The following is a 115343-nucleotide window of genomic DNA, read 5'->3' as shown; positions in this document are numbered from 1 at the left end:
CAGAGCAAGGTAAGGATGAGCCTGGAGGTGATGGATGGTATACAGATACGGCTGCTGCGCGAGCCGAAAATCGACTACGTCCAGGAATGGGGTAGATTCAAGGACCTGATCTTCCCCTCCCCGCTCTGGGATGGGTGCTGCTGATCAGAATATACAGATAGGGCCTGAGACCCACACCTACCGTGGCAGAGCCGGCCGCCAGAGACCGAATATCAAGCGGCCGGCACATGAGAGGTCAGCTCTCCGGATCCATCTTGAACGGCCGGGCGTCAAAGGGTGCCCGATATCGACGGTCTCGCCAGAAGTACTCGTAATCGTGGTCATTGATTGGACGGACGACCTTGCAGGGATGGCCGTAGGCGACCACGTCGGACGGGATGTCCTTGGTAACCAGTGACCCCGCCCCGATGACCGTGTTGTCGCCGATGGTGACCCCCGGCATGATAATGGCACCAGCGCCAATCCACACATTCCTGCCGATACTGACCGGGACAGTGAACTGGGGCGTTCCGCACTCCCTCACATCCGGCCGAATGGCATGACCGGTGGTGACGATGGTGACATTGGGACCGAACATGGTATGGTCGCCGATATCGATGCGGCCATCATCGACCAGGACCAGGTTGAAATTGGCATAACACCTGCTCCCCCAATGGGTATTACAGGCCCAGTTGGCCCGAACGGGCCCTTCGATCCAGCTCCCCTCGCCGAAGGAGCCGAACATTTTCCTGCACAGGGCCTGCTTCTCCTCCACCTGGGAGGGACGGCAGGAGTTGAAGGCAAAGACCATATCCTGTTGGACGTCCTGGACCTCCTTCATCTCAGGCGTATCGGCGATATACATCCGATCGGTATCCAGTGCTGCCATGATCTCCTCGCGGCTGGTCATGGGCATCCCCTCTCCTTGATTGGGGCAGACCCACCCTGTGGCGGATCCGTCCTTTTCTCCCCACCCGGATGGGTGGGGCAATACATCCCAGGAGCCCGCGGCCCGAACGGCGGCCACCAGCCCCGCTCCGGCTACGGCCTATCCGGAACCTTCTCCTGGTCACCCTGTTTCTTGGCTGCGGCGATCATCAGCTTGATCCGGTTGAGCTGGTTGGCCTCCGATGCCCCAGGGTCATAGTCGATGGAGACGATGTTTGCCTCTGGATAGGACCTGCGGATCTTGCCGAACATACCACGCCCGGTCACATGATTGGGCAGGCAGGCGAAGGGCTGGGCACAGACGATGTTGGGTGCACCGGACTGAATCAGCTCGATGATCTCACCGGTCAGGAGCCAACCCTCACCGGCCTGGACCCCCAGCGAGGTGACCGAGGCCGCCTTCTCCCGCAACTCGCTGATGTGGGCCGGAATATCGAACTTCCCCCTGGAGGCCCTGAATCCGGCAATCATGGGGGCCCGGTAGGCGTCCGCAGCCTTGAGCACGACCTTCTTGATGCCTACCTGGCCGCCGGTTCCCAGCATCTCCTCGTTCCATTCGGCATTGGAGATGCCGTTGACCATGAAGTCGCAGACTCCGGGCAACACGGCCTCGCACCCCTGACTCTCAATCAGGTCGACCACGTGGTTGTTGGCGTCCGGATGGTACTTGACCAGGATTTCACCGACCACGCCCACCCGGGGCTTGCGGGGAATCCCGCGAAGGGGCAGCTGGTCGAAGGCCTGAATCATCCGCTTCATCAGCGTGCCATAGGGCAGACAGCCACGGCCGTATACCTTCTTGGCGGTCCTGGAGTAACCATGATGCTCGATGGTCTCCCTGCAGATCGTGTCCCAGAGCTTGTACAGCCTGTTGGCCGAGCCGGGCTCCTGCTCATAAGGACGGACCCTGAGCAGGCACTCTATCATGGCGTCGCCCAGGTAGAAGGCCTTGACGGCACGGTGCAGCAGGGCCGGGGTCACTTGAAGACCGGGATTGGCCCGGAACCCCTGAACGCTCAGCGTGATGATCGGCACATAGCCGTATCCGGCATCAGCCAGGGCCTTGCGGAGCAGACCGTAGTAGTTGGTGGCCCTGCACATGCCGCCGGTCTGGGTAACGATGACCGCACATTTATGGGGGTCGAACTTACCGGAGAGGAAGGCGTTGACCAGCTGACCCACCACGATGATCGCAGGGAAGCAGGCATCGTTGTTGACGAACTTGACCCCGGTGTTGATGTCCTCGGCCGAGGCGTGCTTCAGAAGCTCGAAATGATAGTCCGCACTGGAGAAGACCGATTCCAGGAGGGAGAAGTGCACAGGTGACATCTGCGGTGCCACCACCGTGTATTTATGCCCCATCGCCTTGGTGAAGCGATGCTCGGTGGCATACTTGGACAGGGTCGGTTTTGCTGCGGCTCCGCCATTCTGAACGCCCGGGCCCTGTTCGCCATCACCCTCCGCCTGTTTCTTCTCAGCCCCCTTGTGCTGCGAGGCCCTGGTCTCTCGGATGGGCCGGATGCCCATGGGATGAAGGCCTACCAGACCCTGATCGCTCTTGTCATGCAGGGCGACGAACCGGGCCAGGCCCACGATGTCGGCCTTCTGCTCCGACAGACTAATTCTCTGGGCGTTGGTCGATCTGAACCTGTCGGATTTCGACCGCTCGCCTGTACCCGCCCCACCTGTTTCAGTACGGCCGTCAATGGCCTGGGAATTTGGCGAATCAGCTGAATTTCCCACATGGAACGAATCAGGCAAAAGGCCGGAATCCCGGTCTGCCGTATTCGCAGGCACTTCCCGAGCAGAAAGAGTCTCCCCCTCCTCATCCAGATCACGTTGATGACGTTCATCCATGGCTGCCTTCAGCGAGCGCAGACGAATCTTGGCCGCACCCAGATTGGAGACCTCGTCAATCTTCAGCTGCGTGTAGACATCGCCCTTGTCGGCCAGAATCTCCTGGACCTGGTCCGTGGTGATGGCATCCACGCCACAACCGAAGCTGACCAGCTGGACCAGTTCCAGGTCGGGATACTCGGAGACGAACCCGGCAGCGGAGTACAGCCTGGAATGGTAGGCCCACTGGTCGGTCACCCTCAAGGGCATCTTCTGACGGTCGTCGCCAAAGCCCGGGACGGTCTTGCGGAACTTGGCGGCCGTGGGGTTGTTCGAGGCAAGGGCCCGCTCCCCCGCCTCGGGAATGATGTAGTCGCTCAGCTTGGGCAGGTCATGGACATCCAACTCACAGATCGAATCCTCGGAAAGCACAGCCATGCCCAGAGAGCAGATGGTCTCGGGAATGCCATGGTTGACCTCAGGATCCACGTGGTAGGGCCGTCCGGACAGGACCACACCCTTGACCCCATACTCCTGCATGTAGGCCAAGGCCCGCAACCCCTCCTGCCGGACATCCTCCTTGAATCGGGCATCCTCACGGTAGGCCTCCTGGACGGCGATTCGGGCCTCCTCCTCGCCCACCCCGGCCCAATCGAAGACCTTGACGATCCGCTCGACCATCTTCTCCTTGTTGGACAGGTTGAAGTAGGGCCGCATGAACCGAACGCCATCCTCCTTGAGCTCGGCCACATTGGCCTCAATCACCACCGGGTAGTTGGCCACGATGGGGCAGTTGTAATGGTTGTCCGTTTCAGGCACCAGCTCCTGTTCATAGGTGACGCAGGGGTAGAAGATGGTATCGACCCCCTTGTCGAGGAGGGAGCGGATATGCCCGTGCACCAGCTTCGCCGGATAGCAGATGTTCTCCGAGGCGATTGACTCCATGCCGCTCTCGAAGAGTTCATGGTTGGACCGCCCCGAAATCATGACTCGGAAACCCAAGGAGGTCAGGAGGGTGAACCAGAAGGGGTAGTCCTCATACATGTTCAATACCCGGGGTATGCCGATATCGCCCCTGGTGGCCTTGTCTGGGGTCAGACGGCGGTAAGCGAAGGCCCGCTTGTACTTGAAGTCATAGAGATTGGGACGGTCGGAACGTTTACGGTTCTTGTCACCGCCCCGTTCGCAACGGTTCCCCGTTACGTAGCGGCCACCGTCCTCGAACTCGGTGATGGTCAGCTTGCAGTGGTTCTGGCAGAGCTTGCAGACATCATGGGTGGTGGTCATGGAGAGGTTGTCCAGCTGATCCCCGGCCAGGATGGAACTGACCACATGGCCCTCATCGACCTGGATGCCGGGCAAAGTCGATTTGAACCCTTGCTCGTTCTTGGACCCGGCGCTCGGCGGTACCTGGGAGCGCCCGCTATCGGAACCCCGGGATTCGATCCTGTTGACCGAAGCCTGCGACAGCTGTGCCCGGACAGGAACCGGGGCCTTGTTGACGGTGGTGGGCGTGACCCCCTTGGCCCCATCCCCGTCAGCCACCCCTAAGGATGGGTGGGCCATGCGGGGACCCGCCGCGACGATATCTTCGATCTCCTCATTCTGAGGGCAGTGCATGCGCGCCGTCAGTGCGGCTCCGTAGGCCCCCATGAGCCCGGCGATATTGGGTCTGGTGACCTTGCGACCAGTCAGCAGCTCGAAGGCTCGCAGAACGGCATCGTTGAGGAAGGTCCCGCCCTGGACCACCACAACCGGCCCCAGGGCGTTGGCATCACGCAACTTGATGACCTTATATAAGGCGTTTCTGACCACCGAATAGCAGAGACCTGCGGCTATGTCCTCCGGGGAGGCGCCCTCCTTTTGGGCCTGCTTTACCGAGGAGTTCATGAAGACCGTGCAACGTGACCCCAGATCGGTCGGAGCCTCGGAGGCCAGGGCCTGCCTGGTGAATTCCTGAATGCTGATTCCCATGGACTGGGCGAAGGTCTGCAGGAAGGACCCGCAACCGGCCGAACAAGCCTCATTGACGCAGATTGAATCGATGACCCCGTCGTTGACGGCTATGTACTTCATGTCCTGACCACCGATGTCGATGACCGAGGTGACCCCCGGGCTTATCTCTTCAGCCGCCCGGTAATGCGCCATGGTCTCAACCACACCCTCGTCCACGTGCAGGCCGGCGGTGATCAGGCCTTCGCCGTAACCGGTGGCGCAGGCCCGGGCGATATAGGCGCCATCCGGCAGGGACTTCCGAACCTCCCTGACAATATCCACGGCGGCAATCAGAGGACTGTCCTTATGGACCCCATAGGTGGACCAAACAATGGTCTTGTCGTCATTGATCAGAACGGCCTTGATGGTGGTGCTTCCCGCGTCAATCCCCAGAAAGTGCGGCCCCTTGGCCCCCGTCAGATCCCCGGTTGGGATGACCTGGGCACCATGCCGGTCGTCAAACTCCTCGTGCTCTTGCGTATTCAGAAAGAGGGGACGGATAGTCCTGGCCGTCGAGGGCATGTTCTCCAGACCGGCCAGAGCAGCAAGCACACCATCCAGCGACGACAGATCGAAATGCCCGGTCCGGCAGCCATCCTGTGTGACTTCCTCAGGGTGGGACCGCCCAGCCGGAACCGCCGCCCCGCTCCCCTCTTCGTTGCCGACCAGACTGGTTGTACGGCCATCCTGCATCGCATCCTTGAGAGCCAGCCTATCCAGGTCGGTGGCCTTCTCGGATCTGGCCCTGTCGACCTCCTCCTGGTCCAGTCCCCATGCCGGGCCGAAGGGGTCATTCACGTCGGTATCAGGTGAGTAGTCTGTTTTCACCTGCGCAGCACCATCAGAATCATCCTGATCGCCGCGCCCGGCCATGATGGCCGCCCCGTAAGCGACATAAAGGTGGGCGTTCTCGGGGATGATGTAGCGGCTGACCCGGTCCTGGAGAATGCGCTTGAAGGATTCCCTGAGCTCACTCATGAAGAACAGGGGTCCACCCAGGAAAATCACGTTGCCCCGGATGGGTCGGCCGCAGGCCAAACCTGATATGGTTTGGGTGGCTACAGCATTGAAGATTGACGCGGCCAGGTCCTCCTTGGCCGCCCCGTCGTTTATCAGGGGTTGGAGATCGGATTTGGCGAAAACCCCGCAACGTGACGCAATGGGGTAGATGGTCCTGTATCTGGAGGCCATTTCGTTCAGGCCGGAAGCATCGGTGTTGAGAAGGGTGGCCATCTGGTCTATGAACGCACCTGTTCCGCCCGCGCAGGAACCATTCATCCTTTGCTCAGGGGTTGGCTTCAGGTAGGTGATCTTGGCGTCCTCGCCGCCAAGTTCGATGATTACATCGCCTTCGGGATAGGTGGCGTTGATGGCTTCGGTTTCGGCGATGACCTCCTGGGCGAACTCAGCCTGGAGCTGACTGGCCAGTTCCAGACCTCCGGAACCGGTGATGACGAGACTGATCGGGTTCTTCGCCAGCCCGACCCTGGAGAGGGCGATCCTGATGTCGGTGACCAGCTCGGCCACGCACTGTCGAACATTGGCGTGATGTCGGCGATAGTCGCTGAAGAGGGCCTGATCCAGCCCGTCCTCGACTCCAAGAACCACGGCCTTGACCGTGGTGGAGCCGATATCAAGCCCCACGCGCAGAAGTTCCCCTGTTCCCGTTCCCCTATACCGACCTGGGGCGTCGACGCCTTCAGACATGAAACAACCTCAATTCGTGAGACCGCCATGACGGGGAAAAGTAAACCCCTCACAATACCTGGCTTGCTCTCACAATGCTACCGCCAGAAGTCAATGGCCCCGGCCTCGACGGCGTTTCCCCGTCACGTGCTTTCAATCACTCCTTAGGGACCCCACCAGCTGCCGCAGAACAATAGGATTTTGCACCAGGCAGGCGCATTTCTCCGCCCGCTGTTCCTCAGGATTATCGTATTTTGCCCTTGGTGAAACAGCTGGGTTGCCGACCTCTTTGCGAACCGGGGGCGGACAGCATCCCATCTCATATTCGTTGGGGTATTTGTCCCCGTATTGAGAGACCCTGAAAGGACTTTTCATGGCACCGGCCAGGCCGGATGGGGCATAGCCCGGTCAGCTGGTCTGTCCGGCGGAGCCAGCGGTCAGGAGGCAACAGGTGCGAGCATACATGGGTTCGGATGTGGACGGAACGATGAGCGCCCCCGCCGTTTCAGCCGGGCCGGGCGGCCCGGCCCCCAAACCTCTGGACCAGTTGCCCCGGTTGGCACGGGACACCACCGAGGAGGACCCGTGGCCGGTCAGCGTACTCAGCCAGAAGTACCACGATGCAGTGGCACGCTGGCCCGGGGCCTGGATTGAAGGGCAGATCGTCGAGATCAATACACGACGCACCGGTTCGGCCTATCTGACCCTCCGCGACAACTTCGAAGACATATCCCTCAACGTCATGGGGTTCAGGGCCTTCGCCACCCAGGCCAGGGACTTCCGCCAGGGGGACCGAGTGGTGGTGCATGGCCGGCCCGACCTCTGGACCAAGCAGACCAGGCTCAGCTTCATGGCCGACCGGATCAAGCGCGTCGGTACCGGCGACCTGAAAGAGCAGATCGATGAGCTGAGGCGGAAACTCAAGGGCGAAGGTCTCTTCGATGCGGAGAACAAGATCCCCCTACCCGAGTTTCCGGCGAGGATCGGATTGATTTGCGCTCCCAAGGCAAGGGCCGAGGGTGATGTCATCACCAATGCCCGTCTGCGCTGGCCCACGATTGAGTTCACAGTGGTTCACGCCCACGTGCAGGGACCGCAGTGCCCGCCCGAGGTGGTCCAGGCCATAAACAAACTCGATCAGGACCCCGATGTCGATGTCATTATCGTGGCCAGGGGCGGCGGCAGCTTCGAGGACCTGCTCGGGTTCTCCGACGAGACCGTGGTTCGGGCGACCGCAGCCTGCCGGACACCCATCGTTTCAGCCATCGGGCACGAAGATGATTGGACCCTGATCGATCTGGCAGCCGACCTGAGAGCCTCCACACCCACCGACGCGGCCAAGCGTGTGGTGCCCGACCTGGTTGAGCAGGAGGCAATCGTCCTGGAAGCCCGAACACGAATCGAATCCCGTATCCAGACCATGGTCGAGGGCGAGACACGGTTGATTGAGGGGTATGCCAATCGCCCCAGCCTCACCAAGCCGCAGACCATGCTGGACAAGCCCCAACGGCTGGTCGACGATTCCAGGGTCCGCCTGGACATCGCCCTCCGGCGGATTGTGGATGATGCCTCCCTTACGGTGGAGAAACTCCAATCCTCCCTGACTGCCCTCTCCCCCCAGTCCACTCTGGACAGGGGCTACGCGGTGGTGCAGACCGCCAATGGCAAGGTGGTCAGCAGTCCCGACCAGGTATCCGAGGACCAGGACCTGACCCTTACGGTCAAGGAGGGGAAGATTGAAACCAGGGTCGTTGCAGCCGGTTGATACCGACCCATGCCGCCATGGCCCACATGCCTTCCACATACGAACCAAGCAACTGACAAATCCCACAAGGAGCATCAATGAGTGAATCATCCACCAAGCAGACGAAGGGCAAGCAGGAAGCACCCGAGCTGGCTTCGGCCCTGACCGACAAGGAACGCGAAACCATCGCCAAGCTCCCCTATGAGCAGGCCCGCGACCAGCTCATCCAGGCGGTTCAGGCCCTGGAAGCCGGCGGACTGGACCTGGATGCCTCCATGCGACAGTGGGAGATTGGCGAAGCCCTGGCCAAACGTGCCCAGGAACTTCTGGGTCAGGTCCGGGCAAAGCTCGATGCCGCCCAGGAGGAGCAGGCCAGCGCCGGCGCCCAGGCAGGCACCCAGTCCAACCTGGACGCCTGAATTCGGTTCGAACCGGTCCTTTCGGCCCCGCTCAGTCAACCTCCAACGTCGCGAGCAAGGCCGCGTGATCCGACCCGGGAATGGTCAAGGTCTGCATCTGGCTTGCCCTGATGCCCTGGTCGACCACCACATGATCGATGGCAACCGCCCTTGGAACCCACGAACGGTCGGTGGGCCAGCTCATGGTCATCCCATGCCCAGCCATACGGGCGGCGTCCTGGAATCTGTCTCCCAGGAAATCACGGAACACGGCATGATCGTACGTGGAGTTGAAGTCCCCCATCAGTACATACCTGGTGTGGATGTGCTGTTTAAGACTGTTCATGTCATCGATGCTGTCGCGCCAGTCCGACCAATACCCGGGCGTGGGCGACGTCGTATGAACCGAAATAAAGCGAATGCTGGTGGAGCCCTGATTGAAATCGATGCTCCCGGCCGGCATCATGGAGGCTCGGGAGTTCACATCGTCCCGGGAAGGTGACCCCATCGGGGCCGCTGTCCACAGGCCGTTGCCATACTTCCCGTCAGCCGAGGACACCTTCTTATAGGGCAGATATTCATTGATACCGGCATCTTGAAGCCGTTGGACGAAGTCGTCCGTCGTCTCCTGAAGCGCCAGAACCTCCACCCGGTTCTCCTTGACAGCGTTGACGATCGCGTGCTCGTCTGCCTGCCCCTTGTATACGTTCGCGGTCATGACCCGGGCGACGCCATCGTTCCGGTCTGGATGCCCCAAGGCCATCCTTGTCATGGACACATCCGAGATATCCCGACCCCCGCTGTAAAAGGGGTACTGCCAGGAGACATTCAGAGCCAAGGCAGCAATCAGGATCAGGGCGGTCATCCATTTGGAAGCCGTCAGGGCAAGGACCAGCGCAAGGAGATCGACCAGTATCAGCCAAGGTGTAAGAGACACAAGGTCAGGAAGGTACGGGACGACAGGAAACCAGGCAGGCAGTGCCCTGGCGCCCAGCACCAGCAAGGAGACCATGGCCAGAATCCGCGCCAGCCAGCCGAACACCAGTCGAACCAGAAAAGACTGCCGGAACTTCGCCATATACGCCTTTCGAACACGATTCAGAACTGGTCTCATTTTACCCAGACCGCGCTACGCCACTCCCCATCAGATACAGCACCTACACCCTTGTGTAGGAGCCATCACCCTCATATATCGGCGACATGCTCGGTCCGGACAAGACCAGATTCACCCGTCGAGGCCGAACATGTAAAAAGCAGGCAGTCGTAGAATCAAACTGAGCGCTAACCGTTTACCAGCATCTTAGATACAAACTGAAGGAGAAACCTATGAGTGAACTGAGAATAGACCCGAATCCCATTGAACTGAGCGCAGAAGAGCAGGAACGGTTCGACAGGCTGTCAGACATGGCCGAGCGTGGCGAAATCCTACCTCTAGGCAAACCTAGGCGACGAGCCGCATCCGCGGGACCTATCAGCGCAGAGGAGTTCGAAGAGATCATGGCCCAGGGCCGCAGTACAACCGACAAAACCTCTGAGACCGGGAAGCGTCAATGAGAATGGCCCTACCCTCTTACAGGGAATCCACTTGATCAGCTGATGCTCGGCTTGCATGACCCTCAACTAAACCGCATTCGAACCAGCATAGTTCTATTGTCATCAATGCTTGAAACTCAAATGTCGAGACTTTTTAAGCATACAGACATTCGAAATCCCACTTGCTTCATATACCGTATTTCGTATTGCGGTTAGCATCCCTGATGTCCCATCGCTCATGCCTCATAGCACTCCGACCGGAATCATGAGACCGCAAACAGTGAGTTTCTATGTGGAGCAGGATGCAAGGGTTTTACCCTCGATTCCAAGCCCCGCCTATGTTCCGCACCTCTGTTATGTTCCACATTTCTGTAGAGATTGACACCTCTTTGCCTGAGGCCGGGCAAGAAATATTATCAGGGGAAATTACCAACGAACCGCCCACCAGAGTCCACATTCGGAACGCGGGGCCTAATAAAACCGAACGGAAACAGTCCGAGCAAGGCACGCACGGTTTGAAAGAAACTAATCTGAGCAGAAGCGGAAGGAAGACACACGTATGAGTGAGCCCGAACCGCTGAGTACCAGGCAACTTGCAAAACTGCTGTACGCGATGGGACGCACGTTCGACGGGCTCCAGTCCACTTTCACAGCCACCGAGGAGTTCCTCCACACGGGTAACCCCAACGTCCTCGTCTCCAAGGCCGACTACAACCTTCTGCTCGATTTGCGGCAGTCCGCTGATTACACCAGCCACTATGACTATGCCCACCGCCCGATTGACCTGGACTTCATAAAGGGCATTAATGCACAACTGACCAGGACCGCCGCCATGGACCCCGGCAAACTGCGCGACGAGCACTACCCCGTATCGGTGAGCACCCCATTGGGCAGATACGAGCCGCCAGTCCCGGATCCTGACGCAATCTCCGCCCTGGTCGAAAACAGCATCCGGAGAAAAGAAGATGATGACCTTACCAAAGCAACGAACCTGTTCGCAGGCCTCGCTCGGATGCAACCGTTCGGCGACGGCAATAAAAGGACAGCACTCCTCACCGCCAATGGCTTGTTAATTGCTGCACACAATCGGCAACCACTCACCGTGCCCACCAGCGAGAAGGACAGGACCTGGTTCAACCGGGAGCTGGCTGCCTACTACCTATGTGAAGACCCGACTATCATCAGTCACTTGGCCACGTGGAACAGGAGACAGGCCAACCACAGTAATCAACGGCGTTCTTAAGCGAGGTCGCACACAACCCTCGAATGCAGTACCGGCACTTCGCTCCAGACAGGCAGTCATCCACGACGAAAGCCAGTGAGATATTAAGGCCTGCAAAGAACCGGCTTGTTGACATGGTTTAATCAATCAGCCAATGCCACATGAGCCATCAGGATTACAGCCATTACCGAGCGGTTGCTGACTGTTCAGTCTTTCTCTCCAATTGGACCCGCTGCCGCGTGGCGTCGATGGAGCTGACTGCTGTGCCGGTGCGAGGGATGTCCAGCCGCCACCTCCGTTCTGCCCATAGGAGGGCCGATAGGATGAGGCCGTCTGTTGGGCGGCCTGTGCCTGCTGCCGTGCAGCTTCCCGGGCGGCCCGTTCTGCGGCCTGCTGGTCCGCCTGAGCCTTGGCCTGCATGGAGGCGTTCACTTGGTCGATGGCCGCCTGGAGAGGACCAACAGCATCCCGCCAGGCCTGTGCCTTGTCACCCTTGGTCTGCTCGGCCTGTCCGATGGTATGTTGCAAAGCCTCGCGGGTGGCGTTGTCCGTCACCTTCCCGTCGCTGTCGCCCAGCAGTCTGGAGGCCTCTTCCTTCTTCGTATCTAAGGCGGTGCGTGCGTCGTCCAGGTCCTTCGCGTCGCAGGAGGCCAGGACCGCCTTCGCGGCCCGGTCCAGTTCGCGGTACCGGCCGTTTAGACCCTCGGCCTTGTCGGCAACAGCCTTCAGGTCCTGCGTCGTCATGGACGCGTCGCAGCCAAAGGTCTGCGGCCTGATACCGCCGGCGTTCTTCACGGCCCTGGCCATGACGATCACCGTCTTCACGTCCCTGACCTGGTCGGAGCTAACCTCAGCCGCCTCCCGCCAGCGCGCCACCCTGGCGGCTGACCCGCCGGCCGGCCTCTCCAGAAGGGCCACGGCCCGGGAGCACCGCTCCGCCTCACTGTCATGGTCCCCGCCGGAAACCACCATCCAGGAGGCCACGCCAGTCACGACAAACACAACCACAACAACGGCCGAAACAACCGGAACCAACCACCGGGGGCGACCCGACCCCTCGGCAGGGTCTGCATCATCCTTGCCCGGCGTCTGATTCGTACCGGCTTCCTTCACGTCGGACAGAGTCTTCGAGCCCCTCACATCCTCTTCCCCACTCATATCATCCCTTCTTCCTGAAACGTGTACGATGTCCTCGCCAGGGTGGTTCATCCGTATCGGTCCTAGTGAGTATCAGGCCGGGAGAAGGGGTCGAAATTCGAATCCCTGTTGCGGACGTATTCCATTTCAGTGGTTGCCCGGTCCGCGGCATCAGGGCCGACCATGTCCTCAATGAAGGAGAGGGCCATATCGATACCGGCGGAGATGCCTGATGAGGTGCGGAAGTTCCCATCTACCGTCCAGCGGGCATCTCGAATCCAGGTGACTCGATCACTCACACTGGTCACCCAGTCGAAGGCCAGGTCGTTCGAAGTGGCTCGGTGGCCGTCCAGCAGTCCTGTGGCTGCCAGTAGGGCCGACCCCGTACAGACGGTCAGCACCTGTGAAGCTTCGGATGCAAGTTCTCCGAGCCTATCCAACCACCGACGGTCCTTGCTGAGGGGACGTGTGCCATCGCCACCGGGGATGAGGAGAACCCCACGATGGTCAATCTCGTTCGGTCCTACGGCGAAGACCGGAACATGACCAGCCCCAGACACCATCTGCGGTCCATCCAGGCAGAAAAGCCGGGTTCGGACACCAGGGGTGTTGAAGAAAACCTCGAAAGGCCCAAAAACGTCGAGAGGTTCGAATTCCTCGAACAACAGTATGTTGATGTTCATATCCATTGGTTAGGCTCCTCGCGTCCGGTGTCCGCAATCGAGAAATCTGGACTTATGACTTCCTTGCCGTGGAAAAGGCCTGCACCGAAACCGGCAGGTGCAACTTATGATTACCCTATCAAGCCTATGAGGGATAGTCTCTGGGCTGATATCCAATCTACCGAGCGGGGGGATGCTGGTCATGGCAAGGAAACGGTTGACGGAAATGAGCAAGGAAGAACTATGGCGCTTGTTTCCCATTGAGCTTGTGGAGCACCAAGATGTGTGGGAGGACTATTACAAGGAGGAAGAAGAGAATCTGCTCAGCACATTGGGGGATGCAATCAGCAGGGTCGACCACATTGGCAGTACCTCCGTTCCAGGGTTGTTGGCCAAGCCAATTGTGGATATCCTCCTCCAGGTAAGACCGAATACGGATATGAGGCGAATCGTTGAAGAGCTGGAAAGCGCCGGCTGGTTCGTCATGTACCAAGACATCAGTGGAGGCGAAGTCGACCTCAGCAAGGGCTATACGGAAGACGGATTCGCCGACAAGGTCTACCATCTGCACCTTAAGCGGCTTGGAGATTGGGACGAGCTGGTTTTCCGGGACTATCTCGAAGGTCATCCGAAAGTAGCAGCTGACTATGCGGCGCTCAAACTCGACCTGCTCTCAAAGTTCAAATACAACCGCCCCGCCTACACCGAAGCCAAAACAGACTTCATTCGTACTGTTGTAAAGCGGGCCAGAAACGGCGAATAAGGGTCCGTGGTGGTATAGAGAACCGACGGTGCATGCGGTCCCGGTGCTTTGTGGGCGTAGCTTCACCTCAAGTACTGCCGATCCGGCTCGCATCCTGTTTCCGGTATTATGGTATGCGGACTGCGCAAGTGCTGTAATTGACTCGCTGCAGGTCGAAGGGGATCAACAGAGGGGAAAGGCTCTGTCCATCATGGATGATGTAACAAAAAGAATGTCGAAAATCCTGACCAGTGTGGTAAAGCGAAAGTCTACGCCACCACCCCCCTCACCGGAGGAGCCCCAGGATTCAAAACGTCTGCCAGAATCCGTGAAGAAATTCTCATGGGCCGCTGCCTCGCTTGTGGCTTTTCTTGTTGGTATAGGTGCAGCCTCATGCGGCGAGACAAAACCTACTGAATCTCATGAATACAAAAACCTGAGTGCCAAGTACTCCGATACCCAGAATGAACTTCAAAGAATGCGCATGGAGCTTGATAGCACCAAGAGCGATTTGAAGACGGCCTCGCAGAAGGCGGATATGTGGGATAAGGAGCAGGAAGAGAAGAAGGCGGCAGAGGAGAAAGCAGCCAAGGAAAAGGCTGAGCAGGAAAAAGCCGAGCAAGAACGGGTCGAGCGGGAAAAGGCCGAGCAGGAAAAGGCGGCTCAACAAGCGGCTCAGCAGGCCCAACAGCAGGCTCAGCAGCAAATTCAGCAGAGATCCCAGATGTCGGCTCCTGCGCCAGATACGTATGCGTACTATCAAAACTGCGATGCGGTACGAGCGGCTGGCAGAGCCCCTCTTTATGCAGGGCAGCCTGGGTATCGTTCTGCACTCGATCGCGACCACGATGGTATAGCCTGCGAATAACAGGTAAGGAAACCTGCATATTTCAGTCCGGTCACAGTGCTGCCGAGATTCCTAATGGCAAGTGCTCTGACCGGATTTTCCAGACATTCAGGTTGCAGGGTTCTCGGAGTGCCCCGTTTCCCAGAACACGGAGCCTCCCGACATGGGCGCCAGGCGTGGTACAGTAGTACGCGTTGCCCCGGTAGCTCAGGGGATAGAGCACTTCTCTCCTAAAGAAGGTGTCGTGCGTTCGAATCGCATCCGGGGCACTCTGACGACTCAGGCATAAGGAAATACCTGGGCTAGGTTTGATGATTCCAGAAATGCACCTGTCTTGTTTATCGTTTTCATCATGCAACCATCTTTAAAAGCGCCTTTGAGGTGACACCCAGGGAGTTGACCTCGTTTCGCAGCAGGCCGGTATCCGGTTCCCCGTTCGTCCACTCCCCTAGCGAGTGGTCTGGCGAACAATCAACTCAAGGGGAAGGGTGGTGCCTACCGGAAGACCGCCCTCAAGAAGAACGAGCAGCTGATCGACCATACGCTTGCCGATTTCGGCGAAAGGCTGGCGCATAGTGGTCAGGGGCGGTTCGGATATCTGGGCCAGGGGCTGATCATCGAATCCAATCACCTGCACATCGCCCGGCACGCTCTTGCCTCGCTCCCTCAAGGCCTGCATGGCACCGACAGCCATCAGATCCGACGAGGCGAAAATCCCATCCAGGTCCGGAGCGCGGTCAAGAAGACGCAGGGCGGCGTCATGCCCGCTGTCCTTGGAGTAATCGCCGTGCTCTATCCAGGCCGGCTCCCCCGTCATGTCCTTGACCACATCGCGGTATCCGCGTACACGGGCCAGGGTGCCTGATGGACCCTCGGGGCCGGCAATCATGCCTATGGACCCTGCACCACGTTCAGCCAGGTACCGGGTGGCGTGGATGGCGCCACGGTAGTCGTCCACGTGCACATAACTGGTGGAGTCACTGTCGACACTGGGGTATTCGGCAACGACCACCGGCATCTCCATGGCGTGCAGGGAGTGGATCAGCCCCTTGCGCACGCCGAGATGCCAGGCAACGAGAAGCACCCCGTCGACGTGCCCGCCACGCAGGTATTTCAGGTTGCGCCTGTTCTCGTTTTCATTGTCGGTCGTCATCATGATCAGCGACATGCCCTTGCGGCCCAGCTCATCGGCAATGGACCTGAGCAGGGTGGAGAAGTTCGGATCCGCGAAGAGAAGCTCCTGGGGCTCCCCAAGCAGGAAGGCCACTGAATTGGAACGTCCCGTGGCCAGGGATCGGGCCCGCTCGTTGGCCACGTAGTCGGTACGGTCGATGACTTCCTGGATACGATTGGCCGACTCTTCGCTGACCCAGTGCCCCCCATTGAGGAAGCGCGATACCGTCGCCCTGGAGACCCCGGCCTCCTTCGCGATATCCCTGATGGTCATCGGCTTGTCCCGCATACCCCGCCTTTCCTGCACCGACCGGATGTCCCGGCAAACATGCGAAGGCCCCTCGCTCCACCCGAGCAAGGGGCCATCTTATGATACATCCCGCAAAAAAGGTCAGTCGGCGACGGCCTTAACCGATTCCGCGGCATGCATGACCTTGGTGTCAGAGCGCATCAGCGAGGAACCGAGCAGGATGAGCACGGCAATGACGACGGCCAGCACCAGGTAGGCGTGCTTGAAGCCCATGGAGGTGATCATCACACCCATGCCGATCGAGAAGATGGAGACACCGATCTGTTTGGCTGTGCCGAACCCGTACATATAGACCGTGGCGGACATCTTCTTATCGAAGATTCTGGTGATGTACTTCATGACCGAGACCAGCATGAAGGGCATCTCCAGGGAGGCGAGCAGACGCCAGAAGATCAGCATGGGAACACTGGCGATGAAGGCGCAGCCCAGGACCCTGATGAAGAGAATCGAGCCGTAGATGATCAGGCCGGTCTTTGCGCCGATCTTGTTGATCAGAGCGGGCATGAAGAGCATGAAGAAGGCCTCAAGCAGGATCTGCACCGACACGACCTTGGCGAAGAGGGCTTCGCCCTGGGCCAGGTTGCCCATGTTGGATTCGACGAACATCTTCGAGAAGTAGTTGGCGAACTGCTGATCGAACACGTCGTACATGGTGGCGGAACCGATAACCAGCAGGACGAGACCCCAGAAGCTGCGGTTGCGCCAGGTGTTGCGGGCGAAGTCCTCCTTGGTGATCTCCAGCTCTTCCTTGTCGCCCACTTCGGTATCGTCGATACCCTCGGCGCGCTCCATGGCGTCCTTGGGCACCTTGACCAGACTGAGGAGGACGATCAGGACGGCGCCGCAGAAGGTCATGCCCCAGAAGATGGATGAGGGGTTGGCCGAGTACATGTACCCGCCCACGAATGAGGCGCAGGCACCGGCGAGCGAACCGAAGAGTCGGGCGTGGCCGTACTCGAAGTCATAGGCGCGGGACGAACGTTCGTTGTAGGCCTCGACGATACCCACTCCGCCGTTCAGACAGAGGCTCAGATAAGCACCGGCCACGATTGCGCCGAGAATTTCGTTGAAGTGAATCAACGGAAGGAAGACCCAGTTGAAGAGGGGCCCCACGAACAGTATGCAGATGACCACGAAGTAGAAGAGGTTCTTGCGAAGGGCCAGTTTATCCTGCAAGGGACCGAAGATGGGCTGCAGGATCAGGGCCCCGACGGCTGCAATCGTGTTCAGCATGCCGATGTGGGTGGCATTCATGCCGGCGGTATCCTGCAGCCACATGGGCAGGAATGTGGCCGACAGCTGCCAGGTGGCGAAATAGAAGAAGAACAGAAGACCGAAGTTCCAGAACACTGGTCTGCGTAGTGATTTCATGATAATCTCATCTGCCTTTTGACATTGAAGTGTTGGTTGTTATCAGTGGGGACGGCCCGGCGGGCCGCCCGCCTGTACATCGGGGAACTACTCGTGCGAACCGTCCGGGGGAAGAACCTCGGTGGTGGTGGGGGTCCAACGGGTCATGGCCTCGGGCTTGCCGAAAATCGGACCTTCCGTACCCCAGGAAATGGTCTTTGCGCAGGCCTGCCGATTGGGCTCATAGAGCGGATCGCCCACGATTTCGGTGTAGTTGCGTACGTGGTAGACCATGACGTCGGTCACGCCGTCTTCCGCCTTGGTGAAGGAGTTATGACCCGGCCCATACATATGGGCCTCGGCATTGGTGGTGAAGACCGGATTGGGAGACTTGCTCCAGGAGGCCGCGTCGAGCAGGTCGGCATCCAGGTCGGCGGTGAGCATGCCCATGGCATATTCGGGGCCGGTGCCGGAGGCCGAATAGGTGATGTAGATGCGGTCACCATGGGTGATGACCGCGGGTCCCTCGCAGACCTTGAAGCGGATGCACTCCCAGTCGTATTCGGGCTTGGCCAGCATGACCGGGGTCGTGGCCAGGGTCCAGGGGTTCTCCATACGGGCGATGTAAAGGTTGGAATGACCGGGAATATCGAGGTCCTGCTGACCCCAGACCAGGTACTGGCTCCCGTTGAGTTCGAAACTGGTGGCGTCCAGGCTGAAGGTATCCATACCGGTCTCCACCTTGCCGCGCTCGACCCAGGTTCCCGTGGTCGGGTCCTCGGCCTCGTTTTCCAGGCAGAATATCCGATGGTTGAAGGTGTCATCGGACTGCCCGTCGTTGGGAGCGGCGCCGAAGTAGATGTACCACTTGTTCTGAATCCTGTGCAGCTCCGGAGCCCAGATCAGGTGGCTCATGGGACCGGTCTCATGCTTCTCCCAGATCACGACCTCCTCGGCCCGTTGCAGGTCCTCCAGTCTCGAGGCCTTGCGCAGGGCTATCCGATCGAACGCCGGGTATGAACCGGTGAAGTAGTAAGTCCCCTTATACCGTATGACATAGGGATCCGCCCTCTGTAGGACGATGGGATTGGGTATCTCCGCCATTGGTTTCCTTTCTGCGCCTTCGCATGAATCTCTCGACCGTCCACTTTAGGACTCTGCGGTCCAACTTCACTGTGACCGGTCTCAGTCTGGAATTATATACACTCCGAACCCGGCAGGCAAATCGGATTGATCAGGTCGCCCCCTCACACCAACCCAGGCGCAACACTCCCCTGCCAATCCACGGAATCTTATATGATGACTGCATTGTTATCGCTAACACACAAAACCATATACAATGGTCCCATATCGAACAAAGGAGTGAGTTATGGCTGGTTTGGCTGATTTTTCGTCTGAGGTGCGTGCCGAGGTCAAGCAGGTGCGCGAGCAGGTCGCCACCCTGCACGAACAGCTGCTCAAATGGAACCTGGTCGTCTGGACCGCGGGCAACGTCTCCCAACGTCTCAGGACCGCCGACCTCATGGTCATCAAACCCTCGGGGGTGCGCTACGAATACCTCACCCCCGCCTCCATGGTCGTCACCGACCTGGAAGGCAACGTCGTCGACGGCACCGAGGCACCGTCCTCCGACACCCTCTCCCACGCCTACATCTACCGGCACATGCCCGACGTCCACGGCGTCGTCCACACCCACTCCACCTACGCCACCGCCTGGGCCGCCACCGGCCGCAGCATCCCCTGCACCCTGACCATGATGGGCGACGAATTCGGCGGGGACGTCCCCGTCGGACCCTTCGAACTCATCGGATCCGAAGCCATCGGCAAAGGCGTCGTCGACACCCTCGCCGACCACCCCGGATGCCCCGCCGTCCTCATGCGCAACCACGGCCCCTTCACCATCGGCAAGGACGCCGAGGACGCCGTCAAGGCCGCAGCCATGACCGAAGAGGTCGCCCACACCGTATGGGCCGCCGAACAGATAGGCACCCCCATCCCCATCCCCGCCGACGACATCACCAAACTCAACAACCGATACCAGAACATCTACGGACAACACTAACCACCACGGGCCGGCCCACCACCGACCGACCGGCCCAAACCAACACTCACACGGGCGAGCCGCAAAAACACGGCACTCAATCCCCATAGACCAGCTCGAATCACACAGGCCAACAACGATCAGCCTCATGTGGAACCACCTACGAGGACAAGCGGACGGACCGGTCATGCCACGTCACATACAAGGCGGCCGTATCAAATGCAGCTGGTGCACAGGCGGATAAAAAGGAACGGTTAAGGGTGTCCCACACAGTCGTGGAATACCTCTCCTAGCGAATTCTGGGTATTTGACCTTCTGAGCATAGAGACCTATACTGCTTTCCGGCTTAACAAAGAATGACAGTGGTCACGACCTGATGGGCGGACCGAATTCCTGCAGACGCAGAGATTGTGATGACGATTTCCGCGTCTTTCCCCGCATACCTGCGTACCGGCTTCCGGCTGGTTTATCCATTTCATGCATCAGACGCCCCAGGAGGGGGCTCCTTCAATGATCGACCATAATCGCATCCGCAATTTTTCCATCATCGCCCATATAGACCACGGCAAGTCGACCCTGGCCGACCGGATCATGGAGCAGACCGAGACCGTGAATGAACGGGAACGGGAAGACCAGCTTCTGGACTCCATGAGCGTGGAGAAGGCCCACGGGGTCACGGTCAAGTCAAGGACCGTCCGCAACCGCTATCTGGCCGACGATGGACTCAGCTACGAGTTCAACTTCATCGACACCCCAGGTCACGTGGACTTCTCCTATGAGGTGTCCAAAAGTCTGGCGGCGAGCGAGGGCGCCATCCTCCTGGTCGATGCCACCCAGGGAGTCCAGGCCCAGACCGTGGCCAACTTCCGCCTGGCCAAGGCCAATGGCCTTTCCATCATCCCGGTCATCAATAAGGTCGACAGTCCCAACGCCGACGCAGAACAGGTTGAGCGTCAGATCCATGCCCTGGACCCTATGCTGGCTGAGGAGGATGTCCTGAGGATTTCAGCCAAGACGGGTCAGGGTGTGCACGATGTCCTGGAGGCCATCGTCTCCAGGGTTCCGGCTCCGACCGGGTCAACCAAGGAACCGCTCAAGGCCCTGGTCTTCGACTCCCTCTACGACTCCTACAAGGGGGTCATTGCCTACGTGCGTCTGGTAGAGGGCGAGATGGAACCGGGGCAATCCCTCAGACTCATGGCCAGCGGCGCCACCTTCAAGGGCGACGAGCTGGGCATCTTCACCCCGTCCATGCAGCCCATTGACTCCCTGCATGCCGGTGACGTGGGCTACGTGGTCACGGGACTCAAGGACCCGAGCCAGGTCCGCATCGGAGACACCCTCACCTCTCAGTCGCGCCCCACCGGGGAGGCCCTGCCCGGATACGCCCCGGCCGAACCCATGGTGTTTGCGGGGATCTTCCCCAAAAACGGCGACAGCAAGGAACTCAAGGCGGCCATGGACAAGCTGGTCCTCAACGACTCCTCCCTGAGCTGCCAGCCGGAGGCCTCGGATGTGTTGGGATTCGGTTTCAGGTGCGGCTTCCTGGGTATGTTCCACCTCCAGATCATCAAGGAACGCCTTCGCGACGAATTTGGCATCGAGGTGCTGACCACAGCCCCCAATGTCACCTACAAGGTCCATCTGAGGGGACGGAAGGGAGGCAAGGTCATCACCATCGACAAGGCCACGGACTTCCCTGACTATGGCGACATCGATTTTGTCGAGGAACCCTTCGCCAAGGTCGATATCTCCATGCCTGGCGATGTCCTGGGCGATGTGATGCAGCTCGCCGAACAGTCGAAGGGAGAGCTGATCGACCTGGGCGACGACGACCAGCTGGTGGTCGCCACCTATAAGATGCCCCTCTCCCAAATCGTCTATGACTTCTTCAACAAGCTCAAGTCGGTCTCACACGGTTACGCCACCATGAATTCGGAGATTCTGGACTATGAGCCTGCCGATGTGGTCAAGATAGAGGTGGACATCAACTACGCCCGGGTGGATGCACTCAGCTTCGTCGTCCATCGTGAGGATGCCCCGCGCATGGCACAGGACCTGGTCCACAAACTCAAGTACACGGTCCCGCGTCGCCTCTACCCCATGCCTGCCCAGGCCATGGTGGAGGGTCGCGCCCTGGGCCGGGTCGACATCCCGCCCCTGCGCAAGAACGCCGCCGTCAATGGAACCTCGTACAGCGTCTCCAAGAAGCAGGCCCTCCTGCGTCGCCAGTCCGCCAACAAACGTGCCGCCGCACACAGCGACATCGAGCTTCCCCAGTCGGTCTTCAACGCCATCCTGGAGCTGAACGAGTAGGGCGCAAGCAGGACCCCGATTACCAGGGGAACCGGTAGCATCCGGGGCGACCACTCCGCGGAACCCGCGATTGAATCGCAGTGGTCGCCCTCCCCTCCCCGATACCCGAGGCATGCATGTGCTCTTGGTTTACCACCGAGTCAAGCGAGGCCGCCTACCCGACCCCGGGTCAGGCGACCCGTCCACCGACATCGCCTATGTACGTTTGTTCAATTTTCTTCTCAATCCCCCGAGCTGACCTTCTTCCCAGCATCAGTTATCAAGCACCTCAACCCGCCTAGCAATAGGAACGGCAGGCAACCCCGGAAAACGGACTCCCCCAACAGACGCGGCGGGCGCTGAGCAGATGTTCAGGCACTCTGACCCGAATCCCTCCGATTCACCCTATCTTGAAACCGTAATGACAACCTGCACGGGCCGTCGGAACAACCGGTGCGAACAGAGCGGTTCACCACGCAGCGGCCACCCCACAGAAGGGCTTCGACCGTGCCGATTACGTGACCCATCGATACCGATGGATGCCCGGATAGGATGCACCGGGCGCGATAGGAGGGCGAACGAGTATGACCATCAACGCGCTGGGGATTTACGAAAAGGCCCTTCCGGGGGATATGTCCTGGCAGGAGACCTTCGAACTGGTCCATGAGCTGGGATTCAACTTTCTGGAATTCTCCATCGACGAGAGCGATGACCGGCTGGCGAGACTGGATTGGACCGATCATGATAGGAGTCTCTTCCGGCAGGCCATGTGGAGGACCGGGAGCAGGATCAACACCCTCATGCTATCCGGGCACCGACGCTTCCCCCTGGGGGCATCCGACCCGACCACCCGCTCCAAGGCACTGGAGATGATGGACAAGGCCATCGATCTGGCTGTCGACCTGGGCATCCGCAACATTCAGATGGCCGGATACGACGTCTATTACGAACCCAAAACGCAGTCGAGCCGTGAGCTGTTCATCGAGAATCTGGAAACCTGTGTGCAGATGGCTGCAAAGAAGATGGTCATGCTCTCCATCGAGACCATGGACGACCCCTTTATGAACTCCCTGGAGAAGGTGGTCTATGTGAAGTCGCAGATTCACAGCCCCTGGCTCCAGGCCTACCCGGACCTGGGCAACCTGACGGCATGGTCGCAAAATGAGGTGGGCCGCGAGATCGAGACCTACATCGACAACATCGTGGCGGTGCACCTCAAGGACACCAAGCCCGTGACCGACTCCTTCCCCGGCCAGTTCCGGGATCTGGCATTCGGCGAGGGGACCGTCGACTTCGAGGCCTGCCTTCGAACCTTTGCCAGACTGCAATACGCCGGCAGCTACACAATCGAGATGTGGACCCAAAAGGCGAACGACCCGGTGGCCGAGGTCCGCAAGGCCAAGGCACAGTTCGACGCCCTCTTCGAGCGGGTGGGCATCCGGCAGGAGCCCGTGGCACTCATCAAACGATGAGTGCCATCCAGACCACACGTTGTACATGACTTGCAGATACATCAACAAGAAGGAGGAACCCATGGCTGGTTTGGCTGATTTTTCGTCTGAGGTGCGTGCCGAGGTCAAGCAGGTGCGCGAGCAGGTCGCCACCCTGCACGAACAGCTGCTCAAATGGAACCTGGTCGTCTGGACCGCGGGCAACGTCTCCCAACGTCTCAGGACCGCCGACCTCATGGTCATCAAACCCTCGGGGGTGCGCTACGAATACCTCACCCCCGCCTCCATGGTCGTCACCGACCTGGAAGGCAACGTCGTCGACGGCACCGAGGCACCGTCCTCCGACACCCTCTCCCACGCCTACATCTACCGGCACATGCCCGACGTTTACGGCGTCGTCCACACCCACTCCACCTACGCCACCGCCTGGGCCGCCACCGGCCGCAGCATCCCCTGCGCCCTGACCATGATGGGCGACGAATTCGGCGGGGACGTCCCCGTCGGACCCTTCGAACTCATCGGATCCGAAGCCATCGGCAAAGGCGTCGTCGACACCCTCGCCGACCACCCCGGATGCCCCGCCGTCCTCATGCGCAACCACGGCCCCTTCACCATCGGCAAGGACGCCGAGGACGCCGTCAAGGCCGCAGCCATGACCGAAGAGGTCGCCCACACCGTATGGGCCGCCGAACAGATAGGCACCCCCATCCCCATCCCCGCCGACGACATCACCAAACTCAACAACCGATACAAGAACATCTACGGACAACACTAACCACCACGGGCCGGCCCACCACCGACCGACCGGCCCAAACCAACACTCACACGGAAAACGAGTGCACCGAATCGGCGAACTCACATCACCGGCCAGAAGCCTCACTGGTCTGAGTGGTGAGGAAATCCCAATCACCCGACTGCCCAGCCTCCTTACCGGCTGTGACGATCAGCCCGTGGTACTCCTTCATCTCAGTAAGCGTGAAATCGTCCAGGTCGATGAACTCCCCCTGGTGGCGCAGGGCCTGGTCGTAGTTCCTCCAAGACGCCAAGCCCAGAGCGCGCAGCATCCGGAGAGCGTAGGCATCCCAGATGAAGCACTTTTGCCCAAAGGCATACAGTCGGATTACATCCGCGGTTTCATTTCCGATGCCAGGCAGGGCCAGGAGTTCCTCCCTGAGATCCGGATCACGGCTGGGCATCATGTCAGGTTCGGTATAACCCCGGTTCACGAGCCAAGAGGCAAGGCCCTTGAGTGCGCGGCTCTTGGACTTCATGAACCCACTGGGTCGGACGATGCAGGCCAGCTCTTCCTCGGAAACCTGCGCCAGGGCCCCCTGGCTGAGCAGACCCGCAGCCTTGAGCCCACGCAGGGATGTATCGACATTGCGCCAGGCAGTGTGCTGGACCAGGATGGCACCTGCCATCATCTCGAAATGGGATTCCGCCGGCCACCAGTCCTGACTTCCGAATCTCTTGAGCAGGAGCTTATACAGCTGTCTGGCGGCTGTGCGGTCCTGATTCATCGAGGAAACCATGGGCATGCCCCTTCCGAGGACTCTCACAATCCTCACTACAGCCGGTTCGGGCATAGAAGATGCCGTCGTCACCCATGTATCTTATCGATAGTCGATGGGTCGCCGAACGCCTCGGAATCGTCACGACCCCACTTCAGATGTCGAAGGCCTCCTTGGCCAGTTTGGCCACGGTGTCACCGCTGAGTTCGGCGGCATCGTTCTGGCACTGGTTGATCCTGCCGAAGAGCTTGTCGGCATCGTTGTATGAGAGAGGCTTACCGATCTCCTTGGAAAGGTCGACCAGTTCGTCGATGGTTTGCAGCTTGCTCATCCTGTCCACCAAGGTCATTTCGTCCATATCCCACTCCTTTGTATGCGGCAACACGATGCCGAAGGCTACTTCCATTTCTAGTTCTAATCACTTCAACCGCTCTTGTAAAACACCGAAACGCCTTCCCTTCGACAGGGCGAATACCTTCACCTTCTAAGTGCACCCGGCACCGGTGCCCAGAAGCAGCCATACAGTTGTGCGGATACACCCTCCCCGACCAGGGCCGGTTTGGCTCCTTGAGCGTGGAAAAACGAAGGCCGGAGACCTCACGTTCAGCCTGGTTAGCAGAAGGGCCTGAAACCGGACAGTTTCCGCCCGGACAGAAGACCTGTGGATACAATGGCATTCAGCCAAGCGGGCGCCAGTCCCGAACAACCAGAGAAAGGCCAATGATGACTATTGCGAACCACGAAGGTGTTTCCGCCGCCAGTCTCGGCCTGCCGGCCACATCGGCCATCCCCGAAGCCAAGAGCCACCTGCCCGCCCAGGCCTTCATTACCAAGCCCCCGGCATCATCCAGGCTCAGGCAGCATTTCACCACAAAGGTTGATTCGATTACCATGCTCTCCCTCCTGCGCCCCGCCACAACAGGCCTGGCGGACGGAATCAGATGTCACGAGGTCCTGGTCATGGCCATCGGTCTGAAAAGTGAGGATGTACCGGTCGATGTCCTGGACCGCATCGCCTCTCTACGCTCCTCAGGCATCATCTTCGTCTGCATCCATCCCTCGGAGGGGAGGACCGCCTGCACCATGGCCCTTCGCCGCGCACTCCCAACCCGACCCGGCCATCAGCAGGAATATGCAACGCACCTGGGCCGGACCCAGACCATCGATGAGGCCAGACTCAAGGTCAGTGGATCCACCATGGACGACCTTTGGGACAGTCTCTGCGCCCAGGTAATCCTGGGAACCACGGACGGCGGGGATCTGGACCAGCGCATCGCCAAACGCGAGCGCATCACCGCCCTGCTCAACGAGGAGAGCAAACTTGCAGGAGACCATGGGCGGGCAAAATCCACCCAGGACCGCAATGCGATCTATGCCAAGCTCCACAAGGTTCGTGCCGAGCTCGAAGAACTTCAGAGCGAGTAAGCCCTGGGGCAGGGGAACGACAGCCGTCACCGGGTATGGCAAGGGGGTGTCGGATGCAGCTGCGCATCCGACACCCCCTTCCGATTCAGGTAGGCATGAGGGACGGGACCCGACCCACGACGCCGAGCCGCTCAGTCGAAATCGGTGATGACGGAACGGATGACCTCGCCCTTGACCAGCTGCTTGTAGGCCTCATCAATCTGGCTGAGCTTGATGTGCTGGCTGACGATATCGTGCATGTTCAGCCGCCCGTCGACGGCCAGGTCGGCATACATGGGAATGTCGTGCTTGATATTGGTCGATCCCATCCAAACACCCTTGAATCCACGCTGATGCACCAGGAGATCAGCAGGGTTGATTTCCAGGGAAATCGTGGCATCAGGCTTGGCCAGACCAATCGGGAAGGCAGTGCCTCCGACGCCGAGCATGTCCCAGGCCTGCTTCATGGTCGATTGCAGACCGATGGCCTCGAAGGCCTCATCCACGCCGCCGTCGGTGAGTTCACGAACCTTGGCGACCGGGTCTTCGTTCTTGGAGTTGATGACATCGGTGGCGCCGAACTTCCTGGCGAATTCCAACTTGTTGTCGAACACGTCGATGGCGATGATTCTCTTTGCACCGCAGATGCTGGCACCGGAGATGATGTTCAGACCGATGCCGCCGGTTCCGATCACAGCCACGGTATCGCCCGGGCGGACGTGGGCCGTATTGATGGCCGCCCCGGCACCGGTGATGGTGGCACACCCGATGCAGGCGGCCTCGTCCCACTTGACCTGGTTGTTGACCACAGCCAACTGGTTCTCGTGAATCAGGGCTTTTTCAGCAAACCCGCCAGTACCGAAGGCCTGGGTGATGGGCCGACCGTCGGGGAAGGACAGGCGGGGCTTCTCCCCCTCGCCACGCACGCACTCCTGCTGCTGGGTGCAGGACTGGGGCTGACCCTTGAGGCAGTTGGCGCAGTGTCCACAGACCTGCTCAAGGGAGGCCACCACATGGTCGCCCACCTTGATTCCGGACACTTCGGGCCCCACGGCCTCCACAACTCCAGCCACCTCGTGGCCGATGACTGCCGGGAAGGGGAAGAACTTGTCATCATCCTCCACCAGGTGGAGGTCGGAATGACACAGGCCGGAAGCCTTTACATCCACCAGCACCTCCGCACCGATGGGGTCGTCGATGATGATCTCCTCGGGCTGAGCGAATCCCTTACCGATACCATAGGCCACCGAGGCCTTGATCTTCTGAGGCATATCGTCTCCTTAGTCAACTACGTATGCGCCGGCTTCCCGTCGGCGCGAAACATGGTACATCGTGTTAGCAACGCTGCTTGTGTGCTTATTCCCGCAAGCGAACTTAACCCGCCAGCACACTCTAATTCTATCTCGCCGGCTCCGGCGGACCGTCATTACCGACCCCGGCGTTTATGGGAAGACACACTCCCCCGAACCCCGGGAATCGATGCATCGCCCGGTAGCGCCAACCCCATTCCGAGGGTTGCGGGAACTCAACCATCATCGGTATTTTCCGATGCATCCGTGCCATCCGATTGACCCGCGGGGCCCATCACCTACTATGGAATCATGTGCGGAAGATTCTCGGCGGCTTTTGACTATTCCAGCCTGGCAGAGCAGTACCAGGCCCAGCGGGCACCGAATCTTCCCAAGTCGTCTTGGAACATCGCACCCGGGGCGACGATTGCGATTATCGCCCAGGACAGGAACGGCATCCGCCACCTCAATCCTGCCAGGTGGGGCCTCATACCATCATGGTCCGTCAGCGACCATCTGGATTACCCGACCCACAATGCCCGGGTCGAGACGGCCCTGACCAAGCGGACCTATGCTGATGCGGCACGGTGCCAACGAGCCATCATTCCTGCAAGCGGCTATTACGAGTGGACCAAGGACCACCGGCCCTTCTATTTCCAGTCCCCGGATGAATCGCCTTTGGCCATTGCGGGGCTCTATTCCTGGTGGCGTGAGGATGAGCACTCCCCCTGGCTGCTGACAGCCACCATCCTGACAACCCAGGCCGAGGGTGAGGCGGCACTCGTTCACGAGCGCATGCCCCTGCTGATTACCGAGGCAAACGCGGATGAATGGCTTGACCCCGATCTGGATGGTTCGGACGTATTCCCCCGGGCCATGGATCTGGGGCGGAAATCGTCGGCCGAACTTGTCCAGCACCAGGTCGCTCCCCTCAAGGGCGACGGGCCTCAGCTGACTGACGATATCTCACTCAGACTGTAAGGCGAATCCCAGCTCCTCGGCGGCTTCGGTCGGTATGGGATCAAAAGCCCAGTACTCACTCAGGTTGTCGTCCGAGGAGAGACTGCGGATCTCGGCCTGGTCTATGTAGACCTCCCCGGATAGATGGTCGGTCTCGTGTTGGAAGATACGGGCCGGCCATCCGTGCATGGTTTCCTGATGGTTCTTGCCTGTCTCATCCTGCCAGCTGGCGGTGATGTCGAGCCAGCGGCTGCGCACGGCCTGGTACCCCTCCAGGGAAAGGCAACCTTCGTAGAAGGACGTCCTGGCGTTCCCCACAGGCTCATAGGAGGGGTTGATGATGGTCCTGAAAGGCAGTTCGGCAATCTCCCGGGGGTCGTCTTCGTCATCGCGTAGGTGGTCTTCGACCACCGCAATGGCCAGACCCAGGCCAATCTGCGGAGCTGCCAAACCCACTCCCGGGGCATCCAGCATCGTCCTACGCATGACCTCGACCAGTCGGCTCAGGGTCTTCTTGGAGAGCTGCCCGGTATAGGGTTCGGTCTTCTGACGCAACACAGGCTCCCCCATCTGGACGATAGGCAGGATTCCCCTCCTCCCGGCATCCGAGAGCAGGGTATCGACCTGATGATTGAGGGCGGTGTCGATTTTGGCGTTTCTTCCGAACATGGCGGCCTTTCCAGGATTTCAGACAGACGGGTGATTACCCGGTCCGGACTTCAGAGGGACAGCTCGTCGGCAACCACTTTGGCCAGCCGGTCGCAGACCTGATCGGCCTGCTCCTGGGTGGCGGCCTCGGCCATGACCCGGACCAGGGGCTCGGTGCCGGACGGGCGTAGAAGTACCCTGCCGGTCGCGCCCAGCAGCTCCTCTTCTCGCTCCACCGCCGCCTGGACCTTGGCATTGGTCCTGGCCGCGTTCTTGTCCACACCGGGCACGTTGATCAGCTGCTGAGGCAGTTGGGGGAAGTCCGCGGCCAGCTCCTTGAGGCTCCGGCCCGAACGCACAACCTCCTTGGCCAGAGTCAAAGCGGTCAGGGTACCGTCACCGGTGGTGGCGAACTCCCTGTTGATGACGTGGCCGGACTGCTCCCCGCCCAGGGTGTAGCCTCCACGGAGCATCTCTTCCAGCACGTACCGGTCACCCACGCCGGTCTGTACCGTGACGATACCCATCTCCTTCAGGGCCAGTTTGAGCCCGAGGTTGCTCATGACCGTGACCACCAGGGTATCGTTGGCCAACTTGCCTTCACGCTGCTTGGCCCTGGCCAGGATGCCCATGATCTGATCCCCGTTGACCAGGGTACCGTCTTCATCGACCGCCAGGCAGCGGTCTGCATCCCCGTCGAAGGCCACCCCCATGGCCGCATCCGAAGCCCGTACCATGGCCTGGAGCTGCTCGGGGTGTGTGGAGCCTGCATGCTTGTTGATGTTGTAACCGTCCGGGGAGGCATTGATGACCACCACATCGGCACCCGCCCTGCGCAGGGCTTCGGGGGCCACAACCGAGGTGGCACCGTTGGCGCAATCGGCGACAATGCGCAGACCGTCCAGGGGTTTGGTCTGGGTCTTGTCGGGGTTGATGGGCGCCACCGCTTCGACCAGGTGGTCGATGTACATGTTGGTGGCCGTCACCGTGTCGTGGGAAACCCGGCCCACCCCCTCGCCCGTCGGACGTTCCCAGTCCTGCCCGAGGACGGACTCGATCTCATCCTCCTTGGAATCCTGAAGTTTGAATCCACCCCGTGCGAAGAACTTGATTCCGTTGTCGGGCATTGCATTGTGGGAGGCCGATATGACTGCGCCCATCTCTACGTTGAGGACACTGGTCAGGTAGGCGATGCCCGGGGTCGGGATGATACCGACGTCAATCACGTCGAAGCCGCCTGCCGACATACCCGCCGCCAGGGCAGAGGCCAGAAAGTCACCCGAAACCCTGGTGTCACGCCCGATCAGGGCACGCCTTCGCCCTTCCGTCTTGTCGGCACCCTTGCCAAGGACCCGTACGGCGGCATCGCCCAGATCCAAGGCCAGCTGCGAGGTCAACGCCCTGTTGGCCAATCCGCGAACACCATCGGTTCCGAATAATCTTGACATCTCATCCCTCCGACTCCGTGTGCAGGTTTCCGGAGCCTGCACATCTCCACGCGCTAGGTTAATTATGGCCCCTGCCCTGACAGCCCGGTTCCGGGCGGGCGGGTTTGCACACCACTTCCACCGGAAAGGAAAGGGCCGGCCCCCGATACACAGGGAGCCGGCCCGAATCCTGGATTCAGCTGTTCCGCCTCAGTTGCTCGTTGTAGGAGCGAACCTTGAGGAAGCGCCGAGACGATGCCGTGTTCTGGGCGATCATGCCGCGCAGGGCCTTGGGTGCATCCTGATGGGAATCCAGCCAGGCATCACCGGCCTCGACCAGGGCACGGGGGTCGGCCGATGACGGGTAGAGGCCTCCGGCCGAGAGCGGATTGAGCAGGGTCTCCGCAATATGGAAGGTCTTGTGTTCCCAAATCCAATCCACAGCCTCGAAGAAGCGGTCCACGTAGGGATCGAAGAGGCTCTCCTGACCGGAACCGGAGAACCCGTCAGCCACCGCCCCGATCTGGGAGTTGGTCAGGTCCTGGTTATTCAGGGCCTGGTCCCATGCCCAGTCCTTGGCCTTGGCGGTAGGCAGGGCGGCACGGGCCCCCATGGCGAACTCCCGGTTCTCGGTGGTGTCGTGGCGGGAGAGTTCCTGATCGATCTCCCCATCGGCCAGGAGGTCGCGGGCGGCCAGGGCATGGATGATGACCCACCGGGTGTTGTTGTCGATTTCCAACCCTTCCAGCTTCAGATCACCACTCAGGAGGCCACGGGCCGTCTCCTCGAAATCAGGATCGTCTCCATAGCCCAGGTAGGCGCGAACCAGCTGGAACTGCTCATCCGATCCGGGCTCCGCCTTCCGAGCCAGATCCCAGAGCGACTGGGCAACAAGCTGGAGCATGGGCTGCCTGCGCCGCCCGGCCACAAAGTGATGGGCTGCGGTCGAAATCTGCGAAAGGGCATAGCGGAAGGTGGTGGACTGGTGCTCGGTTGCCAGGGCCTTGAGGCTGAGTCCAATGAAGCGCTCGGCGGGGAACTCTGCATCCCGGGTCATGTCCCAGAGGCTCAGCCAGATGACTGCCCTGGTCAGACGGTCCTGGACCCGGTAGAGGTTCTCGGACACGAAGTCCAACGATGCCTGATCCAAGCGAAGCTTGGCATAGGTCAGGTCGTCATCGTTGATCAGGATCAGGGCTGGACGCTTCCTGCCTTGGGCGGCGGTCACCTCGGTATGGCCGCCATCCACGTCCAGTTCGAACCGGTCCGTGCGGACGACCCGGCCCTGATCGTCCAGGTCATAGAACCCGACGGCCAGGTGGTGCGGACGCAGAACAGGATAGTCCTCGGGGGCCGTCTGGTCGATGGCCATGGAGGTGATGACCCCGTCAGCATCGGTCTGGACCTTGCTGATCAGGGTGGTGATGCCGGCCTCTTCCAGCCAGAGCTTGGACCAACGCCCCAGATCACGACCACTGGTCTTCTCCAGCTCTGCCAGGAGGTCATTGAGTGTGGCGTTGCCATAGGAATTGGAAACCAGGTACTGGTGAATGCCCTGGAAGAACTGGTCACGCCCCACCCAGGCCACCAGTTGCTTCAATACGGAGCCACCCTTGGCGTAGGTGATCCCATCGAAGTTGACTTCCGTATCGTGCAGGTCGTTGATGGGAGCCACCACCGGATGGGTGGTGGGCATCTGATCCTCGGTCAGGGCCCAGCTCTTCTCGCCGGAGCAGAAGGTGGCCCAATCGTCGCTCCACTCACTGGCCTCGGCGGTGGCCAGGGTCGACATGAACTCCGCGAAGGACTCGTTCAGCCAGAGGTCATTCCACCACTTCATGGTCACCAGGTCACCGAACCACATGTGGGCCAGCTCATGCAGGACGGTCTCGACACGGCGGTTGATCTGGGCTCCCGTGGCCTTGGATTCAAAGATATAGGAGTCGCGGAAGGTCACCAGGCCGATGTTCTCCATGGCTCCGGCGTTGTACTCCGGAACGAAGACCTGGTCGTACTTGGCCCAGGGGAAGGGCAGGTCCCAGGTCTTGGCGTAGAAGGCGAATCCCTTCTTGGTCACGTCGAAGAGGTAGTCGACGTCCTTGGCCAGGGAGTCCTTGAGGGCCTGGCGGCAGTAGAGGCCCATGGGGATGGTCCGACCGTCCTCGTTGGAGTACTCGCTGGTCCAGGAGGCATAGGGTCCGGCGGTGAAGGCGGTCAGGTAGGAGCTCATGACCGGGGTCGTTTCGAACACCCACCGACGGCAGGATTCACTCTTGCCGCCCTCCAGGGTGCCGGGGGCGGTCTCCTGGTCGAGGGCCTCCTCGCTCACGGCGGGCATGTTCGAAAGAACCTGCCAGGAGGCGGGGGCCGTCACGGTGAAGTCGAATGTGGCCTTGATGTCGGGCTGGTCGAACACCCCGTATACGCGGCGGGCATCCGGCACCTCGAACTGGCTGTACAGGTAGACGTTGCCGTCCGATGGGTCGACGCTGCGGTGGAGGCCTTCACCGGTGCGCGAGTAGACGCATAGGGCCGTGACCTTGATCTGGTTGTGCTCCTTGAGCCCGGCCAGTTCGATACGGCTGTCGCGATAGACCTGGGCGGGGTCGAGACCTTCCCCGTTGAGTTCGATCGCGCTCACTTCATCGGCAATCAGGTCAAGGAAGGTCGATTCCCCCGGCTTGGCATCGAAACCGATGGTGGCCTGGGAAAGGAAGGTCCTGGGGCCCTTGGTCAGATCCAGGGCGACCTGGTAGGTGACATTCGATACGACGGTTGCGCGTTCTTCTGCTTCCACACGCGTCAGATTGGCTCCGGGCATGGTTTCCTTTCACACATACGGTTGATGCCGACGGCCTCTCGGGACTGGCAACGGGTGCACAGACGCCAGGGCCGGGTCTTGGGTACTCAGAACAAGTCTAATCAATGCCCCTGAGCAGGAAGACACCCGCCGGTTTTTCTCCGAGCACGGAACTTCGCGGCCTGCGGTACTTTAGGAACTCAACCGGGGGAATACCCCGGCAGACAAAGGACTTGTCATGATAGATCGGGGAGCCGCACCCGGTCGGACGGTTTTGCAGGCGGATGGAGAGAAGGACCATGAGGGGTATCAGGGCAGCCGGCGCCTCGATCCGGACACCATGCCGCCATCACCGCCGGCTGGCGGACGAGAGCTCAGCGGGCACAGTCTCGGCCGTTGCACCCCACACCGGCGGATTCAACCTCCACCAGCTCAACCTGCTCTGTCAGTACTCCTATGGGGTTGCACGAGGAGACGGACTGACCCACGTCGGCAGGCATCGGTTCCTGGACCAATCTCTGGGTTTCTACTGGGTGATTCGCTCCCACTACTGTGCCGCCAATGGGTTCGAGGGCATGGTGACCACACCTGACCGTCAGGGACGCCCCGACTACCGCCACCTGACTGTGGTCTTTGCCGGCACCAATCTGAGGGACGACACTTCGAGAGACATTCTCGCCGCCCTGACCACCTTTCTTGTTCCCTTTCCCCTCCCCTGGTCCCAGATCGGCGAGGCCAGGGCCATGGCCGACGATGCCTTGGGACTGGCCCGGAAACAGGTGGGAACGTCTGCCACAATCCTCTTGACCGGTCACAGCATGGGCGGCGGCCTGGCCCTGATGCAGGCAAACCGGCTCGGTATGCCGGCCCGGGCCTTCTGCGCCGTAGATCCCTGGAGGGCGATGGACCGACACCAGCGAACCCTGATCGAGACCCACCGCGCCAAGGGGCTCCTGCAGGATTACCGCCTGACCAACGACCTGGTAACAGGAACGGTCAACCATATCCTGACCGGTTGCGCCGACCGGAGCGCAAGAATCATCTGGTGCGGACGGGGTGCCGGTGGATTCAACCACTGGTTGAGCCATTTCACCTACGACGCGAACGGCAACCCTGTCGCAAACCCGGCCAGGAGGGCGTGAGGTCCTGATTGCAGACGCCCAGACCGGGAAGCAAAGAAGCTCCACCCCGGCGGCGCACAGAATTGACTTCTAGAAAACCCCTATGGTATCGTCGTTTATAGAAACGTTTCGACGATGATCGTAAGAATCGACAGCGAGGTGAAGATGCCTGGCGCAAAGGTTGCATAGCGATGAGGGCCCCGGTCACCCAGGACCGACCCGATCAATCGGATACCAAACCGAACTTACGGAAACAATACCGATTTTTGCAATCGAAACGTTTCTACTGCTGGTCGAACCAGTACGACCGGCCCGGAAAGGAAATGAGGAGAAATATGAGAATCAAGAAAGCGTTGGCGACCCTGTTGGTGGCCGCCTCGGCAGTGACTGCCCTGACCGGATGCGGAGGCGGCGGGGAGCAGAAGGACGACAAGAAGCCCGAGAGCATCTCCTTCTGGTACTACGACAAGGACACCGCCGCCCAGACCATGGCCTGGCGTGAGGCGGCAGCCGATTTCACGAAGAAGACCGGTGTCAAGGTCAAGTTCGAGGTGAAGTCCTTCGCCCAGATCGCCCAGAACAGCAGCCAGTTCCTCAATTCCGACCAGGCCCCCGACATCATGGAGTCCAACAGGGGCAACGGCAGCGCCGGCATGCTCTCCTCCATGGGGCTCCTGACCGACCTGGGACCCTATGTCGAGAAGTACGGCTGGGACAAGAAGGTCACCGAGGCGGACGCCTCCATGGCCAAGTATGACGAGAAGGGCGTCATGGGCGGAGACACCTGGTACGGCGCCCCCAACTACGCCGAGTACCAGCGGGTCTACTACAACAAGGACATGTTCGCCAAGTACAACATCAAGGAACCCACCACCCTGGCCGAGTTCGAAGACGCCTGCCAGAAGTTCAAGGATGCCGGAGTGACCCCGATCGCCGCCGATGCAGGCGAGTTCGGAGTGCTGTGGCTCTGGTGGCAGCTGGTTTCGACCAAGGCCGACAAGGGCTTCATCCAGGACTGGCAGATGTACAAGCACGAGGTGAACTGGAAGGACGAGTCCCTGACCTACGCCACCAAGACCCTGAATGACTGGCTCGACAAGGGCTACATCTCCCGTAACGCCACCGGCCTCAAGGCCGAGGACACCACAACCTCCTTCATCAAGGGCGAGTACCCGATATACCAGACCGGCACCTGGAACCAGGGGCGTTTCGTGGATCAGATCAAGGGATTCGAATGGGATGCCTCCATCCTCCCGGGATCCAAGTTCGCCCAGGGATGCACTGGCAACCTCCTGACCATCCCCGAGAAGAGCAAGAACAAGGATCTGGCGGCCCAGTTGATTGACATGGTCCTCTCCAAGAAGGAACAGAACGGCATTGCCAAGCACGGCGGAATTCCGCTGGCCGCAGACAACGACAGCATCGACAACCCCAAGAACAAGGCCATGGCCGAGGAGTACGCCAAGTTCTCCAAGGAGAATGCACTCTCCTACTACCCCGACTACCCCGCCTCCAACCTGACCGACGCCATCCCCGCAGCCCTCCAGGAACTGGTGAACGGAACCAAGACCCCTGACCAGACCCTGGAAGCCATCAAGGACGCCTATACCTCGGGCATCAAGGACATGGACGTCAAGGACTAGTTCAAGCAATCCAATCACCTTCAAATCCGGACGGTGCCTTCCAGACCGGAAGCACCGTCCGTCTTTCCAGTATCAACTAGCTTCAAAGAGGAGTTCGGAGGCTGCCATGTCTCAAAGCGGTAGCAGTAAACGGTCCACAGCGTCAAGGCTGCCGGGCAACAAATCAACCAGGTTCATCCCCTATCTGATTCCGGGGATCCTCTCCCTGGCTGTCATCATCATCGTTCCCTTCGTCTGGAACATCTATCTCAGCTTCACCCGTTGGCGCGGGGTCGGACCGGTCCGTTTCGTAGGCCTGAAGAACTGGCAGAGGCTCGTCGCCGATGCAACCTTCTGGAAGTCCTTCATCAACTCCTTCTGGATCATCGTGGCGATCGTCATCATCCCCACCATCCTGGGACTTCTGATCTCGTCCGTCCTGACGGATGTGATTCAGAAGAAGTTCAACTCCGGAACAGCCTCCTTCATCCGGGCCCTGTACTACCTGCCCCAGCTCCTGCCCGTGGCTGTGGCCTCCATCATCATGGGATGGATCTTCCGTCCGGACGATGGCGCCTTCAACGCCCTCCTCGAGAGCATCGGGCTCGGTGGTCTCCAGCACAATTGGCTGGGCGATCCCGGCAGCGCCCTGCCGGTGCTCATGTTCATCCTGATCTGGATACAGCTGGGCTACCCCATCGTCATCTTCATGTCGGGTCTGCAGCGCGTCGATCCCGAGCTCTATGAGGCAGCCAGCCTGGACGGGGCCAACTGGTGGCAGAAGTTCAGGGTCGTGACCCTCCCCTCCATCATTCCGGAACTCCTGGTGGTCATCCTCACCGCCACCATCGGTGCTCTGAAGACCTTCGGCCCGGTCTATCTGCTTACCAAGGGCGGACCAGGCACGAGCACCATCGTGCCCTCCTACTACTCATACAACCAGTTCTTCCAGCTTCACCAGGTGGGCTACGGAGCCGCGATCTCCACAGCACTGACCTTGGTGATCATCGTCTTCTCCGTCGTGTTCACCCTCGTGCAGGGGCGCGTCGAAAAGAACATGGCCTAGGGAAGGGGACACACAATGACAGAGGCAAACATACAGATGTCAGAGCAGAACGGCGCCGCACGCCCGAGCAGGCAGTCCGGCAGGAAGAGCAAGCACATCCGCAGCTGGGGCAACTGGGTGGCACTGGTCCTCCTGGTCCTGGGTGCCGTGATCATGCTCTTCCCCCTCCTCATTTTGGCCATGAACGCCTTCAAGACCATCGGGGACTACAACGCCACGGGACCGCTCTCGCTTCCCGCCCACCCGACCATGAGCGGAATCACCTCCTTCTGGGTCAGCAGCAACTTCCCCATGAAGTTCGTCAACAGCCTGATAATCTCGCTGGTTGTGGCCGTGCTTGGCGTCGTGCTCTCCGTGCTGAACTCCTTCGCCCTGGGTATCGGACGAGTCAAGGGCAACAGGTGGATCATCCTCTTGATCATGCTGGCCAATATGCTCCCCCAGGAGTCTCTGCTCTACCCCCTCTACACCATCTTCAAGGAGGCGGGACTCTACAACACCCAGCTCGCCATCATCATCATTTTCACGGTGATCCAGAGCGCCTACGGCACCTATCTGCTGTCGGCGGTGTACGGCACCTTCCCCCAGGCCATCCTTGAGGCGGCCTCCATCGACGGCGCCACCCGCTGGCAGGTGTTGAGCAGGATCGTCCTGCCCATCTCCTGGCCGACCATCAGCGTACTCTTCGTCTTCTTCTTCGTATGGACCTGGAACGAGTACATGATTCCCATGGCCTTCCTCATGGACGACTCGGTGCAGACCATCCCCCTGGCCCTGGCCACCATCCAGGGGCAGCACACCATGGATGCCACCGCCCTGGCAGCGGCCTCCCTGCTCAGCATCATCCCGACCATCATCTTCTATGTGATCTTCCAGCGGAAGCTGAACCAGGGAATCGTGGCAGGCGCAGTCAAGTAGACGGAGCGTCTGTCCGCACCCTCCCGGCAACATCAAGGCCCCGGCCGCTTCAACGAGCGGCCGGGGCCTTGATCATTCGCGCAGAAGGCCGTCAGGCCAATCCGCCAGACGAAACGTCAGTCCTGCTTCTCCACATCGGTGGCCACGTCGGCCACGACCGGGACAATCATGGGCCGGCGATGCAGCTTCCTGGAGATCCACCCGCCCAGGGTGCGACGCATGAGCTGCTGCAGTTGGTAGGTGCCCGTGGTGCCATTGGCCATGGCGTCCTCAAGCTGGTCGACCACCTGCGCGTTGATGGCTTTGAACTCGCTCTCGTCCTCGGCGACCGCATTCAGGTAGACCTTGGGGCCCGAAACGACCTTGCCGGTCTCGCTGTCGACCACGGCGAAGGCCGAGACGAATCCCTCGGTGCCCAGGATGCGGCGCTGCTCCAGCTCCTCATCGGTCAGCTCGCCCACGGAATCACCATCCACGTAGACATATCCGCAGGGCACGGATCCGACTACGGCGGCCTTGCCATGGTAGAGGTCGACCACGTCGCCGTCCTCGGCCAGGACGACGTTCTGGGGGTCCACACCGGTCTTGACGGCAATCAGACCGTTGGCCACCAGGTGGCGGTTCTCACCGTGGATGGGCATGGCGCACTTGGGCTGCACGATGTTGTAGAAGTGCAGGAGCTCGCCCTCGTCGGAGTGGCCGGAAACGTGGATGGCCGCATTGTCGCGGTTGACCACCTTGGCCCCCATACGCACCAGCTTGTTGATGACCTTATAGACCCCGTGCTCGTTGCCGGGAATCAGGGAGCTGGCCAGGATGACCGTATCGAACTCGTTGATGGTGATGTCACGGTGGGTCCCATCGGCGATACGGCCCAGGGCCGCCATGGGCTCGCCCTGGGAACCCGTGCACATGTAAACGATCTTCTCGTCCGGGATGTCATGCGCATCCTTGAGGTCCACCACCGTGTCCTCGGGCAGATGGAGGTATCCGAGGTCGGAAGCGATCGACATGTTACGCACCATGGAGCGTCCGGCGAATACCACCTTGCGTCCATACTTGTGGGCGGTGTCCACCACCTGCTGCACCCGGTGCACGTGGCTGGAGAAGGAGGCCACGACGATCTTGCGCTGAGCCTCGGCAAAGGCCTTGTCGAGGGCCGGGGAGATGGAGATCTCCGGCTTGACGTATCCAGGCACCTCCGCATTGGTGGAGTCCGCCATGAGCAGGTCCACACCGGACTCACCCAGCTTGCCGAACTCACGCAGATCGGTCAGTCGGTGGTCAAGGGGCAGCGGATCGATCTTCATATCGCCGGTGTCGATGATATGACCGGCGGGGGTCCGTACGGAGACGGCCAGGGCATCGGGGATGGAGTGGGTCACGGACACGAACTCCAGGTTGAAGGGGCCGACTTTGAGCTTGTCGCGTCCCTTGACCTCCACCTCGGTGGGCTTGAGGTGGTGCTCCTCACACTTGGCGTCAACGAAGCCCAGGGTCAGCTTGGAACCAATCAGAGGGATGTCCGGACGCATCTTGAGCAGGTAGGGCACACCACCGATGTGGTCTTCATGCCCGTGGGTCAGAACCAGGGCATCGATCTGGTCCAGCTTGTCCTTGATATAGCTGAAGTCGGGCAGAATCAGGTCCACACCCGGCTGCTCCTCTTCGGGGAAGAGGACACCGCAGTCAATGAGCAGAATGTGTCCGTTGTACTCGATCACATTCATGTTGCGGCCGATTTCGCCCAGACCACCCAGTGGAACGATCCGCATGGATCCCTTGCGGTACTTGGGAGGCGCCACCAGACGCTGCTCTACCTGGGTCCCCTTTCCTCGCTGCATGGAACCGTTGCGGCGACCGCGGGATTCACCACGCGACCTGCCGTTCCCCTTCTTGCCTGCGCCTGCGGACCGGTTGCGGCCCTTGGAGGCGGATTGCCTGTTCCTGCTCTTGCTTGTTGTCTTCTCTTCTTGCGTTTTTCTAGCCATTCTCACTTGTGTTTCCATTATCTGTACCCCTGCCTATACAGGGGCGACGTTTCATTTTCCGGTCCCGGTCAGATAAGACCGGCGGCCTTCATGCCCGCCTTGGCCTTGGAGAGCTGCTCCTTACCGGGTCCCAGATTGGGCAGCCTCATCGTGGTTTCGTCGAGTGACCCGGCCACCTTCAGGGCGGCCTTGGCCATGACGGCCTGCTGTCCATCGCCGTTCAGGGCCTGGACCAGGGGCGCCAAGGTGGCAGCCAGCCGCTGCGCGCCTGTCAGGTCACCGGTATCGAATCGGGCCGCCAGATCCTGCATGGGGCCACTCGCCACATGGGCCATGACCGATATGATGCCGACTGCCCCCAGGGCCAGGAAGGGCAGATAGAGCCCATCGTCACCCGAATACCATGCCAGCCCGGTCTCCTGCCGCTTCTGCGGCACCGCGGCCAGGTCACCGGTGGCATCCTTGACGGCTTCCACATGCTTGAGCTCCGACAGGCGGCGGTAGGTATCCAGCTCGACGTGCAGGCCGGTACGGCCAGGCACATCGTAAAGGATGACCGGACGATCGGCGGACTCACATACCGACCGGTAGTGTGCCACCACGCCGTCCTGGGAGGGACGGGAATAATATGGCATGACCACCAGGAGGGCATCCGCCCCGGCCTCCTGAATCATCTCGACCATGCGGACCGTATGCGCGGTGTCGTTGGACCCGGCACCCGAAATGACCGGAACATCGACTGCCTGCCTGACCACCCGGACCAGATTGACCTTTTCGTCCATATGGGTCACCGGGGATTCCCCCGTGGTGCCGTTGACGAGAATCCCATCGGCCCCATCGGCCACCAGTCTGCGGGCCAAGGCAGCAGCAGCCTGGAAGTCCATGGATCCATCGGCCTTCATGGGGGTGACCATGGCCGGAATGACCCTGCCGAAGGGGGCAGGTGGCATCAGATGGGTTTCGGACTCAATCATAGTTTCACGCTACTTGCAGATGGGGACTCAATCGGGCCTTGGCACATTCCCGCCACATCTCGTTCCATCTGGTGACCATTCACAGATCCAGGAAGCGGTCCAGCCCCACGGTCAGACCAGGGTGGGAACCGGAGGCGATGGTTCTCACAGCCAGGAGCACACCGGGCATGAAGGAGGACCTGTCGAAACTGTCTGCACGGATGGACAGCTGCTCACCGGAGTTCCCCAGGAGGACCTCCTCGTGGGCATTCAGGCCCTGCAGGCGAACGGCGTGGACGTGCACCCCATCAATCACCTGCCCTCGGGAATCCGCCGCACCCTGGGTGCCGTCCGGCATCGGCCCCAAGCCGGCCTGACGCCGGGCCTTCCCGATGGCCTGGGCCGTGTGGATGGCCGTTCCCGATGGAGCGTCCACCTTGTCGGGATGGTGGAGTTCAATCACCTCGGCCGAGGTGAAGTACTCGGCAGCCTTGGCGGCGAAGTGGTCGGCCAGGACGGCGGAAATCGCGAAATTGGGGGCGATGAAGACCGATTGATGCTCACGGGGGGCCTGCTCCAGGGCCTGCCGTACCTGGTCGAGTCCCTCATCGGTCCAGCCTGTTGTACCCACCACCAGGTCGACCCCCCGCCCGACCAGGGTCAGCACGTTGTCCAAAGAGGCCTGGGGAACCGTGAACTCGACGGCCACATCGGTATTGTCGGAGGTAATCCCCTCCAGACCGTCCCGACCATCGACGGCAAGGGAGAGGGTCATGTCATCCGCCTCTTCCAAGGCCTGAACGACACTGGTTCCCATTCGTCCAGTGGCCCCTACGACAGCAACCCTGATCATGCCCACCTCCGTGACTCGTCCTGCTTGTGCACTCGACCCCAGTCTAGGAGCCGTCACCAACCGTGGCCCGTTCCTTCCACCTGGCGGATGTGCCGACCCTTGGAATCATCTCCGAAGGTCTCCCGGGTATCGAAACGGCTGGCGGGGGTCCCGATTCGGGTCGGACCAGAACCCTTATTCCGACGACGATGCGGACGCCGTGCGCCTGCGGCTGCTGATCCATCCCAGGACTGCCAGGGGTATGGCACAGCAGGTGACGATGGCCGGAATGGTCATGCCGCCATGAGGGCCGAACTTATCCAAGGCAATTCCTGCCAGGGTGGACCCCAGCGAGGTTCCGATGGAGCCTCCGGTGGACAGCCAGGAGAGGCCTTCGGTCAGGGCGCGGGAGTCCACGCTCTCCCGGACTATCAGATTGCCCGTGGCGAAGATGGGAGAGACGCACAGGCCTGAGAGCACCTCGGCCAGACCCAGGAGGACCAGATTGTCCATGACCAGGCGGAAAACCACATAACCGGTGGTCAGCAGGGTCAGGAAGACCACCAAGTAGCGCCACCGGGAACCCTTGAGCTTGACCGACCCGAAGATCAAGGCCCCACAGAGGGACCCCAGGGCGAAGAGCGCAAGCTGGAGCCCCACGGCCCCCTCCCTGCCCATGGCCTTGGTCAGGGCCGTAACCGAAACGTCCACGGCCGAAAAGCTCATGTTGAAAACGATGAAGACCACGAAGAGGAGGAGTATACCCGGGTAGGCCAGAGCCGAACGGGCCCCTTTCATACCGTCCGAGTCCTCGGGGTGGACACTGCCACCGTCATCGACCGGCGAGTGGTCGGCGGCCGTGGTTGCGGCGGTCTCCATCCTGACGATGGCCGGAGGTTCCGTGGACCGCATCGAGAAGAAGGTCAGTCCGCCGACAAGCAGGGCCGCAGCCGGCAGGAAGAGCTGGGATACCGGGTTCACCGAAGTGGCCAGGTAGGCGGAAAGGATGGGCCCCAGGATGAAGACGCACTCATCGAGACCGGATTCCAGAGCATAGGCCGTGTTGAGCAGATTGGTCCGGTCGTCCCGCAGGACCCAGGCCCAACGCGTGCGGACCAGGGCCCCGAAGGCGAACTGGGTCAGACCCATCAGGGCGGCCAGGATGAAGAGTATGCCCAGGGATACCCTCTTCATGGCCCCGAAGGCGAACCCCAAGATGGCCAGTGTCTGGATCATGAGTGCCACAAGTCCCACCCGGCGCTGACCGAACCTGTCGAAGAGACGGGCGTAGACGGGGGTGACCAGGGCCGCACAAAGCGTATAGACCGCGCTCATCATGCCTGCCGAAGTCCAATTATCGTAAATATGGTTCAGGGCCAGGACGATACCCAACCCCATCATCCCCAAGGGCAGTCGGGCAAGAACCGCCGCCAGGCAGAATCCTGCAGCGCCGGGGTAGGTGAAGAGCCGCAGGAAGGGGGACCTGGATTCCTTCATGACCGTCCGCACCTTTCCAGCTGTTCGCGGACTTTTCCGCCGTAAATGTAGATGTCGTCGACCCCTTCGAAGAAGGCCGGATCGACACCGCGGGAATCGGCACCCTGCTGCTCGGAGAACGCCTGGTAATCCCGGCCCTTGAGCTCGGCCAGGCAGGTCATGCCCTGATGGTCGTAGTACCCAACATCGCAGGAAGAGTCGGTATGGAGGTAGAAGTCGGTGATTCCCTTTCCGTCCATGTACGTCAGGGCATCCAGCCAGAGCAGCCGCCCGATGCCGTGACCGCGGGCCCTGCCGCTGACCAGGAACAGCTTCAGTTCGGCTTGGGGCGGGGCCGTCAGACCGGACTCCTCCTCAAGACGCACCTCCGTAGCGTGCCAGTGCCGGGCGCTGGCCAGGGTCTTGCTGCCCAGCGGCGTGGAGCCCAGGGAGGCGTCCACGGATTCCAGGCAGGCCTGTGCCTGGAGGAAACTTAGGGGTCCGTCACCCTCCCTGAGCAGGGTGACCCCCATGAACCGGCCATCCATGCTGGCAATGCGGGCTCGGGTGGTTTGGGTCAGGTAGTCAAGGACGAAGTGTTCCGCGCTTAACTGCGAAACCTTGCCCTGCTTGTCCGCCTCCACCTTCCAGGTCCTCTCGAATTCCCTTATCAGGTCGGGCATATCGCTCCAGGCCATGGGGCGTATCGAAGGCATGCGGGGGCTGGTCCGGCCTGGTTCGGGCCGGCTTGTCTCTGTCATCTCTTGTCACTCCGTCTGGCTGCACGGAAGGTATGGGCGCGTCAAACCGTCCCGGCCATTCCGGTCACCATGTACTCAGGGGCACCCATCGCCACCTGAGGGAGCGGGGTCTGCCTGGGACCGCCCCGACCATGCTCTGCATGCCGGTTTGCATCCCGTTCTTGTCATTGCGTGTACGCGGCCCGCCCTGCTGGTTCAGTCGTTGTCCGACTCCTGCGGAGCACCCCGACGCAAACCCTGAAGGATCTCCTCCTGGGATCTGGGTCTTGCCCTGATCAGCCGCCGGGATGGCTGGGCCTCACTTACATAGTAAAGGCAGGCGTCGATGGTCGACAGGTCGATTCCCTCCAAGCGTGAAAGGAGTATCCGGTACATGTCGAGCTGGGCCAGTTTTCCGCTGATGTCCTCCGCGGTCGTGGGCCGGGCCCCGGTTTTCCAGTCCACGATGGTGTAGAGCTTGGAGCCGTCATCCTGGTCGAGCCCTCCGCGGAACACGGCATCGAGTTTGCCCTTGACGATGGTGCCGTCCAGTACCGCCACGATGGGGCGTTCCACCCAGGCAGGAGTCCTTTGCCCCCACTCGGATTCAGCCAGACGCCGCTCCCATATCCTGAGGTTCCGGGCCGTTCGGTCGCTTCCCCCCTGCTTCCTTCCCGCTTCTTCCTCGTCCAAATCCGCCAGCATCCGACGGCGTTCCGCCATGGCCTCCGACCCCAAGGGAACGGCTGACCCGGATGGGGTCTGTGATTCCACCAGGGAATCATCCACGGTCTGGTCGGTCACATCAAGCAATCCCGATGAAGGTTCGAAGTCAGGCATGATGTAGCGCTGAGCCCATTCATGGAAGAGGGTACCGGCCTGGGCCAGAGGCGAGGCCACCCGGGGCACAGGCCTGACCAGGCCCTCCCAATACTCCCGTTCCCTGACGGCCTCCATCCCGCCCGATCTGGCCTGGATGGAAGTGACACTCTGAGCGCCATGCCCGATGATTCTCCGCCCTGTACGGCGCAGAGCCTCCAGGTCCGCGACAAGGCGGTCACCGGCAACACCCAGCCTTCCGGTGCCAACCTGGAGCACCCGGACCGCGTCGGCATAGAGACTGCCTTCCGCGTGCGGGGTTCCGGATGGGTCCTCGTCGAAGCCCACCCATTCGGCACTGCGTTGCAGGGCCTGTGACACCTTGGTCCCCATGGTTATCGGCCAGAGGACCCTGTCGGATTCATCCTGCCTGGCTGCCAGCTGGCCCACCTGGTCCAAGGCATCCTGAACAAGGGCCTGACGGAAGGCCTGGGCATCCTGACCAACCAGAAGACCCACAGGAGGAGTGGGGGGAAGCGGTTCCCCGTCGTCCCCATCCTGGCCCCCATCGATGGAATCCAATCTGACGGCACCATCTTCGCCTTCCAGACCCCTGACCAATTCCCGCCAGAAGTTCGAGGCAGTCGTCTCGGGGTCGGCCTGTGGGGTGTTCAAGGCGGGATTGGTGTCATTGGCCTTGGTGCTGAACGTCAGGAGGAGGTCATGCCTGGCCCTGGTCACGGCCACATAGGCCAGTCGGCGCTCATCGTTGTGGTATCGGTTTCCGTATTCCTCTTTCTGCGGCAGGTATCCCCTGGCACTCAGGAAGTCGTAGTCATCCCCGGCATCGTCCACGCCGGTGCTCCTGATCTCCCCGATTGCCTCGTCCTCCAAATCGGCCAGGCTCAGACCACCAAGGTCATCCCCCGGTTCGGATCCCGGACGGGCGTCATGGGGGAATCTGGGGAGAATCATGGCATCGGCCCTGACCGGTACAGGAACCGCCTGCGGATCCTCCAGCCAGGTATTTGCCGTGTTCCGGTAAGGCACTCCCACCGGGGAAGCCTCGGTGCTCAGCGTCTCGATTTTCAGGTGGTCGCCCTGCTTGCTCGGGAAGGAGCCGGCGGACAGCCCGACCACGGCCACGGCATCCCATTCCAGACCCTTGGCCTGGTGGACGGTCATCAGGGTCACATCGGCATGCCCACCAGCCCCCTCATCGGGCAGATCGGGACTTTGGACCATGGCATCCACCCAGGCCACGAATCCTGGAAGACTGGGGCCCAGGCCGGCAGGCAACTCGGATATGTAGGTATCAACCTGTTCCAGAAGGGCTTCGACTCCGGCATTGGCCCGGCTCGGTTGAAGAGGCTGGTCCGGATGTTCCATGGCCTGGGCCAGGACCAGATCGATGTCGAGGTCCAGGGCCTGGATGGCGGCGATGACCACCTGCCTGACCGAGGCCGAAGACTGGGACTGGACTGTTCGAATGACCTCGGCCGCCCTACTGACCAATGTACGGCCACGCGGACTGAGTCGTGAGGTCCGGAGCAGGTCGTCCAGGTCATCACGCAACAGGAGATCAATCAGGAAGAGGGAGTTCGGTACCTGGTCCCGTTGTTCTCGTACCAGCTCTCTCCTGACCTTGCCGTCGTCCGTTTTGGGCACCATTCCGGCCTGGAGAAGAGCCCGGTACTGGCTGTCGGCGTTGATGGTCTCCGCGAGGGAGGCCAAGGCTCTCAAATCGGCCGGGCTCATGTTGAACCGGGCCGAAGCCAGAAGACGCATCAGTGAATCACTGTCGGTATGGTCGCAGATCACCCTGAGCAGGGCCAGGATATCCATGACTTCGGGGCGGTCGAAGAGGGCCGAATACCCCACCACCTGGCAGGTCAGGCCTGCGGCTTCCAGTGCCGTCCGATACTGGGGCATCCTGGCCTTGGACCGGAAAAGGACGGCCGCATGGGGGGCATCGGAATCCTCGCCCAGCTCATCCTCGCCGTGCCCGCCGTAACGTGACCTGGCATGAAGGGCGAAACGGACCACGGCGTCGATCTCCTGGCCAATCGTGCTGTAGCCAAGCAGGCCGACGGTCCCCTCGTCGGCTCCTTCCCTGGCCTCCAGCCGGGCCACGTCCACCTCGTTCATCCTGGCACTGGAGAAGCGGCCCGTATCCTGCCGGAGCGGAACCGTCAAGAGATTGGCGGCCTTCAGGACCATCCTGGAGTTCCTGAAGGTGCGGGAGAGCGTCAGAGGTTCCTTGTCCTCCGACCTGCCGAAGGTGGTGATTCCGCCAAGCTGCCCGTCCTGGACACTGGGCCTGTCGGCCAGCATCCCGAACTGTGACTGGAAGGTGCGGAAGGCTCCCGGGCTGGCACCACGCCAGGCGTAGATGGATTGGAAGGGATCCCCCACGGCGGTCACGGCCGACCTGGATGCCCCCTCCTTGTCGTTCGGATGGAAGATGGCGGCAAGGAGAAGCGCCTGGGTGGTGGAGGTGTCCTGGTATTCGTCCAGGAATACGTGGGTGAACCGGCGACGATAATGGGCTCCGATTGCCGGGAATCGGTCGACAAGCTGGAAGGCGGCTACAGTGAAGTCGCCGAACTCGGCCATGTTGGCCTGGCGTTTGGCCTGCTGATAGTAATCGGCCAGGGTCAGGAGCTTCTCCCGGGTCCTGACGGTCCTGAGCAGCCGGTTGGCCTGATAAAGCCGGAAGTCCAGTCGCTTCTTCCGCATTTTCCGCAACTCGAGCTCATAGTCCTCGTCGCTGTCCTTCTTCGCTCGTCTCGGCCTTTTCAGGGAGGCTTCGGTCGGTTCAGCATCCGGTATGGGACGACCATCGATCAGGGCCACGGTCCTATCGATGAAGGCCTGGTCCCACTCCCGTACCCGGGCCAGGGCCTGGTCGAAGTCCGGGCAGTCCCGACTGATCATGGAGGAGGTCAGGGCATGGGTGATGCCGAGGACCTGGTTGACGGTGGTTTCGAAAGCGCCGGAACCCACGTCATCCTGACCCAATTCCCTGGCACGCGCCAGCCTGGCAGCCTGAACCGGGCCACCGATGGTGGCGGCAGAGAACCCGGACAGGGGGTCGTCCACATCCAGACCACCCTCGACCTGGTCCATGACCTCCCCACGGTCGGGGAAGACCAGGTCGATATGCTCGGCCACCACCCCCGCGGCCAGCTGAAAAGCTCCGGGAGCGCTCAGGGGTTGGGTGTCCTGGTCCATCCCCACCAGGAGTCCATACTGCCGGACGATGGACTGGAAGAAGGCATCATAGGTGAAGACCGAGGGTTTGAGGAAGTTCCTCTCCGGGTCCACCTGGCCCTGGTCCGACCCCGGACGACTCCTGATGACCGCGGCCGAGACCCGGGAGAGAAGTTCCGAGGCGGCCTTACGGGTGAAGGTCAGGCCCAGAATCTGCTCCGAGGGGACACCATGCCGAATCAAGGCAATGATGCGTTGTGTCATGGTCATGGTCTTGCCGGAACCGGCTCCCGCCACAACCAGGAGGTCATCTTCTACCCCGGCATCGACTATGGCCGATTGCTCTGCTGTCTGCTTCATTCCTGGTCCTCCAGAAGATTGGTTGCCAGCCGCTTCCATGCCGGGCATACCCCGTCCTTGCGATCCCTGCGGCAACGGGAGGGGTCGAAGAGGGCATCGGGGCGGTCGGCCGAAAGGCTGACTCCGGCGGCAAAGAAGACCCGGGCCACCATGGTCAGGTCCCATACAATCTGGGAGCCACCGCCGTGATTGCGTACCAGATCCCAGACCTCCTGGTCAACCCCGCGCGGGGACTCGGCAGGGAGGTCTCCAAGGTCAGCCAGTTTGGAGGGGTCGGGGACTCCGGTTCTCGGCTGGTAGGCGGGCGTGAAGGTCCCCTCGTGGAAGATGGGCGGCTGGTAGGGGACCTCCTCAGGCCTGGTTCCTGTATTGGCATCCTTGGCAGGTCTGCCTACGTCGAAGAGCAGGGACTGGCTGACGGGAAGCATTCCGTCCTGGGCGGGGTCAGGGGCACCAGGCAGGACCCAGCCGGCCTCAGCATCCGACCGCCTTCTTTCCTCGTCGGTCTGGAAGGCCAGACCAAGTTGGTAACAGACCAGCTGAAGGTCATTGAAGAGATCGCCTCGACTGTGCACCTTACCGGTTTTGTAATCCACCAGACGCAGGTAATGACGACCGTCAATGCACCGGGTTTCCAGCCTGTCTATCCTGCCGGACAACCGCACGGACGTCTCCGAGGTAAGTGCCTCGGGGAACCCTCCCACCAGACCGGACAGAAGATTGAAGAACTGCTCCCGGTCCAGCGCATTGCCGGGGAAGGTGGCCTTCCATACCTTGCAAACGTCCTCCACGGTTATGGTCACGTTGAAGGACCGCTCGCTCTGAACCCCCTCCAGGCTTCCAACGGGAACCGGGGCCTTCCCACCACAACCGTAGCCGTCTGTCGTGGAATGGACGAAGTAGGAGGCCAGATTATCGATGATTCCCTCCGCCTGATGCTCTTTGCTGCGGATACCGTAGAGCTCCCTGGGATTCAGTCCAGCCGGAGGATTCTGGGCGAACTCGTGGTAGATGTCCATCAATTCGGCCCCCACCATGGACTTGCGCTCCGCCAGGGATTGAGCATTCCGACCCAGTTTCCCGGGGTCAGGCCTGTCCAGACCGCGATTGGTCGCCTCCTGGGCCACCTGATGAATCAGGGAACCGAAGCCGGTATCCACCCTGCTCGGCTGTGGACCGGAATACCGGTCACTCAGCACCCATTCCAGTGGGCAGCGCCAGATTTGATCTACGGTGGATGGAGAGAGGGACACCACCTGGGCGGAGGTCGCAACTGCTTCTCCTTGTTGCGATTCTCCGGGCTTCAATGCCGGAGGTTCGCCCACTGCGGTCACCTTGGAAACGGAGGCCGGTGAATCCGTATCGGGGCGTTCGGATGCTCCGTTCGAGGACCGTTCAGTATCGAAATCGGCATACAGGAAGGGCCAGAACCTGGGGTCGGCCTCCTGCAAGCCCTCTCTGGAAAGGAGTCGCAGGGTATCGATGGCATCATCTACTCGACCACGGTCCAGACCATCCTCCTGGAGGGCCTGCCTGGCCAGGAGGGAACGGGCCACGGCGGTCAGCCCCCTGGGTGAGACCTCCAGACCACCGTATTCCCTGCCCGTGTCACCCCCGGACCCCACCGGGGTGAAGTTGGCTCGGGCCATATCCGCGGTCCGCTCATAGAACTCGGGCAGGTACCCATAGAGAAAATCGGATGGGACCATATCGTCATTCCAGACGGCACTGACCCGTACCTGCTCGCCGGCACGCGTCACAGCCTCCAGGAACCCCTTCTTCTCGGTATACAGCACCGACTGAATCCTGGGGTCATGCCCGGAAGAGGGTTGGTCAAGCGTCCCGATTCGGTTGTGGAGAACAAGGTCGGCCAGGTCCTCCGCCCCGAACATGGTGTCACGGGGGGTCAGATTGGGCCAGTTCCCGTCCTGGACCGCCGGAATCCATACCAAAGGCCAGACCCTGGCCAGGGCTGCCGCTCCGGCGGGCGTGGTTAATGTGACCGCATGCTCGACAGGACCGATATGCGCCAGGGAGTCCGCCTCGATCTGCATACTGCGCACCTGGTCCATGAAGGCCTCGATGGTGCGGAATCCCTGGGAGCCGGACGCATATTGGAAGAGACGCATCAAGGCATCGAGGCGGTCATTGACCTCCTCGCCCTCCTGGCTGGCCACCAGGGCACGCTTCTGCCAGTCATCGGCCAGACCCAGGCTGTCCCAGGCCTCCCAGAGCACATACTGGGGTTGGGGATCAGGCAGGGCGGCCACCCGGTCGGCAGTGGTCCGGATAATCCGCAAGGCCCGGCGGAGGGCGCGTACGTCAGGGTCCTCCCGGCGGCCACCGGCGATGGAATCCATGGCGGACAGGATTGTCGGCGCACACTCCTGAGGGTTCAGAAGGAGCATGGTCTGCAGGGCATCGACGCTCAGACCACCCTCGATATCCAAGTCGTTTCCACCACCGGATATCACCGAATCATCAATACTGACCCCGTCCTGCCGGGCGGCATCGGCCCCTTGGGTCAGAATGCCGCGGCACCAGTCCCTCCAGACCGATACCAGACCGGGCAGAGTCGACAGGGTCTCCTCTGGGCGGCCTTCCCCTTCGTCCCCGTCCGCTCCTTCGTCATCACCGGCCTCTTCGACATCCGAACCCGCTTCCTGAGGAAGGACCCCATCGGTCGCCGGGACTGATGGGTCGGGCACGTCCCCCGAGGACTGGATTCGGGACAGTACGGCCATGGAATCCATCAGAGATTCCAGGTGCTCCATCCTCACCGGACGCTCATGGCCGGTGTCCCCCACCCTGGCACAGACAAGCGGGCTGGCCATGAGGGTCCTCAGGTGCAGCCTGACCCAGGAGGCAATGCCACCGGGCCCGGTCGCTTCATCCGACAGTGCGGACAGGTCCCCCGCAACCCGGGCCAGCTCGACCAGGGCGAAGAGCCCCTGGATGACAGTCTCCTCGCTGAGGGGCCTGGTCACCGACGAATACCGGACAGGGACCCCCTGCACCCTGAGCTTGCGGCCCAGGGCACGAATCGTCGCATTGTCATGGGCGATGACGGCCATGTCATTCCAATCCCTGCCCAGGGTCAGGAATTCATGCTTGACCTGCCAGACCAGGTCATCCTCCTCCTGGGCTGGAGTGTGGAACAGTCGGGCGGACACGGAGCCGTCGGCAAGGAGCGGATTGGTGGGGGCCAGGGGGGCAACGGGCCCGGCACCGGGCCAGGCCGGCAACTTACCCGGCCGGCTGGGAAGAGCGACATTCTCCTCCTCAAGACTGGCGATGCCCAGGGATATGCGGGCAGCCACCAGGTCCGCATAGGAGCCGGGCCCGTCCTGCAAGGGTTGGCCCGCCGCGCTCGGAGCCACGATCTGCCGCTGCGGCAGGACCACCTGCCGGGCGTTGAGGCAGGCAAAATCCTCGGCCAGTATGGGGAGCGCCTCCCCCTGGTTCGGGGCAGTAAGACCAGTCAACCGGGTTGCCAGGAATTCCGGGTATGAACCTCGGAAGGACTGGACCGCCTGGTCGCAGTTGCCAACCAGAAGCAGGCTGCACCCGGCCCGATTCAAGGCCTGCAGGAATCCCATGCCGGCAAGGGTAACGTCCTGCCAGTCATCCACTACCAGGAGCCTGGGCAGGGCCAGCCCTTCGACCTTCCTGATTCCCTCCCCTGCCCGGACCATCAGCAAGGAGGGGTCAAGACGGAACTCGTCCGGGTAGGTCCGGTCGATGCACGCCAGGTATTCGTCATTCATGGCGAAGGCCAGACGCCATTGCAGACCCAGGCGTTCCTTCTGGTCGAGGTCGATGGCTTGGGTATCCAGCGCGGAAAGGAGACGGTCCCTGTCTTCGGGAGTTACCCCCAGCTCCGTCATCCGGGCGAACATGTCACGCAGCTGGGCGATGAACCTATCACTGACCCCCTCGACCTGCCCGTCCGACCGGGTGACCAGGACGGAGGACCAGCCGGATCCACTCTGGAAGTAGCGCTCCAGGAGTCGACATACCGCGCAGTCGTCACCGGATCGGACGTGAGCGATATGACCGGTCAAGACCTGACGCAGGAGGGCATCCTGTTCGGCTCCGTTGAGCAGCCTGGGCAACAGTGCACCGTCTTCCTCCGACAGGGAGGAGACCTGTGTCAGTATCTGGAAGGCCAGGGCCTGGAGAGTACCCACCGGGCGGGTCCTGCTGGCGCTCCCCCGTTCCAGGATGACCTGGCGACCGATCAGGTCCGCAGCGGTGCGGCCCGAAACCACCATGAAGGCATCGCGGTCTCCGTACGCATCCATACCGGCCAGGAGGGCCTGGGTGGCGACGGTGGTCTTGCCACTCCGGGGCGGGCCGGAGATGAGAAGGGTGGAGGTGCCCTCCCCGTTCGTTCCCTTGAGCCCACCGTCAATCAGCTCCTGGACCTCCGAAGGGACCCGAGTCGCATCAACCGGTCTGCTTGAATTCATACCTTCAGAGTAAGCCCCAGACTGGTCCACCAGGCCAACAGGAACGACCCGGCATGGTGCGCACATCCTGGAGCGACGGCCGTATTCCTTACTCGGAGACCAGGGCCTTCTTGAGGTCGGCGATATCGTCCGGATCGGCCCCATTCCCGAGCAGGTATTCACGGACCGACCCGTATTGGGTGTCAATCATGTCCAGAATTTCGCGAATCAGGGAAGCCGGGGTCATGGTGATCATCGGCTCAAGACGTTTGGGGAAGTCGACATCGGATCGGGCGATCATCGCCAACATGGCATCCTTCCAGGCCCCCGATAGATTGGCCTGGGATGAGGCGTAATCGGCGACTACCTGGTCACGGTCGGCCCCCACCAGGTCCAGCAGGAAGGCGATGGACGTACCCGTTCGGTCCTTGCCCGCCGAACAGTGAATCAAGGTTCCGCGTCCCTGCCTAGCCATGTTTGCGGTGCGGTGAAGCACCTGCACATAATCCGGGCCGTTATGTGCCACCAGGGAGAGATAGGACTGATGGAGTGCAGCCTCGGCATCCATCTCCCTGCCTGCCTCCAACGACCGCTCCCTATCGGCATCGATGGGCATGGCACCATCAAGCATGGGAATATGCACATCCTCGACGCCGTCCAACACCGGATCGGGCATGGCCTTGGCCTCGTCACCGGTGCGCAGGTCAAGCACGAGACCTATCGGGGAATCCTCCATCTGGCGCCTCCCCTCGGCCGTCAGCCCGTATAGGGCCTCGGACCGATACAGGAGACCGGACCTGACCTGTCCGCCAGCGGTCCTGATGCCGCCAAGATCGCGGAAATTGTACAGTCCGTCAATATGACCCACTCGTTCCATCCGTCCTGCACCTTCCTTGCGTTCCCGACTTATGCCCCGGCACCGTTCGGCCGAGCAGGACCGGCAGGCCCCACCCAGGCATCATTCCCTCCTTTTATAGCACCACAGGTCCGGATACCTGTCGGTCCCACACAATTCGCGATATATTGTGGTTTTTATGACGAGCCAACCTTGCGAAACCCCTCCCGCAGACCCCCCGGACCTGCCGGGATACCATTACGTCCGCCCCCTGGGCATGGGAGGCACCTCATCCGTTTATCTGTATGAACAGGAGTCACCCTCACGACCGGTGGCCGTCAAGGCGAGCGCATACAGCCAGGCCACCCACGGGCTCTTCCTGAGGGAGGCAGACTATCTGGCCAGGCTCTCCACCCACCCCTATATCCTGACCATCCACCAGGCCGTCGTCAGCAGGGACGGTCGGGACTGCCTGATCCTGGAGTTCGCATCGGGCGGCAACTGCAAGACCATCATGCGCTCGACCAGGCTGAACGAGGAGCAGACACTCGACCTGGGCGTGCGGATGGCGAGCGCCCTCTACAGCGCCCACACCAAGGGAATCATCCATCGCGACGTAAAACCGGGAAATTTCCTGATAACCGAGCAGGGCCTTCCCGTCCTGTCCGATTTCGGCATCTCGGCCTCCACCTACGGAACGGCTGAGGCCAGGGGACTCTCGATACCCTGGGCGGCACCCGAGATCCTCGCCAACAGTGCAGGCGGTTCCGAGGCCAGTGACATCTACTCCCTGGGCGCCTCACTCTTCGGTATGTTGACCGGGCAATCCCCATTTGAATACGGGTATCAGGTAGCCAATGAGGATCAGCTGGCCCAGGCCATAATGCACCAGAGGCTTCCGTCTCTGCACGGGGGCGAGGCTTCGGTCATGTTCGAACAGGTTCTGGACCGGGCCATGGCCCACGATAGGGACGACCGATACTACACCGCTCTCGACTTCGGGCGGGCCATGCAGAAGATACAGCAGAAACTCTACGGCCACATGACCTCCTTCATAGGAGATGGGGTCGCCCCCTTCCCCGACAAGGGCGATGGCGGACACACAACAGGTTTGGGCATCGATGCTGGCCGGGATGGTCTCAGCGATGCCACCGACGTTGGCAGCCAAGGACGGTTGTACGGCGATGCAGGCCAAGCAAGGAATGGCGGCCGCCTATCCGGCAAATGGGTGCGACCGGTCCTGGCGGCAGGGGCGACACTGCTGGCAGTGACCCTTGTGGTCGGCCTGTTCGTTCTGCCAGACATCGACAGCATCAGGCCCGGAGCGGCCACGACTGCACCCGGGAACGAAACTTCGACGACGATTCCCGAAACAACCAACACCGAGGGACCCATTCCGCGGAACAGTTTCGAGGACCATGCCCCTGTACCTTCGGTCGTTGGTGGAAGTGGGACCTACCAAGGCGCACAGGTCGTCTTTACCTGGGACAATCCGGATCCCCAGCCCGGCGACACCTATGTCTGGTACCCACTTGCCGATCAGGGCAGCAGGCATGGGTCCACTGCCCAGACCAATGAACCTTCGGCTGTACTGCCTCAGGCGAAGGGGACGCAGACCTGTATCGCAGTCAGTCTGGTTCGGGCGGATCAGCGGGTCTCCCAGGAGCCAACCACAATCTGCGCCACCCAGTGAACAGGAGCGGAGCCCGTCATCCTTCCCATCCGGCTCATTTATCCACATTGTTCTACCGACCGATTTTCTCGACGGCAGGAAGATACACTCGAATCATAGGCATCCCGAATGGGCGGGCGATGAAAAAAGAAGCCCCTTCCGGCAACGTTAAAGAACCGGGGATGACACTATGGAATTCTTGTTGGAGCAATCATCACAAGGCAAGGAATAATAATGGGTAGTGGGAGCGGCCCCTCGCGGCGGCACCGAATCAGGCAGCGGATCCGTTCCCTCATGTCCTCGACGCGCAGCCCCTGGTCCATCCCTGTCGTGGTTTTTATTGCCCTGGTCCTGATTGCGACAGGCGCCATCCTGCTGAATACAATCAACCGGCAACAGGTACAGGTTGATGATGGAAGCGTCTGGATCACCTCCCAGGACGAGCGCAAGGTGGCCCGTTTCAAACCGGGAATCGGCGAGGCCGACGTGGCCTTGTCGACCAATACCAGCCGCTTCGACCTGGCGCAGAGCGGCTACACCACCATCCTGGGGCAGGATGGTGCCATGTCGCCCATCAACGCCTCGACCGCCAGCATCGGTGACCTAACCAGGCTGGGGACCCAGGTTGAGCAGATTGTCAACGGCCCGACCGTCGCCCTCCATCAGCGGACCACAGGCAAGGTGTGGGTGGGGCGGGGCGATGACCTGAAAGCCCTGGACCCGAATCAGCAACAACCAATCCTGACCCTTGGCCGTGGAGGGGCCGTATCCGTCACCCCCCAGGGTTCCGTCTACGCCTTCCGTCCCTCCGATGGAGCCGTACTGGTGGTGGACGGCCCCGGCGGGAAAACCCACCGTACCCTGGAATCCATAACCGACGGAAAGCCGATCAAGGCCGATGGGATGGCCGTGGTCGGAGACCAGGCAGTGGTCCTTTCAGGCAGGACACTGTACTGGTCCAAGGGATCCACCCGAATCCACAGTTCAGGCGACCTGACGATACAGGAGACCCCGGTCGACCGCATCCAACGTAACGACTGGGTGGGGGTCAGCGATCAGGGGGGTGTCCACCTGGTCAATCTGGATGCCCCGGGCACGGATCCCACCCTGATCACCACCGGCGGGAGCGGACAACCCGCCCGTCCGGTCTCTTCAGGAGGCTGCCTCTGGGCGGCGTGGTCCTCGCCCAGCCGCAACTTCATCCGCCTATGCGGCACAGGGGGCGCAATGCCATCAGCCCAGGCTGAGGGAAGGAAGTCCGATCCGGACCCCCGCCTGACCACGCTCCAGTCCATCTCCCCGACCGACAACCTGGTCTTCCGCGCCAATCACCGGCAGGTCATCCTCAATGACGTCCTGGCAGGCAACGTATGGAATCCCCGCGAGTCCACGAAGATGATCAAGGTCCAGTGGCGAACCATGGAGGTCAAGGAGACCCAGACCAGGGACCAGAAAGAGGACTCGGCAAACAACCAACAACGGTTCGCCCCCTCCTGCGACAGCCAGTCCGGGTCCATCAAGGCCGAAGACGACCAGTTCGGCATACGAGCGGGAACCCAGGCCCTCCTGGACCCCCTACGCAACGACCACCAGACGGATTGCTCGGTTCTGCAGATCAGCGATGCACAGACCTCCAGCGGCAATGTGACCCTGGCCCCGGTCTACGATGGTCGATTCCTCCAGGTAGATGCAGGACGAGCCAACCCAGGCACCATACGGATCAACTACTCCATCACCGACGGCCACGGACAGGTGTCCTCGGCCGGCATCGTCCTGACAATCGCCCCGGAAAATATGATCGAGGAAAACAGGGCCCCCGAGCAGGTCGATACCCCACCCGAATACGAGGTGGAGCAAGGAGCCACCATCAGCATCAATGCCCTGGCCGGATTCATGGACCCCGACGGGGACACGATGACCCTGGTTGCGGCAGCCCCCACCAATTCCGACCAGGTATCGGTCACGACAAGGACCGATGGCAGGCTGACCCTATCCACCGGATCCGCCACATCCGGACGAGTCGGCATACGAGTGACCGTCTCCGATGGGAGACAGAGCGGAGACGGACTGGTCTACTTCTCCATCAGGCCCGCCAATACCCTGAGTCCCCTGGTCGACCCGGTCATCAGGCAGGTCCAACCCGGGAGGACCGTCAGGATAAATCTGAAGGAAACCACACACGGCAATTCCGCCCAGCCTCTGCGACTGGCAAAAATCAGCCAACCCGACGATACCCGGGTGGAGTCCAACACCGAGGACCTCTCCTTCACCTTCAGCGCCCAGAATCCCGGCACATACTACGTGCCCTACACCGTCGCCCAAGGTGATCACACCACACAGGGGCTGGCACGGTTGGAGGTGGCCCAGATCAAGGGGGAGGCAGCCAAACCGGTCGCGGTCAATGACGTGGCCCTCCTGGGAGCCGACCAGACCGCAATCGTCGATCCTCTTGACAATGACCTCGATCCCACGGGCGGGGTCCTTGCCCTGACTTCCGTATCAGCCGATCCGTCTTCGGGCATCAAGGCCGGAATCGTCAATCATAAGAGGATCTATCTGACAGCACGTCAGATCCCCTCCCACCCGGTCAACATCACCTACACCGTCGCCAACTCGGCCGGTGACGCACAGGGAACCATCACCCTGCAGCCACCGCCCCTGGATCGGGGATCCTCCACCCCCAAGGCCGACAACATCAGCGCCCAGGTCCGGCAGGGAGGCCTGGTCACGGTCAGGGTCATGAACCATGTGACCTACCCCGATGGAACCACAGTCAGCCTGGAACCCGATTTGGGCAGGGACCAGGGAACCTTCAAGGGACTTGTCTTCGTCTCCGGCGATGTGGTGCGTTATCAGGCAGGCCAGGAACCGGGAACCTATCCCGTGACCTACACGGTCAAGGACAACCTCGGCAACACCGCCTCGGGAGTCATCACCTTCGAGGTCCATACCGGCAACCAGAAGGACAAACCGGCTCCAACCCCCGACGATGTACAGGCCCAGGTGGCCGCAGGGTCCAAGGTCCGGATTCCCGTCGCCCTGACCGGCATCGACCCCGATGGGGACTGTGACACACTGTCCGGACTGGGAAACCAGGCACCCAAACTGGGGCGCATCACCCAGGTCGGGGCCGATTACCTGATATATGAGGCCTATGCCGACTCCAGTGGGACCGACGATTTCACCTATGCGGTCGAGGACTGGGTGGGACAACGCGCCCAGGGCCATATCCGAGTCGGAGTCTTCCGGAATTCCACAGGCGGGGGCGTATTCAGCCGGGACGACCAGGTGACCATGAGACCGGGCATGGCAGTGGATGTGCCCGTCCTGTCCAATGACATTTCGGGAGACGACACCCCACTGACCCTTGACCCCCATCTGGAGGCCACCGGTGTGAGCGAAGCCAAGGTAGTGGACAACATGATCCGCCTGACCACACCACCCCAGGCCGGCGCCGCATATGTGGTCTACCGTGCCAGGAACCAGGCGGGCATCAGCGACCAGGCGACCCTGACCATCACCACGGACCCCAAGGCTCCGATACAGCCGCCGACCCTGCAGGATTATGACGTGGCCCCTGCCGATACCATCGACAAGCGCACGGTCGAGGTCGATTTGGCCGACTCCATGTCCAATCCCTCGGGAACCGTGGAGGACCTGAAACTTGAGGTGCATCCCAGTGCCGGAGAACATGCCCGGGTCAAGGGCGGTCCGGGGTTCACAGTCCTCAGCATTGACCTCACCGATCAAGCCAGGGCGGTCCCCTACACGGTCACCAACACCAGGTACGGCATTACCTCCACGGCCTTCGTCAAGGTGCCCGCGTTCGGGGTATTTCCACCCACCATCCGCCCCAAGGCCCCTGATCTGCGTGTCCGGGCCGGGCAGAGCATCACCATCGATATCGCCGACCATGTACGGGTGGGAGCAGGCAAGACCGCCCGAATCGCGTCACCCGATTCCGTTTCGGCCACCAAGTCCGACGGGTCCGACCCCTATGTGGATCCAACCACCCTCAGGTTCACCGCAGACAGGGACTATTCCGGGCCTGCCTCCCTGACCTTCACCGCCCAGGATGGGGTACCCGACGGGAAGACCATTGTCAACTCGGCCGTCTTGACCCTTCCCATCACCGTTGAGGGAGGGCGTGAAGAACCGCCCACCCTCTCGGCTCCACCCATAGACCTGGTGGCCGGAGACCCGGCTCAAACCATCTCCCTGAAGGCCCTGACCCGGATTCCCCGGGGAAGCGCCTCCGACTCCTACACCTATTCGACAAGCGGGGCCAGCGGCCCCATCCAGGTATCGCTCACACCCCAGGGTCAGCTCTCCGTCAGTGCGGACAAGACGGCTGCGCCCGGTGCCCGGGCAACCCTCCCCGTCACCATTGCCTATAAAGACGGCACCGTCAAAGGGGGCCTGACCTTCAGGGTCGTAAAGACCACCCGGCCTCTGGCATCGATACCGTCGCGGACCGTCAGGGCCAAGGCCGGGCAAAGCCTCAATGTCGACGTGCTGGACGGGGCCATGAACCCCTTCCCCGACACTCCTCTGCGGGTGGTCGGCGTGGTGACGGACGATACATCCAAGCTGACCGCCTCACACTCCGGGGACGGACGGGTGACCATCAAGACCGATAGGGATATCGGAGCCTCGACCAACACCGTCCTGGTGACCGTGGAAGACGGCACCAGAGACAAGGACCGACGCGTAAGCGCATCCATAACAGTCAGTATCGTCGACAGGCCCCAGGCCCCCAAGATGCTGGCAGGGTCCCCCCGTGCAGGCGATGGAACAGTCTCGCTGGCCTGGCTGCCGGGGAGCGCCAACGGAAGTCCCATCGACGAGTACCGGGTCTCCTACCGGTCGAGCACCGGCTCCGGTCAGCAATCCTGCTCGCAAGCCACCACCTGCACCATCAGCGGCCTGTCCAACGGGCAGGACTACAGCTTTACGGTTCAGGCCCACAACGAGGTCGGATGGTCCCCGGCCTCCTCCCCGCTGGCGGCCAGACCTGACGTGATACCCGGCGGTGTTCGGAACCTATCCATGGACGGCAACACCAAGGAGACCCTGACGGTGAGGTGGGACCAGCCCGAGAACCGCGGTTCCGCCATTGACCGATACCTGATACAGACCACCGGATCAGGCTGCGGATCGATGAGGGGGCGCTCCCCCACGTCCACCAGTGCAGTCTTCTCCGTGGACCATCAGGACGCCGGACAGGCCTGCTCCATCACCGTTACACCATCCAATCTCGCCGGTGCCGGTGAAGCCCGGTCAGTCTCCGGTTCCACCTGGTCGCACCCCGACCCGCCCGCCTTCGGCAAGATAGAGCAGTCCGACCCCACCAACAACCCCGGTCTGATCGACCTGGCACTCATCCCGGGCGCCGACCACGGCAGGCCCTGCGGGGACATCCTGGTCACCATCGAGGGAGCCGACCCCTCGGCCGACTCCTGGACCCTTGGCTGCACTTCCGGAATGGCCACAGGGCAGATTACTCTGCCAGCCTCGATGGCAAGGCCCGGGAATACCATCCGGTTCAAGGCCATCAGCCGCATCGGCGGCATGGGAGAGGAAGGGCAGTCGCCAACCACGACCAGGGAGCTGACGCTTGCAGGAACACGTCCACCCAAGAAGAGAGCCATGGAGAGCCGTCGAGCACAGGCCACCCGGGAAGCGGAATACGCGCCATCAGAACCACGGAACCGGGGGAAACCGCAAGCAAACGCAACCAGCCGGTCTTACGAGAGAACAAGGATTGACAGACATGAATGACCGATTCCAGGACGACCACACCCAGAATGCCCACACCCCAATGGACGATGCCACCAGAGTCGGTTCCCCCCATGTTGGAGGCAGCCCTGCACACCCCGGCCAGGCAAACCCCAGGCAGCCCGCCGGTCGGGCAGGGACATCCAGACGCAAGGAGATGCGCACCGACCTTGAAGACAGCACCAGTCTGGGTGCATACCAATCCAGGTCGCTGGCGGCGAGCAAACCACTGATTCAGGACAAGACCAACCTCAGTCCACTGGTCACGGGCGGCAACGAGATTCGGCACAGTGCACCCCAGGGGCCAACAGAGGCCGGCCCGGTAAGGACCTGCAGTGATTTCGCCAGGCTCTTCCGGTCCATCTCCGAGAACGTCAGCAAGGCAGTGGTGGGCAAGGAGGCGACCGTGGAGCTGTGCATCACGGCCCTGGTTGCCGGCGGCCACGTCCTCCTTGAGGACAATCCCGGTACCGGCAAGACCCAGCTGGCACGGGCACTGGCCAGGTCCATCGACGTGGAATTCAAACGGATTCAGTTCACCCCAGACCTCCTCCCCTCGGACGTCGTTGGCGTCACCTTCTATGACCAGACCGAGAGCAGGTTCTCCTTCAGGCCGGGGCCCGTCTTCGCCTCGATGATTCTGGCCGACGAAATCAACCGGGCCTCCCCCAAGACCCAGTCCGCCCTCCTGGAGGTCATGGAGGAAGAAAAGGTCACCGTCGACGGCAGCACCTACCAGGTGCCCCATCCCTTCATGGTCCTGGCCACCCAGAACCCGATTGAACAGTTGGGCACCTACAGCCTGCCTGAGGCTCAGATGGACCGCTTCCTGATTCGAACCTCCGTGGGAGCTCCCGGGCACGATGCAAGCATACGAATCCTTCAGGAGGCCGATATCAAGGACCGTGCCGGGATGATTACCGCCGTGGTCGGTGCCGACGACATCGCAGCCATGACCCAGTACGCTTCCAACGTTTACTGCCATCCCTCCATCGTGGAGTACGCCGTTCGCATCATCGAGGCCACGCGTCACAGCAGGGCCATCAAGGTGGGCTCATCCATCCGTGGAGGCCTGGCCTTGATACGGTGTGCCCGCATCAAGGCATGCTCCCAGGAACGGGATTATGTCATCCCCGATGATGTCAAGGAGCTGGTCGACCCTGTTCTGGCCCACCGTCTGGTCTTGGAGACCGAAACCAGGCTCTCGGGAGTCGATGAGCACCAGGCCCTGGCCGAAGCCCTTGAAGGGGTTCCCGTGCCCACAACAGAGCACTGAAGGCATGACTGCAATGAGCTCCGACAAGACCTCACGACCAACCTCAGGGACCGTACGTGAACCGACCGCCCATGCCTTATGGTGCCGGGTCCTCTCCATGGTGACACCACTCGGGTGGGGACTGGCCCTGGTCGCGGTCATTGCCGGTCTCGGTCTGGCCCTGACCGGCTGGGCCGAACTCCTGGCCCTTGCCCTGTCCAGCCTGGCCCTGATTGCCGCAGGGATGGTCATGAGCATGGGGAATCTGGGATACAAGGCGGAAGTCGACCTGAACAGGACCCATCTGAGTGTGGGCCAGGAGTCGGAACTCTCCATCATCCTGACCAACCCCGGCAAGCAATCCACCCGCAGCGGCAGAGTCGGCATCCTGGTCGGGGCCGAACCCTCCCACCTGCCGGTACCGGCGCTATCGCCCGGACAGTCCGCCCACCTGCACCTGAATCTCCAGGCCCTGCACCGCGGCGCCATATCCTTGGGCCCCGTCACCGTGGAGGCAGGCGACCCCTTCGGGGTGATTCGCCGACGGAGGGTTCTGACCGCCGGAAACCAGGTTTATGTCCACCCGAGAACGATTGACCTTGATTCCATCACTGCCGGACTGCAACGGGACCTGGAAGGGCAGACGACTTCGGGAACCGTCGACGACGATATGGAGTTCCATGCTCTACGCCCCTATGAGCCCGGAGACGACATCAAACGTGTCCACTGGTTGTCCACGGCCAAGACCGGTTCCATGATGGTCCGCCAGTATGAGCCCACACTCCGCACGGATACCGTCCTCTGGATGGATACGGACCCGACCTCATATTCCACCGCCGAGGAATTCGAACTGGCCGTCAGCATCTTCGCATCCCTGGGAGCGCGCTGCCTCCTTGACGACCGCGCGCTGGCCGCCATGATTCCCGCCGGCCAGACCGGCAACCATGCCGGATCGAACAGGGACGGGCAGATGAGCAACCGGAGAGTCCGCTTATCGCAAAACCGACCGACACGTGACGCAGACCTTCTTCGCACGGATACGCCCCGTGCCTTCCTTGATGCCTGCAGCCTCATCCTCCCTGTCCAGAAGCCCACCGAGGGAAGTGTCCGTCAAACCTCGGCCTCCTGGCTCAACATGATGGAATCCCATATCCCCGACGCTTCTTTGGTCCTGCTGGTGAGCGGCTCCCGTCCGGACCAGACGGATATAGAGACCATGGCAGCAGGTCTCCCCAAGTCCATCCGATCCATGGTTCTGACCGCAGCACAAGGAGAACGACCAACCATCCAGCGGCTGGGCACACTGACCCGGGCGCGGTTGGGCACCCTGGGAGACCTACCTCAGCTGTTGAGGATCCTCTCATGAAGACCGCTTCGACCTGGCAACCCCAGACACCCCCCTCCCCCATCCGCGTACTGGGAGGCGAGCAGACCGCACCTGTAGGCGCCGTGAATCGGGTGCGGGGTCTACTTTGCGCCCTGACCCTGGTACCACTCAACCTTCTGGCGGCCATCCAACTCCTCCCCGTGTACGCGGACCTCAAAGGATGGCTGCTGGTGGGACTCGTCTCCGGCATGACCGGAGCCCTGATCGCCCTGATCCGCTCCAGCCGTGCCTTCAGGCCATACCTCCAGGTTGGTCTGCTGCTTGTGTCCCAGTTCATCCTGGGCCCCATCATCACGCTTAATGGCACCACCCTCATCCATGTGCTTCCGACCAGCCAAACCCTGGCGGACGGATTCGCTTCCACGTTCGGCTCCTTCAAAGCCTTGATTTCGATTGACCCGCCACTGGGCTGGGAGGCGGGCGGATTCATGGCCTTGTGGACCCTGCTCCTGTGGACCTCCTTCCTGGCCGTCTTCCTGGAGGAACTACACCCCCTTGGACAGGAGGTACGCTCTGACGGCGGTATCGATCCCAGCCCTCTCCTGTCCGTCCTGCCGATACTCGTCACCATGGGTGTATCGGCCCTCCTGGGAACCAGCCACGGTTGGCACCCCGGGCCTGCGGGGTACTGCCAGTGGATCCTGGTTCTTCTCTGGGCGTCCTGGCGCCTGGGCCTGCTTCAGCCCGGCAGGGTCATCGCCAAGTCACTGGTCCTGGCCCTGACCTTGGCCATTACCCTGGCCGGTGCCCTTCTGGTCCCTCTCGACCGGCTGGCGCTGCGAGACCGGTACCGGCCTCCGATTGACCCCTACCAGTTCACCAGCCCACTGAGTGATTACAGGTCCTACATCAAGGACCATAAGGACGACACCCTGGTAACCGTTCACGACCTCCCGGCCGGCACCCCGGTCCGGATGGCCGTCATGGACAGGTACGACGGTAAGGTCTGGAACCTCTCCGACAGCACCATACCCGGGCAGTCCTCCGATTACCGACGCATCGGCAGTACCATCGCCCCCGACCCTGATGACGGAAACGATACCGGCGGAACGGAGGGGACAAGCTTCGAGGCCACCTTCACCATCCATCGGGATTTCGGTCACGCCTGGGTGCCCATGGCCGGGCAGCCAAGCTCAATCAACCCCGAAGGCAGATTGAGCAGGAACGACCTCTATTACAACAAGGCCACCGAGTCCGCCATCACCACCGCCCCACTAGGTGCCGATACCACCTATACGGTTCAGGGCACCACGAAGGCCAGACCCAGCCGGGATGCCATCAAGAACAGCCAGGCAGGGATGGCCTCAGTTCCCCCCGTCTCGGACCCTCCGGATTCCCTATCGAAGGTGGCGGCCCTGGTGACCTCCGTCCAGAGCCAACCCGGTGCCAAGGCCCTGTCAATCGAGGCCAGACTCCGCCAGGAAGGCTGGTTCTCCCACGGGTTGGAAGGCGATTATCCCTCCCCCTCCGGCCACGGGGACTACCGGATCGACCAGCTCCTCCAGGCCCAGGCCATGGTCGGAGACAGCGAACAATACGCCTCCGCCATGGCCCTTCTCGCCAGGCAGATGGGACTCCCCTCCCGGGTCGTACTGGGGTTCATACCCAAGGACAAGCAGGGAGACATCAGCAAGGACCGCACCCATCAGGACGCCAGCGGCGGCACCACGGTGGACTTCAAGGGAGGGGATGCCGAAGCCTGGGTGGAAATCAACCTGGCGGGGTTGGGATGGGTACCCTTCTATCCCACACCTCAGGAGACCAGGACACCGGACAGGAACCTGAACCTCACCCCTCCCAACCCCAAGACCTTGGTCAGGCAACCGCCGCCCCCACTGGTCGATCCTCCCAGGGATGACCAGGGCGCCAAGAGCAGGGCCCATATCGGCGGTCAGGATGCCGACAAGGAAGCCAGCCCCTCCTTCTGGGCCAGATACGGAGCACTGATCGGGAAGATTCTTGCCTATTCCTCGCCCCTCTGGATACTGACCCTGCTGGTCCTGTCCATCCTGGCACTCAAGGCATGGCTTCTGAATCGGGCCAGGACCGGAGGATCGCCCAAGGAGCGAATCGAGCGGGGATGGAAGCAAATCAACAGCCTGGCCCGGCAATCGGGTCTCAGACTCAAGGGAACCAGAAGGGAACAGGCCAGAGCCATCAACCAGGACCTCCTTGGGCTCCACGAGCCCTTAATCGTTGAACCCGCTGGTGAAGACGACCTGTATCGGCTCTGCGCCATGGCCGACGGGGCAAGCTTCGACAATCACCTGGTATCGGTCGAGGAAGCCGTCGAATACTGGAACCTGGTGGACCAGGTCCGGCGGTCCATTCTGGAGGGCCTCCCCCGCTTCAGACGTTGGAAAGCGCGATTATCCCTGCGCCACATTCTCTGAGCCTGGTTGACTCGCGGTCTGTGCGCGCATGAGGCCACCCGGATATACGAAGAAGGGCCCCCGTCCGGTTTCGCACCGGACGGGGGCCCTTCTTCGTATCGAGTCCTGTACGGAACTCGAATCAACTCATCGAATCACTGATCGGAATCCTGGTCCGAGGAGGAGAAGGTGGCTTCGGTTCCCTGGTCTCCTGCCGCATCCTGGCCATCGGTCTGACCGATGCCGGACTCGTCCAAGGACTGGCCGATGATGTCACCATGCCCGGAGCCCAGGTGGCTCTGGCCACCATGGTCGTTCAGGAAGTCATCCGGGTTGAAGTCGTCACCCAGCTTCAGGTCCCCGAAGTCGATGTTGGAGAAGTCCACATCGTTCAGGTCGGCGTCGCTCAGATCCACATCGTCGCCACCCAGCCCGAAGTTCGGGTAGATGGTGTCGCGGATGGCCTTGTCGGGCTCCACGGTGGCGTTGTGGTACCGTGCCAGGCCGGTGCCTGCCGGGATCAGCTTGCCGATGATCACGTTCTCCTTCAGCCCCTTCAGGTCGTCGACCTTCTGGCTCAGGGCGGCCTCGGTGAGGACGCGCGTCGTCTCCTGGAAGGAGGCGGCGGAGAGCCAGGAATCGGTGGCCAGGGAGGCCTTGGTGATGCCCATCAGCTCGGGACGGCCGGCAGCAGGCTTGCCACCTGCCTTGACGGCCTTCATGTTGGCGGACTTGAACCTGGACTGGTCGACCAGCTCGCCGGGCAGCAGGTCGGTATCACCGGAGTCGATGACCGTCACGCGGCGGAGCATCTGGTGAACGATGACCTCGATGTGCTTGTCGTGGATATCCACGCCCTGGGAGCGGTAGACCGTGTGGACCTCGTTGACGATGTTCACCTGGGCCGCACGCGGTCCGAGGATGCGCAGAATCTTCTTGGGATCCACGGAGCCCTCGATCAGCTGGGTGCCCGCCTCGACGTGCTGCCCGTCCTTGACCAACATGGGTGCACGCCTGGTGACCGGGTAGGTCAGGGCCTCGACGGAGGAATCGTCGGGGGTCAGCGTCACCTGGCGGCCACGGTCGGTGTCCTCCACCTTGACGGTGCCGGGGAACTCCGCAATCGGGGCCTCACCCTTGGGGGTACGGGCCTCGAAGAGCTCGGTGACACGGGGCAGACCCTGGGTGATATCGGAGGCCGATGCCACACCACCGGAGTGGAAGGAACGCAGGGTCAGCTGGGTACCGGGTTCGCCGATGGACTGGGCGGCCACGATACCGACGGCCTCGCCGACGTCCACCAGCTTGTTGGTGGCCAGGGACCAGCCGTAGCACTTGGCGCACACTCCGCGTGTGGACTCGCAGGTCAGGACCGAACGGGCCTTGACCTCCTCAACACCGTGGGCGACCATGTCGCGCAGGGCATCCATGGAGAGGGCGTCGCCGCGCTTGTAGAGCACGGTCTTGCCATCCGCGGGGTCGATCACATCGTCGGCCAGGAGGCGGGAGTAAGGACCACCGTCGGCGGCCTTGACCAGCACCAGGTTGCCCTGGTCGTCGCGCTCGGCCACCTTCATGGCCAGACCACGCTTGGTGCCGCAGTCCTCCTCGCGCACAATCACGTCCTGGGAGACGTCGACCAGACGACGGGTCAGGTAGCCCGACTCAGCCGTACGAAGTGCCGTATCCGCCAGACCCTTGCGTGCACCGTGCTGGGAGATGAAGTACTCCAGCACCGAGAGGCCGTCGCGGTAGTTGGACTTGACCGGTCGGGGGATGATCTCGCCCTTGGGGTTGGCCACCAGGCCTCGCATACCGGCGATCTGACGAATCTGCATCCAGTTTCCACGTGCCCCGGACTGCACCATGATGTTCACGTTGTTGCCCGGTGTGAAGTGCTCCTGCATGGCATCCGCCACCTTGTCGGTGCACTCGGTCCAGAGGTTGATCAGCTCCTGGCGGCGCTCCTCGTCGGTCAGCAGACCCATGTCGTACTGGGAGTTGACCTTGGCGGTCTGACGCTGGTAGTCATCGACGATGTCGGTACGCTCCGGGGGCACCACGATGTCCGAGAAGGCCATGGTCACGCCGGACCACTGGGCCCTGGTGAAGCCCAGATCCTTCAGGGCATCCAGGGTTGCTGCCACCTGGGCGGTGGAGTACCTGGTTGCGATGTCATCGACGATGCCTGCCAGCTTGCCCTTGGCCACCTGCTCGTTGATGTAGGGGTAGTCCACGGGCAGGGTCTCATTGAACAGGACACGTCCGTAGTTGGTGGCGAAGAGCTTGGAACCGTCCTTGAAGACCTCTTCCTTGACCACATCGGGGCTGCCGGGCTCGGGGTCGACGACCTTGAGCTCGCCGGGCTCCCAATCCTTGGGCATGACGAAGTCCTCGGGCACGCGGAGCAGGATCTTGGCCTGCATGTCGATCTCACCCAGGTCGAGGGCCATACGGGCCTCGGCCAGGCTGGAGAAGATTCGACCCTGACCCTTGGCCCCCTCAATGGCGGACGTCAGGTAGTACAGACCCAGAATCATGTCCTGGGAGGGCATGGTGACCGTGTGTCCGTCAGCGGGCTTGAGGATGTTGTCTGAGGCCAGCATGAGCGAACGTGCCTCGGCCTGGGCCTCTGCCGACAGGGGCAGGTGGACCGCCATCTGGTCGCCGTCGAAGTCGGCGTTGAAGGCCGCGCAGGCCAGCGGGGGCAGGTGGATGGCCTTGCCCTCGACCAGGATGGGCTCGAATGCCTGGATGCCCAGACGGTGCAGCGTAGGTGCACGGTTGAGCAGAACGGGATGTTCGGCGATGACCTCTTCCAGGACGCCCCAGACCTCGGCATCGCCGCGGTCGACCAGACGCTTGGCGCTCTTCATGTTCTGCGCATAGTTCAGATCCACCAGGCGCTTGATCACGAAGGGCTTGAAGAGCTCCAGGGCCATGGGCTTGGGCAGACCGCACTGGTGCATACGCAGGGAGGGGCCGACCACAATCACGGAACGACCGGAGTAATCCACACGCTTACCCAGCAGGTTCTGACGGAAGCGTCCCTGCTTGCCCTTGAGCATATCTGCCAGGGACTTGAGAGGACGGTTGGATGCACCGGTGACCGGACGTCCTCGACGACCGTTGTCGAAGAGGGAGTCAACGGCCTCCTGGAGCATGCGCTTCTCGTTGTTGAGCATGATCTCGGGGGCGCCCAGTTCGATCAGCCTCTTCAACCTGTTGTTACGGTTGATCACACGACGATAGAGGTCGTTCAGATCGGAGGTGGCGAAACGGCCACCGTCCAACTGCACCATGGGGCGCAGGTCGGGAGGAATGACCGGGATGACATCCAGAACCATGGCTTCGGGCTTGTTGCCGGTGTTCAGGAAGGCGGAGACCACCTTGAGCCGCTTGAGGGCCCTGGCCTTGCGCTGGCCTGAACCGGTGTCGATCTCGTTGCGCAGCTCCTTGGCCGCGGCCTCCAGGTCGAAGTCCTGCAGGCGCTTCTTGATGGCCTCGGCTCCCATGCAACCGTCGAAGTAGTCACCGTAGCGGTCCTGCATCTCACGCCACAGGTCCACGTCGCCTTCCATATCGCCAGGCTTGAGGGCCTTGAAGCGGTCGAAGACGGCGGAGATCCGCTGAATCTGGTCGTCATACCGCTTGCGGATGGAGGTCATGTCGCGCTCTGCACCATTACGCAGGCGGGACTTCAGGGAACCCTTGGCCTCGTCGGACTTCTCCAGTTCGGCCAGATCCTCTTCCAGCTTCTTGGCGCGCTTGTCGATCTCGAGGTCGCGCTTCTGCTCCAGACGGCTCACCTCGGTATCGAACTCGTCCTGAAGGTCGGGCATGTCGTTGTGACGCTGCTCCTCATCCACACTGGTGACCATGTAGGCCGCGAAGTAGATGACCTTCTCCAGGTCCTTGGGCGCGATGTCCAGGAGGTATCCCAGTCGGGAGGGCACACCCTTGAAGAACCAGATGTGGGTGACGGGGGCGGCCAATTCGATGTGGCCCATGCGTTCACGGCGAACGCGCGAACGGGTTACCTCGACACCGCATCGCTCGCAGACGATTCCCTTGAACCGCACGCGCTTGTACTTGCCGCAGGCGCACTCCCAGTCGCGTGTGGGTCCGAAGATCTGCTCGCCGAACAGGCCGTCCTTCTCGGGCTTCAAGGTACGGTAATTGATGGTCTCGGGCTTCTTGACCTCGCCATAGCTCCAACCGCGGATGTCGTCGGCGGTGGCCAGTCCGATTCTCAGTTTGTCAAATGCATTGACGTCCAGCACTCTATGTCCTGTCTCTGATCTTGTAACTGCTCTGAAGTTTCCGTCTTGGTCAGGTCCCCTGGTGGCCGGTGTCGTCCAGGCACCGGCCTGAGGGGATCATGTGGACACGCAGACTCAGCGATACTCCGGTTCGGGAGTGGACTGGTCGGCCTTGGCCGCTGCGTCGGGCCGGGCTCCGATGTTGAAGCCCAGGTCGTTGGATGCGGCGTTGGGGTCGTCGTCCTCGTCCTTCATCTCGATGACGTTGCCTTCGGCGTTGAGCACCTCCACGTTCAGGGAGAGCGACTGCATCTCCTTGAGGAGCACCTTGAAGGACTCCGGGATGCCTGCCGCCGGGAGGTTCTCGCCACGCACGATGGCACCATAGGCCCGCACACGACCATCCACGTCGTCGGACTTGGTGGTCATCATCTCGTGCAGGGTGTAGGCGGCACCGTAGGCCTCCAGGGCCCAGACCTCCATCTCGCCGAAGCGCTGGCCGCCGAACTGGGCCTTACCGCCCAGGGGCTGCTGGGTGATCATGGAGTAGGGGCCGGTGGACCGGGCGTGGATCTTGTCGTCCACCAGGTGGTGGAGCTTGAGCATGTACATGTAGCCCACGGAAATCGGCTTAGTGAAGGGCTCACCGGTGCGGCCGTCGTAGAGCACGGCCTTGCCGTCGTCGCCTACCAGGCGCTCACCGTCACGGTTGGGCAGGGTGGTCTTGAGCAGGCCGTTCAGGGCGTCCTGCCGCACACCGTCGAAGACCGGGGTGGCCACGGCGGTACCGGCCTCGCCCTTTTCGGCTCCGGCCGGGATGTGCTTCTTCCACTCGGCCTCCAGGTCCGGATCCAGGCTGATGTCCCAGCCGGAATGGGCGATCCATCCCAGGTGGAGCTCCAGGACCTGTCCCAGGTTCATTCGGGAGGGCACGCCCAGGGGGTTGAGCATGATGTCAACGGGGGTGCCGTCGGCCATGAAGGGCATATCCTCTTCCGGCATGATCCGGGAGATGACGCCCTTGTTGCCGTGACGACCCGACAGCTTGTCGCCCTGGGTGATCTTACGGTGCTGGGCGATGTAGACCCTGATCATCCGGTTGACGCCGTTGGGCAGCTCGTCGCCGTCCTCTTCGGCATCCTCGCGGGTGATCTCCTTGACCTCGATGACCGTGCCGGTCTCGCCGTGGGGAACCCTGAGGCTGGTGTCACGCACCTCGCGGCTCTTCTCGCCGAAGATGGCGCGCAGGAGTCGCTCCTCGGGGGTCAGCTCGGTCTCGCCCTTGGGGGTGACCTTGCCGACCAGGATATCGCCGGCCTCAACCTCGGCACCGATACGGATGATGCCTCGCTCGTCAAGGTTGGCCACTGCATCCTCGCCGACGTTGGGCAGGTCGCGGGTGATCTCCTCGGCACCAAGCTTGGTCTCGCGGGCGTCGGTCTCATACTCCTCGATATGGATGGAGCTCAGGGTGTCGTCCTGGACCAGACGCTGGGAGATGATGACGGCGTCCTCATAGTTGTAGCCGTTCCAAGGCATGAAGGCCACCAGGAGGTTCTTGCCCAGTGCCATCTCGCCCTTCTCGGTGGCGGGACCATCGGCCAGGACGGTACCGGCTTCAACCCTCTCCCCGTCCTTGATCAGCGGGACCTGGTTGTAGCAGGTGGTCTGGTTGGACCTCTGGAACTTGGCCAGCTTGTAGGAGGACTGGGTGCCGTCGTCATTCATGACGCGGATCATGTCGGCGGAGACGTAGGTGACCACGCCCGGCTTCTCGGCCAGGATGACGTCACCGGAATCGATGGCGGACCGCCACTCGGAACCGGTACCGACCAGAGGCCGCTCGGACTTGACCAGGGGGACGGCCTGACGCTGCATGTTGGTGCCCATCAGCGCTCGGTGGCCCTCGTCGTGCTCCAGGAAGGGAATCAGGGAGGCGCCCACGGAAACCATCTGCCTGGGCGAGACATCCATCAGGTCGACCTCGGAAATCGGCACATCCTTGGCCTCGGCCTCGGCGTCACGCACCAGGGCTTCGTCCTCGACGAAGTGACCGGTGTCGTCAATCTCCTGGTTGGCCTGGGCGATGGTGTGCTCGGCCTCCTGGTCTGCGGTCATGTAGACCACCTCGTCGGTCACCTGACCGTCCACAACCTTGCGGTAGGGGGTCTCGATGAAGCCGAAGGGGTTGACCCGGGCGAAGGTCGCCAGGGATCCGATCAGACCGATGTTCGGGCCTTCGGGAGACTCGATGGGGCACATACGTCCGTAGTGGGACGGGTGCACATCGCGCACCTCCATGGAGGCACGGTCACGGGAGAGGCCGCCGGGGCCCAGGGCCGAGAGACGACGCTTGTTGGTCACGCCTGCCAGGGGATTGTTCTGATCCATGAACTGGCTCAGCTGGGAGGTTCCGAAGAACTCCTTGATGGTGGCGTTGACCGGACGGATGTTGATCAGGGACTGGGGGGTGATGGCCTCGGCGTCCTGGGTCGTCATCCTTTCCCTGACAACGCGCTCCATACGGCTCAGGCCGGTGCGGAGCTGGTTCTGAATCAGCTCGCCAACCTGACGGATGCGGCGGTTGCCGAAGTGGTCGATGTCGTCCACATCGACTCGAAGCTCGATCTCTTTGCCGTCCCTGGTTCCGGGGAAGGTCTGATCACCCGAGTGGAGGGTCACCAGGTACTTCAGGGTGGCGATGATGTCCTCGGGGTGGAGGCTGCGGTCGTTGAAGTCGGCTTCCAGACCCAGCTTCCGGTTGATCTTGTAGCGACCGACGCGGGCCAGGTCGTAGCGCTTGGTATTGAAGTAGAAGGAATCCAGCAGGTTCCGGCCGGCCTCGGCAGAGGCGGTGTCGGCGGGGCGGATCTTCCTGTACAGATCGGTCAGGGCCTCGTCCTGGGTCTCGATGGTCTCCTTCTCCAGGGCATCAAGGACCAGCGGGTAGCCCTTGAAGGCCTTCCGGATCTGCGGCTTGGTCATGCCGATGGCCATGAGGAAGACGATGGCGGACTGCTTACGCTTGCGGTCCACCCGCACGCCCAGCACATCACGCTTGTCGATTTCGAACTCCAGCCAGGCTCCGCGGCTGGGGATGATCTTGGCTCCGAAGATCTCCTTGTCGGAGGTGCGGTCCGGGGTCCGGTCGAAGTAGACGCCCGGGGAACGAACCAGCTGGGAGACGATGACGCGCTCGGACCCACCGATGATGAAGGTGCCGTGGGGGGTCTGGAGGGGGAAGTCGCCCATGAATACGGTCTGGGACTTGATCTCGCCCGTGTCGCCATTCTCGAATTCGGCGTTCACATAGAGGGGTGCCGAATAGGTGTAGTCCTTTTCCTTGCACTCCTGGACGGTGTGGCGGGGCTCCTCGAAGTAGGGATCCGAGAAGGTCAGGCTCATGGTCTGAGCAAAGTTCTCGATGGGGGAGATCTCCTGGAAGACCTCATCCAGTCCGGAAACCGTGGGGACGGTATGGGTCCCGTTGGCCGCGTCCTCTTCGACCTGCTTCTTCCAGCGCTCATTGCCGACCAGCCAGTCGAAGCTGTCGGTCTGGACACCCAGCAGGTAGGGCACCTCGATGGGTTCGCGGATGGAACCGAAATTCACACGGTCCGAAGCCTTGTGCAGCCCGATCTGATCCTCATCAGCGCGTGCGTATGTTGTGGTGGTACTTCTTGCAGCTTTATTGGCAGCCAAAATGGACTTTCCTTATCGCTCGCTGTACTCGATAATTCCTCATATCCGGGGAGACACCGAACGGCCGCCATATGCCTATTCGCGGGCATCTCCTTGATGATGTATGCCCGCTATATGACACACCTCATGCAAAGAGTCAACTATACAGGGGATAAGGCCTTGACACAAGCGGCGTGTCGGCCATTTTGACCGTTCACCTGCGACCCGGGCCAGCGCACTCATGACCGGCCACCGGGAGGCGGCTCACTGGACCAGGACAGGAACCACCTGGGACTTTACTTTGTCGTTGGATTTGAGGACCAGCTGGGCCGAGTAGGAACCGGCATCGACCCTGGGCAGGTTATCGTCGGGCTGGCACTGTTCCTGGCTGGCATCGGCGTTCCAGGTGATGGTCTGCACATCCTTGTCGCCTGTGGCCATCAGGAGGGAGCGTGTCTTGGACGGGCAGGAATCCGACCTCCAGATGTTCTGCTCCCCGCTCGTGATGACGAGGACCCTACCACTGTCGGACGCGTCAATCAGACAGGATCCGGTCCCCTTGTACTGAACGGCTGCGGTGAAGTCGATGGAACCGCCAACCCCGGTGGTCGGGTCGGGCGCGCTCAGGTCCAAGGTGATATCGTCCGGGCCGCACTTTTTGACACCCGAAGTCTGGTTTGCCGCACGCTGCTTTTCCGCAGCCTTCTTGCCGTCTGATTCCTTCCTTGAGGCCTTCCCGTCCTTGGCCTTACTCCCCTCCTGGGAGGTGGTGGTCTTGTCGCCCTGGGTCGACCCCTCCCGGAGTGCGTGGATACCTGCGCCGATGCCCCAGATGATTCCCGCACAGGCAAGCAGGAAGAGCAGGGCCAGGATGAGGGCGATAATCCTGCGTCGCCTGTATATGCGCCGCTGCTTCTTGCTGATTTTCCGTTTGGCCATGTTGATAATCCTAATGCAGGAGTCAACCTACTCGGGGAGTTCCAGCGAGCCATCCTCCCTGATGACCAGCAGGCCATCCTCATCCAGGGAGGCGATGCAGAGGTCCAGCTGGATACCGTCCTCGCAGACCTGCTCGATCCGGGCGCGATCAACCCGCCCTTTCTCCGACTCTCGGAGAGCCTGGAGTATCTTCCCCCTGACCTGCCTGTTGGTTCCTGCAAAACGCTGGCGGGGACGGGTCCGCTTCATGCCCAATTCAGGCAGCCCGTCCTTGAGGAAGCGGCAATGTGCAGCAAGGGGGCAGATCTGGCAGTCCGGTTTTTTGGCCTTGCAGACCGTGGCTCCCAGCTCCATGATGCCCTGGTTCCACTTGGCCGAGTCGGGCTCGCACCAGGCGTTTGAGCGGACCTGATCATCCGCGCCCCCCAGTCGGCCGACCAGCCCCGTGTCCTTGGTGTCGACCGGCGGTTCCTGTCCTGTCAGGCCCTGCATGGACCCATCCACCGAATCACGCCGCCCCTTCCCCGAGAGGCTGCCGACATCCTCCGGCAGGACGGTCTGGGCCAGCTCACGTTCGGTCCTTGTCGTGGAGCCGCCGACGGATTCGACCCCCAGAAAGACCCGGGAAAGGACCCTGCGAATATTGGTATCGATGACGACAATCCGCTCCCCGTAAGCGAAACTCATGACGGCACTGGCCGTGTAATCCCCGATACCCGGCAGTCCTGTCAGCTCTTGGTAGGAGCGCGGCAGGAGGTCGCCATACTCCGTACTTACCACCCTGGCGCACTCCTGGAGCCGGAGGGCACGCCGGGGGTACCCCAGTCTCCCCCAGGCCGTGATGACCTCGGCCTTCCCCGCCGCCGCCAGGGCCGCCGCATCCGGCCAGGCCTCCATCCAAGCCGTCCAGTAGGGCACGACCCTGCTCAACTGGGTCTGCTGGCTCATCACCTCGGAAACCAGAATCCCCCAGGGCGTAGTTCGCCCATACCTCCAAGGCAGGTCCCTGGAGTTCCGCTCCCACCAGGAAAAGAGCCGAAGCCGTATCGGCTCGACAGACTCCATCAGGATGCCCTCCACGAACCCCCGCCTTTCCTTTGCTTCGGTCAGTCTCCGCTTCCAACACCATACAACCGTCGACCCGAACCGGACCCGGCCCTGGTGCCGACTTCGCTGCGAGCGCCAGAACCTGATCGTCCCTTCTTCGGCACCCACTGCGGCAGACCTCGTTTTGATACCCGGTTCTTCTATGACATCCAACCTCCCCCGGAGGGGAAACCGGTCGGGCCCTGACCGCCCTGTCTTTTCCCGGCGTTACCTTGAATGGCATGACCTTCCAGGAGCAGACGAACGCGATGGGCAGCCAGGGTGGGGACCCCGCCAAGGCGGTCGATGAAATGTACGAGTACGGGTACCGGAAGTCCAACTACGGACCCGATGAGCTGGTCACCGATGCCCATGGAAACCCGATTTCGGTCACCGAGGCCATGATGGATGCCAAGGAGGCCGGTCGAGCCGAGACAGTGACCCCCCACCTCTGCTACTACTCCCCAAGAATCCCCGGCAACACCGGGTCGGCCATCCGGCTCTGCGCGGTGACCGGGACCATCCTCCATCTGGTGGAACCCCTGGGGTTCAACCTCAAGGACACCAAGTTGCGCCGGGCGGGGCTGGATTACCACGACATGGCACACGTTGTCCTCCACCCGGATTTCGACGACCTGGTCGATTCCATGCCGGACTCGCGCATCATCGCCTTCACTGCCCATGCGACCAAGCTGTACACCGAGGTGGACTACAGACCGACCGACATCCTCCTCTTCGGCCCCGAACCGGGAAACATCCCCGACCCCATGGATGTCATGGCCGGCCCCCACGTCTCCGAGCAGGTCCGCCTGCCCATGCGCCCCAGCCTGCGCAGCCTGAACCTGACCAACTGCGCCTCCATCGCCATCTATGAAGCCTGGCGCCAGCTGAACTTCAAGGGCGGGCGCTGACCAGGGGTCCCGATACGTCAAGGCCCCGCCTTCCTCACCCTGGGATTGGAAGACGGGGCCTTGACGTATGACAGCCTCGTACCGATCAGTTCTTGAAACTGTGTATGGGGGCCGGGATGCGTCCTCCACGACTGATGAAGTCGGCGCAGGAGCGGTCGTTGACAGGCAGGATGGGGCCGCCTCCCATGAGTCCACCGAATTCCGCCGTGTCCCCCACACCCTTGCCCGCAACCGGAATCAATCTGACTGCCGTGGTCTTCTGATTGATCATGCCGATGGCCGCCTCGTCGGCGATGATGCCGGAGATGGACTCGGCGCTGGTATCGCCGGGAATGGGAATCATATCCAGACCAACCGAACAGACGCAGGTCATGGCCTCCAGCTTTTCAAGAGTCAGACTTCCCTCGGCGGCCGCCTGGATCATCGTTGCGTCTTCGGAAACGGGAATGAAGGCTCCAGAGAGGCCACCCACATAGCTTGAAGCCATGATGCCGCCCTTCTTGACCTGGTCGTTGAGGATGGCAAGGGCTGCGGTGGTGCCGGGAGCGCCCACCTGTTCCAAGCCCATCTCGCGCAGGACCTCACCCACAGAGTCGCCCACGGCCGGGGTCGGCGCCAGGGAGAGGTCGATGATGCCGAAGGGAACATCCAGGCGGCGCGAGGCCTCCTGAGCCACCAGCTGCCCCATCCTGGTGATCTTGAAGGCGGTACGCTTGATGGTCTCGCAGAGCTGGTCGAAACTCGCACCACGAGCAGTTTCCAAGGCGGTCTTGACCACGCCCGGACCTGAAACGCCCACGTTGATGACGGCATCGCCTTCGGTCACGCCGTGGAAGCCCCCGGCCATGAAGGGGTTGTCGTCCGGAGCATTGCAGAAGACAACCAGCTTGGTGCACCCCGAACTGTCGGTGTCCCCGGTTGCCTGCGCCACAGCCTTGATGACCCGCCCCATCAGGGCCACGGCATCCATGTCGATGCCGGTCTTGGTCGAGCCCACGTTGACACTGGCGCAGACCCTCTCGGTCTGGCTCAGGGCGCGGGGCAGGGACTTGATCAGGAGGCGCTCCGCCGGGGTCATGGACTTGGAGACCAGGGCCGAATAGCCTCCGATGAAATTGACACCGACCTCCTTGGCCGACATATCCAAGGCCTTGGCCACGGCCACATAGTCATCAACCGAGTGGCAGGCCCCAGCGGCCACCAGGGAGATGGGGGTGACGGTGATCCGCTTGTTGACGATGGGAATCCCGTATTGGTGGGCTATGGACTCCCCTGTCGAAACCAGGTCCTTGGCCAGGGAGACCACCTTGCGGTGGATGTTCCTGCAGAGCATGTCAACATCATGGCTGGCACAGTCCAGGAGACTGATGCCCATGGTGATGGTACGGACATCCAACCGTTCCCGGTCGATCATGGCATTGGTCTCTTGGACTTCATCGGGTGTAATCATGGCGCAGCCCCCTCAGACCCTGTGCATCCGGGTGAATATCTCCTCACGCTGGCACCTGATGGAGACGCCGATATCCTCACCCAGGGCATCCAGATCACGGACCAGGTCATCGAACTCCCCCGCGTAGGAGGAGCAATCGACAATCATCATCATGTTGAAGAACCCGTCGATGATGGTCTGGGAGATGTCCAGGACATTGATTGAATTCCCGGAGAGGCTGGTGCAGACCCGTCCGATGATGCCGATGGCGTCCTGACCCACCACCGTGATGATCGCCTTTTTCATGTGGTCCTCCTCCACCCTGGGATATCCCTTCAAGCCCAATAGGACAGACTCCGTCCGCCTGAGGGGTCATGGCTTCCCAGCTTAGAGGAGGAGGCAGAGAAAAGCCCCCGAAAACGGGGGGCTGGAAAGCCGGTAAGTCCGGCATATGGACGGCTGCTCGGAACTCAGCACTCCCTCCGGGCGGAGGAAGAGGGCAAGGCCGCCAGAGCCCTGGGCTCATGGAAGCCGGCGGCATGGAACCGGTCCGCTATCGTCTGGGCCATGCCACGCCCCTTGCCGGCATCGACCAGGGCGATGATGGAACCACCGAATCCACCCCCGGTCATCCTGGCACCATAGGCACCCTCGGCCCGGGCCACATCCACGGCCAGGTCAAGTTCCGGTGAGGTGACCTGGTAATCGTCGCGCAGGGAGTCATGCGAGGCGTTGAAGAGGCGCCCCGCCTCCTGCACATCGCCCCTGCCGAAGGCCTCTATGAACCGATCAACCCGCCCTATCTCGGTGATGACGTGCCGGACCCGATGCCTGGTGACCCCATCCGGGAGCCTCTCCAGGACCTCCTGAAGGGCGGTGGCGGAATCCTCGGAGACCTTGACCTCATCAGCCACCTGACGCAGGTTGCCCACACCCAGGATTCGGGCCGCCTCATCGCAGGTGGTGCGACGCTGCTCGTACTGTCCGTCGTTCAGCTGGTGCTGGGCCTGCGTATCGACCACCAGCAATTCCAGGCCCCTGGCCTCCAAATCGAAGGGGACCTGGGTCACGTTTTCCATGGCAGACAGCTCCGGCCGGCAATCCAGCCGCAGGGCCTTTCCTGCCTGGCAACGCATGGAGGCACTCTGATCCATACCGCCGGTCGAGGCACCGGCCATGTCGTTCTCGGCCCTGACGGCGGCCTCTATCAGGGTCACCCTGCCCTGGTCGCTCCCGCCCAGCCCGAGACCGAAGAGATCGTCCAGGGCCAGGGCTGTCGAGCAGGTCATGGCGGCCGATGAGCTCAGCCCCGATCCGACCGGCACGCAGGAGGCCAGGGCCATGTCAAACCCGCCCACCTGGTCGTATCCGGCCTGGCGCAAGGCCCAGGCAACACCCACCGGATAGGATGCCCAACCGGTGACGCCCCGGGCCTGGAGACCGTCCAGATCGACCTGCACTTGGTCATCAGGGGCCATGGAGGAAACCAGGCGGACCCGATGGTCCTGTCGCGGTTTCAGGGCCACGAAGGTCCGATGGGGCAGGGCTATGGGCAGGCAGAGTCCGGCGTTGTAATCGGTATGCTCACCAATCAGGTTGACCCGGCCGGGAGCGCTCCAGACCCCGGCGGGCTCCTGGCCGTAGACCCGGCTGAAGAGCGATACCGCCCCTTCCGGCCCCTGGCCGGTCTCTCCCCCGCTCCATGCCTCCATAAACCGTACTTGACTCATGATGCTCCTTTGAACCTTCGTTGTACTGGGTTGCCCCTTGGTTTGGACACCGTTGGCGGATCGGCCCCGACCGAATCACCGTCGGCACCGTCCACCCTGACTCGCGTACGCCTACTCCCCTATGTCCACCGGGCCGAGCTGGCGGAAACGCCGGGCGATCAGCTCGGGGGTGGTATCGGAGACCCAGGCGGCCATACCGGATTCGGAACCGGCAAGATACTTGATTTTGTCCACAGCCCTGCGAAAGGAGAAGAACTGCAGGTTCAGGCGATAGGTCTCACGCCGCCCGTCATGCAGGGGCGCCTGATGCCACGCCGCAATGTAGGGAAGATCCATCCCCTGCCCGTCACCCTTGTCGAAGAAGGCGTTGCCGCGCTTCAGGAGGGTGGAGTACATCTGCGCCAGCCCCCAGCGCTCCTCGTCATCAAGCTGGTCCAGGGTCAGGATTCCGTCGCGCACAGGGGCCATGTGGACCTCCAGGGGCCACCGGGCCGCGGCGGGCACATAGGCCACCCAGGTGGCATTGCGGAAGACCACCCGTTCACCGGCCCGGATCTCTCCCCGAAGGATGTCGCCCAGGAGGTTCCCGCCGGTGCGCTCATGGTAGTCATGGCACTGCCGCAACTCCTGTTCCATCCTCGGCGCGATGAAGGGATAGCAGTAGATCTGCCCATGGGGGTGGGCCAGGGAGACGCCGATTTCCTGACCGTGGTTTTCGAAGGGGAATATCTGCTCGATGCCATCCATGGCCGAAATCTCGGCGGTGCGGAAGGCCCAGGCTTCCACAACCGTTCTCAGGCGGCTCACCGGCAGGCTGGCTGGGAGGGCATGCTCATCCGGGTCGAAACAGACCACTTCACAGTGGCCGGAGGCCTCACGTACGGGCCAGAGCGGGTTCCCATCGACAAACCGATCCGGGCCGTCGGCAGAGGTGTTGCCTGGCACCTGCATCATCGAAGGGAAGCGGTTCTCGAAAACCACCACATCGTAATCCACATCGGGAATCTCCCCATCCTGATAGGGGTCTCCCGGCTTCCGGGCCGCCAGGGGATTACCCTGCGCCTTGGCCTTGGAGCCTGCGGTGATGGGCCGGTTCATCCTGGACGTGGCCATCGGGATCCAATCGCCGGTCAGGGGGTCACGGCGCATCTGCGGAGGCTGGAAGGGGATCTCTTCACCGTGAGCATCCAGGTGCGGGGCGAACCTGTCGGGCAGGTCCCGGGGATCATCCAGCCGCCTGGTCTTCTTCCCGGAGACATACTCCGGATCGTCATCCATATAGAAGAACCGCCGGCCGTCGGCCAGTCTTGTCGGGGTGATGCGGATGTGCTCGGATGCATAGGCTCCGGGCGCATAGCGCCGGGGAACAAACTGTTCAGACTTCATTGTCTCAAATCCACCTTCCTAGGTTATTGATGGAACGGAAATTCCCGAATTGCCCGCGAGCGGGTGTCACATCCCTCCATCCGCGTCACTCCAGAGCAGGGGTATCCGGCAGCCCCTCGGGGTGAGGGCCACGATCGGCCTGGGTCGTGGGAACCAGGACGAGTTCCTTGACCAACCCCCTGGTGGCCTCGGCCGAGTGCCGGTCCAGCTCATCGTCCGTGATGACCGTATCGACCTGATCGAACCCGGCGAAGAGGGAAAGGGATGTGCAACTCCACTTGGTGTGGTCCGTCAGAATGATGGTCCGGTCGGCGATGTCCATCAAGGCCATGTCCGTGGCCGCCTCCAGGGAATTGGGCATCAGGAAGCCGCGGGGTATGGATACCGAGTGGGTACCCAGGAAGACCGTATTGACCCTCAGGGAGGAAACGACCTTATCGGCGATGGGGCCGACCAGGGAATTGGATCGGGTGATGACCCCGCCCGTGACGATGACCTCGACGTCCTTGCTCTCCATGGCCTGGACCAGTTCGGCCACCGGGATGGAATTCGTCAGGATGGTGACCCCGGCACAACGCCTGCTCTCCAGGAGGTGCTGGGCGAAGACGTAGGCGGTGGTCCCTCCCCCGATGGCAATCACATCGCCGGGGGAAACATAGTCGATGGCCCTGCGGGCGATGGTGTCCTTGAGCCCCATGTCCATCTGGGACTTGACCGAAAAGAGGGGCTCCGCCAAAAGGGAGCTGGTTGTCACTGCACCACCATGGACCCTCTTGAGCAGGCCCTTATCGGCCAGATCCGCAATGTCCCGCCGTATGGTCATGGCCGAGACACCCAGCTCCTTGGACAGGGCCGTGATGCGAACGGCACCACGGGTACGTAGCCGGTTCAGAATCAAATGTTGGCGCTGCGACGATATCATTCGCACATTATCGCACACATTCGACCAAAAACTCAAATTGGGTTTTCATTCATTGTCGCGGCTCCACAGCCGGGCCTTTCAGCCGTAAGACCGCATGAGCCAAATCCAGCAACCGTCCAATCCCGCCATTGTGAACTCGATTACCATCCGCACCTTCCCGGTATCATAGCCACAAGGAGATTGGAACGGAACCAATTCGGTCGCCAGCAAAAGTGAACATCGCCTACAGGAAACATCCCAAAATGTAACGTTCCCCGGCGGATGCCGCGACCATGATGTGCCCCCGGACCTATCGGATGGGCCGACCCAGAAGCCTGCCCCAGCCCCATCTGGTCACCTGGACCACGGCCTCAAGGACAATCCCCGTGTCCATTTTGGACCGCCCCCGTATCCGTTCCACGAAGATGATGGGGACCTCATGGACCCTGCCACCGCCGGCCACGATCCGTCGGAGCATATCGATCTGGAAGACGTACCCGCTGGAATGCAACCGGTCCAGGTCGATTCTCCCAAGGGCCTCGGCCCGATAAGCCCGCAGACCGGCGGTCATGTCCCTGACGGGCATCCCCAGGGCCATCCTGGCATACCAGGAACCCAGGCGCGAAATCAGATCGCGGTACCAGGGCCAATTGCGGGTACTTCCACCAGGGACCCTACGCGAACCGATGACCAGATCGACTTCGGGATGACCCTCTGCATACTGCAGAACCCTGGCCATGTCCTGGGGCCGATGCGATCCGTCCATATCCATCTCGCAGATACGCCCGTACCCTCGTTCCAGGGCCCATCGGAACCCGGCCACATAGGCCGGCCCCAGCCCTTGCCGCACATCTCGATGCAGCACCGACACGCGTGCATCCTCCAGGGCCATGGCGTCGGCAATCCTACCGGTCCCATCCGGCGATCCATCATCCACCACCAGCACATGGACCTCCGGGCAAACTCTCAGAAGGGCCTCAAGGGTGGTCCTGATATTCTGCGCCTCCTGATAGGTCGGCATGACCACCAGAGTCCCCAGGCCCTGGTCATTCGGCACTGCCTTGCTCATCTGCCTTCAGCCCCTGCCAAGGCGGTACTCTCAGCGATTGGTCCCGTACGCCCCGCGCCGATACGGGTCCGGGTAGGGAATGTCCGCCTTGTCCATGCCCAGTTTGTGGGCGGCCCTGAGCGGCCAGTAGGGGTCGCGCAGACCGGCCCGCCCAATCTCCACCGCGTCGGCCTGACCCTTGCGGATAATCTTGTCGGCCTGCTTGGCCTTGGTGATCAACCCCACGGCCGTGGTCGGAATCAGGGCCTTGCTGCGCACCTGGAAGGAGAATGGCACCTGGTAATTTGGGCCGGCGGGAATGGTGACCCCCGGAACGACGCCACCTGTCGACACGTCAATCAGGTCCACCCCATGTTCCTTCAGCACCTTGGCCGTTTTGATCGTCTCCTCCAGACCCCAGCCGCCGTCGGCCCAGTCAGTGGCCGAAATTCGTACCAGAAGGGGCATTCCGGCCGGAATCACCTCACGTACGGCATCGGTGACCTCAATCAGGGCCCGCATCCTGCCGGACAGCCTGCCACCGTATTCGTCTTTCCGGTGGTTGGTCAGCGGGTCCAGGAACTCGGAGAGCAGGTACCCATGGGCGGCGTGAATCTCGATCCCCTCAAACCCCGCCTTGACGGCCCGCATGGCGGCCGAGCGGAAATCGGCCACGATTGTGGATATCTCCATCCTCGACAGTTCGGCAGGGGTGTCCATGTCCCCATAAACGATGGGGCTTGGCGCCAGGGGCTGCCAGCCCCCTTCGGAGGCCGGGACTGTGGCGTTGATGTGACCGGTGGGCGTACACCCTGACGACCCTTTGCGCCCGGAGTGGTTGAGCTGAATGAAGGGCTGGGCACCGGCGGCCTTGATGTCGGTGACGATTCCCTGCCAGGCACTGGCCTGCCTGTCGTTCCAGATGCCCAAATCACAGGGCGAGATACGTCCCTGGGGGTTGACCGCGGTGGCCTCGGCTATGACCACACCAAAACCACCCAGGGCCCTGGAGACGTAATGCTGGTAGTGGAAGTTGGTGGGAATGCCATCCTGGTTCACGCAGGAGTAGGTGTCCATCGGGGGCAGCCAGGCCCGGTTGCGAATCTGCAGGTCACGCAACTGCATGGGCTCGAAAAGGTCGGGCAACTGACTGCTCACCTTGACCCTCCCCTTCTCGCCTTTCAGTGGGTTTCCCCCATTCACGTTGCCATGACCCATACGGCCCCTGCCTCTCTGTGACCGTGCGGGGACGAGCCGCGAGAAACCGCAATTTCACTTGCTCAACCCGTTGCCGCCCCGCCACGATGACCACTCGTGTGAGCTTCCCTATACCGCCATTTTAGGCACGAGGTCCAGATGGAAGCCTACTGGTCCTGCGGCTGGGCAGGAGCAACAGGTTGTTGCTCCGCATGTTGTTGCTGTTGAGCCTGCTGCTCGGCCTGCTGTCGGGCACGCTGCTGTTCTTCCTCCTGCGCCCGTCGCTGCGCCTCTTCCTGCGCCCGCCGCCGGGCCTCCTCCTGCTCCTGTTGCTGCTGGCTCTCGGTTTTGCCCTGCATGGCCACTGCGCGGGTGAACTTGGGATCGGGATTGCCATAATCGTTGTCAGGCGCGATGTTGGCGGCGGCCAGATAGGTGTTCATGAACTCCTTCCAGGCCGGGGTGGCGATATACATGCCGAACCAGGTCCCCATGGACCTGCCGTTGATGGTCTTGCCACTGAAGGACACCTGCCCCTCGGCGTTGCCCACGGTCACGAAGGCGGCCACCTGGGGCACGAATCCGCCGGTGGTCATGTACTTGTCCTCATGCGTGCCCGTCTTGGCGAAGGTCTTGCGCCCGCCGTCCAGCTGGGTTGTGGCCGCCTCGCCGCCCGGCTGGACCACACCCTGGTTCATGGCGTAGGCCACGGTCTCGGCGATGCCCGGCTCGATGGCCTGATGACAGTTGGCCTTGGGGACCTTCAGGTTCTTGTTGTTCTTATCGACCACCTTTGTCATGGCTATCGGGGTGCAGGCAGTGCCCTTGGCCGCCAGGGTGGCATAGACATTGGCCATGGTCAGGGGTGATGCCTGAACGGAACCGATGGTCATGGGCAGCTGGAACGAGTTGGGCGAGTGGATGTCCATCTGGTCCCTGGGAGAATTGTGGTATCCCAGGTCCTTGGCCGTGTCGGCGATGGAGCAGAGCCCGATCTGCTGAGCCATGGACGCCTGGGTGGTGTTGTGGGACCGGACCAGACCCTGGAGCGGGGTCTCCGGCGAGGTGGTGCCGCCGCCGGAGTTCTCAACGTGCCAGTTGCCGCTGCCGAACCCATAGGAGGTCCCGTCGGGCTCCTCGCAGCTGAAGGTGGACTGGTTGTAGTTGGTCATGGTCCGCAGGGGTTCGTTGATCGACCTGCCCTCTTTCATCCAGGCAGCCATGTTGATGGGCTTCCATGTGGATCCGACGGGGAAGCCCCAACCGCCGCCATCCACCTGGTCTACGGCGTAGTTGATGGCCGTACGGGTACCACCACCTGAATTCTGGGTGGCGTCGTAGATCCTGTTGATTCCGAAGCCCAGAACCTCACCGGTGCCTGGCCTGATGGCCGCCATGGTGACCTCGAAGCCACTGGGATCGTCAACGGGAATCGTGTCACGCGCCGCCTGCATGGCCGCCGCATTGGCGTCCACATCCATGGTGGTGTAGATATCGAGACCGCCCTCCTTCAGGAGTTTGTTGCGGTCCTCCTGGGTCTTTCCGAACTCCTTGGAGTTGAGTATCTGCTTGGTTACGTAATCGCAGAAGAAGGCGGCATCCCCGGCAGCCTGGCAACCCGCGTCGACGCTCTGCACATGGAGCGTCTCCTCAAGGGGTTTGGACCTGGCCTGGTCATGCTGCTCCTGATCGATGTAGTGCTCCTGGAGCATCAGGTCAAGGACGATGTTGCGTTGCTCCTGGGAGGCATCGATGTCCACCGTGGGGTCGAATCTGGCCGGGTTCTTGGTCACGGCCGCGATGGTGGCCGCCTCACCTGGGTCCAGGTTCTTGGCGGACTTGTTGAAGTAGCGTCGAGCGGCAGTTTCCACCCCGTACACGTTGGTGCCGAACTGGGCGATGTTCAGGTACCCCTGGAGAATCTCGGGCTTGGAGTACTTCTTCTCCATCTGCACGGCGATCAGCATCTCCCGCATCTTGCGGGCGATGGTCTCCTCCTGGGCGTGGTACTCGGCGATGGGGTCGTTGTTCTCCTCAGCCTGGTTCATGAGCATGTTCTTGACATACTGCTGGGTCAGCGTGGACCCTCCCTGGGTATCGCCCTGCTTGATATACGTCTGGATGAAGGCCCTGAGAACGCCCTGGGTATCCACGCCTGAGTGCTCGAAGAAGCGGCGATCCTCCCGGGCCACGACGGCCTTCTGCATATAGCCCGAAACGTTCTTGATCGGCACCACTATCCTGTTCTGGGCATAGAAGGTGGCGATGACCGTATGCCCGTCAGAGGCGTAGAGCCTGGACTGCTGGGGCAGGTCATTCACGTTGAAGTCGATGTTCTCGGTCTTCAGAGCCGGCATCATGTTCGTGGCGGCCGCATTCACGCCGAGAACGGCCGGAAAAAGAAACCCTGAGACCACCACACCACCTGCCACGCAGAACAGGAGGTAGGCCAAAAGCAGGGTGAAGAAGCGGCGTACAGTCATGGACTTCTTTTTTTCGGGCATGAAATCCATAGTAGAGCCTCGGCTCTACCGACATGAAAAATCATGTCGACTTGTTCATGGGGTCCCTACATGCGCGAGCGCCGGATCAGGGCGCCGGGCTGGAAGATGATGATGGTACGGCCCCGTCGAGAGATCCAACCCCTGTTCGAGAAGTCCATCAAGGCCTTGTTGACGGTCTCCCTGGAGGCCCCCACCAACTGGGCCAGCTCTTCCTGGGTTAGGTCGTGAGGCACCATCAGCCCCTGCTCGAAGGGCTCACCGAAGCGGGTGGCCAGGTTGAGGAGTGTCTTGGCCAGGCGGGCCGGGACGTCCATGAAGACCAGGTCAGATATCCGCTCGTTGTTGGTCCGTAGGCGGTTGGCCAGGACCTGGAGCATGTCCACGGCCACCTTGGGATGCTGATTGAGCCAATCGAAGAGCGCATCGTGGTCCAGGGCGGCCACCTTGGTCCGGTTGACCATGACCACCGCCGAGGCCGTCCGGGGGCCACCTGTCGGGTCGAAGACCGGAATCTCACCAAGAATCTCGCCACGTCCGTGGATGCTGAGGAGCTGGATACGCCTGTCGACCGACTGCCTCACCAGCTTGACCCTGCCCTCCTCGACCAGGTACATGCGATGGTCCGTATCACCCTGGCGGAAGATGGTGGAACCCTTGGAGAAGGTGTACTCACTCAGGCTGTCGAGAAGCTGGTCGACCTCGTCCTGCGGCACCTGCTTGAACAGGGCGGTCTGCCTCAGGGCATTCCCTTCCTCGGGAATCTCATTGGGCTTGTGGACCGCCATACTTCACTCCTTCTTGCACCACCGGGCAAGTCGTCATCGACCTCGCACCTGGACGGACGCTGGCAATGGGTACACCTGACTGGCTGTCAATGATTATAGACCCACTCATTCGATGACTCCTGTCCAACCAGGTCGGAGGTATCGTTCCTCGGCAAGTCGGGCGGCCCTTTCCTCCGGGCCATGGCCAGGCTCCCCCGTCCTCACGCTTCCCGCCAAGGTAGGGAGGGTCCGCAGGATTCCATTGACCAGGGCCGTGCGGCCCAGATCGGTCTGCCTCCCAATCGGATCCACCCGACTTTTGGCCGATTGCACGGCCTTGTCGCTGATTTTTTCCTGGGAGGTGTTCAGAATCCGAACCATCAGTTCGGCATCAATCGAGTATGAGAGGGTCACATGGTGGAGGAGCCCGCCCGGACCACCTCCCCTACCCGGGAAACGACGCTGGGAGGCGCCACCCATCTTGCCCCTGGGTGAGGCGATGTCGTTGAGTCCCTCCCAGCCGGCCTCGATTCCCTGGGCGCGTAATGCGCGAATCAGCCAGAGGTCGCATAGGCGGTAGGACCGAATCGGATCCAGACCGCGTACGAACGAGGCGGGCACATACAGGGAGTATGTGATGACCCTGTCAGGCTCGACGAACATGGCACCTCCGCCCGTGCAGCGCCTGACCACGGTGAATCCAGACTTCCTGGCCCGGTCCGGATGGACCTCGTTGGCAAGGGATTGGAAACGTCCCAGCACCACGGCAGGGGCCGACCACTGCCAGATGCGGAGGGTGGGAGGTTGCGTGCCATCTGCCACGGACTCGGCCAGGGCCTGGTCCATCGCCATCTGCATGGCCGGGTCTCGCGGACGATCCTTGACAACGGTCAGGTCCAGTTCCGCCCATCGTCTCAGGGCTTCATCCAAACCGGTATCCGCATCATCGGCTTCACAGCCTCGCCTGCCGGAATCGGTATCGGTCAAGCTCCCCTCGGGTACGGCGGCCATGTCGGCATTCCCGCTTCGGACCTGCTCGGATGGAAGGGCCCTGGTCATGGCCGTGACCAGGGAAGGCGAGGATATGCCCAGGATCCGTTCGGCATCGTGCCTGTCCATGACCGCATCGAGGGTGGTCCTTGCACAGTCGGGATCCAGGGGCAGCCGCATCTTCATCATGGCGGACTCCAGGGCGGTCAGAAGCCCATCAGAGGTCCGACCATCCGAACGGTAATCGATGAAGAAGTCACCGTCGATCCTGCAGGAATCCAGACAGGGACGCCCGTCGGACGTCCGTCCAAGCTGCATGGCGACCGCCACCAGTTTCCCACCGGGCTCCTTGCACTCCCCCCGAAGGACAGACGGCATTAATCGGTCAGCTCCTGTCCGTAGCCGTCACGATGCCATTTTGATCCGGGCGAGGAAACCAGAATCAGTATTCCCTCAATCAGGCTCCAGACGCTGGAGATGAACGGACCGAGGAAGAAGAAGAAAAACCCGATCAGGGTAATCATGAGCTGCGCCATGCCCTTGCCTGTATGACCAAGGTAGAAGTTCCCTACACCGAAGACGCCGAGGAAGATGCTGAGCAGGCCGGCGGCCAAGCGTGAGTGGCGAGCGGGATTGGCCAGGGGTGGAACCGGCTGCACATAGGTCGGAGGGGCGTACCCGGGATTGGCAGGTGCCTGGTAGGCCGGAGCATATCCGGTTCCGTACTGTTGATTCTGCTGATACTGCTGCGCGCCGTACTGCTGTTGGGCCGGATATTGCTGACCGGCATAAGGCTGTGCTGCGTACTGCTGGGCAGGATATTGCTGAGCCGGGTATTGCTGAGTTGCATACGGCTGAGCCGGATCCGACCAGGGCTGGTTGGACTGTCCGTATGGTTGCGAGCCATACGAACGGCCATCATAAGCCTGTGCGCCGCTGGATTGCGTCGGATACGCCCCGGTTCCATACGGCTGCCCTTCACCAGGCTGCGCACCATAGGCCGCAGAGCCATAAGGCTGGCCGGCATAAGACTGCGCCGGGGCCGACTGCGGCCCGGAGGCCGGCACACCGTAGGACTGGGCCGTGGTCGCACCTGCCTGATTGCCCTGTGAGGGGAAAGCAGGGGTTGCACCCTGCCCCATACTCACATCAGGCTGGCTGGAGGGTTGATCGCCATACTGTTGCCCATATGAAGGAGTGACGGTCGTTTCATTCGAGGACGGCTGCGGCTCCACCGGCATCTGCATGAATTGCTGGCTCGTCTGGCCATCCTGCGGGTACTGGGAGGAGGGCGACGGGTCTGAATCGGGCGAAGACTGGGGGATCTGCGCCCCAGCAGGATTCGGTCCCTCCTGTCCGTCGGTGCCTGACCAACCGGTCCTGGCCTGGGGGTCATCGTCTGCGAATTGCCGATAATCGTCCATAGTCATGTTCTCAAGAGTAGACCAGAGTCCCTAAAAGCCCTGCAAGGGGCGAAATGACTCACAATCTGCCCAGGATGTCCTTTCCGATCCGGCTGGTGGAGCGGCTTGTTGCCCCCAGCTCTGCGATGTCGTCCTCAACGGCCTTGTTGATTCTGTCCGCTTCCTGGTCGAAGCCCAGATGGTCAAGCAGCATCGCGGCCGACAGGATAGCGGCCGTGGGGTTGGCGATCCCCTTGCCGGCAATGTCGGGAGCGGACCCGTGGATGGGTTCGAACATGGACGGGTAGGTGTTGCTGGCGTTGATGCAGCCCGAGGCGGAGTAGCCCACGCCGCCCACCACGGCTCCGGCCTCGTCCGTAAGGATGTCACCGAAGAGGTTGTCGGTCACAATCACGTCGAAACGGCTCGGCTCGGTCACCAGGAAGATGGTCGAGGCATCGACGTGCAGGTACTCACGCTCCACCTCGGGGTACTCCTCCCCCACCTGGTCAACCAGGCGTTGCCACATGTCACCGGCATTGGTCAGAACGTTCTTCTTGTGGACCAGGGTCAGCTTCCTGCGCCGCTTCATGGCCAGCTTGTAGGCATAACGGACGACCCTCTCCGCCCCGAAAGCGGTGTTGATGGAAACCTCGGTGGCCACCTCCTGGGGGGTGCCGCGGCGGACGGAACCGCCGGCGCCGGCATAAAGGCCCTCCGTCCCCTCGCGAACCACGACGAAGTCGATGTCGCCAGGATCGGCCAGGGGCGAGACCACACCCTTGTACAACTTGGAAGGACGCAGATTCACATACTGATCGAGTTCAAACCGCATCTTGAGCAGAAGACCCCGCTCCAGGATGCCCGCCTTGATCCGGGGATCACCGATGGCCCCCAGGAGTATGGCATCCTGCTGCTTGAGCCTCTCCAGCTCCTCGTCCGGCAGGATGGCCCCGTCACGCAGGTAGCGCTCGGCACCAAGGTCGAAATCAACATATTCGAAGTTCGCCCGCCCCTCGGTCACCTTCTCCAGAACCGCCTGGGCCTCGGGGACGATCTCCTTGCCGATGCCGTCTCCTGGAATGACGGCAATGTGATAGGTCTGTTTCTTCGTATCGCTCATATTCCGAGCATAGATAAGGGCGCCGGGGCCGTCTCAGGAAGATACCGAATCCCGGACAGGGGTTTGATCGGGAACCATGATGGACAGGCACCAGGCATTCTCGAACGCCAGTTCCTCCCATTGCCTGTAGCGCCCGCTGATTCCCCCGTGCCCGGCCTCCACCTCGACCTTGATCAGGGCGTCCGCACCGACACGAGGCTCCTGGAGCCTGGCCACCCACTTGAGCGGTTCCACGTAGAGCACGCGGGTGTCGTTCATGGAGGTGGTGACCAGGATGGCCGGGAAGTGCCCGGTGCCATGGTCACGGATGCGCTCGTCGGCGTTCTGGACGTTCTCATAGGGAGAATAGGACTTCATGTACCGGTAGACCTCCGGGTCGTGCAGGGGATCCCCCCACTCGTCCCACTCGGTCACGGTCAGGGGAAGGTCCGGGTCCAGGATGCTGGTCAGGGCATCCACAAATGGCACATCGGCCTCGATCCCGGCATAGAGCTGGGGAGCCATGTTGGCCACGGCACCCATGAGAAGACCGCCAGCCGAACCGCCGTTCGCCACCGTATGGAGCGGGTCAGCCCACCCCCTGGCCTGCAGGGCGGCCGTTACGTCGATGAAGTCCTCGAAGGTATGCCTCTTCTGGAGTCTGCGACCCTGCTCGTACCAGGCCCGCCCCATCTCTCCCCCGCCCCGCACGTGTGGGACGGCATAAAGCACACCCCTGTCCAGGAGACTCAGGCGGCCGGTCGAGAAACCAGGATCGGAGCTTATCTCGTAGGCCCCGTACCCGGTGATGAACATGGGCGATCCGCCCTGCAGACTCCGGGAGATGGAGGCCTCGTCGCCGGGCCAGGGCAGACGGCCGGGATCGGACGGCGCCGGGATGACCTCATCATCCAGACCGGTCCTTCCCTCGGCATCCAAGGCAGGGACCATCCCCCGCCGCCAGACCAGGGAGACGGGCACCCTGGCACCGTCTCGCACATCCACCCAAAGGCGACGTTCGGCATACCTGTCCGGGTCGAAATCACCCAGGACCTCGGCCCGCTTAAGGAGCCGGTCGGCGCCCGTTGCCGGATCCATCTCATGCAGCTCCGATGGAACCGTATAGCTGCTGAAGATGTACCGCATGGTGGGGGCTTCGTAGGAGGGGTTGTCGGATGAGGCGATGCTGTAGACCCTGCCCTGTCCGATTCCCCGATCGGCATGGTCCAACAGGCCCTGCCCGGGAACCACCTGGCGGAAGCGCCAGGGACGACCGGCACGAAGGTCCTCGATGGCCTCCTCCTTGGGAATCACCGCAAGGCGGGGCAGGCTGTCGGCCCGGTAGGTCATGACCACAAAACTGCGGTGGATGCCCATGCCCTCGATGCCCAGTCCGCGAGCGCCCTGGAGAATGGCCGGGTTGGCAGGGTTCCGATAGGGAGTATCCGGGGATTGGCCCGCATCAGCCCCTCCCTGTTCACACCCATACGGGCTGCCCTGGGCGATGCAGACCCCCTGACCAAGGTGGTAGGGCGGCTTGGTCCGGCTCATATCGATCAGATCGACCTGGAAATTCGGGTTCAGCACATTGTGGTAGACCACCGCAACCGGAAGGTCCTCCCCATCGGGCCCGGCCCCCTCCAGGCGGCTCAGGCTCACATCGTACTCGACCCCGTCCTGGCGAGGGATGAAGGGAACGAAGTCACCGGTCGGGTCCTCCAGGGAGAGCATGAGGACCTCGCTGGTGGTCTTGGATGAGGATCCGATCATCAGACTGGCCTCGTCAAAGCTCAGGCCCAGGCCCACCCAGAAGCGTTGATCGGGTTCTTCGAAGACCCGGACGTCCTCATCCCGGGGTTGCCCGACCTGGTGACGCCACACGGCACAGGGCCTCCAGGCCTGGTCCACGGTGGTGTAGAAGACCCACTTCCCATCGGGTGTCAGTACGGCCCCGGACGACACCTGGTCGATCCGGTCGGGCAGGTTCTTGCCGGTGGAGAGGTCTCGGATGCGCAGGTCATAACGCTCGTTCCCGCTGGTATCCAGCCCGTAGAGCATCCACCTTCCGTCCCTGCTCAGATCCAGGCAACCCAGGGCGAAGAAGTCATGGCCCTGGGATTCCTTGTTGGCGTCGAAGATGATCTCCTCCCCCGGCAGGGAACCCGGGGCGCTTCCCTTATCGATCAGAGGCGGATCCCAGTCATCATCGTCCCTGACGGGCAGGCGGCACTGAAGGCCGTACTGACTCCCCTCCAGTGTTCTGCCGAAGTACCAGTAGCCCTGGATTCGGGTGGGGACCGACATGTCGGTCTCCTGCACCCGGGCCTTGAACTCGTCCAGGAGGGTCCGGCGCAACCCGGCAAGATGACTCAACCTCTCCTGGCAGTACTGGTTCTCCTGCTCCACATACTGCCGGGTGCGCGGGTCCTCCTTCTGCCTCATCCACTCGTATGGGTCCTCGAAGAGGTCACCGTGAAAGCTCCGTCGGGTCGCCTCAGCGAATGCCCTGGGAACAGTCGGGATGGTATCGGGAGAATCGTTGCAATCACTTGCCGAAAAGCTCATGGGGCGATTATAGCCGGAACCTGAACACCCGCGTCCTGGATTGACGGCCGGGGATGTGGCGGTATCGGGCACAGGGCCCGAACAAGGACAGGGCCGCTCAGTGGTTGGCGGCCAGGTAGGGCAGCATGGTCCGCATCAGGTTGACCCCGGTCGTACCGTAGAAGACCGGTACTCCGGTCTCCGGTGCAGGCTGGGAGGAGGTTCGGTTGATGATGCCCAGACCCGATTCCCCCGGGCTGAGCTGGCGGATGCCTATGGCCAGGACCCTGCCCGGATAGCGGTGGACCACCTCGGCGAAGGTGGTGGGGTCGCTCTGTCCGTCGTCACCTATAAGGACGAACCGCATGTGGGGGAAGTCGGCCATCAGCTGATGGATGAACTCCATCTTGTGCTGGACGATGGAGGGCACGAAGGTCTTTGGCCTGGGATCCAGATCGCGCAGGAGAAGCGGACCGGAGGGGAAGCCGTGGTCACGGATGAAGCCCCGGATGGCGCCCTCGACATTCCAGGGCGAGGCCGAGAGATAGAAGAAGGGAGCCGAAGGGTCCAGATCATGGATCCGGTTGTAGAAGACCGACATCCCCGCCACCGAGGAGCGGTTGTGAGGGTCGGAAAGAAGGAAGTTCCAGGCGGCCTTCCAGTGGATGGGCACCTGGCTGACCATGATGGTGTCGTCCACATCCGAGATGACTCCGAATCGTGCCTCGGGAGGGATGATGTAGAGGGGCGCCGTGACGGTCGGCCGCCCCTGCACCTTGTAGGAGACCTGGTGAGTGCCGGGCGTCAGGTGGTGTTCGGCGACCAGGTCCAGGTAGCCGGAACGATCCGACAATACGAATTCGCCGTTCTGATTCCGGCTGGAATCCACAGCGTCATAGACGGCGGAATCCCCCACCTGAACCGTGCCCAGACGAACCTGGTCGATGGCCAGGGCGACCCTGGTCCTGGGGGCAGGGACGGTCAGCAGCTCCCGTATCCCCCTCATCGCTCTGTCCGACCTGCCCTGACTATCGGATAGCACGGTCCGGCAGATCAAGCGCGAATAAGCCTGGGTCCCGTACCCCACATAGGGCTGTATCCGGGGGAACCAACCCATCCGTCCGGTCATGCCGGTTGAAAGACCCACCCAGAACTCGAAGAGGCCTGTGACGATACGCCGGGCCAGACGAACCGGTGCCGGTCTGGATTCGATGCGCTCGCCAGGACCGGCAGCGTCAAAGGCCGTGCTGACACTGGTGACCTGCCAGGGGCCACCCCGGCCTCCCTGTTCAGAGGGCCTGCGACTATCCCGCTCGGACACCATTGCCTCCTGGGTGAGAAACGCCCCGACTCAGCCCAACTTCCTGAGCATCTTGCTGTATTCGTCGGCAGTCAGCAGGTCGGGCTCATCATCGTCAAGGGTCATCTTCATGATCCACCCCTCCCCATAGGGATCGGAGTTGATGACACCGGGATCGTCCGAGGCGGAGCGATTCACGTAGGCTATGGTTCCTGAAACCGGGCAGACCACAGGCTCCACGGCCTTGGATGACTCCAACTCCACCACCTCGTCACCGGCCTCGACCTGGGTGCCCGTCTCTGGGAGGTCGAGGAAGACGAGGTCGCCCAGCTGGTCCGCCGCATATTCGGTCACGCCGATTACGGCCGGGTCCTGGGAGGCATCGATCCATACATGGTCGGGGGAATACTGCAGGTGATCGGGCACGTCCAATCGGACGGTGCCTTCGCTGTTCTCTTCACTCATGGGTCCAAGCCTACTATGCTCCGGGATGTGCCGAGGCATGAACCGCCCGCCCGGTCCCTGACCATGGTCCTTCGACCACCGGGGACCGGATAGGAGGAGACTCCTAACGGACCGGCCCCGGGGGAACCTCTCCCCAGACCTTGACCATGGTCCCGACCGGTGCGTTGTCGAAGATCCACTTGGCATCCTGTTCATACATGTTGATGCAGCCGTGCGAGCCATGATGAGTAGGGTCGCCCGTGGCAATGCCGCCATGGTTCCAAGCGGCCGTATGGAAGCCTTCGCTGCCGTTGTAATAGGAGACCCAACGAACATCGGGCGAGACGTAGCCCGGCCCCCGCATGGTCTGAATCGCATACCGGACGTTGATGAAGAAGGTACCCGTATCCGAGCCATCCCCATCGAAGGGCTTACCCGAGCAGATGAAGAAGGTCTGGACCGGGGTGGTGCCGTGGTAGACGGTGGCCGTCTGGTTGGAGAGATTCACATCGATCCAGGTATCGCCGTCGGGAACGTCATACCGGGCAACCCTGGTCTGCTCCTTGTGGGGAGTCACATCGGCCTGGACCTTGATGGTATCCATGTTCCCGCTCTTCAGCGCCTTGATGACCTGGTCGGCGGTGGCTTCGAAGTCCTTGACCTTGACCCCGTCGACCCCCTTGGTGGTCTCAGCCACCACTTCACCCTTGGTGTTCTTGACGTTGACGGCCGTCACCATTTCCCGGTCGAGCGCCTTGGGAAGCTCCTGGCTCAGATAACCCGAGATGGCGGCCTGGTCGAAGTCCAGACTCATGGTCCCCCGCCTCAGGTCGGTGTCCGGCTTGACCCAGGATGCCACGGTCGGAGCCGGTATCCTCATACTGTCGTTATCGGTCGCCTGAATAACCAGGTCCTTGGCGATGCGCTGGTTGGCTTCGCCCGCCACCTTGGAAGCCACTTCCACGGTGATGGGCATGGGGATGTCCTGGTATGTGACCGCAACCCTGGCCTCATGTCCAGGCTCCTGCACCAGGGAAGAGACCGCCTTCTCGACGGGCTCCAGCTTGGGGGCCTTGCCTCCGCGCCCCTCCTGGACCGTGAAGGCATGCAGGCCCTCGTCAAAGACGATGAATGAGGGAACGGAGCGACTGCCCTCGTCGATGAATCTCCCGGTGAGGAACCGGTCCATCGCCAGTTCGTTGTCTTCGGCAACCAAGGGTACAGACACACGACGGAAGGGGTTGAGCCGCTCGAAGTCGCCTTCGCGTTTGCTTCCCATGAGCTCCTTGACGGTGCGCTCCTGATTGACGGAAACACCGAGATCCTCCAGACCGGCAGTGACCGAGGGCTTGCCCTGGCTGGTCAGTTCGACCTTGGAGTCCTGCACCTTCTGGGCCACGATCTTCCTGACCTGATCGGCATCCTTGCCCATCATGCTCTGGCCCGCGAAGCTGACCCCCGGAGCCACTCTCTCCTGGAAATACTGACGGGCGCCAAAGAACCCACCGACAAGAACCACAGCGAGGAGGAGGAACAGGAGCAGGGTAATCCATATGGCCTTGTGCGTGCCGAACCAGGAGGTGCGGGCAGTGGCCTCACCAAAGACCCGGCTGACGGACTCATCCTCGAACAGATCAACCGGCTCTTCGTCCTGGTACTCAACCGGATCATCAGCCAGGGGAACCTGGATGGGCTGCATGATTACCGTCTCAGCCTCTTCCACACCTCCACTACCCTCAGGAAGCAGAGATTCCGATTGCCCCGCCGCAGCCATTGATCACCTTTCCGCACTGTTTCGATCCTGGATTATTTTACCCTGTGCCTTACCCAGAATCCCTTTTCCATCAGCACTCCGGCAGGTCGCTGCCGTACCACTCCTCGATCATGCCCCGAGCTATGGTTGCCCGCTTGGGCAGACGGATGGTGCCGCCGGCCATTCGTGCACCCAGCTCGTCCCGGGTGAACCAGCCGGCCTCCTTGGTCTCCTGACCATCCACGCGGATTTCGGTCCCCAAGGCCCGGGCCTTGAAGGCCACCATCAGCGAAGAGGGGAAGGGCCACGGTTGGGAGCCCATATAGTGCACCTCCCCCACCCGGATGCCCACCTCTTCCATGGTCTCGCGGCGGACGGCGTGCTCAAGGTTCTCACCGGCCTCAACGAACCCGGCGGCAACCGAATGGAAATCAGGTCCCCAGGAACTGTTGTGCTGCAGAAGGAGCCGGTCACGGGAATCCACAACGGACATGATTACGGCCGGCTCGATCCGGGGGAAGAGGATGTGCCCAGGCTCCACACCCCGGCAATGTTGGGCCCAACCCCCCTGACAGGGTTCCACAGGGGCGGCGCATTGAGGGCAGAAGAGTTGCTGGCTCTGCCACATCGACAGGGAAACCGCGCTGGTGGCCAGGCCCACCTGTCGGGGCGTGCCATGAGGGGCGAACTCCCTCAATCCGATCCAGTCGAACCTCTCCCTGGCCGCATGTATCAGCCTCGAATCACCTGCCTGTGCACCTTCGGCATACCGCTCCAGGAGGGCAAGATCCAGGGCCAGGTAGTCTCGGCCCTCCAAGGACCCCAGATAGTACAGCGGTCGGGTGTCGCACCCGTTCCCGCCGAGATCCTCCGTCAGGTAGGTTGCCGGCAGCATGACCAGGCGGATACCCGCATGCCGACGTCCGGCCGTGGCTCCCTGTCCCTTGGGGACGGCCAGGCGGTCACGGTCAACCAGAATCACATCCGAGGCGGGCGACCCCGCCAGTTCCCGCAAGAGACCGGGTTGCCCGCGACGGGCAACGCAGTAATCCACGTCCCCCTGCGCCAGGGGAAGGAAAGAGAGGGTACGGGTCAGGGCCAGGGGCGAAAAGGCGGAATGAGGGGAATCGGTCATCTCAGCACCCCTCGGATTCCTCGACCCTGCCCGAACCCTGAACATCGGCCACCAGATCGACCAGGGCGGAGGCCACCAGGTCGGGACGCTCAACGGCGCTGAAATGGCCGCACTCGGGAACCGAGACGAATCGCACTCCTCCGGGTACCGAGGTGGCGGCATCGGCGAGGGGCCGCATGACCCTGGGCGGGCTGGAGGGATCCAGCTCACCGGAAACCATGGTCAGAGGCACTTCGATACCGGGCAGGATTCCGGTCTGATCAGGACGGCCTGCGGCCATCCGTTCCCTCCAGGCGATGCCCTGGGGTGACTGGGATTCAATCCACCCGGTCATGGTGTCGATGAACTCCGGCGAGGTCTTGAACCTGGAATCACCCTCCTGAGGCCGGGCAAAGTGCATGACCCCATCCACCCCGCCCGTATCCAGACAACGTTGGGCTATGGCGAGCCGGTTGGCCCGGGACTGTGGGGCATCATCCTTGGTCGTCGTGTCGCAAAGGGCCATACCGGCGACCACTTCCGGATGAAGCCGCCAGACGGCTTCCACCAGGTATCCCCCCATGGAGAGACCGACCCAGATGGCCTTTGAATGCCCAAGCCCGGCAACCAGGTCAACGTAGGCTTCAGCCATCCGGTCCAAGGCATGAGGATATGAACCGTCCGGGGCCAGCCCACCGTTCTGTTCCTCCAGAGGCAGTGGGCCATCACCGGCCCCGGGCATATCCGGCGCATAGATCGGGAAGGGGGTCAACCCCCGCCGGTCGGCCTGATTGATCAGGCTGTCCGCACACACCTCCCACATGCGATGGTCGACCGGGAAGGCATGGCAGAGAATCACAGGAAGACCCTCTCCCTCGCGATATACGGTATTGGTGATGGTCATGGTCATCGGCTCCGACCTGCCTTCCCTACTGCTGGTATTCCACTGGTTTACGACGCCTGAATCAGAGGACCCCCGCCCAGGACAGGGCCGTGCGAAGTACACGCCCATGCCCGTTGGGCATCTGGCCTATGAAGGTGTCGAGCATATCTCCCCTGGGGTCGACCCACTCCACTTCGAGGGTTTCATCCTGGGGCTTGCAGTCGCCGGCCACGGGAACCAAATAGCACAGGGCGATGGCGTGCTGGCGGGGATCGTAGTACTCGGAGAGTCCGGGCGTGGGGAAGAACTCAGCTACGGTGAAGGGCTGGAGCCCGGCAGGCAGGACAGGAAGGGCAAGTTCCCCCAGGTCCTTGGCGATGTTCCTTGCCAGGGCCTCCCTGATGGTCTCGTGGTAGAGCACCCTACCGGTAATCAGGGTCCGCTCTATATTGCCGTCGTCCCCGACGCAAAGAAGGGACCCCACCTGCGACACCGTTCCAAGATCGTCAACCCGTACAGGAACAACCTCGACATATGCCATGGGCAGCTTCCTGCGTGCCAGGTCTATCTGCTCCTTGTCAAGCCATCCGGGAGGATTTCCCCGCGATGTGCCACGCACGAAATCCTCCGGGGTGATGTTGGAGAACTCACCGCGCCTGCGATTGGAATCGAAGTCATCGTCGTCGGGTATTTCGTCATTCAACACTGGCATACACCCTATTATTGGTTCCCGGCTTGACCGAGCGAAACCACCTGTCCATATATATACCCTGAGCTTATTTCCGTGATTTCTCCAGCCGTGATGGAATGCTGATGGGAAGAGAACTGTTGTGCTGCATGGGAATTTCCCTTGCAGCAGCGGGATTCGTTAGGAGCGCGATTATGTCCACCACGACTATCACCTCGGATAACTTCGAGCAGACCATCAGCGGGAACGACCTGGTGCTGATCGACTTCTGGGCCACCTGGTGCGGACCCTGCAAGGCGTTCGGCCCCATCTTCGACAAGGCCTCCGAGCAGAACACCGATATCGTTTTCGGCAAGGTCGACATCGACAAGAACCAGGACCTGGCCGCAGCCGCCGGCATACAGGCCGTCCCCACCCTGATGATCGCCAAACAGGGCCAGATCATATTCAAGCAGGCAGGAGCCCTGAGAGCCTCCGACCTTGACGACCTGATCGAGCAGGCCCGACAGGCCGATATGGATACGGCCACCCAGGAATAAGGCGGTCTCCCGCCCGCCAGGGTTGGTTCAGTACGGGCGGTGGACTAGAATCGAAGCATATGTTCCAGCGCTCCCTTCGGCATGCCCGGATGGGAGGCAGGGTCGGATTGCGTCCGGACTGCAACCGCTGAGGATCTGTTGACCGAACAGAGGAGTGTAATGGCGAAGCATGGCACAGGCCGGATGGCTGCGGTCAAGGCCCTGACCAAGCGTCAGTGGGTACGGCTTGCCGCAGGAACCACTGTCGTTGGCCTGATCATAGGCGCAGGGTTCATCTCCCGCGACTTCTATGCGACCCAGAACGGCGGCCCCGCACAGGGAATCACGGCCTACTCCGCCACCCAGCAGAACCTTGAGGTCTCCAGGAGCTCCACCCGGCAGGCCCTGCGCAACGGCGAAGGCGGGTCGAGCGCCAACACCTCCTATGTCACCGTGCAGATCAACGGTAAGAACCGGGTCGTCCTGGGTAACGGCTTCACCGATGTGAAGTCCGTGCTCGAAGCGGGCGACATCACCTTGGAGCCCGGCGATCAGATCAGCCCGGCCCTGACCAAGCCCGTGAGCGAGAAGACCGTCATCAAGATCGACCGGGCGGATGCCCAGGTCATGACCGACGAGTCCGACATACCCTTCAACACCATTGAGGAAAAGACCGATTCCCTCCCCGCCGGTACCACCAAGGTGAAGACCGAAGGAAAGAACGGCGTCATGGAAACGACCAGCCTGGTCACCGCTGCTGGCAACAAGAACCTCTCCAAGAACGTCTTCGCATCCTTCGTGAAGACGGCACCCGTCAACAAGGTCATCCTGGTCGGCACCGGCCGCCCGTCATCGGGAACCAGCGGGTCGGCACCGTCATCATCAGGGTCATCCGCAACCACGGCACCTGTGGGCGAATCCCAGAGCATCGCCCACGAACTGGTCACCGCCAGGGGTTGGGGTGAGGACCAGTTCACCTGTCTGGTCCAGCTCTGGAACAAGGAGTCCGGTTGGAGAACCAACGCCGCCAACCCCTCCGGCGCCTATGGCATTCCTCAGGCCCTGCCCGGGAGCAAGATGTCCTCGGCTGGCGCCGACTGGCAGACCAATCCCCGCACCCAGATCGTCTGGGGTCTCGGATACATCCAGGGTCGGTACGGCACTCCTTGCGGTGCCTGGTCTCACTCCCAGTCGTCGAACTGGTACTGATTCGATAAAAGCCGGACGAATCCCCCCCCCCCCGATATGGAGAGCCTGTCGGGGGGTCTTTTTGTGCGTGCTGCGACCGCTTCCTGTATTTGTGCGACCCGCTGTGGGCAAATACCCCATCGGGGACTTGAAGCGTGGTAGGGTCGGCCTCAGTTTGCGGATCACCTTGTGTCCGGATGACGCCGCGGGGACGGCGGGATTCCGGGTGGGGCCTCGGCCGTGGGACCAGGCCCGTGGGTGACAGTTGGGGGGAGAATCCATGCGTTTGCACAATCCGGGCAGGTCCGGCCGTCGTCCGGTCCGTCAGGTGGTCGCGGTCCTGGCGGCCCTGTCCGTCATGGGCGGTGGCCTCGCCGCGGGCGCACAGGCCGCCGACACCACCTACTCCCAGATCAACGGGGGGGGGGGGGCAGCCTCCGGTGACGGCCTGACCACACCCACAGGACCCACCACACCGGCTGCGACCCCGTCACCCTCGGCGACACCACAGTCCCCGGCGGCGGCGACGCAGCCCACGACAGCCGCGGCCTCGCCTACCCCGCTGGCCACACCCAACCCGCTCACCACCAGACAGGCCACCGCAGCCGCCAACACCGGCAAGCCGGCCTCCGGCCCGCAGGCCAGGACCGGCAGCCACACGGTCACCTTCACCTCCCAGCCCGACACCCAGGGCATGCCGGCAAGCCAGACCATCCCCGACGGCAAGACCGCCACATGGCCCCACGACGACCCCACCAGGCCCGGATGGACCTTCAACGGATGGTTCATAGGCGACCTCGCCTACGACTTCACCAAGCCAGTCACGCAAGACCTGACCCTCACCGCCAAATGGGGCAAATGGACCACCAACCCCGACAACGGACCCTGGCACGGCGGCACCAACGTCAAACTCGGTGCCAACACAGACCAGGTACGCTTCACCCAAGTATCCGCAAGCTATGACTACTCCCTGGCCTTGGGCAGCGACGGCAACGCATACGCATGGGGGAGCGGCGGCTTCGGACAGCTGGGACAGGGCATAACCGTTGTCGGACAGGAGGCCCCAACGATGGTTAATATGCCGGACGGCGTGAAGTTCACCCAGGTGTCCGCCGGATTCTGGCACGCCATGGCCCTGGACAGGGACGGTAGAATCTGGACCTGGGGCAACGACATAGGCAGTTGCCTAGGCCGCCCCGGCACGGACAGATACACTCCCGGTCTGGCCGTAGTACCGGAGGGGGTGACGTTCACCGCCGTCTCCGCAGGCAATACCACTTCCATGGCCCTCGACAGCAATGGACAGGCTTGGACCTGGGGATGGACCGACACAAAGACGCCCCACAAGGTTGACCAGGACGAGGGGACCGTCTTCACCGCCATCCACTCCGCAGCCGGTTTCAACGAATACGGATATACGGCCCTCGACACGGACGGCAGAATCTGGACCTGGCAGTTGCCTTATAACGAACTTGCCCCCGTTGATACCGGTGTCAGGTTCAAGGACTACAGCATCGAGATCCACGGCTACCGTGTCATCGCCATCGCGCGGGACGGGACCGTCTGGACCTGGGGCGATGATGACCTAGGAGGGCAGCTGGGCCGCGTCCCCGACAGCGCCAACCCCGCCGACAAGCCCGGCCGGGTCCCCGGCCTGACCGGAGCAACCCAAGTCGACACCAATGGCTGGGGATCATCCGGTACCTGCATAGCGATCACCGACACAGGCACATGGGCCTGGGGAGAAAACACCCGGGGCCAACTCGGCAACGGCACCAGCGAGATCACGGCCACCCCCACCCGGGTCGCAACCCCCACCGGGGCCCCCACGGACTTCCGCTACACCAGCATCGCAGCCGGCCAAACGCACACGGTGTTCCTCGGCTCGGACGGTGAAACATACGCGTGCGGAGACAACCTCGTTGGCCAACTCGGCAACGGCACCAGCGACAGGGGCGGCCACCCAGCACACCCCTTGCCTGTCATGACGTGGAGACCCGTCGTCATGGAGGTCACGAAGGTCCTGTTCGGTGAGGCCCGCAACATCGGCGGCCCCTACCGCGCGTTCGACGGGTGGTACGCCACCTCGCCCAGGCACGGACTGGGCACCGTCACCCTCACCATTCAGTACAAGTTCGAGGGCGCACCCCAGCCCGACGACACCAGTTCTCGGTTCACCTACACGGGCGGCACAGCCACCGTGTCCTTCAAAACGGAGCACGGCTCCCCCACGCCACCCCAGCAGGTCATCGTCGGAGACGCCGCCCGCCGGCCCGACGACCCGACGGCGGACGACGGGTGGACCTTCAACGGCTGGTTCCAGGGCGACAAGCCCTACGACTTCTCCAAGCCCGTAAGCGGGGACACGGTCCTGACCGCACGCTGGGGCCGGTGGAAGGCCGACCCGGCCCAGGGGCCCTCGCGGGGCGGCACCGACGTGCACCTCGACACCCCCACCTCCCGGGTACGGTTCGCCCAGGTGTCCGCCGGACAGTCCCACTCGCTCGCCGTCGGTTCCGACGGCAACCTGTACGCGTGGGGAGGCAACACCAACGGCCAGCTCGGCGACGGCACCACCACAAACCAGACCGCACCAATCATGGTCGCCGCACCCGCGGGCGTGAAGTTCGTCCAGGTGTCCGCCGGGGGCAGCCACTCCATGGCCCTGGACCGGGACGGCAACATCTGGACCTGGGGAAGCGACCTCGCCAATCAACTCGGACGCGACGAACCCCACAACAGCAAGCAGCCAGGCCCGGCCGTCACGCACGCGGGCGTGACCTTCATCGCCGTCAGCGCCGGGGCCGAGCACAGCATGGCCATCGACCGGGACGGCAACATCTGGACCTGGGGATACGACGGGCACAGGCAGGTGGGTTCTTCCGGTTCCGGCTCGACGCCCAAGGGTGTGGGTGTGCCCAAGGCGGCCTTCGCCTCCATCAGCGCGGGCTCCAGGCACTCCATCGGCCTGGACACGAACGGGACCGCCTGGACCTGGGGCGGCCTCAGTGACGGCACGACCGACGACGACCTGACCGGCCACGCCGACTTCAGGCCCGCCCCCGTGGACACCGGCCTGCGGTTCACGGCCGTCAGCGCCGGCGAGGACCACAGCATGGGCATCGCCCGGGACGGCACCGTGTACACGTGGGGGCACAACGGGAGCGGCCAGCTGGGCCGCACCCCCACCGTCGCCGAACCCGCGGGCAGGCCGGGCGCCGTCCCCGGCCCGTCCCATGCCACCGGCGTCAGCGCCGGACGCACCCACTCCACCGCCCTCACCGACTCAGGAATCTGGACCTGGGGCGGCAACCAGTACGGGCAGCTGGGCACCACGACAGGCAACGGCACCAACGACGGCGTGGCCCCCGCACGCGTGCCCAACCCCAAGGGGGCGCCCTCGGGGTTCGCATACACCGGTGCCGCTGCGGGCGGTGACCGTACGCTGGCCGTCGGTTCCGACGGTGACGTGTACGCGTCCGGGGCCAACGACTCCGGCCAGCTCGGCGACGGCACCAGCGACACGGGCCCGGCCGCGGCCCACCCGGGCCCGGTCATGGTGTGGCGGCCGGTGGGCTCCCCTGTCACCGGGGTGCTGTTCGGCGCCAAGCCGAGCGCTGGAGAGGTGCGTCGCCGGGCGGACGGGTGGCACGCCGCCTCCCCCAGGCACCGTCCGGAGACCGTCACCCTGACCATCCGCTCGGCGACCGGCACCAGCTCGGCGGGGCCAGAGGACGCGGACCAGTCCGAGGACACGAGCCTGCGGTTCATGTACACCGGCGACACGGCCACCCTCACCTTCACCACCCAACACGGACGCACCCCCGACGCGCAGCAGGTCCCCGCCGGCGAACCCACCAGGAGGCCCGAAGACCCGTCCGAAAACGGGTGGACCTTCGACGGATGGTTCGACGGGGACACGGCCTACGACTTCACCCAGCCGCTGGAGCACGACCTGACCGTGACCGCACGGTGGCACCGGACCGGCAGGTGGGTCCTGAGCCCGGACCACGGCAGCGAATACGGAGGCGACACCCTCACCCTCACCGCACCCGCCGCACCCGATATCCGCCTCGCCTCCATCGACACGAGCGGCACCACCAGCTTCGGCATCGGATCCGACGGACAACTCTACGCATGGGGAGACAACACCAGCGGCCAGCTCGGCGACGGCACCACCACCCGACACACCACCCCGGTCCGGGTCGCCAAGCCCGACGGTTCCGGTGACGGGTTCACCTGGACGCAGGCCGCGGCGGGACGCACCCACGGCGTTGCCGTCGGCTCCGACGACAACCTGTACGCGTGGGGAGACAACACCCAGGGCCAGCTCGGCGACGGCACCACCACCCGACGCGCCAGGCCCGTCAAGGTCTCCCGTCCCGACGGCACCGACAGCACGTTCACCTGGATACGGGCCGCAGCCGGTGACGGCTACACCATGGCCCTCGGCTCCGACGACAACCTCTACACGTGGGGCACGCTCGCCGGCGGGCTCGGCGACACCGGCCGCACCGCGAGCAGCGCCAGGCCCGTCAGGGTCGCCCTGCCCCAGGACGCGCCCCCCGCATTCCGGTACGAGCAGATCGCGGCGGGCGACACGCACGCCGCGGCGATCGGATCCGACGGCAACCTGTACACCTGGGGATCGAACACGCACGGCCAGCTCGGCCACGACGACACCGGAACCCCCGCAGCCGCCGCCACGGCCGGCCCGGCCGGCCCGCAGCAGCCCGCGGGCTACGTCCAGGCCAGCGCCGGAGGCGACCACACGCTCGCCATCGACCGGCAGGGACGACTCTGGGCCTGGGGCAGGCTCGCCGACGGCACCGACACCGCCACACCCGCGCGCATATGGACGGCGGGCACGGCCGACACGTACCGGTTCACCCACGTCTCCACCGGACGCAACCACAGCGTCGCCACCGGACAGGACCACCGCACCTGGGCATGGGGAGACAACACCGGAACCCCCGCAGCCGCCGCCACGGCCGGCCCGGCCGGCCCGCAGCAGCCCGCGGGCTACGTCCAGGCCAGCGCCGGAGGCGACCACACGCTCGCCATCGACCGGCAGGGACGACTCTGGGCCTGGGGCAGGCTCGCCGACGGCACCGACACCGCCACACCCGCGCGCATATGGACGGCGGGCACGGCCGACACGTACCGGTTCACCCACGTCTCCACCGGACGCAACCACAGCGTCGCCACCGGACAGGACCACCGCACCTGGGCATGGGGAGACAACACCAGCGGCCAGCTCGGCCACAACACCGGAACCCCCGGCACACCCACCGTCATAGCCGGCCTGAACACCACCCTCACCGCCAGCGGCGGCGACACCACCATCGCCATCGACACCAACGGCGACACCCAGGCCTGGGGAGACAACACCAACGGACAAACAGGACACGGCGACACCAACCCCACACCAGCGCCCCGCAAGGCCGCCATCCCCCCACAGCCCACACCCACCGGCCTCACCATCGACAACGACACACTCCCCCTCAGGCAGACCGGACCGAACACCTGGCAGGCCACCACCACCGCCCACGCCCCCGGAACCATGCCCGTACGCGTCCAATGGGCCCTCGCCGGACAGGACCAGCCCGACGACACCAGCAACACCTACACCTACCGGCACACCGGCACCCTGCCCAACGCCGGAGGCGCAGGCATCATCCTCCTCATCACCGCCGGCATGCTCGGCATCGCAACATCCGACGCCAACCGACAACGACACACCCCACCCACAACAACCATCACCACTTCGCACGAGTAAGAGGCCACACCAAAAGGGGAACACCAACCCCCCGGCCAACCGGAGGCGGTCCACCAAACCCCAACAACGGGCCGCCTCCACCCCCTCTACATCAGCCCCAAACCAGTCCACGCCTTGCAACCAGTCGCGCACACACCGCAGCAGGGATGCTGCACGCCGTACACGCCCGCGCTCGTTCTGCATATTGCGCCAAGCGGGAGCGGGATGATAAAGTCTGAGACGGTTTTATCATAGAGAAGAGCATACGTGATTCGGGTCCGCTATTGGGGATGGCGGATATTCCGGATTGGGTTTGAGACTATCGGCCTGAACCGAAGGATGATAGTTGGGGAAATTTGGGGAGAACGAACCATGCGCAGACTGAACCGTTTCGGTCGTCGTACCGTCCGTCCTGTCGTCGCGGCCCTGGCGGTGCTGTCCGTCATGGGTGCCGGCCTGGCAGCAGGTGCACAGGCCACCGACATCAACTCATACACTCAAGTAAATGGGGGAATGAAGGCGACCCCGGTCTCCGATGACGGCCTGACCACACCCACAGGAACCACCACACCGGCCGCGACACCGTCATCCTCGACCACACCGCAGTCCCCGGCAGCAGCGACGCAGCCCACGACAACCACCGCGACACCCACCACCCTGGCCACACCCAACCCGCTCACCACCAGGCAGACCACCACAGCCGCACCCGCACCCGCCGGCATGAAGGCCTCCTCACCGCAGGCCAGGACCGGCAGCCACACGGTCACCTTCACCTCCCAGCCCGACACCCAGGGCATGCCGGCAAGCCAGACCATCCCCGACGGCAAGACCGCCACATGGCCCCACGACGACCCCACCAGGCCAGGATGGACCTTCAACGGATGGTTCATAGGCGACCTCGCCTACGACTTCACCAAGCCAGTCACCCAGGACCTGACCCTCACCGCCAAATGGGGCAAATGGACCACCAGCCCCGGCACAGGACCCTGGCACGGCGGCACCAACGTCAAAATCGACACCCCCGGCAGCCAAGTACGCTTCACCCAAATATCCGCAAGCACTGCCTTCTCTCTGGCGTTGGGCAGCGACGGCAACGCATACTCATGGGGAAACAACAATAGCGGACGTCTGGGGACAGGCACCGATGACTGGACCCGAAAACCTCAAGGCCCACGGATGGTCGCCATGCCGGAAGGAGTGAAGTTCACCCAGTTGTCCGCCGGGATATCCCACAGTATAGCCTTGGACCGGGATGGCAGAATCTGGACCTGGGGGGCTGACTTCGGTGATAGCCTCGGCCGCCCGCGCACGGACAGATACACTCCCGGTCTGGCCGTAGTCCCGGAGGGGGTGACGTTCACCGCCGTGTCCGCAGGCGATGACAGTTCCATGGCCCTCGACAGCAGTGGACAGGTTTGGACCTGGGGATACTTCGATACAGATACGCCCCACAAGCTGGATATGGGCGGGGGGACCGTCTTCACCGCCATCTGCCCCGCACACAATCCCCAAACAAACGGATATACGGCCCTCGACACGGACGGCAGAATCTGGACCTGGCGGTGGCCTCGTTTCGAACCTGTCCCCGTTGATACCGGTGTCAGGTTCAAGGCCTACAGCATGGACAGGTACGGTCTCCATTTCATCGCCATCGCGCGGAACGGGACCGTCTGGACCTGGGGCGACAACAGAAAAGGACAGCTGGGCCGCATCCCCGACAGCGCCAACCCCGCCGACAAGCCCGGCCGGGTCCCCGGCCTGACCGGAGCCACCCAAGTCGACAGCGCCAACGGCGGAAGTTCAGAATCGGGTGTCTCCTTCGCCATCACCGACACCGGCACATGGGCGTGGGGATGGAACAGGTACGGCCAACTCGGAACCGGAACAGGCGAGATCACGGCCACCCCCACCAGGGTCGCAGCCCCCACTGGGGCCCCCACGGACTTCCGCTACACCAGCGCCGCAGCCGGCGAGGGTCACACCTTGCTCCTCGGTTCGGACGGTGAAGCATATACGTACGGACGGAACGACTACGGCCAGCACGGCAACAACACCTTAACAGGCAGTGACCCTACCAACCCTGTCTTGGCCTGGCGTCCCGTCGACCGGGAGGTCACGAAGGTCCTGTTCGGTGAGGCCCGCAACATCGGCGGCCCCTACCGCAGGTTCGAAGGGTGGCATGCCACCTCGCCCAGGCACGGACTGGGCACCGTCACCCTCACCATCCAATCTACCGTCACCAACCGCGCACCCCAGCCCGACGAGACCAGTCAGCGGTTCACCTACACGGGCGGCACAGCCACCGTGTCCTTCAAAACGGAGCACGGCTCCCCCACTCCACCCCAGCAGGTCATCGTCGGTGACACAGTGCACCGCCCGGACGACCCCGCCACGGACGACGGGTGGACCTTCAACGGCTGGTTCCAGGGCGACAGGCCCTACGACTTCACCAAGCCCATAAGCGGGGACACGACCCTGACCGCACGCTGGGGCCGGTGGAAGGCCGACCCGGCCCAGGGGCCGTGGCGGGGCGGCACCGACGTGCGCATCGACACCCCCACCTCCCGGGTACGGTTCGCCCAGGTATCCGCCGGACAGTCCCACTCCCTCGCCGTCGGTTCCGACGGCAACCTATACGCCTGGGGCAACAATAAGGACGGCCAGCTCGGCGACGGCACCACCACAAACCAGACCGCACCAATCATGGCCGCCGCACCCGCGGGCGTGAAGTTCGTCCAGACGGCAGCCGGAAACGGCCACTCCATGGCCCTGGACCGTGACGGCAGGGTATGGACCTGGGGCAGCAACGGAAAAGGACAACTCGGCCGCACCCCAGACAGCGGCAACCCCGCCGACAGGCCAGGCCCGGCCGCCACGCCGACGGGCATGACCTTCATCGCCATCAGCGCCGGGGCCGACCACAGCACGGCCCTGGACCGCGACGGCAACATCTGGGCCTGGGGAGACAACCAATACCAGCAGCTGGGGCGCAACACCACAGACCAGGAAACACCGCCCGCCGGCACGCCCACTGGTGTGGGTGTGCCCGAGGCGGCCTTCGCCTCCGTCAGCGCGGGCTCCAGGCACTCCATCGGCCTGGATACGAACGGGACCGCCTGGACCTGGGGCAGCTGCGACACCACCAACGCCACAAACGACGACGACCTGACCGGCCACGTCGGATCCGCGCCGTCGCCCGTCGATACCGGCCTGCGGTTCACGGCCGTCAGCGCCGGAGCCGACCACAGCATGGGCATCGCCCGGGACGGCACCGTGTACACGTGGGGGCACAACGGGAGCGGCCAGCTGGGCCGCACCCCCACCGGCGCCGAACCCGCAGGCAGGCCGGGCGCCGTCCCCGGCCCGTCCCACGCCACCGGCGTCAGCGCCGGACGCACCCACTCCACCGCCCTCACCGACTCAGGGGCCTGGGCCTGGGGCGGCAACCAGTACGGGCAGCTGGGCACCACCACCGGCAACGGCACCAACGACGGCGTGGCCCCCGCCCGCCTGCCCAACCCCAAGGGGACACCGGCCGGATTCGCGTACGCCGATCTCTGCGCGGGCGGTGACCGTACGCTGGCCGTCGGTTCCGACGGTGACGTGTACGCGTCCGGGGCCAACGACTCCGGCCAGCTCGGCGACGGCACCAGCGACACGGACCCGGCCACGGCCCACCCGGGCCCGACCATGGTGTCGCGGCCGGCCGGCTCCCCCGTCACCGGGGTCCTGTTCGGTGCCAAGCCCAGCGCTGGAGAGGTGCGGCACCGGGCGGACGGATGGCACGCCACCTCCCCCAGGCACCGGCCCGAGACCGTGACCCTGACCATCCGCTCGGCGACCGGCACCAGCTCGGCGGGGCCCGAGGACGCGGACCAGTCCGAGGACACCAGCCTGCAATTCATGTACACCGGCGACACCGTCACCCTCACCTTCACCAGCCAGCACGGGCGCACCCCCGACGTGCAGCAGGTCCCCGCCGGGGAGCTCACCAGGAGGCCCGCCGACCCGTCCGAAAACGGGTGGACGTTCGACGGGTGGTTCGACGGGGACACGGCCTACGACTTCACCCAGCCCCTGGAGCACGACCTGACCGTGACGGCCCGCTGGCACCGGACCGGCAGGTGGGTCCTGAGCCCGGACCACGGCAGCGAACACGGAGGCGACACCGTCACCCTCACCGCACCCGCCGCACCCGACATCCGCCTCGCCTCCATCGACACGAGCGGGACCTCAACCCTCGGCATCGGATCCGACGGCAACCTGTACGCCTGGGGAAGCAACACCAACGGGCAGCTCGGCGACGGCACCACCAGCCAACACACCACCCCGGTCACGATATCCAGGCCGAACGGCGCCGGTGACGGGTTCACCTGGGTGCAGGCCGCGGCCGGGCGCACCCACGGCGCCGCCGTCGGCAGCGACGACAACCTGTACGCCTGGGGAGACAACACCCAGGGCCAGCTCGGCGACGGCACCACCACCCGACGCGCCAGGCCCGTCAAGGTCTCCCGTCCCGACGGCACCGACAGCACGTTCACCTGGATACGGGCCGCAGCCGGTGACGGCTACACCATGGCCCTCGGCTCCGACGACAACCTCTACACGTGGGGCACGCTCGCCGGCGGGCTCGGCGACACCGGCCGCACCGCGAGCAGCGCCAGGCCCGTCAGGGTCGCCCTGCCCCAGGACGCGCCCCCCGCATTCCGGTACGAGCAGATCGCGGCGGGCGACACGCACGCCGCGGCGATCGGATCCGACGGCAACCTGTACACCTGGGGATCGAACACGCACGGCCAGCTCGGCCACGACGACACCGGAACCCCCGCAGCCGCCGCCACGGCCGGCCCGGCCGGCCCGCAGCAGCCCGCGGGCTACGTCCAGGCCAGCGCCGGAGGCGACCACACGCTCGCCATCGACCGGCAGGGACGCCTCTGGGCCTGGGGCAGGCACGCCGACGGCACCGACACCGCAACCCCCGCACGCATACAGCCCGCGGGCACGGCCGACACGTACCGGTTCACCCACGTATCCACCGGACGCAACCACAGCGTCGCCACCGGACAGGACCACCGCACCTGGACCTGGGGCGACAACACCAGCGGCCAGCTCGGCCACAACACCGGCACACCCGGCACACCCACCGTCATAGCCGGCCTGAACACCACCCTCACCGCCGCAGGAGGCGACACCACCATCGCCATCGACACCAACGGCGACACCCAGGCCTGGGGAGACAACACCAACGGACAGGCAGGCCACGGCGACACCAACCCCACACCCACGCCACGCAAGGCCGCCGTCCCCCCGCAGCCCACACCAACCGGCCTCACCATCGACAACGACACCCTCCCCCTCCACCGGACCGGCGATGACACCTGGCAGGCCACCACCACCGCCCACGAACCCGGCCCCGTGCCCGTACGCGTACGGTGGACCCTCGCCGGACAGGACCAGCCCGACGACACCAGCAACACCTACACCTACCGGCACACCGGCACCCTGCCCAACGCCGGAGGCGCAGGCATCATCCTCCTCATCACCGCCAGCAGCCTCATCCTCACCGCGGCCAGCGCCAACCGGCGCCACCGCTACTTCATCTGAGGAAGGACCACCCAGGGGAACGCCTAACTCCCCTGGGTACTCGTAGGCGGCCCACATCATTACCCCCCCCCCAGGCCCAAGACACTGACGGGGCGAGTTCTACGCAAGCCGGACATAGCAAAAGAGGGCCCTGCCGTCCGCACCAGATCTTTGAACCTGGTCAGGCGGCGGGGCCCTCCATCCTTATGCTCAGAGAACAGCCTGGAGAACGAAGTCCAGGATGAAGAGAACCGCTACACCCCAGATGATGGGGTGAACCTCCTTGGCCTTACGCTTGCAGGTCATGGTCAGGCAGTATGTGATGAATCCAGCTGCTACACCGTAGGAGATGGAATAGGAGAATCCCATGAAGATGGCCGTGAAGAAGGCCGGAATGGCTTCGGCGAGGTCACCCCATTCGATCTCACCGAAGGAACTCATCATCATGCATCCCACAATGACTAGGACCGGTGCGGTCGCAGCGGAGGGAATGGCGGAGACCAGCGGGGCGAGGAGGGCACTCAAGGCGAAGCAACCGGCGATGACCACCGAGGTCAGTCCTGTGCGACCACCTGCGGCGATGCCAGCGGCGGATTCAACATAGGTGGTCGTGTTGGAGGTGCCGAACAAGGCGCCGATGGAGGTAGCGGTGGCATCGGCGAAGAGGGCCTTGTCCATCTTGGAGCTGAATCCCTTGCCGTTCTCCAGGGACTCCTCATCCGCCGCCGAGAAGATGCCGGAACGACGGCCGGTGCCCACGAAGGTGCCGATCGTATCGAAGGTATCGGAAAGGGAGAAGGCGAAGATGGTCACCAGGACGATGGGGAGCTTGGCCGGATCCGAGAAGAGGGCCGGGAAGCCTTGTGGACTGAATATGGCCAGGAAGGTCTCCGGCAGCTGGGAGAAGGCCTGGCCCAGATTAATCGAATTCGACATGGTGGTGACCCCAAGGGGGATGCCGATCAGGGTGACGACGATGATGGAGATGACGAAGGAAGCCTTGTTGATGAAGGCCAGTCCGCCCTTGAATTTGAAGACCATCAGGAAGATGGTCAGGAGGAGCCCGATGACGAAGAGGATGAGTGTGGGCGTATTGAACACGGTCAGTCCGGGATTGGCTCCGGCAGCAGAGGTCTTGTCAGGGCTGAATTTGATGACGCCGACGTTGAGCAGCCCCACATAGGCGATGAAGATGCCGATACCGCCGCCTATGGCGTGCTGAAGCATGGGCGGTATGGCCCGAATGATCATTTTCCGCAACTTGGTGGCCGTGACCAGGATGTTAAGGAGTCCGCAGATGAAGACCATGCTCAGGGTCTCCTGCCAGGAGAATCCCAGACCCTTGACCACGGTAAAGGTAAAGAAGGCGTTGAGTCCCACTCCGGGGGCTACACCGTAAGGCACATTGGCCACAAGCCCCATGATGAGCGTGCCGATCACCGCCGCTATCAGGGTGGCGATGAAGACCGCACCCCAGGGCATGCCCGCCGAGGAGAGCACCGAGGGATTGACCACGATGATATAGGCCATGGCGAAGAATGTGGTAATGCCAGCTACCACTTCCGTTGAGACTGTGGTATTGTTATCCGAAAGCCGGAATAGCTTTTGCATATTCTGTCCTTATTGTCTTATTTGGCGTTAGACAATTGGAAGAATATCATGAGTTCTCGGCTTTTTTTGTTTCCTCATGCACCCCTTTCCCCTCTTGGATACGCCCTGTTCGGCAAGAACCCGACCTGGCAGCGATCCGCACCTATAATCGGCACTACCCGAGCCATCCGGACAAGGAGTCCGCAGGCAAAACCGGGGACTTTTCGAGGAGGAAGTCATGGTCAGAGACAATCACTGGGACGAGGACGACCAAAAGCAGTACAAGCACATCCACGACACGGAGATCGAACGCGGGCAGGATGAGAAGACCTCCGAACGAATCGCTGCCGCCACAGTCAACAAGCAGCGCACCCGCGAAGGACGCACCCTCAAGCAGG

General features: G+C 62.4%; 74 protein-coding genes and 1 tRNA gene (2 of these 75 running past the window's edge). 29 read left to right on the top strand and 46 right to left on the bottom strand.

Going from position 1 to position 115343, the window contains the following annotated elements; all coding sequences use genetic code 11:
- A protein-coding gene (locus bcor_RS01865) for a TetR/AcrR family transcriptional regulator (protein WP_033497519.1) crosses the window boundary here: on the top strand, positions 1-144 show its end. Its footprint begins 474 nt before the window's first position; only the last 144 of its 618 coding nucleotides appear in the window; the start codon falls outside the window, past its left edge; it ends in the stop codon at positions 142-144.
- A gap of 91 nt (positions 145-235) precedes the next feature.
- Here the strand turns inward: bcor_RS01865 and bcor_RS01860 are convergent, their stop codons facing one another.
- Entirely contained in the window at positions 236-889 is a 654-nt protein-coding gene (locus bcor_RS01860) for a sugar O-acetyltransferase (RefSeq protein ID WP_033497540.1), read from the bottom strand.
- A 131-nt stretch (positions 890-1020) separates the two neighbouring features.
- Complete coding sequence (locus bcor_RS01855) at positions 1021-6465, bottom strand: acyl-CoA dehydratase activase-related protein (RefSeq protein WP_051875603.1); 5445 nt, start codon at positions 6463-6465, stop codon at positions 1021-1023.
- 466 nt (positions 6466-6931) lie between these two features.
- On the opposite strand from bcor_RS01855, the gene xseA reads away from it, so the two are divergent.
- A complete protein-coding gene (gene xseA / locus bcor_RS01850) occupies positions 6932-8209 on the top strand; it encodes an exodeoxyribonuclease VII large subunit (RefSeq protein WP_051875774.1) in 1278 nt (425 codons plus the stop codon).
- Between the two features lie 77 nt (positions 8210-8286).
- Positions 8287-8607 (top strand): exodeoxyribonuclease VII small subunit, encoded by a 321-nt coding sequence (locus bcor_RS01845; RefSeq protein WP_045921120.1) that lies wholly within the window; start codon positions 8287-8289, stop codon positions 8605-8607.
- Positions 8608-8638: 31 nt separating this feature from the next.
- Here the strand turns inward: bcor_RS01845 and bcor_RS01840 are convergent, their stop codons facing one another.
- A complete protein-coding gene (locus tag bcor_RS01840; RefSeq protein ID WP_033497522.1) occupies positions 8639-9664 on the bottom strand; it encodes an endonuclease/exonuclease/phosphatase family protein in 1026 nt (341 codons plus the stop codon).
- A gap of 248 nt (positions 9665-9912) precedes the next feature.
- Here bcor_RS01840 and bcor_RS01835 point away from each other — a divergent pair, with 248 nt between their 5' ends.
- Positions 9913-10140 carry a hypothetical protein gene (locus bcor_RS01835; protein WP_033497524.1) on the top strand — a complete coding sequence of 76 codons (228 nt, stop codon included), beginning with the start codon at positions 9913-9915 and terminating at the stop codon, positions 10138-10140.
- A 538-nt stretch (positions 10141-10678) separates the two neighbouring features.
- Positions 10679-11362: a Fic family protein gene (locus bcor_RS01830; protein ID WP_238548563.1), complete on the top strand. Its 684-nt coding sequence runs from the start codon at positions 10679-10681 to the stop codon at positions 11360-11362.
- Between the two features lie 126 nt (positions 11363-11488).
- On the opposite strand, the gene bcor_RS07190 is transcribed toward bcor_RS01830, so the two are convergent.
- Both bcor_RS07190 and bcor_RS01820 read right to left on the bottom strand, forming a co-directional pair.
- Complete coding sequence (locus tag bcor_RS07190) at positions 11489-12499, bottom strand: hypothetical protein (protein WP_051875602.1); 1011 nt, start codon at positions 12497-12499, stop codon at positions 11489-11491.
- A 62-nt stretch (positions 12500-12561) separates the two neighbouring features.
- On the bottom strand, positions 12562-13167 hold the full coding sequence (locus tag bcor_RS01820; protein WP_033497526.1) for a DJ-1/PfpI family protein: 606 nt from the start codon (positions 13165-13167) through the stop codon (positions 12562-12564).
- A gap of 199 nt (positions 13168-13366) precedes the next feature.
- On the opposite strand from bcor_RS01820, the gene bcor_RS01815 reads away from it, so the two are divergent.
- The 3 genes from bcor_RS01815 to bcor_RS01805 all read left to right on the top strand — a co-directional run bounded on the left by bcor_RS01815 (position 13367) and on the right by bcor_RS01805 (position 14998).
- Entirely contained in the window at positions 13367-13903 is a 537-nt protein-coding gene (locus bcor_RS01815; protein WP_202961035.1) for a GrpB family protein, read from the top strand.
- A gap of 190 nt (positions 13904-14093) precedes the next feature.
- Positions 14094-14750, top strand: a complete 657-nt coding sequence (locus bcor_RS07625; protein WP_148303940.1) for an excalibur calcium-binding domain-containing protein — start codon at positions 14094-14096, stop codon at positions 14748-14750.
- A gap of 175 nt (positions 14751-14925) precedes the next feature.
- Positions 14926-14998: transfer RNA gene (locus bcor_RS01805), tRNA-Arg, on the top strand.
- A 179-nt stretch (positions 14999-15177) separates the two neighbouring features.
- On the opposite strand, the gene bcor_RS01800 is transcribed toward bcor_RS01805, so the two are convergent.
- The 3 genes from bcor_RS01800 to bcor_RS01790 form a co-directional block, all read right to left on the bottom strand.
- Positions 15178-16191 (bottom strand): LacI family DNA-binding transcriptional regulator, encoded by a 1014-nt coding sequence (locus tag bcor_RS01800; RefSeq protein WP_033497528.1) that lies wholly within the window; start codon positions 16189-16191, stop codon positions 15178-15180.
- Positions 16192-16293: 102 nt separating this feature from the next.
- The gene (locus bcor_RS01795; RefSeq protein ID WP_033497530.1) at positions 16294-17583 is read right to left on the bottom strand and encodes an oligosaccharide MFS transporter; all 1290 of its coding nucleotides are present in this window, start codon (positions 17581-17583) and stop codon (positions 16294-16296) included.
- Positions 17584-17670: 87 nt separating this feature from the next.
- A complete protein-coding gene (locus bcor_RS01790; protein ID WP_033497532.1) occupies positions 17671-18666 on the bottom strand; it encodes a glycoside hydrolase family 43 protein in 996 nt (331 codons plus the stop codon).
- Positions 18667-18931: 265 nt separating this feature from the next.
- Here bcor_RS01790 and bcor_RS01785 point away from each other — a divergent pair, with 265 nt between their 5' ends.
- From bcor_RS01785 to bcor_RS01770, 4 genes are all read left to right on the top strand, one after another.
- Positions 18932-19624: an L-ribulose-5-phosphate 4-epimerase gene (locus bcor_RS01785; protein WP_038459124.1), complete on the top strand. Its 693-nt coding sequence runs from the start codon at positions 18932-18934 to the stop codon at positions 19622-19624.
- A gap of 489 nt (positions 19625-20113) precedes the next feature.
- On the top strand, positions 20114-21919 hold the full coding sequence (gene lepA / locus bcor_RS01780) for a translation elongation factor 4 (RefSeq protein WP_033498789.1): 1806 nt from the start codon (positions 20114-20116) through the stop codon (positions 21917-21919).
- Between the two features lie 563 nt (positions 21920-22482).
- Positions 22483-23370, top strand: coding sequence for an L-ribulose-5-phosphate 3-epimerase (locus tag bcor_RS01775; RefSeq protein WP_033498791.1), 888 nt, complete (start codon positions 22483-22485; stop codon positions 23368-23370).
- 61 nt (positions 23371-23431) lie between these two features.
- Positions 23432-24124 (top strand): L-ribulose-5-phosphate 4-epimerase, encoded by a 693-nt coding sequence (locus bcor_RS01770; RefSeq protein ID WP_038459351.1) that lies wholly within the window; start codon positions 23432-23434, stop codon positions 24122-24124.
- 85 nt (positions 24125-24209) lie between these two features.
- Here the strand turns inward: bcor_RS01770 and bcor_RS01765 are convergent, their stop codons facing one another.
- Both bcor_RS01765 and bcor_RS01760 read right to left on the bottom strand, forming a co-directional pair.
- Positions 24210-24881 carry an endonuclease III domain-containing protein gene (locus bcor_RS01765; protein ID WP_238548562.1) on the bottom strand — a complete coding sequence of 224 codons (672 nt, stop codon included), beginning with the start codon at positions 24879-24881 and terminating at the stop codon, positions 24210-24212.
- Positions 24882-25014: 133 nt separating this feature from the next.
- Positions 25015-25218 (bottom strand): hypothetical protein, encoded by a 204-nt coding sequence (locus tag bcor_RS01760; RefSeq protein WP_033498764.1) that lies wholly within the window; start codon positions 25216-25218, stop codon positions 25015-25017.
- Between the two features lie 362 nt (positions 25219-25580).
- Here bcor_RS01760 and bcor_RS01755 point away from each other — a divergent pair, with 362 nt between their 5' ends.
- The gene (locus tag bcor_RS01755) at positions 25581-26285 is read left to right on the top strand and encodes a DUF4391 domain-containing protein (RefSeq protein WP_033498763.1); all 705 of its coding nucleotides are present in this window, start codon (positions 25581-25583) and stop codon (positions 26283-26285) included.
- Between the two features lie 131 nt (positions 26286-26416).
- On the opposite strand, the gene bcor_RS01750 is transcribed toward bcor_RS01755, so the two are convergent.
- Positions 26417-27535 (bottom strand): zinc-binding dehydrogenase, encoded by a 1119-nt coding sequence (locus tag bcor_RS01750; RefSeq protein WP_051875599.1) that lies wholly within the window; start codon positions 27533-27535, stop codon positions 26417-26419.
- Positions 27536-27865: 330 nt separating this feature from the next.
- Here bcor_RS01750 and bcor_RS01745 point away from each other — a divergent pair, with 330 nt between their 5' ends.
- The gene (locus tag bcor_RS01745) at positions 27866-28534 is read left to right on the top strand and encodes an SOS response-associated peptidase (protein WP_033498761.1); all 669 of its coding nucleotides are present in this window, start codon (positions 27866-27868) and stop codon (positions 28532-28534) included.
- Here the strand turns inward: bcor_RS01745 and bcor_RS01740 are convergent.
- From bcor_RS01740 to pepN, 3 genes are all read right to left on the bottom strand, one after another.
- Entirely contained in the window at positions 28520-29182 is a 663-nt protein-coding gene (locus bcor_RS01740) for a peptide deformylase (RefSeq protein ID WP_033498759.1), read from the bottom strand. The genes bcor_RS01745 and bcor_RS01740 overlap by 15 nt on opposite strands.
- A gap of 50 nt (positions 29183-29232) precedes the next feature.
- Entirely contained in the window at positions 29233-30609 is a 1377-nt protein-coding gene (glmM, locus tag bcor_RS01735; protein WP_033498757.1) for a phosphoglucosamine mutase, read from the bottom strand.
- 175 nt (positions 30610-30784) lie between these two features.
- On the bottom strand, positions 30785-33409 hold the full coding sequence (gene pepN / locus bcor_RS01730; protein WP_033498755.1) for an aminopeptidase N: 2625 nt from the start codon (positions 33407-33409) through the stop codon (positions 30785-30787).
- Between the two features lie 278 nt (positions 33410-33687).
- Between pepN and bcor_RS01725 the strand changes: the two genes are divergently transcribed.
- The 4 genes from bcor_RS01725 (at position 33688) to bcor_RS01710 (ending at position 38115) form a co-directional block, all read left to right on the top strand.
- The gene (locus bcor_RS01725; RefSeq protein ID WP_033498754.1) at positions 33688-34530 is read left to right on the top strand and encodes a Tle-like phospholipase domain-containing protein; all 843 of its coding nucleotides are present in this window, start codon (positions 33688-33690) and stop codon (positions 34528-34530) included.
- A 314-nt stretch (positions 34531-34844) separates the two neighbouring features.
- On the top strand, positions 34845-36152 hold the full coding sequence (locus bcor_RS01720) for an ABC transporter substrate-binding protein (RefSeq protein WP_033498752.1): 1308 nt from the start codon (positions 34845-34847) through the stop codon (positions 36150-36152).
- Between the two features lie 106 nt (positions 36153-36258).
- Entirely contained in the window at positions 36259-37197 is a 939-nt protein-coding gene (locus bcor_RS01715) for a carbohydrate ABC transporter permease (protein WP_033491592.1), read from the top strand.
- A 36-nt stretch (positions 37198-37233) separates the two neighbouring features.
- Complete coding sequence (locus bcor_RS01710; protein WP_038459348.1) at positions 37234-38115, top strand: carbohydrate ABC transporter permease; 882 nt, start codon at positions 37234-37236, stop codon at positions 38113-38115.
- Positions 38116-38231: 116 nt separating this feature from the next.
- Here the strand turns inward: bcor_RS01710 and bcor_RS01705 are convergent, their stop codons facing one another.
- From bcor_RS01705 to bcor_RS01670, 8 genes are all read right to left on the bottom strand, one after another.
- On the bottom strand, positions 38232-40106 hold the full coding sequence (locus bcor_RS01705; protein ID WP_033498659.1) for a ribonuclease J: 1875 nt from the start codon (positions 40104-40106) through the stop codon (positions 38232-38234).
- 68 nt (positions 40107-40174) lie between these two features.
- Positions 40175-41080, bottom strand: a complete 906-nt coding sequence (gene dapA / locus bcor_RS01700; protein WP_033498658.1) for a 4-hydroxy-tetrahydrodipicolinate synthase — start codon at positions 41078-41080, stop codon at positions 40175-40177.
- Positions 41081-41159: 79 nt separating this feature from the next.
- Positions 41160-41912 carry a 4-hydroxy-tetrahydrodipicolinate reductase gene (gene dapB / locus bcor_RS01695; protein WP_033498657.1) on the bottom strand — a complete coding sequence of 251 codons (753 nt, stop codon included), beginning with the start codon at positions 41910-41912 and terminating at the stop codon, positions 41160-41162.
- Positions 41913-42086: 174 nt separating this feature from the next.
- Positions 42087-43388, bottom strand: coding sequence for an MFS transporter (locus bcor_RS01690; RefSeq protein WP_033491587.1), 1302 nt, complete (start codon positions 43386-43388; stop codon positions 42087-42089).
- Complete coding sequence (locus bcor_RS01685; RefSeq protein WP_148303939.1) at positions 43385-44128, bottom strand: GNAT family N-acetyltransferase; 744 nt, start codon at positions 44126-44128, stop codon at positions 43385-43387. The genes bcor_RS01690 and bcor_RS01685 overlap by 4 nt, the downstream gene beginning before the upstream one ends.
- Before the next feature lie 195 nt (positions 44129-44323).
- Complete coding sequence (locus bcor_RS01680; protein ID WP_034259252.1) at positions 44324-48499, bottom strand: ATP-dependent DNA helicase; 4176 nt, start codon at positions 48497-48499, stop codon at positions 44324-44326.
- Complete coding sequence (locus bcor_RS01675) at positions 48496-52971, bottom strand: PD-(D/E)XK nuclease family protein (RefSeq protein WP_158332620.1); 4476 nt, start codon at positions 52969-52971, stop codon at positions 48496-48498. The genes bcor_RS01680 and bcor_RS01675 overlap by 4 nt, the downstream gene beginning before the upstream one ends.
- A gap of 88 nt (positions 52972-53059) precedes the next feature.
- The gene (locus tag bcor_RS01670) at positions 53060-53827 is read right to left on the bottom strand and encodes a tyrosine-protein phosphatase (protein ID WP_033498656.1); all 768 of its coding nucleotides are present in this window, start codon (positions 53825-53827) and stop codon (positions 53060-53062) included.
- A gap of 157 nt (positions 53828-53984) precedes the next feature.
- Here bcor_RS01670 and bcor_RS01665 point away from each other — a divergent pair, with 157 nt between their 5' ends.
- From bcor_RS01665 to bcor_RS01645, 5 genes are all read left to right on the top strand, one after another.
- The gene (locus bcor_RS01665) at positions 53985-55478 is read left to right on the top strand and encodes a serine/threonine protein kinase (protein WP_051875596.1); all 1494 of its coding nucleotides are present in this window, start codon (positions 53985-53987) and stop codon (positions 55476-55478) included.
- A gap of 213 nt (positions 55479-55691) precedes the next feature.
- Positions 55692-61238 (top strand): Ig-like domain-containing protein, encoded by a 5547-nt coding sequence (locus bcor_RS01660; RefSeq protein ID WP_051875595.1) that lies wholly within the window; start codon positions 55692-55694, stop codon positions 61236-61238.
- The gene (locus bcor_RS01655; RefSeq protein WP_179943879.1) at positions 61231-62511 is read left to right on the top strand and encodes an AAA family ATPase; all 1281 of its coding nucleotides are present in this window, start codon (positions 61231-61233) and stop codon (positions 62509-62511) included. The genes bcor_RS01660 and bcor_RS01655 overlap by 8 nt, the downstream gene beginning before the upstream one ends.
- Before the next feature lie 4 nt (positions 62512-62515).
- On the top strand, positions 62516-63856 hold the full coding sequence (locus bcor_RS01650; protein WP_158332619.1) for a DUF58 domain-containing protein: 1341 nt from the start codon (positions 62516-62518) through the stop codon (positions 63854-63856).
- A complete protein-coding gene (locus bcor_RS01645; RefSeq protein WP_051875593.1) occupies positions 63853-66270 on the top strand; it encodes a transglutaminase TgpA family protein in 2418 nt (805 codons plus the stop codon). Before bcor_RS01650 ends, bcor_RS01645 begins: the two co-directional genes overlap by 4 nt.
- 134 nt (positions 66271-66404) lie before the next feature.
- Here the strand turns inward: bcor_RS01645 and bcor_RS01640 are convergent, their stop codons facing one another.
- The 4 genes from bcor_RS01640 to bcor_RS01625 all read right to left on the bottom strand — a co-directional run bounded on the left by bcor_RS01640 (position 66405) and on the right by bcor_RS01625 (position 76196).
- On the bottom strand, positions 66405-70532 hold the full coding sequence (locus tag bcor_RS01640; RefSeq protein ID WP_033498654.1) for a DNA-directed RNA polymerase subunit beta': 4128 nt from the start codon (positions 70530-70532) through the stop codon (positions 66405-66407).
- A gap of 114 nt (positions 70533-70646) precedes the next feature.
- Entirely contained in the window at positions 70647-74213 is a 3567-nt protein-coding gene (gene rpoB, locus bcor_RS01635; protein ID WP_033491582.1) for a DNA-directed RNA polymerase subunit beta, read from the bottom strand.
- Positions 74214-74456: 243 nt separating this feature from the next.
- Positions 74457-75131, bottom strand: coding sequence for a hypothetical protein (locus tag bcor_RS01630; protein ID WP_051875592.1), 675 nt, complete (start codon positions 75129-75131; stop codon positions 74457-74459).
- Positions 75132-75158: 27 nt separating this feature from the next.
- Entirely contained in the window at positions 75159-76196 is a 1038-nt protein-coding gene (locus bcor_RS01625; RefSeq protein WP_033498667.1) for an HhH-GPD family protein, read from the bottom strand.
- A gap of 263 nt (positions 76197-76459) precedes the next feature.
- On the opposite strand from bcor_RS01625, the gene bcor_RS01620 reads away from it, so the two are divergent.
- Complete coding sequence (locus tag bcor_RS01620) at positions 76460-77128, top strand: tRNA (cytidine(34)-2'-O)-methyltransferase (RefSeq protein ID WP_081870307.1); 669 nt, start codon at positions 76460-76462, stop codon at positions 77126-77128.
- An 85-nt stretch (positions 77129-77213) separates the two neighbouring features.
- On the opposite strand, the gene bcor_RS01615 is transcribed toward bcor_RS01620, so the two are convergent.
- The 19 genes from bcor_RS01615 to bcor_RS01525 all read right to left on the bottom strand — a co-directional run bounded on the left by bcor_RS01615 (position 77214) and on the right by bcor_RS01525 (position 100332).
- A complete protein-coding gene (locus bcor_RS01615) occupies positions 77214-78578 on the bottom strand; it encodes a PFL family protein (protein WP_033498653.1) in 1365 nt (454 codons plus the stop codon).
- Positions 78579-78590: 12 nt separating this feature from the next.
- The gene (locus tag bcor_RS01610) at positions 78591-78863 is read right to left on the bottom strand and encodes an ACT domain-containing protein (protein WP_033491577.1); all 273 of its coding nucleotides are present in this window, start codon (positions 78861-78863) and stop codon (positions 78591-78593) included.
- 164 nt (positions 78864-79027) lie between these two features.
- A complete protein-coding gene (gene galK / locus bcor_RS01605) occupies positions 79028-80287 on the bottom strand; it encodes a galactokinase (protein WP_033498652.1) in 1260 nt (419 codons plus the stop codon).
- Between the two features lie 111 nt (positions 80288-80398).
- A complete protein-coding gene (galT, locus tag bcor_RS01600) occupies positions 80399-81673 on the bottom strand; it encodes a galactose-1-phosphate uridylyltransferase (RefSeq protein WP_033498651.1) in 1275 nt (424 codons plus the stop codon).
- Between the two features lie 85 nt (positions 81674-81758).
- Entirely contained in the window at positions 81759-82613 is an 855-nt protein-coding gene (locus bcor_RS01595) for a DeoR/GlpR family DNA-binding transcription regulator (RefSeq protein ID WP_081830746.1), read from the bottom strand.
- 271 nt (positions 82614-82884) lie between these two features.
- Positions 82885-83643 (bottom strand): polyprenol monophosphomannose synthase, encoded by a 759-nt coding sequence (locus tag bcor_RS01590; RefSeq protein ID WP_051875590.1) that lies wholly within the window; start codon positions 83641-83643, stop codon positions 82885-82887.
- Between the two features lie 30 nt (positions 83644-83673).
- Positions 83674-84840 carry an NADH:flavin oxidoreductase/NADH oxidase gene (locus bcor_RS01585; RefSeq protein WP_081870306.1) on the bottom strand — a complete coding sequence of 389 codons (1167 nt, stop codon included), beginning with the start codon at positions 84838-84840 and terminating at the stop codon, positions 83674-83676.
- Positions 84841-84986: 146 nt separating this feature from the next.
- Entirely contained in the window at positions 84987-87323 is a 2337-nt protein-coding gene (locus bcor_RS01580; protein WP_051875769.1) for a transglycosylase domain-containing protein, read from the bottom strand.
- Between the two features lie 65 nt (positions 87324-87388).
- Complete coding sequence (locus bcor_RS01575; RefSeq protein ID WP_033491569.1) at positions 87389-88108, bottom strand: Crp/Fnr family transcriptional regulator; 720 nt, start codon at positions 88106-88108, stop codon at positions 87389-87391.
- Between the two features lie 105 nt (positions 88109-88213).
- Positions 88214-89455 (bottom strand): lipoate--protein ligase family protein, encoded by a 1242-nt coding sequence (locus bcor_RS01570; RefSeq protein ID WP_051875589.1) that lies wholly within the window; start codon positions 89453-89455, stop codon positions 88214-88216.
- Positions 89455-90507, bottom strand: a complete 1053-nt coding sequence (locus bcor_RS07185) for a TM2 domain-containing protein (protein ID WP_148303937.1) — start codon at positions 90505-90507, stop codon at positions 89455-89457. Before bcor_RS07185 ends, bcor_RS01570 begins: the two co-directional genes overlap by 1 nt.
- Before the next feature lie 52 nt (positions 90508-90559).
- Positions 90560-91603, bottom strand: coding sequence for a 3-isopropylmalate dehydrogenase (locus tag bcor_RS01560; RefSeq protein WP_033491568.1), 1044 nt, complete (start codon positions 91601-91603; stop codon positions 90560-90562).
- Positions 91604-91636: 33 nt separating this feature from the next.
- A complete protein-coding gene (locus tag bcor_RS01555) occupies positions 91637-94147 on the bottom strand; it encodes a S9 family peptidase (RefSeq protein ID WP_033498649.1) in 2511 nt (836 codons plus the stop codon).
- Between the two features lie 97 nt (positions 94148-94244).
- Entirely contained in the window at positions 94245-95450 is a 1206-nt protein-coding gene (locus bcor_RS01550) for an App1 family protein (RefSeq protein WP_033498648.1), read from the bottom strand.
- 27 nt (positions 95451-95477) lie between these two features.
- The gene (gcvH, locus tag bcor_RS01545; RefSeq protein ID WP_033498647.1) at positions 95478-95891 is read right to left on the bottom strand and encodes a glycine cleavage system protein GcvH; all 414 of its coding nucleotides are present in this window, start codon (positions 95889-95891) and stop codon (positions 95478-95480) included.
- A gap of 103 nt (positions 95892-95994) precedes the next feature.
- A complete protein-coding gene (locus tag bcor_RS01540; protein WP_158332618.1) occupies positions 95995-97593 on the bottom strand; it encodes a L,D-transpeptidase family protein in 1599 nt (532 codons plus the stop codon).
- A gap of 121 nt (positions 97594-97714) precedes the next feature.
- The gene (nudC, locus tag bcor_RS01535; RefSeq protein ID WP_033498646.1) at positions 97715-98758 is read right to left on the bottom strand and encodes an NAD(+) diphosphatase; all 1044 of its coding nucleotides are present in this window, start codon (positions 98756-98758) and stop codon (positions 97715-97717) included.
- Between the two features lies 1 nt (position 98759).
- Complete coding sequence (locus bcor_RS01530; protein ID WP_033498645.1) at positions 98760-99647, bottom strand: alpha/beta fold hydrolase; 888 nt, start codon at positions 99645-99647, stop codon at positions 98760-98762.
- Positions 99648-99702: 55 nt separating this feature from the next.
- A complete protein-coding gene (locus tag bcor_RS01525; RefSeq protein ID WP_033498644.1) occupies positions 99703-100332 on the bottom strand; it encodes an NUDIX hydrolase family protein in 630 nt (209 codons plus the stop codon).
- A gap of 170 nt (positions 100333-100502) precedes the next feature.
- Between bcor_RS01525 and trxA the strand changes: the two genes are divergently transcribed.
- The 4 genes from trxA (at position 100503) to bcor_RS01505 (ending at position 113376) form a co-directional block, all read left to right on the top strand.
- Positions 100503-100847: a thioredoxin gene (trxA, locus tag bcor_RS01520; RefSeq protein ID WP_033498643.1), complete on the top strand. Its 345-nt coding sequence runs from the start codon at positions 100503-100505 to the stop codon at positions 100845-100847.
- A gap of 159 nt (positions 100848-101006) precedes the next feature.
- A complete protein-coding gene (locus bcor_RS01515) occupies positions 101007-102035 on the top strand; it encodes an aggregation-promoting factor C-terminal-like domain-containing protein (protein ID WP_051875586.1) in 1029 nt (342 codons plus the stop codon).
- A gap of 259 nt (positions 102036-102294) precedes the next feature.
- A complete protein-coding gene (locus tag bcor_RS01510) occupies positions 102295-107793 on the top strand; it encodes an RCC1 domain-containing protein (protein WP_038459108.1) in 5499 nt (1832 codons plus the stop codon).
- Between the two features lie 351 nt (positions 107794-108144).
- Positions 108145-113376 (top strand): RCC1 domain-containing protein, encoded by a 5232-nt coding sequence (locus tag bcor_RS01505; protein WP_038459104.1) that lies wholly within the window; start codon positions 108145-108147, stop codon positions 113374-113376.
- 189 nt (positions 113377-113565) lie between these two features.
- Here the strand turns inward: bcor_RS01505 and bcor_RS01500 are convergent, their stop codons facing one another.
- Positions 113566-114966 carry an NCS2 family permease gene (locus bcor_RS01500; RefSeq protein ID WP_033498677.1) on the bottom strand — a complete coding sequence of 467 codons (1401 nt, stop codon included), beginning with the start codon at positions 114964-114966 and terminating at the stop codon, positions 113566-113568.
- A 217-nt stretch (positions 114967-115183) separates the two neighbouring features.
- Between bcor_RS01500 and bcor_RS01495 the strand changes: the two genes are divergently transcribed.
- On the top strand, positions 115184-115343 hold the 5' portion of the coding sequence (locus tag bcor_RS01495; RefSeq protein WP_033491682.1) for a hypothetical protein. It continues 20 nt past the right edge of the window; the window shows 160 of its 180 coding nt (coding positions 1-160); it begins with the start codon at positions 115184-115186; the stop codon falls past the right edge of the window.

The sequence above is a fragment of the Bifidobacterium coryneforme genome (assembly GCF_000737865.1).
In the GTDB taxonomy this organism is placed as follows: Bacteria; Actinomycetota; Actinomycetes; order Actinomycetales; family Bifidobacteriaceae; genus Bombiscardovia; species Bombiscardovia coryneformis.
The sequence above is the reverse complement of the archived record's forward strand: the minus strand, read 5'-3'. Positions and strand labels throughout refer to the sequence as shown.

Coding starts and splice junctions, on each gene's coding strand:
- bcor_RS01860 (WP_033497540.1), bottom strand. CDS start 889: ATGACCAGCCGCGAGGAGATCATGGCAGCACTGGATACCGATCGGATG.
- bcor_RS01855 (WP_051875603.1), bottom strand. CDS start 6,465: ATGTCTGAAGGCGTCGACGCCCCAGGTCGGTATAGGGGAACGGGAACA.
- xseA (WP_051875774.1), top strand. CDS start 6,932: ATGAGCGCCCCCGCCGTTTCAGCCGGGCCGGGCGGCCCGGCCCCCAAA.
- bcor_RS01845 (WP_045921120.1), top strand. CDS start 8,287: ATGAGTGAATCATCCACCAAGCAGACGAAGGGCAAGCAGGAAGCACCC.
- bcor_RS01840 (WP_033497522.1), bottom strand. CDS start 9,664: ATGGCGAAGTTCCGGCAGTCTTTTCTGGTTCGACTGGTGTTCGGCTGG.
- bcor_RS01835 (WP_033497524.1), top strand. CDS start 9,913: ATGAGTGAACTGAGAATAGACCCGAATCCCATTGAACTGAGCGCAGAA.
- bcor_RS01830 (WP_238548563.1), top strand. CDS start 10,679: ATGAGTGAGCCCGAACCGCTGAGTACCAGGCAACTTGCAAAACTGCTG.
- bcor_RS07190 (WP_051875602.1), bottom strand. CDS start 12,499: ATGAGTGGGGAAGAGGATGTGAGGGGCTCGAAGACTCTGTCCGACGTG.
- bcor_RS01820 (WP_033497526.1), bottom strand. CDS start 13,167: ATGGATATGAACATCAACATACTGTTGTTCGAGGAATTCGAACCTCTC.
- bcor_RS01815 (WP_202961035.1), top strand. CDS start 13,367: ATGAGCAAGGAAGAACTATGGCGCTTGTTTCCCATTGAGCTTGTGGAG.
- bcor_RS07625 (WP_148303940.1), top strand. CDS start 14,094: ATGGATGATGTAACAAAAAGAATGTCGAAAATCCTGACCAGTGTGGTA.
- bcor_RS01800 (WP_033497528.1), bottom strand. CDS start 16,191: ATGCGGGACAAGCCGATGACCATCAGGGATATCGCGAAGGAGGCCGGG.
- bcor_RS01795 (WP_033497530.1), bottom strand. CDS start 17,583: ATGAAATCACTACGCAGACCAGTGTTCTGGAACTTCGGTCTTCTGTTC.
- bcor_RS01790 (WP_033497532.1), bottom strand. CDS start 18,666: ATGGCGGAGATACCCAATCCCATCGTCCTACAGAGGGCGGATCCCTAT.
- bcor_RS01785 (WP_038459124.1), top strand. CDS start 18,932: ATGGCTGGTTTGGCTGATTTTTCGTCTGAGGTGCGTGCCGAGGTCAAG.
- lepA (WP_033498789.1), top strand. CDS start 20,114: ATGATCGACCATAATCGCATCCGCAATTTTTCCATCATCGCCCATATA.
- bcor_RS01775 (WP_033498791.1), top strand. CDS start 22,483: ATGACCATCAACGCGCTGGGGATTTACGAAAAGGCCCTTCCGGGGGAT.
- bcor_RS01770 (WP_038459351.1), top strand. CDS start 23,432: ATGGCTGGTTTGGCTGATTTTTCGTCTGAGGTGCGTGCCGAGGTCAAG.
- bcor_RS01765 (WP_238548562.1), bottom strand. CDS start 24,881: ATGGTTTCCTCGATGAATCAGGACCGCACAGCCGCCAGACAGCTGTAT.
- bcor_RS01760 (WP_033498764.1), bottom strand. CDS start 25,218: ATGGACGAAATGACCTTGGTGGACAGGATGAGCAAGCTGCAAACCATC.
- bcor_RS01755 (WP_033498763.1), top strand. CDS start 25,581: ATGATGACTATTGCGAACCACGAAGGTGTTTCCGCCGCCAGTCTCGGC.
- bcor_RS01750 (WP_051875599.1), bottom strand. CDS start 27,535: ATGCCTCAGAAGATCAAGGCCTCGGTGGCCTATGGTATCGGTAAGGGA.
- bcor_RS01745 (WP_033498761.1), top strand. CDS start 27,866: ATGTGCGGAAGATTCTCGGCGGCTTTTGACTATTCCAGCCTGGCAGAG.
- bcor_RS01740 (WP_033498759.1), bottom strand. CDS start 29,182: ATGTTCGGAAGAAACGCCAAAATCGACACCGCCCTCAATCATCAGGTC.
- glmM (WP_033498757.1), bottom strand. CDS start 30,609: ATGTCAAGATTATTCGGAACCGATGGTGTTCGCGGATTGGCCAACAGG.
- pepN (WP_033498755.1), bottom strand. CDS start 33,409: ATGCCCGGAGCCAATCTGACGCGTGTGGAAGCAGAAGAACGCGCAACC.
- bcor_RS01725 (WP_033498754.1), top strand. CDS start 33,688: ATGAGGGGTATCAGGGCAGCCGGCGCCTCGATCCGGACACCATGCCGC.
- bcor_RS01720 (WP_033498752.1), top strand. CDS start 34,845: ATGAGAATCAAGAAAGCGTTGGCGACCCTGTTGGTGGCCGCCTCGGCA.
- bcor_RS01715 (WP_033491592.1), top strand. CDS start 36,259: ATGTCTCAAAGCGGTAGCAGTAAACGGTCCACAGCGTCAAGGCTGCCG.
- bcor_RS01710 (WP_038459348.1), top strand. CDS start 37,234: ATGTCAGAGCAGAACGGCGCCGCACGCCCGAGCAGGCAGTCCGGCAGG.
- bcor_RS01705 (WP_033498659.1), bottom strand. CDS start 40,106: ATGGCTAGAAAAACGCAAGAAGAGAAGACAACAAGCAAGAGCAGGAAC.
- dapA (WP_033498658.1), bottom strand. CDS start 41,080: ATGATTGAGTCCGAAACCCATCTGATGCCACCTGCCCCCTTCGGCAGG.
- dapB (WP_033498657.1), bottom strand. CDS start 41,912: ATGATCAGGGTTGCTGTCGTAGGGGCCACTGGACGAATGGGAACCAGT.
- bcor_RS01690 (WP_033491587.1), bottom strand. CDS start 43,388: ATGAAGGAATCCAGGTCCCCCTTCCTGCGGCTCTTCACCTACCCCGGC.
- bcor_RS01685 (WP_148303939.1), bottom strand. CDS start 44,128: ATGACAGAGACAAGCCGGCCCGAACCAGGCCGGACCAGCCCCCGCATG.
- bcor_RS01680 (WP_034259252.1), bottom strand. CDS start 48,499: ATGAAGCAGACAGCAGAGCAATCGGCCATAGTCGATGCCGGGGTAGAA.
- bcor_RS01675 (WP_158332620.1), bottom strand. CDS start 52,971: ATGAATTCAAGCAGACCGGTTGATGCGACTCGGGTCCCTTCGGAGGTC.
- bcor_RS01670 (WP_033498656.1), bottom strand. CDS start 53,827: ATGGAACGAGTGGGTCATATTGACGGACTGTACAATTTCCGCGATCTT.
- bcor_RS01665 (WP_051875596.1), top strand. CDS start 53,985: ATGACGAGCCAACCTTGCGAAACCCCTCCCGCAGACCCCCCGGACCTG.
- bcor_RS01660 (WP_051875595.1), top strand. CDS start 55,692: ATGGGTAGTGGGAGCGGCCCCTCGCGGCGGCACCGAATCAGGCAGCGG.
- bcor_RS01655 (WP_179943879.1), top strand. CDS start 61,231: ATGAATGACCGATTCCAGGACGACCACACCCAGAATGCCCACACCCCA.
- bcor_RS01650 (WP_158332619.1), top strand. CDS start 62,516: ATGACTGCAATGAGCTCCGACAAGACCTCACGACCAACCTCAGGGACC.
- bcor_RS01645 (WP_051875593.1), top strand. CDS start 63,853: ATGAAGACCGCTTCGACCTGGCAACCCCAGACACCCCCCTCCCCCATC.
- bcor_RS01630 (WP_051875592.1), bottom strand. CDS start 75,131: ATGGCCAAACGGAAAATCAGCAAGAAGCAGCGGCGCATATACAGGCGA.
- bcor_RS01625 (WP_033498667.1), bottom strand. CDS start 76,196: ATGGAGTCTGTCGAGCCGATACGGCTTCGGCTCTTTTCCTGGTGGGAG.
- bcor_RS01620 (WP_081870307.1), top strand. CDS start 76,460: ATGACCTTCCAGGAGCAGACGAACGCGATGGGCAGCCAGGGTGGGGAC.
- bcor_RS01615 (WP_033498653.1), bottom strand. CDS start 78,578: ATGATTACACCCGATGAAGTCCAAGAGACCAATGCCATGATCGACCGG.
- bcor_RS01610 (WP_033491577.1), bottom strand. CDS start 78,863: ATGAAAAAGGCGATCATCACGGTGGTGGGTCAGGACGCCATCGGCATC.
- galK (WP_033498652.1), bottom strand. CDS start 80,287: ATGAGTCAAGTACGGTTTATGGAGGCATGGAGCGGGGGAGAGACCGGC.
- galT (WP_033498651.1), bottom strand. CDS start 81,673: ATGAAGTCTGAACAGTTTGTTCCCCGGCGCTATGCGCCCGGAGCCTAT.
- bcor_RS01590 (WP_051875590.1), bottom strand. CDS start 83,643: ATGAGCAAGGCAGTGCCGAATGACCAGGGCCTGGGGACTCTGGTGGTC.
- bcor_RS01585 (WP_081870306.1), bottom strand. CDS start 84,840: ATGGGTCATGGCAACGTGAATGGGGGAAACCCACTGAAAGGCGAGAAG.
- bcor_RS01580 (WP_051875769.1), bottom strand. CDS start 87,323: ATGCCCGAAAAAAAGAAGTCCATGACTGTACGCCGCTTCTTCACCCTG.
- bcor_RS01575 (WP_033491569.1), bottom strand. CDS start 88,108: ATGGCGGTCCACAAGCCCAATGAGATTCCCGAGGAAGGGAATGCCCTG.
- bcor_RS01570 (WP_051875589.1), bottom strand. CDS start 89,455: ATGCCGTCTGTCCTTCGGGGGGAGTGCAAGGAGCCCGGTGGGAAACTG.
- bcor_RS07185 (WP_148303937.1), bottom strand. CDS start 90,507: ATGACTATGGACGATTATCGGCAATTCGCAGACGATGACCCCCAGGCC.
- bcor_RS01560 (WP_033491568.1), bottom strand. CDS start 91,603: ATGAGCGATACGAAGAAACAGACCTATCACATTGCCGTCATTCCAGGA.
- bcor_RS01555 (WP_033498649.1), bottom strand. CDS start 94,147: ATGAGCTTTTCGGCAAGTGATTGCAACGATTCTCCCGATACCATCCCG.
- bcor_RS01550 (WP_033498648.1), bottom strand. CDS start 95,450: ATGGTGTCCGAGCGGGATAGTCGCAGGCCCTCTGAACAGGGAGGCCGG.
- gcvH (WP_033498647.1), bottom strand. CDS start 95,891: ATGAGTGAAGAGAACAGCGAAGGCACCGTCCGATTGGACGTGCCCGAT.
- nudC (WP_033498646.1), bottom strand. CDS start 98,758: ATGACCGATTCCCCTCATTCCGCCTTTTCGCCCCTGGCCCTGACCCGT.
- bcor_RS01530 (WP_033498645.1), bottom strand. CDS start 99,647: ATGACCATGACCATCACCAATACCGTATATCGCGAGGGAGAGGGTCTT.
- bcor_RS01525 (WP_033498644.1), bottom strand. CDS start 100,332: ATGCCAGTGTTGAATGACGAAATACCCGACGACGATGACTTCGATTCC.
- trxA (WP_033498643.1), top strand. CDS start 100,503: ATGTCCACCACGACTATCACCTCGGATAACTTCGAGCAGACCATCAGC.
- bcor_RS01515 (WP_051875586.1), top strand. CDS start 101,007: ATGGCGAAGCATGGCACAGGCCGGATGGCTGCGGTCAAGGCCCTGACC.
- bcor_RS01510 (WP_038459108.1), top strand. CDS start 102,295: ATGCGTTTGCACAATCCGGGCAGGTCCGGCCGTCGTCCGGTCCGTCAG.
- bcor_RS01505 (WP_038459104.1), top strand. CDS start 108,145: ATGCGCAGACTGAACCGTTTCGGTCGTCGTACCGTCCGTCCTGTCGTC.
- bcor_RS01500 (WP_033498677.1), bottom strand. CDS start 114,966: ATGCAAAAGCTATTCCGGCTTTCGGATAACAATACCACAGTCTCAACG.